The sequence below is a fragment of the Legionella stuttgartensis genome (genome assembly GCF_977063405.2).
On the sequence record NZ_CDRUHA020000056.1, the window covers coordinates 1 to 115,343 of the forward strand.

Sequence of the window (115,343 nt, forward strand, 5' to 3'; positions counted from 1 at the left end):
TTAGTTCTAAAATCCAATCTAAATTTAGCAATTCATTAACACTATACATATAAAATGACTTAAATAAAACAAAATTGATGGTTTATTATACAGACAAAGAGATGATTATCAATCGCTTTGTTGCAACGGCACCGTCAAGTTAGCGAATTTAGTATAAAATTATGCCAGAATCATGGATTTTAGACACAAAGAAGCGAGAGTGCAGCAGAATCCCAGATTGCTTTGGCTTCCAGAAATTTTTCCCGTTGCACTGAAGCCGTGTTGCTGTACCTTTCGACATTCACGGCAAAGATATTGCGGGTTTTTCCCATGAGGGAAAGCATCTTCTGGACACCAGCTGGTGACTTGAACCTGACCAGACACTTTTCCTTTCTTGTTGTTGGCTGATGGGCATTTTCCACCCGATTGCTCAGGGTCCTTATGCTGTCTGTGTTCGGTGCCACGGCACATGTGGCGCACAGGTTTCGTATAGCTCTTCAGCTCGTCAGTCACGATAACCCGGGGCTTTGGATATGAACCCAACAACCTTGACAGAAACCGTATGGCAGCACGTTTGTTGCGACGTTTCTGCAGGAATACATCCAGTTCATAACCATCTCTATCTACGGCACGCCATAACCAGAATTTTTCTCCGTTCAATTTCACCAGCATCTCATCCACATGCCATTTGTCTGCAGGCTTTGCTTCCCGCTTTCTAATCACGGAATGGGGAGCCTAATTTCATACACCAGCTACGCGCTGTTTCATGACTCACTAATATCCCACGATACAGCAGCCTTTCCTTTACATCTCGATAGCTGTCATTAAAACGGTGGTAGCTCCATACTACAAAACTGATAATCTCTAACGGAAATCGATAGCCCTTTGGTTTGCTCTTCAACATAACATCCCTTACAAAATGCCGAGTCTATAATAGGTATTAACTTGGCGGTGCCCAAGCAGAAATATGAAGCTGAAGGCGATGAAAAGGCGGTGTCTATGTTAAAGAAAATATCCCCTGTAGCTTGGCGGCACATTCATTTTCAAGAACACTCATATTTACGGATGATATAATCATCAATCTTGATGAGATAATCGGAAAGGTTCTTTGGCGGAGGTTAAGAAAAAGCAAGGTGACCAAAAAATGCCCGGTAATTTCTGAGGTTTGCGGTTAGAACCCCTATTAGAATAATTATTTATAAAATGATTAACAATTAAAAAATATTTGCTAAGCTGTTTCATTAAGTATGTAAATAGGTACTTTTTCATTTCAACCGATTGATTTCAGGGAATAAATCATGGATCTAAAACTTAAAGGTAAAACAGCGTTAGTAACAGGCTCTACGGCAGGAATAGGTTTTGCAATCGCGCAAATATTAGCTCATGAAGGTGCAACTGTTGTTATCAATGGGCGAACTAAGGATAGAGTAACTGAGGCCATCCAACAAATAAAAGCACACAATCCTGAGGCCAACTTGATTGCAGCACCTACTGATTTGAGCCTAAAAAAAGAAACAGAAGCATTAGTTAAACAAATACCCACTTTAGACATTCTTGTCAACAATGTCGGTATTTATAGCACCAAACCCTTTGTTGAGATTTCCGATGAAGAATGGTTGCATATGTTTGAAGTCAATGTAATGAGTGGGGTTCGTTTGAGTCGTCATTATTTGGTCCCCATGCTAAAGCAAAACTGGGGCAGAATTATCTTTATTTCAAGTGAATCAGGGGTACAAATTCCTCAAGAAATGGTGCATTATGGCATGAGTAAAACGGCACAGCTTGCTATTGCTCGGGGAATGGCTGAGACAACAAAAGGAACTAATGTCACGGTTAATTCAGTTCTCCCTGGCCCTACCAGCAGCGAGGGGATTACCCAATTTGTCGCTGATCTTGGAAAACAACAAAATAAATCGACAAAACAAATTGAGAAAGATATTTTTGAAGATCTAAGACCCACCTCTTTAATTAAACGATTTTCCACTCCTGATGAAATCGCAAATATGGTTGTATTCTTATGCAGTCCTCTATCTTCAGCCACAAACGGAGCAAGTATTCGTGTGGATGGTGGTATTATTCGAACAATTGCATAGGGTTATTTATTTAAACACTTTAGCAGTGAAATAAAACAAATTATTTAAAATAGCTGCTTTTTTTCTTAATCCTCAGATGTCTAGCACTTGGAGCATGATCCATCAAAATAGCTTATATTAGGATAGTCATGTTCCTAAAAGGATATCTTAACAAAGTGGTCACAGCTGTATTTAAGATGTTCTATGGTCATTACAATTTTGACAGAGATGGGCTCACTACCCTATTAGATTTTACTGGACTGGACATGAATTATTTGAGTCTTCGGGTGGATCTTCTTCTGGGGGGGATTCTGATTCATCCTCAGATTCTAAAAGTTTCTCACCTCCAACGTAGCGGTTAGGAGTGTATTTAGGAGGTACATAGGCTCTAAAAAAAGAAGCCCTAGCTCTCTTAGTATCAGATGGCTTGTCTTCCTTATCATTTTTGTAACTTGCTAAGTATTGAACCACAGCAGGGGGTGCGCTTTCAGACAAGTTTAAGGCTTTTTTCCAAAGTGAGTAGGATAAGATTTCTTCAAGATTAATTTGGTGATGCTGTGCATAATTTAATATCATTGATATTGCTACAGTATTGTTTCTTTTAATCGCAATATCTAATGCTGTTTGGCCCTTATTATTTCTATGCGTAAGGCTTGCTTTTTTATTTAAAAATAATTCGAATACCTTTTTGTCTTTTGAAGTATCCAGAAATGAACACGCTATCTGTAAAGGTGAATTTTTTTTTCCATCTAAATACTCAATTTCCATTCTTGGTGATTTTAAAATAAGCTTAATGACAGCGGTTTTTTTATAACGGCAAGCTTGAAAAAATGGTGTTCTTCCGTAGTTATCTTCTTGATTGATTTGAATTTTTTCTTTTCTTAATAATTCTTTAATTACCTCAAGATGTCCCCTTTCACAAGCGACAAAAAATGGCGTACTGCCATTATTATTCGGTTGGTTAATATCAATGGATTCTGTTCTTAGCAATTCTTTGACTATAGATACATGCCCATGCGCACAGGCTGCATATAGAGGGGAGCCCACATACTTAGTTTTCTGTTTAATATCAATATTTTTTTGGCTTAGTAATTCTCTCACTACATCGAGATGGCCACTTTCACAAGCTAGATAAAGAGACGTTATTAGAATATCTTTTGTTAGGTTTCGCTTAACTTTCTGGTTATTTAATAGCGCTTTAACTACCTCTACATGACCATTTTTGCAAGCCATATGAAATGGGGTTAATCCAGTGTTTAATGTCTCTAGGGTAAAAATCATCTTTGGGCGTTTTATAAACTCGTTTACCACACCGAGATGGCCCATTGCGCAAGCAATATGTAGAGGAGTTAGCCCAGACTCATCACAACGATGAATTTTAATCGGAGGATCGTGACTTAGTAATTCTCTAACTACACCACTATGCCCATTTCGGCAAGCAATATAAAGAGGGGTTTCGTATTGCATATTTTCTTGATCAACATCAATACCTGGTTGCTTTAATAGTGCTTTAACTATATCAACGTGGCCATTTTTACAGGCAATATAGAGAGGAGTTTCCTGCTTGTCAGTTAACTTATTAATCTTGATATTTTTACTTAATAACTCCTTAACTACATCTACATGGCCTTTTTTGCAAGCAATATGAAGGGGAGAAAATGTGTCTATATTTGTCTGTCTAGTATTAGTTTTAGGTTGCTTAAGTAGTTCTTTAACCACATCAACATGACCATTTTGACATGCGTAGAAAAGAGGGGTTGCTCCCAGGTCATCAGCTAGATTAATCTCAATCCCTTCTTGCGCTAACAAAGTCTTTACTACTTCAACATGACCTTTATAACAGGCGATGCTAAGGGGGGTCATTCCTCTATGAGGGTTAATTTCAACTCCAGGTTGCAGTAATAGCTCTTTGACCATATCGAGATGGCCATTTTTACAAGCCATAAATAACAATCCACCGCCATATCTATCATACATACGTGCTAATTCAGGCTTAATGGGATAGTCTAAGTTAAATTTAACAAAGGATTTTTTAATTGAATCTAGATCTCCATTGCCATTTGCAAGGACCCTTGTACCTAAGACTACATTCGAGCTACCATCCAGTGAATCAAAAATACTATCAACAAGACCTTCTAAATTCATTTCTCGATAATAGGATGTCATAGATGGGTATCGCTTAAAGTCATTTGTGTCAATATAAAACCAAGTTTTGGTTGTCTTGTTATATTTCATACAAACACTATGTCTTAAGTTATCTAATAAAATCGGCAACTCTGAATCAGTTTCGCTTAATATCTGTTCTAGATTTTTTAAATAGTCGGCTAAACTTGTTTTGTTAAATGCATAAGATTTGTGCAGTATACTGATTAACTCTTGTTGTTCCAGCTTCTTTGATTTAGCAAAAGAATAAATATCCCTAATGTCTTCTTGAGCAACATAATTTCTATTAAATAAATCACTATGCTCATCTGGCGCCAAATAAAGTTCAATACCCTCAAAAAAGGCTAGTATTTGTAGTAATTGCTTGGCTTTGTTATCAAGCTTTTCATGCATCTGTACCTTCTTTTTGACTTCTTCAATTTCATTTTTTAATGCTTCGAAATCAGGTTTGTAAGCAGAAATTAAATCAAGCCTTTCAAAAAATACTTTTTCATCATTAGCAAGGATGGCCTGAGCCCACATGCATGAGAAACCTCTGCATACGCCTTCAGATTTTTGTTTATTACAAATAAGCTTATATAATTCTATTAAATCGGAGTGAAACAATTTATCCATTACGTATTCACAATGTCTTGTATGTATAATAATTATACATTATATGCTAGATATGCGAAAGAATCGATAAAGCGAATCGCCTCAATGTGTCAACGCGATCCATCACTATTTAAAAGCGAACGAAAAAATTCTCAGTGTTGAGGAGATTTAATTCCAATGTAAATTGCACATTGCTCTTGTCCCATATAAATCTCAAAATCGGTCTCATAGGCTCTTAATACAGTAGATTGATTTTCAAAATAAAGCCAAATTGCTTGCCAGGTTTCGATAATGGCTTGAGGCATAGAACCTGAGTTTTTAAAAACAAGATAATTCCCTTTATTAACACTGATGGAATTAAAATTATTTTTTATTGTCAAATCATTGAGCTTAACTCCAGCAGTAACTGTATAAAAACCGTTACAATCAGATTCATAATCAGAATAGACTCCATAAATCGGTACATCAGATTGAGTCGATATTTTTGACGTAAAAAATCGTTGCCAAAGTTCTGGTAGCTTTGCTGTTTGAGGATTAAATTCATCAGAATTTTTGGTTCGCGCACTCAAACCTATTACGGTAAATGCTTGGAGGTTGATAAGTTGTGGTGTAATTTGCTTCATAATGAGCTCTCTCTTGAGTTTATAACCATTGAGCGTGCATAGCAGCAGCAATAATTGATTTATCGTGTTCACTTATTGGAATTAATCCATATCGCAACTGATAACCCCAATTTTTATTTTTTGTAAAATCGAGCTCATGAAGTAAAGGTGTAATAGGAATTTCAAACGCCCTAGCCCATTGTACATTTCGTCGAAAAGGATGAAAGTCTTGATTCATTTCAACTTGATAGGGTTCTCCATAGTTTACAATTCCTATTGCTGTAAATGAGCGTAATCTATCTTTTCCATGAAAACTGATTGTTGGCGAGTAATAGATAACATAGTCATTTGGATGGATCCGATTTAAAGGCGCACGTTTACCATGACAAATTTGCATAATGCCTAAGTGTTGACCTAAACGAACATGTTCAGCACACGCAACCGCCAACCAATTTTTACTCATGATTCATTGCCAATTCATTAGAGAAGTTACCAATATAATCGAAGCCAGTGACAGTTTTTGTCAGTAGTGAACAATCAGTTCATACTAATTTCTTCAATGAGTTTTAATGCATCCGATGCAAGTTCAAATGAGTCCAGATCTAAATCTTCCCGCATATGCTGTTGGTTGCTTGTTCCCGTCAAAGGAAGTATCCCACTTTGCAATGCAAATCGAAAAATAATTTGAGGTATCGATTTTTTATACTGTTCCACAAGTTGATACATAGTATTCGTTTGCAAATAAGCTTGGTTTGCCGTGAGTAAAGAAAATCCTTGATAAATTATTCCATGGTTTTTACAGAATAATCGAATTGCTAAATCCCATTGCTTACTAGCAAAACAGCGATTTTGGACGAATGCCGGTTTTACAATTGCAGCATGATAAAGTGCTTCCAGTTGATCCAAACCCACATTGGAAATACCAAGTAATTTGATTTTTCCTTCATGATATAAATCCTCCATTGCGGCCCAAGTATCCAGATCATCTTGAACAATACCAGAATTATAAGATGGGCCGTGAAGAATGTATGAATCAATGTAATCGGTTTGTAAGTGCTTTAGAGAGCTTGCAAATGATTGTCTCACTTGCTCTTTATATGAATCCGTATTCTCAAAAGGTTTGCGCTCATCGTGTCCGTGAGCGGGTGTGAATTTGGTTTGCAAAAATAAATCGTTTCGTTGTTTTCCGCTTGCCTTTAAAAATTGCTGAATTCCAAGTCCAACCCCTTCTTCAAAATAGTGCCTACGCTGGTTTGCTGTATCAATTCCAGTAAACCCATATTTTAATGCCTGAAAAGTTAGCTCTTGGCTTCGTTCTTCTTTCCAAGCTGTGCCATAGAGAAAAGGTGGGATACTAATATGGTTTAACTCGTGTTTAAATGCTTCAAGCATAGAATAGCAACTTAATGTAGGATGAGTAGAATAGTTTTAGTGTATTCTTAAAGAAAAATAAATCAACACCCTACTTTTTCTAAAATAAATTTCGTTACTGAGATTTATTTACCGCAAGAGTTGCCCTCCATTTTTTTAAAAGAGGTTGGCGACGTTCAGGATAAACTACTTCTTTTAGATTTAATTCAATAATACGATCCGTTCTAAAATGTCGAAAATCTTGCCTTAGTTCACACCAGGCAATAAGTATACGGACTTGGTCAAAAAAACCCAGAGCTAATGGCCAAATAATCCGATCGGAAGAGTTTTCATTTACATCCAGGTAGATCATTTGAAGTTTTCTTTCCAAGCGTATTGCTTTTCTAATTAAAATTAAATCAGAATCTTTACCTTCGGTGACTTTTCCTGGAGCAATAAGCAGCCCAGAAATTTCGAGTTGTTCGCGTAATTCATTGGGAAGTACTGCTGCAATTTTTGCCAGTGCATTTTGTGCAGCCAATTTGAGCTGAGTATCAGTTCGATCCGCTACCCATCGCGAACCAAGAACTATAGCTTCAATTTCATCAGTGGTAAACATAAGTGGAGGAAGGGTAAATCCTGGGCGCAACATATAACCCATACCTGCTTCCCCTTCAATCGGAGCCCCCTGTCCTTTCAACATCGAAATATCTCGATACAAAGTACGAAGGCTAACTCCTAGCTCCTGGGCAAGCGATACGCCACTTACTGGAAAACGGTGCCGTCTTAATATCTGAATTAAGTCCAATAGTCGTTCAGTTCGGGACATTTTATAAAAAATACCTTAGATAGTGTCATCAAATTTAATTTCCCTTATAGGTCATGTACTAGTTCCACCGAGTGACGAAGTTTATAGCATAAAGAAGTGAACGTTGTAAAACGTAGGGAAAAAGCTATCAATCTAGTGGATGTTAACATTATTTTATAAGCCCAACGTCCCGAATTTATACAAGGGGATGAGAATTGAGAAAATATAAAACTCCTAAGATCTTAGAATAAAATTTAAACGACTCCCCTACAAATCCGAATTGTTATGCGTACTAGGTAACGTTTTGTTATTCAAGATGAATTTTAAATGCCAAGATTTTGAGTTGTTCTTCACTCAGATATTTTCTTTAATGAAAAATTAACAGGCACTCTGGTTAATTAATAATTTCTTAATACTGCCTTGATACAATTACCTCCTATGTGTGCTGATAATGAGCAATCCAAGAGGTAAGATATGGGTAGAAGCTCCCTCCCCAAAGACATAAAACAAAATGAGATAAACTCTATTTGTGTATTATTAAATCAGAATTTAATCCGTACCACTCAAGATTTAATAGATAATTTTGAGCAACTTATTGAACAAATTCGCCAAAACAAGCAAATTTTTAAAAAAACGTACACTCCAGAACAATGCGTTCAAATACTCAAAAAGGCAATTAAAGATTACAATAATGTATATGCCTATAAAATTACGCTAAAAGAAGAACTCATAGATAATTTTCTTTATGTTGAAAAGACAAAAAAACCAGTAAGCATCACTCAAACAAGCTCTTTTGATACAACAGTTGAAGATGATTTAACCAAAGTAACAAAAGGTTATGATCGTCTTGAAATTGCTCAAGAACGAGTCCAGAAAATGAGTACTAGCATTTTGCAGGTGTTACAACATCAAGAATTTGCTGTGGTACCACAAATAATTATTGGTTCAGGTGATACTGGGACTACACTTTGGCTTGAACAACATAAAGCACATCACGGAACCAGCCAAGAACTTTTAGCTCGTGGAGAACTTCCTCCAATTTTAATGATTGGTGAAGATCCTGGTAATTGGAGACATAACTATACCCTTGCTCAACCTCACAGTATTCTTGAGCGTACAACGGGTAGAGAAAATCCATCGATTTATTTGCCAACAGATTATTATCAAAAAAATCCCCATGCTAATGGTCGACATGTCTACCAAGCAAATCAAGTAAATCTTGGTTTTACAGAAGCACCTTTGTTACGTGCATCTGTATTACGCATTGAAGAAAGAAGTAATCATTTAGGAGATTGGAACTCTCCAGATCAGAAATATCGCGTGGTTGTGAATACTCCTGCTGGAGCAAAAAGGATCTATACCGATGAGCTTAATATTTGCACAGGTCTTGGACCAGCAAGAAATATCATTTCAGGATCGTTGCTCTCCTCTGTTGATTTTGAAAGCTTAAACAAATTTGATCCCCACAAAGGATTTACACCAATTGTGGATGGTAACCGTTTTATTTTAACTGAAACGGAAGAACACGGTAAGGCACCAAGAACAATAGTAATCTACGGAGGTGGTGGAACGGCTGCTGCATGCTATAGAAAAGGCTTTTTTGGGCATGATAAACGAACAGAAGATATGGAGTTCAACAAAACAAATCAGCAAAACACAGTTACCTGGATAGCAAAGCAATTTGATAAAGCCGGTACAGGTAAACTTGCTACTACTGCATTAGCCACGGCAAAGGCACGTGGAGAATTAATGACAGCTGAATTATCAAAAATTGAACCTCAAAGTAATGGAAAACTATTATTGTCATTTAAAAGCGCATCAAAAAACCTTCCTATTGAGTGCGACCAATTAATTTATTCTGTTGGACAAGATGATAATCTTACGAGAACCCTTTGCAAAGAAATTGAAACCGATCTGTCACTTGTTTATGATAAAAATGATATGGTACTTCATGTATGCTCAGCCGATAAAAAAGTATTTTTCTTCGGAGCAGCTGCCATGGCCGTTCGAGAAAAGGAATATATGGAAGCTACATGGAAATGGCTTAAATCCGAAAATATTGGTGGTGATGTAGGTCCTGGATCAATGCCCCCTTCTAGAGCACAAATCAAGTGTTATAATTTTTGGCGTGGTCTAGACCCAAATAGTATTAATGCCAATATGGACAGTCAATATTTAATTATTAAATACTTGGAAAAAGCCGGGGTGGATCAAAAAGTGGCTGCACAGTTCGTAGATGACTTGTTAGATGCAAGAAAAATGAGTACTTGTGGCGCATCGCATTCAATGATTCTAGCTCTTTTGAAGAAACATCAATTAGATGGGATCATTGAAATAAAAGGACATGGACATCTAGCATTAAAAACAGATAGTAAATCTGTTGCTACTCAATCGAAACAAAAACTCTTATCCTGGCTTGGCCCACAAAGAACAACAAAAGATGCAGATATACTCGTTTCATCTGTTCACGCGGATAAAACATCTAAGACTACTATAGAAAAAGAGGGAGAGGGTGTACAATTAATTGCAGAAATAAGAATATAAGACCCTCTTGTGTTCATTATTTTTTATAGGGAAAACATTAAATATGTATGCTCTTTTAACACTTGCTTGGATTCCATATGCAATTAGCTAAATTTCTTGAGTTAAATGAACAAGAAAATTACCAGCAAATTAAGTTATTAAGCCTAAAAAAACGATTGAAACCGGATTTTTTTTATCAAATAATTGAACAAGCAGATCAGGAAGAGTTATTCAAGCTTGCGATTAATAATCCTGAAATTGATGCGATATGTAAAGCACCTGAATTAAAATCTCACTGGGAAGAGATGTGGCGACTTTGTGGTGTTAATCCCAAAGAAAATGCTTTAGTAAATCTAAAACCAGTGCATGAATATCAACCCATGTCCACAGTTAGCTCTTGCTTTGATCTACTCAAGGGACTATATCTTTATGAAAATTATAGAAAAATTTTTAACGACATGGAGCATACAAAGGAGTTTTATGACGATGTAGAAGAATTTTTAGCGACGTCCGGTCTCTATGGATGTTTTTTTGCCTTAAATGCGTTATGTAAAGGTGGATTAGATTTATTACACTATGAGTTTGATGAAAAGATTGCAGAAAAGGTAATTTTTTATGCTGAACTCGCCGCAAAATATTATTTATCAGCAGGGTATTTACTGTTGGCAAATGTTTATCAAGAATTGCTTAAACATCAAAATGAACCTAATTTTATTGGACGGAATTTATCGCTTCAAGCATTTCAAGCAATGGGGGTCGCAAAGAGATTAGAGCAATATTCTGCCCCAATGCTTAATAATGCATACCAAGGAAAAACATTAAATGAAGCAAGTAATGGACAAATAACGAGTTTTTCACAAGCATTATCCAGGTTACAACGTTATTTGTCATTATCCCCTTTGGAACTAGAAATTGCTACAAATGCAGCAATAACTGAGGCTGGTTCAATTATAAAAACCTATAAGCTTGTTCATACTCGATTAGATGAAGAGCCTGCAATAGTAAAACCTAGAATGCTATAAAAGCAAAAACTCAAACTATCTATTAATCCAAATATCTTCCACTTTTGATAATTGTTCCAATCCCAGATCCCACTATTTTACTTATCATGTAAATGATATTGTACAGGTCATAAACCTCTAGGATTGCGTTTGAGTTTAGAGCAAATGCATTAAAAGGATAGCAAGATGAATTTTTATGATTCCCAATTTAAAAAATATCATTTCCTTATATGCTTGATTTCATGGATGTTCTCACTTCCCGCATTCGCAGCACACAAAATCATTGATTTAGATATCGCTTATAAAACCGTTTATTTCGCCAATAAACCTGCCAAAGCTATTGCTGTAAATAATCAAATCCCCGGCCCCACTTTACACTTTAAAGAAGGCGATCAGGTGACTATTAATGTTTACAATCATCTTGATAAAGGAACAGCCGTACATTGGCATGGTGTATTGGTACCCTGGCAAATGGATGGTGTGGAGGGTGTGGCACAAACTGAAATTCCTCCAGGCGGAGTTTTTCATTATCAATTTACTTTAAAGCAATCCGGTACTTATTGGTACCATGCTCATGCTGGTTTGGAGGAACAACAAGGTTTGTATGGGGCTTTTTTGATTGATCCAAAAAAAACGCCACGTTATACCTATACCAAAGATTATGTGATCGTTTTATCGGATTGGATTAATACAAAACCTGAACACGTTTTAGCAAATCTTAAAAAATCCGGAGATTATTATGCTCCTCGCTTTCCGCTACAACCATCACTCGCAAAATTTATTCATGATTATCATAAGGCATCTAAAAATGAACGACAAAGTCTCATTGCCGATTATAAAAGCATGCAGCAAATGCGCATGGGCATTTATGATATAAGTGATGTCGCTTTCGATGCTTTTTTAATCAATGGACATCCTAACTCCAACCCATGGACTGCCCCTGCTAAAGTAGGTGATATCGTTCGCTTGCGATTTATTGATGCCGGGAGTAGCACCATGTTCCGTATCAAAATACCGGGTTCCATCATGAGGGTCATCCAAGCTGATGGAAATGATGTAAAACCTTATTCAACTAAAGAATTAACGATTTCACCAGCAGAAACATATGATGTTTTAGTGAAAATAGATAACGATAGACCTTATATTATTTATGCAGGCTCAAAAGATACCGTCGGGACTGCATATGGCGCTTTAAAGACAAGAGCAAATCAAACTGTTCAATTCGGTCAAGTAGAGCCCTTTCCTGAACCCATCCCTGTCAGTAGAGAAATGATGAATATTATGATGGGTGGTATGTATCATGGAACCTTACCTATAAATCAACAAAAACAAAAAAAACCAAAGTTTTCAATGAGGCAAACGCATGGCATGAAGATGGATCATGGCATGAAGATGGATCATGGTATGAAGATGGATCATGGTATGAAGATGGATCATGGTATGAAGATGGATCATGGCATGAAGATGGATCATGGCATGAAGATGGATCATGGCATGAAGATGGATCATGGCATGAAGATGGATCATGGCATGAAGATGGATCATGGCATGAAGATGGATCATGGCATGAAGATGCCCATTGAGCCAACTCGATTTAAAGATACAGTATCCCCCTCTGATTCATCCTATATGACGTCATTAGAAACAAAGTATCGTGATTTGACTGCTGCAGTTCCAACCAATAATCCCAATAAACCTGTCGAAGGAGTGATTAATTTGGAATTATTTGGCTACATGGGACAATTTATCTGGTTCATCAATGGCGTACCTGGTTATAAGGCTAAACCAATTCCGTTGAAACCCGGGAAACGTTATCGCTTTGTCTTTACCAATACATCCATGATGCATCATCCAATGCATATTCATGGTCATTGGTTCATTTTACGAACAGGAAAAGATGCCTATGATCCTTTGAAACATACTCTAGATATTCCACCAGGAGCAACAATAACTGCGGATGTAGATACTGATGCAAGTGGGCAATGGTTTTTCCATTGTCACATGCTTTATCATATGATGACGGGAATGAATCGGGTCTTTCAATATACAACAATCATCAAAATTGCAGAAGGTACAGCCAAACCGGAAGACATTGAGAAGAATACAGCTTATTACAACCGCCCCATCATTAGAGTCGATGAAGCAATTAGGCCGATTAATTTACATTTAGTAAAGCATCCTATGGCTCATGGTGCAGGCTTTTGGTTTGCTACACTTGTTGATGTGGGGGCCGATCCGTTACACAACTCTCAACGACTTTCATATAAGGGCATGTATGGTCCTGATTATAATAAATTAGAATTATTTACCAATGATGCTGAACTGTACAAAGACGTAGTTGAAAATGCGGATATTGATATATTTTACTGGCATTTAATCAGTCAATTTTGGGCAGTTAAAGGTGGAGTAAACTATTTTAATCAACCTGCCACCAAACCCTATTGGCAAGCTGGCCTTGGTCTGGAAGGATTAATGCCTTTTTTCATTGATACCGATATAAGAACTTATTTCTATGCTGGCAGCGTAAAATTCGATATTGAACTATCGCGGGATACGCAAATTACTAATAATTTTTTGATACGAACGGGAATCCGCAGTATTTTAGCAACTAAAACAGTGGTCCATGCTCAAATTGGCGGTGGTTTGAATCAAATGCGTTATATAGTAAGACCTTATTATCGTCTTATGCCTGGTCTAAGTTTGTTCGTAGAATATGAAAACGAACATGATTACGGGGCGTTTAAAACAATTGAGGATACAGGTATTACTCCCGACATTTCGAATACAGTTTCTTTAGGATTGTCGTTTCTGTTTTAGATAACTTTATGATCGTAGCCTAGGCTACAAATTATAAAAAGATTGTTACCATATATCACCCAAGCTACACTACTGAAAATAAAATTATGGATGCCTACATTGAGGAACCTACCAAGGATACTGCTTAAAAAAGCAGATAAGCCCTTATATTTTTTGGGTCAATTATTGCTATTACTGATTCTCATCATTGCTTTTGTTCCCTTTTCTCCCAAAATGCCAGCTTCAGGCATCGATCCTTCATGGGCCCTTGGACTAAACCAAGCAGTTGCTCAAGGATTGGCTTTTGGTAAGGAAATAATTTTTACCCTAGGCCCCTATTCATCTCTTTATACAAAAGCCTATCATCCAGCAACTGATCTAATGATGTTTACAGGTTGTTTTTACATAGCACTTACGTACTGGGGTTGTTTACGATTTTTAATGAAAAAAAGTAAATGGTATTGGGCTCTAATTTATTGCGTTCCATTTTTAGGGATGATTTATTCACGGGACTCTTTGTTTTTTTCTTATCCATTGCTTGCTGGATTATGCACTTTCAAAATCATCTCATTGGAAGATAAGCCCGCTGGAAATTATCTTTTATTCTTTGTTTTTTTCCTCTTTGCTCCCTTTGGCTTAATGGCGTTAATCAAAGGGTCAATGTTGATTATTTGCTTACTTATGCTTTTTCTTTGCTTCATTTTTTTTCTTGCACACAAAGAAAAAAAACTCGCATTGATTTGTCTTCTATCTCCTTCGATATCAATCATTGTATTTTGGTTGGCGGCAGGACAATCACTTCTGACATTACCTGATTATCTCACAAGCTCACTTTTCATAGCATCAGGATTTACTGAAGCCATGTCTGCTGATGGAAATATGAACGAAATATTTTTATATTTGCTTACTTGTCTATTAATTTTCACAACCATTTCATGGAACAAACAAATACCCATTACTAAAAAAATCTTTTTATTGAGTATGTATTTTATTTTTCTATTTGTTTCTTTTAAAACCGGTTTTACACGTCATTTTGGTCATGCTTTCATACCTGGAACTTCTATTTTCCTTGCAGCACTATTTTTATCCTTAATTTTTAATTCCTGGATCAGTTACTTGCTCATTATTTTTTCATTAAACACTTGGTTTTACATTAATAGTCAGTATACCCACATATCCATTCGAGATAATTTTATCTCTACTTATTCATCGGCCTGGCATGGTTTAAAGAACAGAATACACGATTTTTCCTGGCTCGAAAAAAATTTTGCGTTCACTATGAATTTTATACATGAGCAAGCGGCATTCCCCATTTTAAAAGGTACCACTGACATTTACTCATACGATCAAGCGTACTTAATATCTTCACAAAACACTTGGTCGCCACGTCCAATTTTTCAGAGCTACTCTGTTTTTAATACAGTCTTGGCTAAGAACAATAAACAACATCTTCAAGGCAAACAAAAACCTGATAATATTATTTTTAAAATTGAACCTATTGATCAACGAGTCCCCTCGTTGGAGGATGGTGCAAGTTGGCCCTTACTACTGGTTAATTATCAACCTATTCATTCCAATAATAATTTTCTATTTCTCCGAAAGAAGAAACATGAGCATCAAAAAAAAATGACTTTATTAAAAAAGGAATCTCATTTGCTTGGTGAGCAAGTCAAAATACCAGAAACCGAACTACTATTTGTTGAAATTGAGCTAACCCCTACTATATGGGGAACTTTAGCAACCATTATCTTTAAACCGCAACAATTGCAGATTACTATGAATCTAAACAATGGCACAACAAAACAATATCGTCTTGTTGCAAACATGGCGAAGTCAATGTTTCTTCTTTCGCCTCTTGTTGAAAATACTAGCGAGTTTTTAGTACTTTATAAGAAAAATAACAAATTAGATGCTAAAAAGGTAAAATCCTTGATCATTTCAACAAATCAAGAAAGAAATTGGCATTGGAATAACGAATATACTATTAATTTTAAACGCATGTCTTATTAGAAAGGTATTCAGATCTGGGAGCTCTTAACCTCTCTTATTAGAAGAGAGGTTAGCCGAGTGCCTTTTCTTTCACAATGTCCTAAACCATCTATTTTTGTAAAGAATATCCATCATTTAGCCAGCCTTGCAGTCCTGTTTCTAACGATAAAATATTGGAGTAACCCATTTTTTGTAAGTTGTCCGCGACTAAGGCACTTCGAAATCCCCCACTACAATAAACAATGACTTGGGCATTAAGATCCGGAATTGTCTTCTCAATATCTCGCTCAACAATTCCTTTACTTAAGTGAATTGCGGTCGGAATACAACCTGTATCCCATTCATTAAGTTCGCGCACATCAATAAGATGCATCTGTTCATGGCGATCAATTTTTTCTTTTAGTGTTTTTGGTGTTATTTCTTTAATACGTTTTTTTGATTCAGCTACCAGTGCTAAAAATCCTTGGGCATGTTGTTTCACTATGTTCTCCTAACTGTTTATTTAACTTATTGTCCATAATTTATTGCATTTTTTCATTTCCATATAGCAAGAGTTACAACAAGAACAAATTATAATCCAAATGCTATAATTATAATCAGATAAATCCAAATTCGATCACTTAAATCGTTGGAGTGTTCCTGATGAAAGCAAGAGAATTTTTTAGTCATGTAAAGTCACATGGTAGAGGCCGCAGTGAGTCTTCATACTCCAATGTTGTATTAGATTATCTAAAAACTCGCCAAAGTTCCATTTTAAAAGATTTTAAAACGGTTTATAAAACAAATTTACATTCGAGTCATGATCCATTTCCAAAGTTTGTCACACGTCTAGAGAAGGAAAATAAAAAAAATCTTATCTTCAGAGGTATGAGTAATGATGAAGTAGCTCATTTTCTAAAAACGCAAAGGTTTTTATGTGCACCCAGCAAAAAAAAACAGGAACATTATAACATTCCTGAACATGTTATCCTTAATAACACCACCAAATTTGGTTCTTTTACCCCATCATTACAAGTTGGTGGTACTTATGCAAGCATGAGTACCATTATTCCCAGCACTGGAGCAATTGTCACAACTAATTTACCCCCTTTTTTTATTAATCCTAAAGAGGTGCTAGGGACTCATGAAGAGCTATTTAAACGCTTTAAAAAACGTTACGACTTAGAAACAGAAATGAATACAGAGTTTCAAGGGCTGACGGACGTCTTGGAAACAGCTGCAAAAAACATAGAGATTACTATGATTAGAAATTTTGGTAAAACCTATGTAGGACTAGGAATCCACGATGTAAAAGATATTCATCTTTTAACAGTTCCTGGCCAACTGTTATGTAATTGGACAAGTATCAAGACTCCTTTGCATGAAGTTAGCTTTGAAAATCCAGAATACAAGCTTAGAGTTTGTTCTGTAAAAGTAGGTTTTGCTGAGCATGATGCATATCTTACAGATGAGTTTGATTTAGTTAATCAAAGAAATCGAGATATGGGACTTATTCCTGCTGACGGAAGAGTAATTACGATGCATGAAGCCAAATATTTAGCGAGGTCAGGTCTATTAGAAATGCTTAATGGTATGTATGAAAATGATGATGAAACCTATGTATTTTCACATGTACCAAGCGATATTCCCGTTAATGACATGGACGCAATTCGTCACTGTATGCTTAAAACGATTGAATCCTTACCTCATATGAGAAAAGTAGGTCCCAAGATTGAAGAAATTACCGATGAAGAAACTAAAGAAAGACCTGAGATAAAATAATTGAAACCAACTCATGCTCCTACACTACTCCGGTAAAAAGCATGAGCTTATAAGTCATCCCGAGCACAATTATGTCACCCGAGCGTAGCAAGGGATCTCCGGTATTATAATAACGCTAAAACCAGGAGATTCCATCATTGTAAATTCCTCAGGATGATGTGGCCTTGAATGACCAATTTTATAATATATTTAAGGATGAGTTTCCAAATCTTACCAGTGCTTAATTCTTATTGCGTATGCGTTTAACCCAACTTTTTAACTCAGGCCAAAAAGCAACAATCATGATCATAAGAGTAAATAAAATTACTGCGACTACCATTTGAATGATAGGAAACTTTAGTTCATCATGTGCAACAAACCAGCTCGCGACAGATCCGGAAATCACTACAATTAATCTTAAAAACAACTGAATCATAAATAACTCCAGATAGTTTATGCATCTAATACCAGACTCAAAGTATGTTTTGCAATCATATATTCTTCATTTGTAGAAATAACACCTACGTAAACCCTACTTTGAGGATGACTAATTACCGCTGCATTTTTAAGATTTGCAGGGTCATCCAATATAACCCCCAACCAAGCCAAACGTTGACATATTTTTTTTCTCACTGGCGCAGAGTGTTCACCAATTCCGGCAGTAAAAATTATGGCATCGCATCCTTGCAAACTACTGGCTAAAGCGCATAACTCTCGTGCTGCTCGATAACAAAATAATTCAACCGCTTCTATTGCCCGTGGATCCTTATTCGATTGAAGTTCACGCATGTCACTGCTGATCTCAGAAACTCCCAAAAGTCCAGACTTTTTATATAAAATGGTATTTACCTCTTCTATCGATAGTTTTTTTTCTTGAAGTAAATATAAAATGACCCCGGGATCAATCACTCCACAACGAGTTCCCATCATTAAGCCATCTAAGGCAGTAAAGCCCATAGACGTTGTAACACTTTTACAATACTCCATGGCGCACATGCTGGCACCATTGCCCAGATGGGCAACTATTACTTTTTTATCTTTGATTTGTTCAGGTAAAACTGAAGCTATGTATTCATAAGAAATACCATGAAATCCATAACGAATAATCCCCTCCTCACTAAAGCCCCTGGGGATTGCAAAAATAGTAGCCAGTTTGTCTTGAGTTTGATGAAATGATGTATCAAAACAAGCAACTTGCGGTAGTTCAGGATAAAGCTTTAAGATACTTTCAATGATAGCCACATTATGAGGTTGATGAAGTGGCGCTAAAGGATTTAAAGAAGATAGTTTTTCAAGGGAATCCGTATTAATTAATGTGGGAGCATTAAAAAAACGACCACCATGAACCACGCGATGACCAACCGCCTTTAAAATATTACGCGTTGGTAAACGCTTTATCCATCCAAATAAATGAATTATTGCAGATTCATACCCAGGGGATGAAATGGATTCTTTAATAATTTGTTCATGTTTTTCATTAGAAATCGTAATATGTGGATTATCAAAAATACATTCTATTTCGCCGTGATAAATTATTGTTAAAGAAGAAATAAAAAAACTAAATTTAATGCTGGAAGATCCCGCATTAATCACTAAAATGACTTCGCCAGATTGTTTTGTCTTCATTATTTTTTTCTTCGTGCGTACAATAAAGCCATAACACATGATGCTTTTCTTGATAACTCATCACTACCTCGGCTGGTAAGAATAATGGGAACATGAGCTCCCAAGACCATTCCTGCTGCTTCAATACCCGATAAATAAGTCATCTGTTTATAAAGCATATTGCCTGATTCCACGTCAGGAACTACTAAGATATCGGCATTCCCCGCAACAGGAGAAAAAATACCTTTTTCACGCGCTGAATCCATAGAAATAGCATTATCAAATGCTAATGGGCCATCTAAAATTCCCCCTCTGATCTGTCCGCGTTCAGCCATTTTACACAATGCCGTAGCATCAAGTGTGGATGGAATTTTTTCATTTACCGTTTCAACTGCAGAAAGAATTGCGACTTTGGGTGTACCTAGCTCGAGTGCTTGAAATAGATCAATCGCATTTTGCACGATGTCGCACTTTTCTTTGAGATTAGGAAATAAATTGATTGCAGCATCAGTCAAAAAAATAGGTTTGGGATAATTGGGCACTTCAAGGGAAAATACATGACTCATGCGGCGTCCAGTACGTAATCCGTTTTCCTTAGAAACAATAGGTTTCATCAATTCTTCAGTATGAAGTTTTCCTTTCATAATGGCTTCAACTTTTTGTGCTGCAGCTAATTTTACCACGGTTTCAGCAGCTTCATTGCTGTGCTCTGTAGGAATAAGCTCATACGCTGAAATATCAATATTGGCCTCTTTTGCGGCATCAAGAATTTTCTGTTTCGGGCCAACGAGAACTGGTATAATTAATCCCTCCTCTGCAGAAGCAATTGCTCCTTTTAGTGACAATACATCAACAGGGTGTACCACCGCAGTCTTAAGTGGTTTGAGGGAGTTTTTTGCCATAATTAAGTGGTGATACCAATGTTCCTGTTTTGGTTTAAGCTCCACTTTAGGTAACTCAACACACTCTCTTTTAATTTTAGTTGTGGGGGCTATAACCTTTGCGAGGCCACTAATCACCATTTTTCCTTGTTGATTAATACCCTTACAATCCAGCTCAACAATCTGTTTCCCAGGTATTTTATTCACTACTTCAAGTGTTACTGTAATTGTGTCGCCTAGAGCAACCGGATGTTCGAATTTTAAAGTTTGCTCTAAATAAATGGTGCCAGGACCGGGCAACTCTGTTCCTAAAACAGTAGATAAAAGTGACGCACCCCACATTCCATGAGCGATAATTTTATGAAACATATCATTTTTAGCATACTCAGCATCTACATGTGCTGGATTTATATCCCCCGACATGATGGCAAAAAGTTCTATATCTTCGGGAGTTAGAGTGCGTATTAGACTTGCTGATTTACCAATTGTTAGTTCATCAAAGACGTAATTTTCAATGTAACTCATCTATATGGCCTGTTTTAATAAAATTCATAATCCACTTGAGAGTGTGGCTGCTGTATATAACGTTAGAGCATTAGCGCCCCACAATAAATATCATGGGGCATTGTATCTTTATTTTGCAGTTTCTATTTTTAAATGTCGAGAGTTGCTTCTGGCTTCAGCTTTTTTGGGTAATTCTATCCAGAGCATTCCTTTTTTAAAAGTTGCTTTGGCTTTATTTATATCAATTGTAGCGGGTAAAGAGAGTGAGCGCTCATATTTACCATAACTAATTTCTCGGGAAATATATTTTTTCTGTTCATTCTTTTTGGAAATTGATTTTTCACCTGTAATTGTGATCGAATTACCACTTAAAGACACAGTAATGTCTTTTTCATCCATGCCAGGCATTTCCATCTGAATGGTAAAGTGATCTTTATCCTCAACAACATCCATTGATGGCATAAGATTCAGATCTTCAAATTGCTCCATGCTTTTGTTTGGCGAAAACATTTCATAAAAATCCTGGAATGCTTTATCCACTTCCTGTTGAAGACTTAAAAAAGGATTATGAGGATGTTCAACAGAAATAGGGGCTCCTTTTTTCCATTTTAATAGCGCATTCATATTATCGACTCCGTCCTATATAATTTCCATTAACGTGAAAAATACACCAAAATACAGTTTGATATACAAAAGGAATTTGTCAAGTCAAAATAGTTTTAATTGGTCTACAGTTTAATAAATATCATTTGATTTTTAGCATATACGATTTAAGGACGATATTATGATGCATGCGATGATTATGGAAAAAACAGGCCAAAAGCTAATCTATAAAAAAGTAAACAAACCTGAGCCCCAAGAAAATGAAGTGCTCATTAAAGTGCATACTTGTGGCATCTGTCGTACCGATTTACATGTTGTGGATGGTGAATTACACGATCCCAAACTTCCGCTAATACCAGGGCATCAAATTGTTGGCACCATTGAAAAAATCGGTTCTTTGAATAGTCCTTTTACTATTGGACAACGAATTGGGGTCCCGTGGTTAGGTGGGAGTTGTGGGCAATGTCTGTTTTGCACGTCAGGTCGTGAAAATCTTTGTGATCAAGCCCGATTTACTGGTTATCAAATTGATGGTGGCTTTGCAGAATATTGTGTGGCGAACCAACGATTTTGTTTCCCTATACCTGAGGGTTATTCTGATGAGCAGGCCGCCCCACTTTTTTGTGCTGGATTAATTGGTTATCGAGCCTTATTGAAAACAAATGATGCCAAAAATTTGGGATTATATGGTTTTGGCGCAGCAGCACATATTCTTATTCAGGTAGCAAAAAAACAAGGACGCTTGGTTTATGCCTTTACGAGTCCCGGCGATAAACAGGCCCAAGAGTTTGCTTATCGCTTAGGCGCGGTATGGGCAGGGGATTCCGAGCAAGAGTCGCCCCACCCACTTGATGCTGCGATCATTTTTGCACCGTTAGGAGCACTTGTCCCACTTGCGCTTCGTAATACAGTAAAGGGAGGGATAGTGGTGTGTGCTGGAATTCACATGAGTGATATTCCTAGTTTTTCTTATGACATCCTTTGGGGAGAGCGAACTCTTTGTTCTGTAGCAAATTTAACACGAAAGGATGGTGAAGAATTTTTATTACTTGCACCGAAAATTCCTATTAAAACAGAAATTAATACGTATCCATTAAATGAAGTCAATCAAGCACTTGACGATCTGCGTCACGGACGGTTTACAGGTGCTGCAGTAATTAAAATTTGAAAATCAAATGGACGTTTGAATAAACCATCATATTTTCTTGCTTTGAATCATAATATTTGGGACTATCGACCACGAGGATTTCATTTGACACAACAAAGGGATTATTATGTTTCAACAAGCAATAGTACGAACACCTTCACCCAGCTTGATTCATGGATTAACATCAGCAATAGAGTTAGGTCAACCTGATTATAGAAAAGCTCTAGAGCAACATCAAAGTTACATTAATGCACTGACTCACTGTGGTCTCGAAGTAACTGTATTACCCGCATCAGATGCGTTTCCTGATTCGTGTTTTGTTGAAGATCCCGCACTACTTACCGAGCGATTCGCTCTCCTCACTCGTCCCGGTGCGCTGTCAAGACAGGATGAAGTTAATTTAATTGAACCTTGTATTCAAACTTTTTATAAAGCTAAAACCCATAAAATAGCCGCACCTGGAACTTTGGAAGCTGGTGATGTGATGCAAGTAGAGGATCATTTCTACATCGGTCTTTCTCAGCGCACTAACAAAGAAGGCGCGACACAATTGACTGCTTTATTGGCACAATATGGTTTTAAAAGTACGGTGATCGAACTTAATAAATTTTTGCATTTAAAAACTGGAGTTTCATATCTGGGGAATGGATGTTTACTTGTCAATGGTGAATTAGTAAACCATCCTGCTTTTCAATCATTTGAACAATTAATTGTTGATGATAATGAAGCTTATGCCGCTAATTGCATTAATGTTAATAATACCGTCATCATGCCTCAGGGTTTCCCTCGATCTATTGAACTGGTTCATAATTCTGGCTTTCAAGTTATCACTGTAGATGTAAGCGAATTTCGTAAAATTGATGGTGGATTGAGCTGTTTATCTCTGAGATTTTAATGAATAAAAAGCTTACCATTTTTAGTTTGACCTTAATGACCGTAGGTTCAGTAGACAGCATTCGTAATTTACCTGCCGCGGCATTAGTTGGAACAGATATTTTTTGGTATTTCGGCCTGGCATTATTTTTCTTTTTATTACCCAGTGCCATCATTGCAGGCTGGTTTTCCTCTAAATCTCACGAAGGAATCTATGGCTGGGTAAAAAAGAGTCTGGGAAAAAAAGCAGGGTTTCTTGCTATTTGGTTCCAATGGATGCAGAACATCCTTATTTATCCTACCTTTTTTAGTTTTATAGCTGGTGCATTTTTGTATTGCATTAATCCAAATCTTGTTGAAAATAAAACGCTTCTTTTTATTATAATTAACATCCTCATCTGGTGTTTAACTTGGATTAATATAAAAGGACTCCATTTATCCAATCGATTGACTGTTTTTTGCTCCATATTTGGACTTTTACTCCCCTTTATTTTAATTTTGGCTATAGGATTAATCTGGGTAATTATGTATCCACAATCACTGAACCTTATCACACCCTCTCATCAAGATTCATGGGCATCTCTTACAGCTATCATACTTTCTTTTTGTGGTATTGAAATTGCTGGTGTGCACGCGCAAGATTGCATACCTGGGTCATTACCTAAGGCCATTGCTCTTTCAGTAATTATTATTTTTGTTACGATGCTCTTTGGCTCCCTGACTTTAGCTTTACTACTTTCACCGAATCAATTGAACTTTATTAGTGGCATCCCCCAACTATTTCAAGTGTTTTTTACCCTAATCCAATTTCCGAAACTGAGTTTGCTTGTTAATGTTTTAATCGTCGTTGGTTGTATTGGTTGTGCCAATAATTGGCTTATTTCTCCAATTAAAGGTCTTTTGTTTGCAAGTAATGAGATTAATAACACAGTCAAACAATCTTCCTCTGGATTATTGGTTATGCAAGCATGTGGTGTATCCTTTATCAGTACTCTTTTTTTACTATTCCCCAGTATTAATACATCTTATTGGTTCATGATCACTCTAGCTATTCAAATGTATTTGTTGATGTATGGGATTATGTTTGCGGGTGCAATACGATTATCCTGGCGAGAAAAAAATCAATATTCTTGGTTCATTATTTTGTCATCTATTCTCGGATTTATTGGCATTACTATTTCACTCGTTGTAAGCTTTACCCCTCCATCCTCATTAAAATATGGCTCGTTGCTACGTTATGATTTATTAATTATTATCTGTTTGACACTCATCGCTTGTTCAGCTTTTTTGTGGAAAAAAATTCTTTTTTATAGAGTAATGAATAACTTGCTTAAACAAGTTCAGGTGAGCTAAATCCAGAAGTAGTAAGTCAATGTACTAAGCTATTGATTTATCTGTTTATTAATGAATGTTTTCTTTACTTTAAATTAAAAAAAGATTATAATTTGAACAGAATATTTCAACAGGAGTTTTTCTGTGCCATCCCCATTATCTACTCAATCAGTGCCAATGATGATGAATTCGAGTCAGCTTGAACAATGGTTTGCAAAAATAGAAAGAGACAATACCCCCAATACAACCGAAACAAATTCTCATTTATCCGCCCAATTCCTTGCTCGTTTTGGACTAAGAGATGCTGCACAGGTAGTGGAGTTTCTTAAAACAGCAGGCGGAAGCGAAACTATAAATATGATAGCCCAAGAGCTAATGAAAGAAGAGGCACAAACTCAAATGATTAGAGAAAGTAGTGCTGAGGAACTGCTCCGGAAACAACGTTTACTTTTTCTTCTTATGACATTAATTGCCAAAAATAAAGCACATATAGAACATGTTAACGAGGTTACGCAACATCAAATTGATCAAAAGCTTAAAGAAAACAAATTTGATGAGAAAAAGGACTCGTCAATTGCAATGCATCTTATGGATGCAAGTATTCGAGCGAGTAAGATTCTAAAACTTGATGAAGAACTGAATAAACTAGAAATGGACTTAATCCAAGTAAAAGAAGAATTACAAGAGCTTGAAGAGGAAGTATTAGCAATGGAAGAAGACAATGCGAATATTGTCGACCATCTAGAGCAACTCAATGCGTTTCTTCAAATACCTTTATTAAACAATCAACCCATAGATCAATATGTTACGCATGCAAATCAACAAATAAGCTCACTATCAACACAGTTAGCGGCTCTTAGAGCACAGCAAACAGCACAGGCACCTACTACTTCAAATAGTATTGATAGAATACAAGAGATAAGCACGCACAGACTTGATAGAAGAATGCGATTGTTGGAAGAGCAGTTAGCCTTTTATCAATCTCAACTCAAACAACCACCTAAAACTTCTGAAGATGTATATCAAGAGTTACTCGATCAAGTAAGAGCTCGATTAAATGAACAGGAGTCGTTAAACGAAGACATACAATTGCCTACGTATCGTGCGCGACAAATAGAAGGTTTGAGAATGCAAGAGCGCGGATTATTACAAGCTCTGCAATTTTTAAGAAAAGAAAAAATCCTCCTTAACTCTCAGTTAGAGCCAGTTAACGATTTCAGTCAAGCACAATTTATTATCGATCCAAGTCAAAGAGCTCGCTATCGCCGACATGGAGATTCATATGCTGTCTTTTCAAAAAATATGGATACCGAACATGTTAGTGAAAAAGACTTATTAAAGGCCAAACTGAAATATGATAAATTAAAATCTGATATTTGTACCGTTAACTATCTCTACAATGATCGAATACAAAATCGCGCAGAAACGCTTAGGGGACGGGCTCAAGATTGCCAAAGTCGATTACAAGGACTGATGAGCCGTATAGATAATGTGCAAGCAAATAAAATACAACTTCTTCAAGATCAAACTCCTTTTGCCATGTCACCAAAGCCACAACCTAAACCAACGGCCCCTAAACTCGAACCTAAAAGTAGTTACTCGCACATGTTAAAGTGTCTGGTGCCAACTCATGCCCCTGCACCTCGTCCTGAAGACATTCTTAAAGCGAAAAATGTGCTTGAAGCAGTAGTTCAACCAGGACATAAACGCGAATTAAATCAATTAATCGGCGAGGTAAAACCTGGGGAAATAATGGCTCCGGATGTAAGACTTGGTTGGCTCTTTAGAGTTAAGAAACTGATACCAGATCTTCCTGTTCCCGAATTAGATTCGAGTCTAAAACATCAGAAAAATAAATCGTTCTAATCAAGTCGGTAAACTCTAGTGATCTGAGGTGGACTCAGATCACTCATAATCAAAGAATTTTAAGCTAAAATATCTCATTCTTTCGATAATCTATTTGACAATATCTAATACTAATTGTTACCATTGTCAAATTAATATTTATTTCACACTCTGTATCATATATGAACAATGGCTTTCAACATCAATTAACTTTAAACGGCTCTGCTGGGTTGGTGCGTGCTATTGTTTCTGTCGTTTCTGTGGTGGTCGTGGTCTTTCTCTCCTCACCCTAGAGTTGCGTTTTTGATTATTCGGCCTCTCTAGGGAAAGGCCAAATAATCAGGCGATACGACTTTAACTATTTTGAGGAGATGTACTTTGGAAACCGCACTAGATGCACAAGCATCGCAAAAACAAAAAACCATTACCTGTCGCGCTATTTATATCATTAGTTTATGTGCAGCATTCTTATTTTATAAATACATTCTCCAGAACTTTCCAAGTGTAATGCCACAACAATTGATGGACACATTCCACCTCCAGGGGTTAGGTCTTGGGGTTTTATCAGGAGTGTACTTCTGGACTTATCTCATCGTACCTTTATTTGTTGGAATTATCCTCGATCACTATGGCACACGGTGGGTTACTACAGGAGCTATTTTTTGCTGTGCTTTTGGAATTTATATTTTTTCTCAGGCTCAGGAATTAAATACCGCTATTTTAGGACGTTCTTTAACAGGAGTTGGTGTTTCTTTTGCTTCCATCGCTTATTTCAAACTCGCGGCAGTGTGGTTTCCCAAAAAATATTATGCTTTGTTGACCTCACTACTCGTTACTGCCGCAATGATTGGGGCAATTTTCGGACAGATGCCGCTTGCATGGCTGGTTAACCAAATAGGATGGAGAGCCAGTTTGACCAACGTAGCCTGGATGGGAATAATTTTGGCTTTCTTGTTCTTACTAATTGTTAAAGACAAACCATCCACTTCTATTGAGTCACCAAAATCGGAAAGTCATGCTGCTAAAAATCCACATCTATGGAGCGATATTTTATTAATCGTAAAAAACAAACAAAACTGGTTGTTAACCGGATATAGTGGTTTAGCATTTTCTCCTATCGTTATTTTTTGTGGTTTATGGGGGAATCCTTTTTTACAAAAGGCTTATCATTTAGATAAATTGGTTGCGCCCTCCCTCATTTCATTAGTATTTGTAGGATTAGCCATTGCATGCCCTCTATTTGCTTTGTTTATTAATCGAATACAAAATCGCTGCGCATTCGTTTTTTACAGCACTTTGGTATCTGCATTATCCATTAGCTTGATAATCTTCGCTCACCCTATGCCAATTTGGTTACTGAGTGTATTACTTTTTCTTTTTGGTTTTAGTTTAGGAGCATTTCCAATAGTATTTGTGATCGGAAAAGAGTCAAATCCGCTATATCTGGCAGGAACGGTAAGCTCTTTAATCAATGCCAGTGATGCATTTTTGGATGCAGTTACAGAGCCAGCAATTGGAAAACTGCTTGATACTTTTAGCAATGCAGGTGCATCTCATGATTTTTCACTATTTAGTTATCATATTGCATTGGCTATTTTACCTTTATATCAAATAATTGGAGCATTTTTGATGCGATGGGTAAAAGATGAACATCGTGCGGTTCAATAAGCATGCAATGAATCATTAAGTTTTCATTAAACTTAATGATTCATTTCTTTCAAGCCACTCCAGAGAACAAATTGACAAAATAATAAAGCCTATGTTAGCTTCAAATTGTTGTTTATTTTTCACTATGTTTTATAGGAGATCATTATGTTAATCGCTATGCTCAAAAATGCAGCCCACAAAATCTCTCAAATAGCAGCTCAATTAAGAACAATATGGAGTTGGGGGTATCTTTTTAGACGCTAATGAAACCTCACCGAGCCCCTCAAAAAATACTCCTCATTTATCTGAGTCTTCTTCGTTTACTGCACTTAATATAAAAAGAAAACACCAAGATTCACCCATAGCTCCACCCTCAAAAACTTCACTAAGACAATATGCTCAGGAAGCCTCAATGTGGTTCCTAGAAAAACATCTCATTTACTCAAAAAAGGAATTAGATCGTGTAAATCATATTGTTATTTACATGAATGGAACATTAATGCTTCTCGAAATTGATGATAAATCAGGGCCTATATTCTTGGAAAAAAATGATACACCCGCAATTGATGATTCTTATTTACTTATGAAAGTCACGTGCCATTTTTCAATTTCTTTATTTGAAATTCTAGAACAATCCATCCAACTGAATATAACTTTGGAAGATTTGCCAAAAGAATTAGATCAATTGTATGAAAAAATTGAAACACTGCGTACTAACTATTTCAATCTTGATACAGTAAAGCCTGCTATTGATTTAATGTTATCTTATCTCGACTTAATTTCACGTTGTACACAGGTAAATCAACTTAAACTGATACAGAAACGCTATTTACGTGATTTAAAACCTCGGATAGATAAGCTCAGTGAAAAAGCAGCCGAATTGCAACTAAACGGCTTGCAGCAAATATGTGTCTCTTGGCACAAGAAACATGGAATTGACTTAGAGAAAACCTATATCATCATTGTAGGTGCTCGAGGCCCTAAAAAGGATCTTATAGAACATCAATTTTTTAATGCATGGCGGGCTCATTACGGCATTGATGAAAAGAATACACCTTCTGGAGGTATTATCTATTCTGAAATGTTGCCACAACAAATGAAAGATTTAACTATCGAAATGCTTATCGATGATTTAGCTAGAGATTTGCATAATATGCAGATTGGCCTAAGAATGCTTAATGATAGGCAGGCTATGTATCAAGATGTTCTGGGGAAATATGGTCCTCGCGTCATTGGAGTGCTTATGGAAACACCCGTGGCACAAAAGGAAAGCAAATGTCCACTCCATAAAGTAACCAACAATGCCTATAAATTTTTTCATTATGTTGAGGATGCAGCATTGATTGAAAACGAAGGTAAGATTAATCAATGGTCTAACCACTAAAAACCAATTCCCGCGCAAGCGGGAATCCACTTTTTTAATGAAGTTAATCAATGCTCTCAACATGAACATAGACCCAGGCGAATACACCTGAAACCAGCTTCACCTTGATCCGTTTATAGTCTTCAACCTCGTAAGAATCTGCTTTTTCTAACTCTTCTGAACTCACATCGAAAACCATACCCTCTACATTATCGGAGGTCTTTCCAGTATATGTAACAATAGGATGCTCTTCTTCACCACTCATCGCTATTACACTAGCGTCTTTAATCTTGATTTTAGATATACCAAATCCAGGCAGTCTATCAGCAGTCCCATGCAATTTTCGTCCAAAATTACTTAGTTGTACTGCTTCATAACGCAAAGTACCATAAGAAAATAGCTTCTCAGTATTCATAGCTTTTACCTATTTAAATAATGGCCGATTATCCAGTTTTTATTACTAAGAACAAGATATAAAGGCTTGATATTGTATTTTTCCTAAAATGAGGTTGCTAATTGAAAACTTTGTCTTGTTTAATTACAGATAATGTAAAGACACGTGCAGAGTTTTCAAGGGGATCCTGCCCATTTAGTATTTAATGATTTCTATTTTGATGGATGTTTGAGCTCGCTACGACTTTATTGCGCCCCATTTTTTTTGCCTGATAAAGTGCTTCATCTGCTTTTGATATTAAATCATCTACTCTTTTACCATCATAAGGATAAAAAGCAATACCAATCGAGATGGTTACTGAAATAGGCTCTTCCTGATTGATTTCAATTGAAAAATTTTCGATTGATTCGCGTAGGGTTTCCGCCTTTGATTTGGCATGCTCCAAATTATTACTTCGTAAATAAATCATAAACTCTTCCCCACCCCAACGAGATACTAAATCATCCTCCCGGAATATTTGCCGTATTTTTGCTGCAAACTCAAAAAGAACCTGGTCTCCAATCAGGTGACCATAGGTGTCATTTATTTTTTTAAAAAAGTCGATATCAATTAATAAAAGAGCAAAGGTAAATGGGTTATCTTTTGATTTTAAGATTTCTTTTTGCAGGTATTCTTCAAAATAACGTCGATTATAAACACCGGTTAAACTGTCTTGAGAAGATTGGGTTTTCAAGACATCACGAAGTTTAATATTATACAAACTCAATGCAGACTGTTCAGATATAATTTGCGCTAAGGCAATTAATCGTTGATTGTCAGCATTTACGCCAAACTCCACATAAAACAAACCTAACATTTCATTTTGGGCAAATAAAGGCAAGCAAGCATAGCTGTTTGGTTTTTTCTCAGCATTTTTAATGTGATTACACAATACTCCTTCGGTTATATCAGAAATATAATAAGATTGATGTCGTATTAAAGACAAACAATCTTTGGGCGTAAAAAGAAATAAATTAGAAATAGGCTCACCCCAGCTTAAAACTCGGCTAATCACGTTCAAATTATCAGAAGAAATAAGATAAACAATTCCAGAAGTGCCAGATAAGATGCGTTTACTGTAATTTTTTATTATTTCAATTGCATCATCCATGGAAAGGCTGGATTGCAATAAACTCATTAATTCTTTCAATAACTCCAGTTCCTTGTTTTGCATTTCAAGATTTTTAACAAGATTTTCAAGCTCTATTTTAGATTCTTCAAGTTTTCGTTCATTTTGAATACGCTGATGGACATTGATTGCAAAATGACTAACACCAATAAGATTACCCTCTGAATCATGAATTGGGTTGTAATGTATTTCAAAATCGAGTCCGTCATATCGTTTGTCTTTAAATGACTCAATCACTGTAAATGCAGTGCCTTTCATTGCTCTTTCCCAAAGCGACATTGATTTGGTTTGATTCTCAGCACTCATTTTCTGTGAAAGCACACTAAAATTCATGCCAATTTCCAAATCAACTTTGAAAATACGATAAACTTCACATTTATACATTGTATTAAAAGCAATAAAATTGTAGTTCAAATCAATTGCAGCAACTAAATCATTACTCCCTTCAATAATTCCTTGCAAACGTTCACGCGCATTTGCTAACGCTACTTGGGTTCTCTTTAACTTTTCAGAGCTCTCACTTATAAATTGGAGGGTATAAATCAAAAATCCAGAGAGCAGCGCCATAATTATTCCGATTATTAAGATCATCGCAGGGAAAAAAGAGGTAATTACTTGTTCGTGAAGTGTAACGGAAGGCCAAAGGACGATTTTCCAATTTTGACCGTAGGCCGGAAGAATAATATGGTGTTGCCAACTTTTATAAAACTTCTTATCACGATTATTAGTATATAAAAGTCCGGAAGAATCATAGATATTCAAATTATATCCTTGAATATCCATTTTTTTTAAAATATCCTCCAAAAATTTTTCTGTATCAAGAACTCCAACCATAAACCCTTGAAAAAGAGTTCCTTTATGCATAGGACTTAACAATAAAAGAACCTTACTTTGTTCTTCTAGTTCAAATTGAGCACTCATTTGCAGTTCATTTGTTGCCAAACCTCTTAATATCTCTTTACGTCGATCAGCATCATTGTAAAGATTATATTCCTTAAGCTGTTCGTTACCCTCCTCTGGTGCAATCCAACGCACGATATATTTATTGTCTACCCATTCAATTGCTCTGTAACCCGGTTGATCGTGAATATAATGCATTACGTCTGAACGCCATTCATTTTTGGAGATTGTTTGTTGATTTATCCAACGTTCGGCCATTCGCGAAAAAGAAGTAGCCAGCTCTTGTAAATGCGACTCAATGACATCTTCAACATTTTCAACCTTCAACTGCAGTAACATATTTAATGAATGTTCTTGGTTTTTCTTGGTAATCTGCCAGCCTACAATAGTGATATTTAAAATTACAAAAACCGTAATTAATGGAAGAGAAACCCGAGAATGTTTTACATTCTTTGAGTTAATGTAGAAGATGATTCCTAAACTTAAAAGGATTAAACCAATAGAAGTATAAATAGAAATTTTCATCCATCTTCCGGCACCAAAACGTGTTGTAAAATCGATAAAGTAATCAGTCCCGGCAATAAATCCAAAACTTAAAATAAAAAATACACCGAATAAACTCAGCCAAAGCCAATTAGTAGAAAAATCGAATGAAATGATTAAAAAACAAAGAGAAACAATTATAAAACTTAAAGCAACACTAGGAGCCATAGGCCCTGGATATTGATTGAAGTCTAATGCAAGAGTTTTAGTAAAAAAAGTATCAATACCTAGATTAACATTCAAGATATGTTCATACAAAACCAATCCGGAAAATAATAAAAGGATAGAACTAAGAATTCGACTTGTTTGTATTGCTTTTCTATTCAAACACATTAAAGTCAAACCCGAAAAAAGGAAGCCCACCGCAGTGGTCGGCCTCATAAAAAGATATTCGGGAAGTTCAACTGATGAATGAGGGCTAAAATACCAAGCACATAGATCAAAAAAACCTGATAGGAAACAAATTCCCCCAATAAGATGCGTAAAAGTCCTATAGTATATCTTTTCGTCCATTTTCTTTTTCCTTGACTATAAAAATAGTATAAGTCAAAGAAAAACTTATAGATACAATTGAAGGCATGCTCACGCTTCAGAAATATGTATTAAAACGAGTGCTTCATTAATATTTAAAGAGAAGGACTTCCTTCTAAACTATATTCATCTAATGCTAACAAGATTTTTTCCTCAAGAGACTTCGCTTTTTCTATGGGTTTATTAACTCCATTAATAATAATAGAAAAAATAAATGTTTTTTGGTGTGGGTTAACAAGAAAGCCTGATAACGAAGATATATCATGCATTGACCCCGTTTTTGCATAGACATTTTTTTCGAGCATAGTCTTCTTCATTCTATCCTTTAATGTTCCTGAAACACCCGCTTGGGGTAGTGCCTTGAAAAAAATAGATTTCATAGCCTGATCATGATAAAGATCGTTCAGTAAAACAACCATTTGTTCTGGGGTCACCAAATTATAGCGAGTTCCCTCACCATCAATAATATCCATCTGTGACATATCAAGATGGGTATGTTCAGATAATATTTTTTTAATTGCGAAAGCGCCTTCTTTATGTGTTCCTTTTCCTGCTAGAGAATAGCCTAATTTTTTTGTTAGGCTGTTTGCATAGAGATTATCTGATTGTTGTAACATATGGGTAATTAGCTTACTTAATGTTTTTGATTGAAAACTCGCAACAAAAGCAGCATCCGCAGGAGAGGTACCGTTAATAATTTTTCCTTTTAAGCCAATACTGTTTTTATCTAAAGCTTTTTGGATTACTTGTTTTGCTAACAATATAGGGTCTGGGATAGCAAGCTCTATTACTTTTGGATTTTTCTCCTGAATCATACACCCATATAAGCGAATGTTATTATTGGGGTTAATTTCAAGATTCAAACTGCAGTGGTCCTTACCCTCTTCTTTACTCACTGTTACGACCTCATTAACAACAGTCAGTGCTTTAAGTTGTGTTTTCGGTTTTATATCGGCGGGTTTACCTAGTTCCTTCGCACTAATAAGTTCATAAGCGACTTTATTTTCATTTAATATTGCAGCTGAATCTGGAGCAGCATAATACCACCCTAAATCGTCATAAGAAGTTCCACTTGGATAGTTAGGTTTTTGATATTGCGAAGTGTCAATTATTATATTTCCATTAATGGAGTTTATATTATTTTTTTTCAAGTTCAACATTAATGAAGTTAAATTATCAGCAGTAAATGATGGTGACCCTGTAAATTGAACATAGTAATCTTGTTCTTTTCGAGAAAGTGTTGTTATAAATCGATAATCTGGTTTTAATTGATAGAGCGCTGCTGCTGCGGTAAGCAACTTCATCCCACTAGCTGGGGAAAGCAACTTATCTGCGTTTCTGCTGTAAACCACCTGGCCAGTTTCCGCTTCTTTAATGAGGATACCGACGGTTGAGTGTGGCAATTTTTGTGCAATAATCTCATCTATTTTCTCTGAAAGCGTTTGAGAATTCCCTATTTGATTAAAGAAAAAAGCAGCGAAGAAACATAAATAATTAGAATAGCGCACGACATTTACCCTAATAAGATACATGAAGTATAGCTTTACCGATTCAGAGCCGAAGTGCAACCCCTATTCAAAGTATTTTGGTCACAAATAAATCTAGCTTGATATGTAAATATAAGGACGCTGCGTTTTATCCAGCCAATGAAGTAATTTTGATAAATGAGGTTCATCCATAGCAATACATCCATAGGTTCCTACATGAATCGATCGCCATAAATGAATAAAAATAGCACTTCCATCTCCTGGGATAACTGGATTCATATTGTAATTAACTACAGCTCCCATTTTATACACATCAATTAACATCGATTCATAGCTTTTAGCATCTGTCTTTCCTCTGACCCAGGTGTTATAGCCACTATGAGATGCATCATCAATAAATTTATCATCAGAAGTAATGTATTTAAAATCCATTTTAAGTCCTAAAGGCTCTGTGCCAAAAGCATCCCCAAGGGGATATAAACCTGCAGGAGTTTTCCTGTCCCCTTCCTTCTTTTTCCCAACAGGAGCTACACCTTCCTGGCCTACAACTGCAGGAAAAGAATTTAATGCAAGTTTCCATGACTGCCTTTGCCTTTTACACGCAGTTACTTTAGCTTCGAAGCCTTTTACAAGATTTACCACAATCACCTGGGATGTGTCGTCAGGAACATCTTGTAAATGTGCTAAAACACAAGGATCAGTAGAATATTTCTTTATAGATATAAAAAAGTAAACTAAAAAGAAAAAAAATAATAACGAAATAGATACTAATTTAAATTTTGCCATTTTATAAGTTCAAATTAGGACGATTCGGTTTTGTAAAGCTTCGTGAAAATACTTCCGGTGTAAGACTCTTTGTACTCAACTCATCAAGTTGAATCATCTTAAAATATGATTTATTAGCCAGCGAACTTATATCTGGATTTTCCGGATAATACTTAAGTAAAGGAAAAAATAATGCTTGTCCGATGATATATCTTTTGTCCCTGCTTTCAGGAGAAAGTCCCCAAAGGTTCTGATAGGTCATCGCAGCGACTTCATGATTGCTTATAGATATATTGCCTAAATAAAGCATCACATGACCGCCAATATAAATAAGGGTCATGAGTGGATGTCCTTTTGTTTTCAAAGTACTAATTCGCTCATCAACCGTACTTTTGGTTAAATCGATGCCTGAACTTATTTTTGCCTGTTGTGACGAGTTACGTGGCAACCAAATACCAAATGGAGTAAATATGCTTTTTAGCTCTTGGGAGCAATCATTAAAAAAGAAAGCGCCTCCCCAACCATAAGGACGATTTTGCAGTTGTTTTAAGATATTAGCCATATTTTTTTTTGTAGCCTCAAGAGGCATGAGACTAGCGGATTGTGATCGCACAAACCCAGTCTGCATCACTGCTTGATGATACTCATTTTTTATAGGAATTAAGATAGAAATAGAGTTTTGGGTGCGACTTTGTAGTGGGAATACTGCACCTATATAGCCTGCAAATTGAAAGTGACCATGTTGATTCAGGACGCTGGCTTCAGTTTCAGTAATAGCAACTAAGCCCTTTTTAGCTGCATGTTTCCATTGTTCAATAAATCCGTTTGAAGCATAAGCGATATCCGAATTTTTTACCCAGGCAAAATAAGCATCAGGTGTTAATACTAATGACCAGGCTCTATCCTGAGAAACAGTAAAAACATAAAGTGGAGTTCCCGCCCAAATCACTGATTCTTGTAAATTATCAAATGGAAAACCTTGGCCAGGTATAGTGAAATGGAAAAAATCTGGGGCACCATCTGGTAGCGCACGAGCAAATGTATTATTTACAGCAATGGCCCTATTCTTTTCATTAAATGCTGATACTTCAATAGCAGGGAAATCCATATTGTTTTTGATTCGATTTAACCATCGTTCATCATGCTCTTTGAAGTTTTCGGCATAATGTCGCTCTTCATCAGGCTTATTTTGATTATCAAATTCCGTTAATAATTCCAGCTCAATTTTTTTAACCATTGGAAGAACAGAGCTGACCATCTTCTCACTCCAAGGGGAGAGACCTTCCGAACTATCTGAATAATAGTGATTATAAAATTGCTGCAATTGGGTTTCTTGATATTCAGGTTTTAATAATGGAGCATCGTTGTCTTCACTGTTCGAAGGGAAATAATCTTGGATATCTTGGGAATAGGATTTTAGCGGAAAATCATAAATAGGTACCTCAGTAGCAAAAGAAACGGATAGAAAAAAAATACCTAAAAGTGCGAAAACTCGTTTACTTAAGCGACCGACCCCAAAATGAACAAAAAGCATCAAAAAAACCCATTAAAATTAAATAGAGGGCGATTATATCATTAAAAATTCATTATGTAAGAAGTTCGTCCTCTACAACAGCAGTTGACTCCTCTACTATAGAAATAACATGCTCATGGCGTGTTGGACTCAACAATCTTTGGGAGGAGTACAAAATAAAAATACTTAAAGGTAAGAGACTGAAGAGATCAAAAGGAAACTTTAGAATTCCTATGCCACCAAAAGTGCCTAAATAAGAAACAACAAGTATGGTCACCATATAAAATAAAAACCAGTATAAAAGTGAACTATTATCCCAGGAGTTTCTACGATGATACACATAGTAAATTAGAATACCAACGAGTAAAGCAATATCCAACTTCCATATGATTGAAAACCCGCACCAATAAAGCATTAAATTACAAAAATAAAATGCAATATGCGAACAAACAAGTGCCCCTGAAAGTCTAAAAGGTCTTGGTGTTGATGGCTGTAATTTACGCATTGCTAAAAGACATATAGGTCCAATACTGTATGAAAGAATACTTGCAGAAGACAGAAATGCCACTAACTTCTGCCATCCTGGAAATGGGAGAAATGAAAACATTCCAACTAATAAATTTGCATAAAGAGTCACATAAGGAATCTTATGACGATTTACCTTTAAAAAGATTTTGGGCAAATGATCATTTAATGCCATTCCATATAAAATTCGCGAAGTAGCAGCTGTATAAACTAAGGTTGTTCCAAATGGGGAAAACGCCGCGTCGATCATAAGCAAAGTGGCTACAAGCCCTAAGCCTAAAAGCAAAGTTAAGCCTACTAAAGGTCCGCTATCTCCTGGATAACTCAGGGCTTGCCAACCATGTGTTAAATATTTCTGAGGTACTGCAGCGATAAAACTTAATTGCAACATGAAATATAAGACAAATCCAATCAGTACCGCACCTAATATAGCTATGGGAATATTTCGTTGTGGATTTTTTACCTCTCCTGCCAATACCAAACCATTCTGAAATCCAGTAAAAGCAAAAGCAATGCCTCCAGCAGAAAGTGCAGTAAAAATATTTACCCAACTTTCTTTATCAGACAAATTAATTTTGACGTTATCGAACGTTGGAGCAATATGAAGCAAGGAAACAATTGCGATACTTGGTAATATAAATTTAATAATACTTGCATATTTATTACATTCAACAAGCAATTTAATTCCGTAGGAGTTCAATACTACGACAAAAAGCATGATCCCCATAGCTGCAACATAACCATAGCCGGAGAGCGTAAATGTTGTTGAGTCTTTAACAATTAATATTGGAAAAAAATGACTTGAGTACTGTAAAATAGCCTGGATTTCTATAGGAGTCATCACCACATAAGACAACCATGAGGTCCATGCAAATAAAAATCCTACCTCCTTCCCATGAGTAAAAGTAGGATAATTAGACATCCCTCCGGATATTGGAAACATAGTACCAAGCTCACAAAGAGGTAGCGCAATAAAGATCATAAAAATCGTAGCAATAATCCATGAAATTAATGAGTTGCTACCTGCCATTTGGGCACTAATAAATGGGCTAAATAACCACCCTGATCCAATCATTCCGCCAGCAGAGGCAATAAGAATATTAGTTGTTGAAATATCCCGTTTTAACATAAAAAACCTATGAGGAATTTGATACTCCAATTTAGCCAGAAAGTGATTCATTATACAAGTTTTAATAGGTTCATTTAGTGCGAATATTTGCTAAAACTCTTTTATTATCACTCAATTGCGCTTTCACGTCTTGTAAGAATAAGTTATGAATAATAATTTTTAAAAAATAAACTAATAATGTTTTCTTTCGATGGATTCTATTTCCTTAATGATCCCTTCCCCTTCTTCATCAGATTTAGTATTAAACCAAGACTCTAAGATTTCTTTTGCTAAATCCTGAGTTACAAGTCTATTAGATAACGCTAAAACATTTGCTCGGTTCCATATTCTTGCACCTTTTGCAGTTTGGGCATCTGTGCACAACGCCGCTCTTATCCCAGGAATTTTATTCGCCACAATAGAAATGCCCGTACCTGTCCAACAAAAGAAAATACCCTCATCACATTCACCATGATGAATCGCTTCAGCAGCAATTTGAGCAGTATGAATCCACGATTCATTTTGGCGTGATTTGATTGCACCAAATGGAATAACTTGATGTCCTAAACGCTCAAGTTCCTGCACAACAAACTCATTAACAGGATAGAGTTCATCACTGCACACTGCTATTTTCATCGACTCGCTACTCCTTACTAAAGGACTCTTGAATAAACTCAGAAAATCCATTCTATATAACATAGGGCAAGAATGCATCTCAAAAACAGTTTAATGAATCCCAAACCAACCGCCAGTATCGCCACCTGCCCAACATATATTATTTTTACATGCATTAAATTTTTCAGAGCAGAGAAATTTAAATTTGCTTACCTGACTGATGTCCATTCCCTTATATCCGTGGGGCTGACAAATTCCTGCTACATACTCACCCCAAATACGAATTTGTCCCATGACGTAAATATCTGCTGCAACAGGATAAACACCCGGCTTATGTGAATAACAGGCAATATAACAACCTGGGGTCATCGTGTAACTATTATCCGTAGGTAATAAAGCACGCTCAGCACCAGGGTAAGGCTGATTGACAACTCCATTATTTCCCAAAATATAAACAGGATAAGGTGATGGTAATAAGGATTTATTTGCATCTGAGCCCATCATAGGCATGTCGAGACCAAGGGCTTGTGTGGCAAATAAAAGTCCAATACTACTCAATAGTATCTCTTTCATTTTCTGATTCCTTCACGGTTGGCTACTTAAAGTATAGGCAAATAAAAAAGACTCAGTGCATCTCACAGTTTTTCTGTGGGATGCAGTTGTAGATGAGATTAAAAGTATGCTGAGCAGCCTTAGCTAAACACGGACTCTGCTTAAAAAATTGGAGATGAAAAATTTATTTGGGCAAATTTTTAATTCCGTTGAAATCAATATCGTATGTAGACGCAGGATAAAATCCCTTCTTCGTTCTGATTACTCTACAAAGTACATTTAGCATCATCAGCGTACTCTTCAGTTTTAACCATGGATAAGCTTTATGTTTTAATATGTCATGTGCTCTTTGATAATCTTTAATGAATTGGCGTGGATTTCTCAATAGATATTTCAAACAGTGAAGCGTCATTCCTTGGCCAAGCATTAAGGGCTGCATATGTTGCATATTGGGTACATCATACTGCCGTTGTCCACTTAAAATAGTGTGCCAGTCAATTTTATCAGTAAGAAGATGAAACCCACTGGTTACCCTTGGATTACACTCTAAAACATATGCTTTATCATTCATCAAAATAAAATCAAAAGCTATTTGGCCACTGAATTGAAACCGTTTGCAAAATATCTTAATAAACTCAGTTATTGGTTTAATTTCTACAGGTTCAAAGTATATTCCTGTGGATCGACCGGCTTGGTATTTAGAGTAATAGCACGATTGAATTAATACCTCTCCCTTATGCGCAATAGCATAACTACTGTATTCTTTTCCTTGAATAAAGTGTTGAGCAATATGAGATTCATTAATTGCTAGATTTGCAATGATTTTTTGTGACGGTTTGATAAGCGTACGCGATCCAAAACGAGAAAAAACAGGTTTTAAAACCAAAGCTACATCCTTTGGAAGAACCTCTTTGTCTTTATCTGTATTAAGTAACCAGCTTTGTGGAGCAGATAAACCATATTCACTAACAAGCTGGTTAAAAGCATACTTACTATGTAATTGATTCAGGCGTTCAAAGGGCTCACAGAATACTTGGGTATGCTTTGATAATTCTTCATAGCCTTGGCTTATATGAAAAATTTCTTCACATGTAGGAATTAGTAAATCAATTTTATGTTGAATTACTATTTCTTTAATTGCCTTTAAAAATGCAGCTAAATCTTGATTGGGCTTAGGAATAACAAAATGTTTTTTGACTCCCTTAACAAATCGCGCCAGTGGATAAAGCATGCTTTCGGCACCATAAACCTCATATCCCTGACTAATGAGGCTACGCATAATATCCATAGTAGCAGGCGCCCTACCCCCAGTAACTAAAATCTTCATCTACATCATTTCCTTAAAACCCAATTATCTACTTTTCAAAATACAGCATCCAATAAAAGATAAACTTATTTTGCTTTTCTGCTCCTTAGCCTAATCTTATTATTTCAAATAATTTTTGACAGATGTGTATAAAAATTATATGGCGTTGCACAAATTAATAACCGTTCTAGTTCATAGGCAAATACCGCATGATGCTGCGGAGAAATCATTTTTGTAATCATTTCATTAATCATATAAGCCATTTGCATGGAGTCTCCTCCTAGGTTGGCAAAAGTAACATGATTATCAATAACTTCAAGGGGTAAAGATAATACGTTTGCAAATAATTGACGAATTTTGGTTAATAAATCATCATACTCGTCTATCTTGTTAAAAATGAAGTCAGAAGCGGGTGCGGGTAGTTTTTTGTAATCAATTTTCCCATTAACAGTTAAAGGCAGTTCAGGCAAAAAAATAACGTATTTTGGTATCATATAAGAAGGAAGAATTGCAGATAACTCACCATGTACATTAATTTCCTTCTTTTTTGAGTCTGATACGAGGTATGCAGCTAACTCATTATGTCCTTCAACGACAAAATGATCCTGTTTTATGAGTGTTACCACGGCCTGAGAGATCCCCTCAATTGCTAATAAAACATGTTCAATTTCTGCTAATTCAATGCGATGACCACGTATTTTTGTTTGTTGATCTTTTCTTCCTAAATAAACAAGCAAACCATCCTCTCGATGTTTGGCGAAATCCCCACTTCGATACATACGCTCCCCTGGGAAAAAAGGATCATCTATAAAATTTTTATCAGTAGACGTAGGTTTGTTTAAATAACCCACCCCAACATTTCTTCCTGCTATATAAATTTCTCCTTCCTCTTCAAGTCTGACTGGTTTAAGTTTGGTATCTAAACAATAAATTCGGGTATTAGCTATGGGAATACCAATAGGGACACTTCCTTGAAGATCATTTGTCACATCAAATCGATGAACCATACATCCAACGGTAGTTTCAGTCGGACCATATTCATTAAATATTTGTACCGCAGACAATTTTTTAATAGTGATTTGAGCCAATGTACAAGGCAAGTCTTCGCCACCAACGACCAAAGTTAATTGGTGCGCTGATTTCATAGGCAAACTGCCTATCATTCTCAAATGTGACGGTGTCAGCTTTAAAAAGTTGATTGTTGGGTTGGTAAGAATATCTTTTAGTGTTAGCGAGTTAATCGACTCCGGGACTAAAATCATGCTCCCACCCGTAAGTAAAGGTAAATAAAGTGAAGTCACTGTTAAGTCAAAAGCAATGCTTGTAAATAGCGCTGTATGATAAGGTTGATTATTAGCTCCATAAGCTCCAACAGCCCAAGACAAATAATTCAGTAATTGTCCATGACTAATCATGACTCCTTTAGGCGTCCCCGTGGAACCCGAGGTATAAATAATGTAAGCCAATTGCGTAAGTGGGTTTTCGTTCTTCTTTGGTGCATTGGAACTAATAATTTGAAATGGAATGTGTGTCATTGATCCAGAATAGTGTTGCTTCAATACAGAAAACTCTTCATGAACCACTAAAGCTGGTTGCACATCCTTTAATAAAGCTAAAACCCAAGCAATGGGTGATTTTATATCAATAGGAATATAAGCAGCACCTAAATACCAGCAAGCAAGCATAGAACAAATCATATCCTCATTTCTTGGTAAATAAATAGCAATCTTATCCCCACCCCGTATACCCAAATCGGAAAAATAACTGGCGATTTCCAAAACACGGTGAGTCAATTGTTTATAAGTTACAGTTTGAGTGTTTAAAAATAAAGCAGGCAAATGGGAATGCTTTAGCGCACACTCCCATATTTTTGTAAAAATTGATTTCTCTTGGGGATAATCAGCCTGGGTATTGTTATATACAGGCCATAATGTATTGCAATAAGGTAGCCTGCTCTGCAGAACGAACTCAGGCGCATCAATCAATCCTTGGAATTGGTTAGCTAAATGAGTACATGTTTCAAGTGTGGCATGGGCGTTTGAAACAGAGAAGCAAATGGTTGTTGCATTGTTATGCTCTGTTGCAATAAGAACAATGGGGGCAATAGGAACATTGATTGGCAAAAAATAAGCATCGAGTGCTTTACAGCTTTCTGAATTGAGATCTGATAAATTAATCGATAGCTTTGATACAATTCCTGACATCATATACTGATTTTTTTTGTTCTGATAATAAATTAATGCCTTAAGTAAAACTTTTAACAAGGGCAAAGGAAATTTGCACAAATAAGCATCATATGTTCCGACGTGTAGTTCATTCTGACAACTAAGTTGCCTCACGATATCACAATAAATAGCCGCCCAGTTTGCTCCTTTTTTTGCCTCAATAAAAATAGGATTTGCAAAATTAGTTGTGGTGTTGGCTTCAACATGATGACGTAAATCTACTGGAATCATAAAACGAGCCTTTTCAGCACCAAAATGGGTACTGTGCTCTAATAGAATGTGACAAATCTTCGCAGTTACCGCATTAATTGTTCCAGGAAGCGTTACTTTATGCCATAAGTAATTAGTATGAGTAGAGCCAGTATTGCCTGTTGGTGCAATGCAATCCAATGGAAAATTAGGTCGATACTCAATTGTTCTTTTTTGCGTGAGGAATTCATAATCCGTCATTGTACAGCCTGTACCAACTAAAGGTTGTTTTCTCCACGAACGAAAAATCTCGGTCACCCAATGATATAAACCCATGCCATCCATTAACCCATGAAATGCACGGAATACTAAAAAATGCCGTTTCCCCTTGATGTAGATAATTTGCGTCGCTGGATTTTGTGGTTCAAACTTATGTCCATGGAATAATGATACCCCTTGAATATCGTGTCCATCCCATTCCATCTCTATAACTTGAATGGTGTCAGGATCTATAAATTCATCTGGGACCTTATACCAAATCGAATTGATGAGGCCTAATTTAGCTCGCAAATGAACATATGGATTAGCAGAACTCGCTTGAATAATTGCCTTATTGAGAGAAAATACATCCACGTCTGAATCCATTTCAAGCACCAGCTGCAGTGAAAAAGAGTGATTCATTGCATCACCAACAAGATACAGTTTTTCACTAGGCGTAATTGGACGTTGAACCTTTTTATTGTATTGATATGAGGGCATAAATCAACAAAATAGATGCGTGCTGTTTTTTGAATACAACCTAACCTTATAGGTTAATAATTTTACATTAAAAACCATATTAATACCAATAACAGTTTATTAAATTATGAACCGTTTTAATGTAAAGCCGCGATGCAAATGCCTAGGCATTGCTTTTTAGCTACCCAGGCGATAGATTTTATAGTTCAAATATTTATGATGATTTTCTTCGCTGCATAATTTGCGAAAAAAATTCAGGTTTGTTCAATCCCATAGATGCAAAAATTTGAGGGACTCTATCCCAGGAGCCTTCTTCCTCAATACTCGCAACAATTAACTCAAACCCCGTTTTTTTGTCGGCCTCTAATCCCCAACCATTAATAAAACTGAGTCCTCTTAAGCGTTTTGCAGCAACATGACCTAATGTTATTGCTACCGATAAATACGCATGAGCCTCTTCAAAAAGCTGATTGCATTTTTTCAAATTTGTTTCGCTTTTAAAAACCCCTTCTTTTTCCAAATTTTGTCTAAACTTGGCTTCTTCAAGAACCATTTGTCCTAATTGATAATTTGCTTCCGCATCATCAAGCGCTGAAGCTGCTCTATAACATTCCATATACATCAAATAGGCATAAGGAAATTTTTTATTTCCTTTTAATTTATTGTAAATAGCTGCCAATTCAAAATAATATGCAATTTCTTTTTTAAGCATTTCATCTCCGGGTTGATTATTTACCCGATTCGCTTGCATTGCTTTTATTTTCTTAGTAATTCTTTTAATCTTCCAACGATTTAAATAGGCCATAAACTCTCCTGCCATTTTCTATGCTGTTACGCCAATCAGATATTGTAATAAAAAAATCGCTGTTACAATCAAGATCATTAAACTAAGAATTTTTAGTCCAAAACCAGCAGATTCTTTTATTTCCTTCCCAATTTGTTTACTAGGAGGATTTTCTTGTTCTTCTTTGGTGTGCAGTTCTGACTTATAAAGATTATTATCAATATGATTCGATACAAAATAAGAAATCAGTCCGGTGATGAGGCTTGGTACAAAAAATATCAGCCAAACAATAACCTTACTTGCTCCAACAGTATAGTTATAATCATCTTGCAATGAACTCAATAGCGTCATAACAACCTCAGGAACATTATAGTTAAGTCCCCAAGCAAGATAGGGCAATATATATAAACTATAGAACAATAATCCCAAGCAAAGAACCAAACAAATCATGCCAAGAATATAGAGCTTGCTATTGTTTCCAAACCGATCTTGTTCCATATTACCTCTAAAATATCCTTTTCCTTAATTTAAGATAGCAGATGGATTTAAATAAGTACACTTACTGGTGCTATTAACCAATTCATTTTAAAATAGAATATAAATAATATTTTAATTATAAGGCTATACATGAAACGCTATGTTTTTATGATTTCCGATGGCACAGGAATTACTGCTGAAACTTTAGGCCATAGTTTGATTACCCAATTTGAAAATACAAAATTCGAACGACTCACTATTCCTTATGTTGATTCTTTAAAAAAAGCAGAACACGCTGTTGAACAGATCAATCAAGCCTTTGAGGAACAAGGAATCAAACCTCTTGTTTTTATGACCTTGATTGATGCTGAAATCAGAAATTATTTTAAAAAAGCTAATGCTCGCGTATTTGACTTATTTAATACTTTTATTGGCCCCATGGAAGAAGAGCTTAATGAAAAATCCTCATACACAGTCGGAAAAACTCATGGCGTGGTGAACAGTAAACTCTATCTGCATCGACTTGAAGCAATCGATTTTGCATTGTCGCATGACGATGGAGTTAAAACCCGAGGTTATGATAAGGCAGATATTATTCTTATTGGTGTTTCTCGTTGTGGAAAAACACCAAGTTGTTTATATATGGCACTTCAATATGGAATTCTCGCTGCTAATTACCCTTTTACTGAAGAAGATATTATTGGTTTTAAATTACCTGAGGTACTAAAGCCTTATAAAAATAAACTATTCGGATTGACCATTGATCCACAGCGTTTACAGCAAATTAGAGCAGAACGCAGGCCAAACAGTAAATACGCGTCTCCTGAACAATGTCGTCTGGAAGTAAAGGAAGTGGAAGCCATGTATCAAAAGGAAAAAATCGCTTATATTAATTCGACAAAATATTCTATTGAAGAAATTTCAACAAAAATACTGGCTGCATCAGGGTTACAACGTAAAATATAGGCGTTTTTTATCTCCTTCACACATATCATGGCTGTAATGCTGCAACCCCTTGAGTGATAACACCATATGAGAAACTATTTGGACGCACTAGGGAAATCTGCATTACAATCATATCGACTATCATTAGCTAAAAAGGTCTTACAACTTTGATTAATAGTATATTTTACAGTTGTAGCATCTGGTACAGTTGTATTTTTCTTGGAATACATTTGCCAGATGATAACCCCACCACTGTCCTTCTGTTGACTCAGAATTTTATCGACTAATTGATTAGTGAGTTGCAATTGCCCACTGATATTTCTAGGATAAGCAGGTTGATTTACTTCAAACCCAAATTGTATTTTTGCATTGATATGATATTTGGCTGGTAAAAACGTTACTTTTCCAATGCTATCAATTGTTAAACTCGGTTTACTAGGATGCTCTGCTTTCAGCCAATTGGTATAATCATGTATGTACGCATTGACCTGCCCGGGTAAATCTAAAGGCCCATTAGCATAGGGGGCGCATACAACTGGATTGTCTCCACACAGATCATAGGTCATTAATCCCATGCTATCAAAGCGAGCAACTATTGCTTCATCCTTATTCGCAAGGTGGTACCACAATCCTTTTAAGTTTCCCTTCCACCAAAGTCCTCCTTTTGTGTCTATGTCTGGATATTTGTCTCCAAATACAAAACCCGTAATTGGACGCGCTCCAATGGGTGGCGAGGCTGTAGTAAACTTAAGGTATTTTGCACCGGGATTATCCATTATGGCATGTAAAATTGCATCGACTTTATCAATTGTTTTGGGCATCACATAAGATGCTCCAGAATTTATTCCATACTTCATGAGATTTTTATAAGTTGGACCTCCCGCTTTAAGGATGCTTTGGGCAATATCGGTTGACCATTCACCGCTCGTACTTGGTCCCCAAGCAACTGCATATTGATCCGCATGCCAAAATTCCTCATAGTCAAAATCAATGCCATTCACACCTAAGTCATTCGCTAATTTAACTAAATTTTCATAGGAAGTCTTTGCTTTTGCAGCCTGATCTGGATCCGTTGGATCTGGAAACCAATCATAGAGCACTTGACTCGTAGTTGAGGACGAACTCCCACAACTCTCCTGTGCTACACTGAAGTTACAACTGTAATTCCAACCTCCTACGGCTAGAAATGTTTGAATCTTTTTTTCTGCAGATAATTTGATTGCTGATTTTAGTGCATTAAAAGCTTGAGCACCTTTACCATCATGATCTGTATAGTAGCCTAATATACCTGTCGTTGCTAAATTACCCGCCTGGTAATCGATCAAAGTTGGCCTAACAAATGAAAAGATAACCCGGTTAAAATTAGGTTTTTTTAATTTAACTAAATCATTAACGTAGCGTTGAAGTTGTTCAGGAGTATCAATAAGCAAATAAACAGAAACGATTTTTTCATTAGGATCAACACTAGCCTGTACAACAGAAGCGGAACATCCAAGCATCAACATAGTATATAACAAAGAGAGACCGGTCCGTTTTAATTTCATTGCTTCTCCCAAGCTACTTATTAGATGCTGTTTAAATTATATACATTTAATGGGGATAAGCAAATGGATACATCTTTCTAAATTAAGACAAACTAGGATTAACGTGATGGAACTACAGATATATGAATATCTAATGTTCCATACGTTAAATTCAGGCTACTAAAAAGAATTACGCTACAACCCATAATTGCATAAAATCATCAACTTTCATTGCTGCAAGCGTATTTGTATCACTCATTGCTTGCATAATTCGTTCAACACGATCCGCAGTATATTGGGTGCTTAAGTTCTTTTTGAATTTTGATAATAGAACTGGAATACCTTCCTCGCGTCTACGTTTATGACCAATTGGATATTCCACAGTAACTAAATCACTTTCGGTACCATCTTTAAAAGTTATTTTAATACTGTTAGCTATAGAGCGTTTTTCAGGATCGTGGTAGTCACGAGAAAAACGTTCATTTTCAGTAACATGCATTTTTTCACGTAATGAATCTATTCTGGGATCTGCGGCAATATCATTTTCATAATGTTCTGCTTTTAAATCACCGAATAATAAACCTATTGCCACCATATATTGCAAACAATGATCCCTATCGGCAGGATTATGCAGTGCACCTTGTTTACTGATAATTCGAATTGCTGATTCATGAGTTACTAGATCAATTCGAGCAATTTCATCAAATCGATCTTTCACAATTGGATGCAGCATTACGGCACATTCCACAGCAGTCTGGGCATGAAATTCAGCGGGATAAGATAATTTAAATAAAACATTTTCCATGACATAACTGTCATAAGGACGTTGAAATTTAAATATTTTTTTGTCAAAAAGCACATCATAGAATCCCCAGATTGGGACACTTAACGCACTTGGATAACCCATTTCTCCTGCTTTAGCAATTAATGCTAACCGAACTGCTCTTGATGTAGCATCACCTGCCGCCCATGATTTTCTTGAACCCGCATTAGGCGCATGTCTATAAGTTCTAAGGCTTTGACCATCTACAAAAACTTGAGACAAAGTTCTTAGCATCATGTCTCTGTCTGCGCCAAAAAGCTGAGCTGCAACAGCAGCACTAGCAATTTTAACTAAAAAGACATGATCGAGTCCGACTCGGTTGAAACTGTTTTCTAAAGCGAAACAACCTTGAATTTCATGCGCTTTAATCATAGCAGTAAGCACATCTTGCATTAAAATTGGTGCATTCCCCTTTGTACAGTTTTGTCGACACATATAATCTGCAACTGCAAGAATGGCACCTAAGTTATCAGAAGGATGCCCCCACTCTGCAGCAAGCCATGTGTCATTAAAATCAAGCCAGCGTATCATTGCTCCAATATTGAAGGCAGCCTGTACTGGGTCTAGCTCGTATGATGTACCAGGAACACGTGCGCCACCTGCAAGACTTGCTCCAGGAACAACAGGGCCCAAAAGTTTGGTACATTCAGCAAAATTTAACGCTAAAATACCACATCCCAAGGTATCCATGAGACATAAACGTGCTGTCTCATAAGCCAAAGCGCTGTCAATTTTTTTGTTTAACACATAATCCGCAATATCAATCATAACCTGATCATAATCAGGCTTTATGTTGTCTTCTACATAACTGTGCATAATAAACCTCTTGTATCATCTAATAATGTTCTCATTAGAAAGTAGCCCGGGTTCTTTTGTTTCACTCCAAGCTACATATTCCACTCATGCTTCATGTATGGATTAACTACCCTCTCGTTTCAATAGCGGGAAATTTCTGGGGTTCAGGTCCAGTATATTCTGAAGTGGGTCTTATCAATTTGTTATTCGATCTTTGTTCAAATACATGTGCTGCCCATCCTGTAATTCGCGACATAACGAAAATAGGTGTGAACAAGAACGTAGGTATACCGCAATAGTGGTATGCCGAAGCGCTATAAAAATCTAAATTAGGGAACAATTTCTTTTCATTCCACATAACTTCTTCAATACGTTCTGAAATGTGATATAAAAGAAGATCCCCTTTCTCTTCACCTAAGCGGAATGACCATTTTTTGATGATATCAGAACGTGGATCACTGGTCGTATACACTCGATGCCCAAATCCCATAATAAGCGCTTTATTAAGAAGCATTTTTTTCAGTTCAGTTTCAGCTTGATCCGGGCTATTAAAACGTCCTATAAGCTCCATTGCGGCTTCATTAGCACCTCCATGTAAAGGACCACGTAATGTACCAATCGCGCTTGTAATTGCGGAGTAAAAATCAGCCAGTGTTGCAGCAGTAACACGGGCGGCAAAGGTAGAAGCATTAAATTCATGCTCAGCATATAAAATCAAAGATACATTCATCATCTGAGCTTCTTTTTTACTTGGCTTACGTCCATGTAATAAAGCAAGAAAATGCGCTCCCGTTGTTTGCTCATCACTTAAGCCAGTAATTTCCTTGTTATGAAAATGCCATGCATACCAATAGCACATTATCCCCGGAAATAAAGCCAGTAATCGATCTGCAATATGATATTGTTCCGAAAAATTATGTTCCGGCTCAATCGTCCCCAAAAATGAACAAGCAGTTCTTAAAACATCCATGGGATGCGTATTTTTAGGAGTTAATTTAAGTACCGTTTTTAAAGTATCTGGTAATGTTCTAAGACTAACCAATTTTTTAGTATATTCATCCAGTTCTTTTTGAGTAGGAAGTTTTCCATAAAGCAATAAATAGGCTACCTCTTCAAACGTAGCATACTCTGCCAAATCATCAATTGAGTAGCCTCTATAATTCAAACCTTTCCCTGCTAGCCCAACTGTACAAATTGCTGATTGACCAGCAACAACCCCGGCTAAACCGCCGCTTTTAACACTCATTGTCTTCCTCCATCAATTGGTCTAGTTTTTGTTCGTATTGATAATAACCAAGTACTTCGTATAATTCCTCGCGTGTTTGCATTTTATCGATCATAGACTTTTGCGTACCATCCTGAAGAATGGCACTATAGGTATTTAGCGCTGCTTGAGACATAGCTCTGAATGCACTTAAGGGATATAAAATTAAGGATACACCTACCTGCTTAAGTTCTTCTCGATTAAATAAAGGAGTTTTACCAAACTCAGTAATGTTTGCTAGAACAGGGACGGGAACCGCTTGAGTAAAGGTTTGATATTCTTCTAGACGTGTCATTGCTTCAGGAAATATCATATCAGCCCCTAGCTCCACACAAAGCAATGCTCGTTCAATAGCAGCATTCATCCCTTCGACAGCATAGGCATCAGTTCGTGCCATGATAACAAAATCAGGATCTTGGCGCGCATCAACTGCTGATTTAATCCGATCCCCCATTTCTTTCAAAGATACAATAGCTTTATTGGGTCTGTGCCCACATCGTTTCGCTAACACCTGATCTTCAATGTGAATGGCAGCGACTCCTGTTTTTTCCATTAGTTTTATCGTTCTAGCAATGTTAAACGCATGCCCCCATCCAGTATCCACATCAACCAGCAGTGGTAAAGAGCACGCTTCAGTAATTCTGCGCGCATCTTCAAGAACTTGAGATAAATTAGTCATACCAAGGTCAGGTATCCCGTATGATGCATTTGCAACACCAGCTCCTGAAAGATATATTGCCTTAGCACCAGCAGATTGTGCGAGCATAGCAGAGTAAGCATTTATAGTACCCAATACAGGTAAAGGTTTATTTTCTTTGACAGTCTGTTTGAAGGCTTTGCCCATGGAACTTGCCATTAGCGGTCACTCCTTGATCTTAATGTGAACTCATCACGCTGGAAAATCATAAGGAACTCGAAATCTTTAGTCGAGAACCCGAAAATTTAGCTTCATCCCAGCTACGGGATTAATATTATGCTCTAATGAGAATTCCATCTCAATCGATTTTAATCTCACCTCTAATTATATTTTTACGTAAGAAACGAGCAGGCGATAAAGCATATTGCAAATTCCTGGGTAGACAACCAATTTCTTTATTGATTACAGAAGCAAGCCATTCCGCACATAAAGGAATGGTTGTCAGGCCTCGAGAACCAAATCCGGCACAAGCATAAAGTCCCGGATAATAAGAACCAGCTTGGGCTATCCAGCGTTTTGCATTAGTTTCCAACTGAGCAAATTGTTGTAGAAAGTGCTTGGCTTTAGCAATTTGCCCCACTAAAGGAAGATAATCGGGAGTTGATGCTCTAACACCTGCCCAATGATTACTTACTGTTTCAGCCCACAAAACTTCAGGCGCTAATTGTTTAAGCTTAGCCAAATTACTTTGATCATCCTGAGGTTTTATTTGAGAATCTGCCGATTTTAACTCATAGGTAGCACCTAACTGATGGATACCTTTTATTGCAGGAAGCACATGACCATCTCCGCAAACAGGCAATTTTAAACCAGCGCTTTGTACCGTTGATGAAATCCCCGTCATCTGCCCCCTTATCGGTTTAACAGGCAAATACTCGGTTTCATGGAAAGAGTTAATTTTATGACCATTCGCTAAAATGAGCACTTCCGTCTCCAAATCATTCACGATCCATCTTTTATCGAAATACAATTGACTGACTGTGGTATCAGTTACTAATGAAATACCTTCTGCATTTACTAAATACTGACATAATTCTGGAGAATTAATCCATCCTGATAAAGGAATATGCAATCCGGGTTTGTCTAAAGAAAATCCTGCTAATTCTGATGCATGCTGAGCATCCACGAGAGATCCCAACTCTGGATAATGAGCAAGCCAAGAGTGTAAGCTGGATTGTGCTGCCTTTTCTTTGTCAGAGTATGAAAGTAACAATGAACCATTCAACTCTCCAATTTTTGTTTGATTTAAAATAGATTGATACGTTCGTGCAGCATATAAAAACGCGGTTAACATGAATTGTGTTAATGGAGATCTGTAAGCAGATAGTTTTGGAAATAAAACCGCTTGCTGATTTGCCGATCCTCCACTGCCAACCTGTCCCAATTCATCAATAATTGTTACCTTCCAACCTCTCTTATTCAAAGCATGGGCTGTAAAACAGCCCGCTAAACCAGCCCCTACAATAATCGCTGATTTATTGAAATATTTTTCAGGTTTTCCCACGTGCCAAGGTGTATGTCGTTTCGCAGTTTTTTGTGTCGGTAGCTTCGTGAAACGTGCACAAATCATATGCCGTTTTGGTCCAAAACCTTTCCTTTTTTCCACAACAAATCCATACTTGCTTAAACCTGATTTAACCGAGCCAGCAGCAGTATAGGTTGCTAAAGAGGTATTTTCTTTAGATAACATTGCAATTACGTTCATCAACGCCTCAGACCACATACTTTCATTTTTAGCAGGGGCAAAGCCATCTAGGAACCATGCATCAATAAAAGCCGTTCTAAGCTCCTTCTCAAGGAAAGATTCGCCACAAATTAATAGTTGTTCATAGCATTCAAGAGCATCACCTAGCATTAATGTTAATGTTACTCTACCATTACAAAATGACAAATGATGGTAGCCAGGAGTCAAGACGGGATAACTTGCGATAAGCTGCTGGGCATGCTTTTCTAATTGTGGCGAGGAAGCAAGACTTTTTGCTAAATCAGCAAGAGATAAAGGATGTTTTTCACACGAAATAAAATGCAACTTGCTGGACTTGGGTGCATATTGCTCCCATAAACTCCAACTTACTAGAAAATTTAAACCAATTCCAAAGCCCATTTCTGCAATCGTAAATCTTTGAGGTTCATCATCAGAAAATGATTGCCAACGGTTGATTAAATCATTTCCATCAACAAACACATGAAGTGCTTGATTTATTGCACCTTCAGAAGAATGGTAAATGTCATCATATTGTGTCGAAAAAGGCAGAGTGTTATGCCAACTCAACTCTGCCTTATTAATAGGTACAAAAAAATTACTCACATACAACTACCCGATTCGTAGCCATCCCTTTGGCTTCTTGTAATTCAGTTGGCTTTTTTTCCTGAATTAACTCCTTTAACTTAGGCACTAGGATAAAAAGTACAATTGAAGAACCAATTGCAAATAAACCTAACATCAAAAATACATGGCTGTAACCGCTATTAGTTACTAAAGGTGAAACACTATCTTGCCCATCAATCATTAAATTTGAACTATAGCTGGATAAAGTTGCACCAACTCCTGAGTTAAGCATCCACATTCCCATCATCACGCCCTGCAATGAGGTAGGAGCCAAATATCCTATCATAGCATAACCAATTGGAGATATTAAAAGCTCGCCAATACTCTGCAAAATATAACTCAAGATAATCCAGCTGGGATTCACTAACCCCTCATAGTTGGCATAAGCAATACCAATAGGCAATATTGCAAAAGCAATTCCAATAAACAACAATGCTAATGCAAACTGGGTTGGAATATTAATTTGCACCCCATTTTTGCGCATTTTATGCAGGAATACCCCTAATAAGGGACCACCAATAACAATAGCGACTGTATTAATATTTTGGAACCATTGTGGTGGAATAACCCCGCTTGCATATTCTCGCTGAACATTATGATCAATGAACACTGTAAGACCCATGGGAGCTATTTGATATAGCATCCAAAAAACAGTTCCCACAATCATAAAGACTGCAAATGCTACTAATTTATCTTTGGCTTCTTTAGTTGATTGCTCCTTTGCCAGATACAAAATCACCCCAAGCATTACTACACCGGTTACCAATACTAATTTTTTAGCCCAGTCCGCATATTGGAGCATTTGTCCCAAAATGAAAGGAAGCACTATAATTAGAATGCTACCTATCAGCACAGCTCTTTTTTGTGAATGTTTGTCTTTTTTAGAGAAAATTGTTTCTTTATCTGATAATTGCTGCCAACAATATAAACAAATAAGTAAGGCAATCAAATTTCCCAAACTACTAAGTAAAAAAAGTCGCTCATAATTCTGGGTCAACTGAAATAGACCGCTCAAACTAAAACCCACAAAAAAACCGACATTCATACCCGCATAATTCATGAGAAATGCTGTTTCGCGTCGCGTATCTTTTGGAGAGAAACATTGTGTTAACATGCAGTTTACGCATGTTACGTTTAATCCCGATCCGGTTAAAAATGCTGCCAAACCATAATATAGAAAAGAAACATCACCGAATGACAATAAGACGCAACCTATAATTTGCGCCACCATCCCAGCACAAAACAAGGCACGATTAGAGAGCAGACGACCTCCCCAAAAACCACCAAGCAAATGCAAGCCATAATTAAATGCAATAAAAACACCCATAATACTATTGGCAGTACTAATTTGGAGTCCTAACTTACCCTTCATATACAACACAAGTGTTGAGTACAACACACTAAAACTTAAAGTAGAAACAATCTGAATAAAAAAAAGAGGAACAATTCCTTGGGGCATTGACTTTATAAATTCCTTTTTATTTGTCATTATCGACATATGACCTTCCTTGTTAATAAGATCGTATTTGAATATGACATGAGGAAAAAACACTGTCTAGCCATTTCAAAAATATATTTTAAATTTATTATTTTTCAATATGTTATAATGATGCAGCGCAATAAAATCGGTTTTTTTAGACCTACATAAACTTCTTAAAAAACTGGGTTCCGCTTGTGCTTCCCCCAGTCAAAAAAACAGTTAGACCACCTTATTAACTTATTTTTTTAATTGACTAAGAACTTCCTCTGCAGCCATTTGTGTTTTGGTAATTTCATTTTTTCCATGAGCACTGGAAACAAATCCAGCTTCATACATTGAAGGAGCAAAATAAACCCCTTTATCCAACATTCCATGATAAAATTGCTTAAATAAAGCCTCGTCAGAAGCAGCAACATCAGCATAATCTGCAATGCGTTTCTTTTCTGTAAAACAAAAACCAAACATCCCACCTAATGAAGCCGTAAAAAATGGAATACCTAACATTTCAGCAACAGAGGCTAAAGCTTGGGTTAGATTTTGTGTTGTTTCACTTAATCTGGTGAAAAATTCTGGTTTTTCAATTTCAGATAAAGTGGCAAGACCTGCTGCCATTGCTAATGGGTTACCAGAAAGCGTTCCTGCTTGATACACTGGGCCTTCAGGCGCTAAAAAGGACATAATTTCAGCCTTACCACCTAAAGCGCCTACGGGCATCCCTCCTCCAATAACTTTACCCAAAGTAGTAATATCGGGAGTGATTCCAAATACTCCTTGAGCACCAGTTAAGCCCACTCTAAAACCTGTCATTACTTCATCAAATATCAATAAAGTATTATGTTGATCGCATAATTGTCGTAATCCCTGCAAAAACTCTGGTTCAGGTAAAACAAACCCCATGTTCCCAGCTACCGGTTCCAATATTACTGCAGCAATATCATCTGGAAATTTTTCAAATAATTGTGCCGTTTGTTCCAAGTCATTGAAGTTTGCCGTTAAAGTATGCTCTGTAACGCTTTTGGGGATTCCTGGTGTAGAGGGGATACCTAAGGTAAGTAGACCAGAACCTGCTTTGACTAGCAAACTATCACTGTGTCCATGATAGCAACCATTAAATTTAATAAATTTATTTTTTTTTGTTACACCTCGAGCCAACCTAATAGCGGTCATCGTTGCTTCAGTACCTGAATTAACCATCCGTACTTTTTCAATCGAGGGAATTAAAGCGATGATTTTATCAGCCAATTGCACTTCAAGTTCTGTAGGCGCCCCGAAACTCATGCCGCTATGTAGCACTTTATTTACAGCTTCGATTACAGCAGGATGACAATGTCCAAGGATTAAAGGTCCCCAGGAGCCTACATAATCAATGTATTCATTATTATCAACATCAACAAGATAAGCTCCTTTACCTTGTTTAAAAAAAATAGGATCACCACCTACACCTTTAAATGCCCTCACTGGTGAATTAACACCTCCAGGAATAAGTGCTTGAGCTTGATGAAATAAATCTGCTGAACGAGTCATAAAAAGTCTCCATAATTTTGCCGCATAATATTACAGACATTATTAAAAATTGGCAAAAAAAGCAGTTTATCTTTACATCGACGTCTACAATAGCTAAATTACGCCTTTTTAAATGAGTATTATCATGCAAGAATATAAAAAATTTATTTGTGTCATCTGTGGGTTTATTTATGATGAAGCTGAGGGATGGCCTGAGGATGGAATTGAACCAGGCACACGCTGGGAAGATGTACCCGAAAACTGGTTCTGCCCAGATTGCGGCGCTGGCAAAGAAGACTTTGATATGGTGGAAATAGAATAAGTTTCTATATGAACAAGATGAAGCCCGGGTTCAAGAAGTTTATCAAGTAAAGAACTCCCGGGTTTCATTGCTCTCAAACTACACATCTGGAACTACGGTTTCACCACCACTAGGATCACGATTCCTATCAGCAACAAAGTTGGAAATTCATTATAAAGACGGAAAAAACGTGATTTTTTCTTATTTTGATGCCGCGCAAAAGCCTTTAGATAGTGGCCGCATAAGAGGTGGTAAATCCACAAAACAATCACCAAACTTAATTTAGCATGCATCCATCCCGCACTCATGTAATAAGATGGATTATAGCTAAGAAGCCATAGCCCCAATAAAGTGGTTAGTATCGCAGCAGGCCAAGTAATTCCATAGTAAAGCCTTCTCTCCATTATTTTAAAACGAGTGAGACTCGTCTCATCTTGCGTATCAGCATGATAAACAAATAGCCTGGGTAAATAAAATAATCCTGCAAACCAGGCTACCATAGCAATGATATGAAACGCTTTAATCAACAACATAATTAATTTCCTGAGCGATGCTTTCGTTTTTTTCGTGAGTGTTTCACCAAATTCAAGGCCTCCACTCCCAAAGAAAAACCCATGGCAAAGTAAATATATCCTCGAGGGATATGAAAAGAAAATCCATCGGCAACCAGGACCATACCAATCAGAATTAAATAACTTAGGGCAAGCATTTTGATTGTAGGATGTTCTTTAATAAATGCACTTACAACTTCACTAGCAAAAATCATAATAAGGATAGCGCAACTAATTGCAACAGCCATTACCCAAAAGTGTGAAGTTAATCCGACTGCAGTCAACACACTATCTAAAGAAAATATAATATCCATTAATGCAATCTGAAAAATAACTGCACGAAATGTTGTTTTAAAAGGTGTTGTCTTTTCATCAGTTATCTCAAGATCTTCAGTCACATCTTGATGAATTTCATCTGTTGCTTTCCAAATTAAAAAAGCCCCACCTCCAATAAGAAAGAAATCTCGAGCAGATAAGGAAAGGTTAGCCACTGTAAGTAATGGTTTGGTTAATTTGATGAGATCCACTGCCAACGCCAGTAAAATCAACCGCATAACCCAAGAAAGCGTCAGTCCCCAGCGCCTTGCTTTTTTTCTCTGTTTGGGAGGTAGTTTTTCTGACAATATAGACAAAATTACGAGATTGTCGATTCCCAGAACTATTTCTAAAATAATTAAGACAATTAAGCCTACAGTAATATCAATAAAATCCATCAGATCCTCAGATGTCAGAAATTGAAAAACTATATGATATACTCTTAGCCTGATATTTACCTACACCTTTCTGTAAATATACAGCATAAATTTTACTGAAAGATCAAGGTTTGTAAGGACAAATGATTCACTTTATTCATTTGCTTCGATATAATATAAGTGTTTTATTAATCTTGTGAGATACAGAGATCATCAAATTTATTAAAAAGCTATTAAAGAGAAACAGGGCTCATGTGGCGCCTGTTGCCTCAGCTTATATCATCCCAAGGAATAAACATTCCATATCTAAGGCGGACATTAGTAGCAATGCGCTCAAAGTGCTAAACCGCTTAATTGGTGCTGGTTTTCAAGCGTACATTGTTGGAGGCAGCGTCCGAGATCTATTACTGCATAAGGCTCCCAAAGACTTTGATGTTGCAACCGATGCAACGCCCAACCAAGTAAAAAATCTGTTTCGAAATGGACGAATTATTGGGCGTCGATTCAAACTTGTACACATACTGTTCCATCGTGAAATTATTGAAGTAGCTACGTTTCGAAGTCATGTTGCAGAAGATGAGAGTCAACAAACAAATGAACGTGGTATGTTAGTTCGTGACAATGCTTACGGCTCCCTCGATGAAGACGCTTGGCGACGTGATTTCACAATTAACTCGCTTTACTACAATATCAGTGACTCTTCAATTGTTGATTTTACTGGTGGTGTAAAGGATGTTGAAGAAAAGCTTATTCGTATGATTGGGGATCCGACCAAACGATATCAGGAAGACCCTGTACGTATGTTGCGTGCAATTCGTTTTAGTGCCAAATTAAATTTCAAACTGGCGCGAGAGACAGAGGCACCGTTTCCTGAGATTAGTCATCTCATTACCCATGTTTCCAATTCACGCTTATTTGATGAAATGACGAAACTGTATCAATGTGGTAATGCAGTTGCAGTACAAAGGCTTCTCATGCAATATGGTTTGTTCCAACATTTATGTCCTCAAACTAATGCTCTATTGAACAGTACTCATCCAGTAAATGCATTATTAGCAATTGCTCTTGAGAACACAGATACTCGCATTCAAGAAGATAAGCCTGTAACACCAGCATTTTTATTCGCGATTCTTTTATGGTTTCCGATGATTGAGCGCGCAAAGGAACTCCAAAAAACTGGAATAGATCCACTGCCTTCTATAGAAAAAGCAATGTCACTTGTCATTGCGGAACAAAATAAGATTATTTCAATTCCTAAACGTTACACACAAATCATTCGGGAAATATGGTTATTACAGTATCGCTTTTCAAAAAGACTAGGAGGAAGAGCCTTTAATCTTTTACAACATCCACGTTTTCGAGCAGCCTATGATTTTATGGCTTTACGTGCCCTTGCAGGCGATGAGTCCATGGAGCTGGCGCAATGGTGGACAGCCTTTCAGGATGCAGATGAAGCAGAACAAGGTAAAATGGTGGCACAACTCACACCGGATATGCCTAAGCGTAAGCGTCGCCGCAAGCCAAAAAGTAATAAAGTTAGTGATCCACAATGAGGGTGTGTTACTTAGGTCTGGGCTCAAATCAGCAGGTACCTGAACGTCAACTTCGCAAGGCAATTAAATCGATAAGAGCGTTACCCTCTACTGTGGTTATCAAAATCTCCTCTTTTTATTGGAATAAAGCCTGGGGATTGCAAGCTCAACAAGACTTTTGTAATGCTGTGATTAAGCTCTCTACCCTTTTATCCCCTTTACAATTACTTAATGCATGTCAAAAAATTGAAAAAAAACAAGGGCGAGTTCGAAAAAGACACTGGGGGCCAAGAATTATTGATATTGATATTCTTTTTTACGAGAATCAATCTATTCACACTAAGAAACTGATAATTCCCCATCCTCAGATTCAATTTAGAGATTTTGTCTTAATTCCTCTAATGGAAATCAATCCTGATTACAAATTAAAAAATCTTAATTAGGAAATTATCTCTGATACACTCTGACCTTATCTAAAAAATACACAAAACAATACCAGCCATCAACCTCGAACCAAATTATTTCAAATTTTGTGATGTAAAATAGGTACTTATATCAAGGAATCTACTATTATTTACAATAATAAATTTAATTGTGAGGCTTCTATGTATAAGAATATTTTATTTGCTACGGATTTGATCAAGGAACATAATCATCTCACAGAAAAAGCAATCGCTATTGCAAAACAATTTAGCTCTACACTATATCTGTTACATGTTATTGAACTACCTGCTAGTTTTCAATTGGCACAAGGACTTGGTTTTACAGAATTAGCCAACCCAGCCAAAGATGATGCACAGACTGTATTATCTCTACTAGGGGAGAATTTTAACATTCCGCACGAACATCAATTTGTAGAGGTTGGCTCAGTAAAAGAGCATATTTTTAATAAAGTAAAAGAACTAGATTGTCAGCTTATTATTATTGGTAGTCATTCATCTGTTGGTTTGCATTCATTTTTGGGTAGCACAGCACATGCTACAGTTAATCACGCTCCATGTGATGTATTAACTCTGCGACTTTAAAAATTAATTTTTTAACATCGCTGTTATTAAAGGATTAATATGCAAATCACATTTCTTGGTGCCACTGGGACTGTAACAGGTTCCAAATATCTTTTATCGTTTAATAAAAAAAATATTTTGATAGATTGTGGTCTTTTTCAAGGTCCTAAAGGTTTACGTTTAAGAAATTGGAATCCACTTCCTTTCAATCCCGAACTATTGGATGCCATTATTCTCACTCATGCTCATATTGACCATTCGGGCTATTTACCACTATTGGTTAAAAATGGATTTAATAAACCAATTTATTGCACTTATGGGACTAAAGATTTATGTGAGATATTATTGCCTGACAGCGCGCACTTACAAGAAGAAGATGCTCGTCATGCTAATGCACATCATTACTCCAAACATCGCCCCGCTCTCCCTCTATATACGAGCGCTGATGCAGAAAATGCATTACAACTCATTCAACCCTTGGCTTATGATAAGGTAGTCAACTTACAAGACAATATCAGTTTTCAATTAATTCCAGCAGGACACATCATAGGCTCGTCCTATGTAAGATTACAGCATCAAGATAAATCTCTTCTTTTTACTGGTGATTTAGGAAGAATGCATGATCCTGTAATGAAAAAGCCGACCAAAATTGAACAAATTGATTATCTTGTAATTGAGTCAACCTACGGAGACCGACTGCATGAAAAGGAACCTCCCAAGTTGACTTTAAAAAATATTATTAATAAAACCATTCTTCGAGGTGGATCCGTAATTATTCCCGCGTTTGCGGTGGGACGCTCACAAATATTATTGCACTATCTTTCTGAATTAAGAAAAGAAAATGCAATTCCAGATGTACCTATCTATCTAGATAGTCCCATGGCCATCAATGCAACACAAATTTTATATAAACATATAGAAGATCTTCGTTTAACTCCAACACAATGTCAGGAGCTTTGTGATGTAGCCACATACGTGAATGATGTAGAAGAGTCGATCGAGCTCGACTTAGACAAAACGCCCAAAATAATTCTTTCTGCAAGTGGTATGGCCTCTGGTGGACGGATTGTATTTCATATCAGAGCCTACGCTGCAGATCCACGTAATACTTTACTATTCACTGGATTCCAGGCTGAGGAGACACTGGGAGCAGAGATTCTTGCAGGTAAAAAGTTCATTGAAGCTCATGGCAAAATTATCCCCATACATGCTCAAGTTGAATCCATGCGCAGTACTTCAGCACATGCAGATTATGGTGAGATACTTGGTTGGCTTAATCAGTTTCAACAACCGCCCAACAAAACATTTATAACCCATGGGGAGCCTGAGGCTGCTTTATCCCTAAAATCTAAAATCGAAAAACAACTCGGTTGGCAATGTAATATTCCTGAATATGGACAACAAGAACAATTATGAGTAAAAAACACACAACCTTAACGCTTAAATATTTGGGTATCAATACTCATAAGGAACCTGTTATTTACATGCGTGAAGATTGTTATATTTGTAAATCAGAAGGATTCGCTGCTCAGGCACGTGTTCAAGTCCTACTCAATGAGCGCTCTATTGTTGCCACATTAAATACAGTGGAGACCAATTTATTAAGACACAATGAGGCAGGGCTTTCAAATTATGCTTGGGAGCTGCTCGCTGCAAAAGAAGGAGATAAAATCGCAGTAACTCATCCGCAACAATTGGACTCCCTCAGTTATATCCGCTCAAAAATTTATGGAAATGAGCTCACAGAAGAACAAACAACACATATCATCAAAGACATTGTATCAGGACAACTCTCAGACATTAATATTGCAATGTATCTTGCTGCCAGTGGTGGAGATAGGCTTTCTAACAAAGAAATTATTGATCTAACCCGAGCGATGATTCATTCAGGTCAGCAGTTATCATGGGAGCTACCTTTCATTGTTGATAAACATTCTGTGGGGGGCTTGCCTGGAAATCGTACGACCCCTATTGTTGTTGCAATTGTTGCAGCCTTCGGCTTAGTTATTCCTAAAACATCATCTCGTGCCATCACATCACCCGCAGGAACAGCAGACACGATGGAAGTATTTACTAAAGTTGATCTGAATATTAATGAAATGAAAAAAGTTGTTGAGCAAGAAAATGGCTGCCTTGTTTGGGGTGGCTCTATGGCTTTAAGTCCAGCCGATGATTTACTTATCCGAATTGAGAGAACTGCAAATATCGATAGTGAAGGACAAATGGTTGCTTCAATTTTATCAAAAAAAATTGCTGCAGGTTCAAATCATCTTGTCATTGATATGCCCATAGGAACTACTGCTAAAGTTCGTTCAATTGAGCGAGCCAATTCCTTAAAAAAATTATTAAAACTGGTTGCAACAGAGTTTGATATCAGTACAAAAGTAATATTAAGTGATGGCTCACAGCCTGTAGGCCGTGGAATAGGACCTGTTCTTGAGGCGCTTGATGTATTAGCCGTTTTAAATTGCGATAAACATGCCCCACAAGATTTACGTGAGCATGCGTTAGTATTAGCGTCTCATATCATCGAATTTTCACCTCAAGTTTTACCAGGTCAAGGATTGAGCATCGCGACTCACATTCTTAACAGTGGCAAAGCATTGGCCAAATTTGAAGCAATTTGCAGAGCTCAGGGCGGCCTTCGTGAGATTAAAAAAGCGCCTATTGTTTATACTGTAGAATCAAAACTATCAGGTATCATTATTAACATTGATAATCGACACATTTCTCAATTGGCTAAATTGGCTGGGGCACCACGCTCAAAAGCAGCGGGTGTTGAGTTATTAACTCCACTCCATTCAGTAGTCAAAAAATCTCAACCTCTTTTTAGAATCTATGCAGAAACTCGAGGTGAGCTCAATTATGCCCTTGATTTCCTGAAGCAGGGTCATGAAGTATTTCAAATTGAGGCCAGTATATGAAAAATCATTCTATTATTTTTGCACTATTTGGACATGATAAACTCACAGCTACGATTCAAAAAAAATGTCATTATGAGCTAGGTAAAATCTGCTTCCATCATTTTCCTGATAACGAAACTGTCGTGAAAATTGAATCCGATGTAGCGAAGCGAATCGTTATATTTGTTGCCAATTTAGCGCACCCCAACTCGAAAGTTCTTCCTCTTTTATTTGCAGCACAAACAGCACGATCTTTAGGAGCGGCTCAAGTCGTGTTGGTAACTCCATATCTTCCTTATATGCGACAAGATAAAGTATTTGAACCTGGCCAAGGCATTACATCTGCATATTTTGCACAATTGGTTTCTTCTTATTTTGATAGCTTAATAACAATCGATCCACATCTTCATCGCTGGTCAAAATTAAGCGAGATTTATAAGATACCAGCAAAAGTCCTTCATGCGGTAAATGACATTGCCTCTTGGATTTGTCAGCATGTATCTAATCCCATTCTTATTGGACCTGATTCAGAAAGTGCACAATGGGTTAGAACAATTGCACAAAAATCTTCGTCACCATTTACGATTTTGGAAAAAAATCGGAAAAGCGATACACAAGTTGAGATTTCTATACCTGGGATAATACCCTATCTGAACGCAACACCAATTCTTATTGATGATATTATCTCAACAGGAATGACTATGATGGAAACATTGAAACATTTAAAGTCATTAAATATGAAACCAGCTGTTTGTATTGGTGTCCATGCCATTTTTGCCGGTAATGCATATCAAGAACTTCTGCTCTCTCATGTAGCAAAGGTCATTACCTGCAATACAATTCCTCACACTTCAAATAATATCGACACCAGCCAGAATATTATTAATTTTTTACTTAAGTGGGATGCTATAAATGAATAAAGTTATTACACCTGCACACCATATTAATATTATTAAAGCGTCTGGAGAAAAAGTACCATTTGATCCCTACCGGATCTATCACTCATTAAAACGTGTTGGTGCAGACGAGTCTCTCATTAATAAGATTATTAATGAAGTATCTAAATTTATAGTTGAAGGAATGACAACACAAGAAATTTATCGTATTGCTTTTAATCTCTTACGTAATGAATCAAGAAACATAGCCGGAAAATATCATTTAAAACGTGCAATTATGCAACTTGGATTTTCTGGATATCCATTTGAAAAATTGGTAGCTGAAATCATGCGCCATCAAGGATTTAATGTACTCACTAATCAAATTATTAAGGGATACTGCGTCAATCACGAAGTGGACGTAGTTGGAGAACGCCAGAATGAACATGTTTTTGTAGAATGCAAATATCATAATCGCTTAGGTCTTGCTTGTGATGTAAAAATTCCCTTGTACATCAAGGCACGATTTATTGATATTGAACAGGCCTACAATAAAAAAAATGGTGAATTAATCAAGGGTTGGCTTGTGACTAATACCCGCTTTACCAATGATGCAATACAATACGGTCAGTGCTCAGGTTTACATTTAATCGGCTGGGATTATCCACAAAAAGGAAGTTTAAAAGAGTTAATTGAATTTTCTGGCTTATATCCTATAACCTGCATTACTAACCTTACAAAAGCTGAAATTGAAATCTTACTTACAGAAAACATTCTCTTATGCAAAACAATTAATGAAAATCCTAAGCTTCTTAATAAATTAAATATTGGCGCTGCCAGAATAAAAGAGATCGTTGGACAATGCCACGCCCTCTGTAAAAATTAATGACTTCGCTGGTATATTCTAACATTGGAAAACATATCGAGACTGTGGAGTCTATAATTCGAAACCTGGTTTACAGCAGATGTCTTCATCCCGGTAAATAAAAAAATAAACTACTTATTTTTTTTGCTTTTAGCTTTCTTTTTAATGTGACTCATTAATCTTCTTTTTTTATTTACTTGTCGTTGTGATAATTTAGTCTTCTTATCTGCAAAAGGATTTGTCCCTCCTTTAAACTCCAATTTTAACGGAGTTCCGACTAGTCCTAAATGCTTAATAAATTCATTATTAAGATAACGCTTATAGCTATCAGGTAGATCAGCCAACTGATTTCCATGAATGACTATTACGGGAGGATTATGTCCCCCAAGATGCGCATACCTTAATTTTATCCTGCGTCCACTCACACAAGGAGGTGTGTGTTTCGTACTAATATCTTGAAGTAACCGAGTTAATCTCGGTGTCGAAAAAGATTGGATAGCAGAAGCATACGCTTCGTTTATATCTTTAAATAAACCACCAACACCACTGCCATGTAAGGCCGAAATAAATCTTATTTTTGCAAAATTGGCAAAGTGCAATCTTCTAGATAATTCGCTTTTTACATTTTCTTTATGCTCTTCATCTAACCCATCCCACTTGTTCACAGCAATAACTAATGCTTTACCTGATTCAATAATGAAACCGAGCAAATTCATGTCTTGATCAGTAATCCCTTCTCTAGCATCCAGGACTTGCAAACACACATTGGATTTTTCAATCGCTTGAAGTGTCTTAATCACAGAGAATTTTTCTATTTTTTCATCAATCCGAGATTTTCTGCGCACACCTGCAGTGTCAATAAGGACATAGTTTTGTTCATCCCTAACAAAAGGAATAGAAATACTATCTCTGGTTGTCCCCGGCATATCATAAACAACGACCCGCTCTTCTCCCAAAATTCGATTTATCAAAGTTGATTTACCAACATTCGGACGGCCAGCAAAAGCGATTTTAATTGCCTTATCTTCTTCATTTTCATCAATATGTACCGCAAATGGTGAGAGAACTTCTTCGAGTAAGGTTCCTATACCACTACCATGTGATGAGGAAATTGAATGCACATCAGCTATGCCTAAAGAATGAAAGTCGGCACAAACAACATCATCATCCAAGCCTTCAGTTTTATTTACAACAAGATGAACTCTTTTATTTAATTTACGTAAATTACTGGCAATTTTTTCATCAATTCCAGTCAAACCAGCTCTTCCATCAACTAAGAAAAGAACTATATCAGCCTCATTGAGCGCAATTTCTGACTGTTTGGACATTAAATTGTCGACAGCAATATCGTCAACACCGATACCACCGGTGTCAACAACGATATAGTGTTTATCATCATGAATGGCTTGACCATACTGTCTGTCACGAGTTAAGCCAGGAAAATCAGCAACTAGGGCATCTTGTGTCTTAGTCAGCCTATTAAATAATGTAGACTTACCAACATTAGGACGTCCAACAAGTGCTATCACAGGGATCATTTATTAACTCACAGATAATTGATTTAACATTCCATTGTCTGTTAATACATATAATTTTCTTCCGACTACGCTTGGAGAAATACTAACACCACTTGAAACTTTTGAACGAGCTATAATTTCACCAGTTTGGGCATCAATAAAGTGTAAGTAACCTGTTTTATCACCAACCACTAAATCATTTTTAATTAATGCAGGTTCAGTTAGTACTCTTGCCTTCAATCCAGTCTGTTTCCAATTGACTTGGCCACTGCGTTTATCAATAGACCAAACGACATCATGGCTGTCAGTTACGAATAAGGTGTTACCACTTAGAATCATATTCTTGTAAACAGAACCAGGCTTTCTCCAAATAAACTGTCCATCTGATAAAGATAATGCGCCAATATAACCTTGATAACTGGCAAGATAAACCACATTATTTTCCACAATTGGATCCGCATCGATATCAACTAATCGCTCTACATCGCTTGGTCCTGACGCATAAGCAATACTTCGTTGCCACATAACACGTCCTGTTTTGACATCTAATGCATCCAGCTTCCCATCAGAAAAACCAATCAGTACCAAATTTCCCATAGCAACAGGCGAGGAACTTGCCTTGAGGATTAAACTAGGAGAGCCATGCTCAGCCATCCATATCTGTTTTCCATCAGCTGCACTAAATGCATACACTCTACCGTCGATCGTCTTAACGATTACTTTCCCACCTAAAATAGTTGGTGGTGAGAGAATTTCACCTGTAACCTTTTTTTGCCATAACTTACTACCATTATTCTCATTTAATACTACTAATGAGGAATTATTGGTACCCACAGCAACAAATCCACTGGCTACAGCAGGTCCACTAACCAAACCATGCTTCAATGCAGTAGACCACTTCATTTTACCATTGTGCTTGTTAATGGCTTGAACTAGTCCACTGGCATCCGCTGTATAAATAGTCCCGCTTTTAATTACAGGCTTAAGTCTTAAATATTCTTTATTTTTAGATGACTTACCCGCAGCGACTGACCAGTTTTGGTCGACTTTAACTTTGTCATTAATTTGCTTGAGCTCTTTAGGTTTAGGAGTGTTGTCTTTACCTAACATGTAATCATCAAGTTTTGAACACCCTTGAATTATGGTACAAAGAATTAAAATAAATAATTTCATTTTCATGAAAATCGAACCTCAATTTACAAAACAGATCAATAAAAGCACTGACTACGTTTTAGCTCGATAGAGAGAATCTTGAAACATGTGTTTTATGACCCTATCAGGCTAATAACAAATAGTTATGCAGATTCTACTTTTTTATCTCCAGAAATCATCGAATGCGACTTACTTGCTATCGCATTGGTTTTCATTTCTAAAAATAAATTCCCCATTCCATTATTTTTTACTTCATCTAAAGCTTGTTTATAAGAGCTCATAGCCTCTTTATATTGTCCAGTAGCTCCATAGATATCACCCTTTAATTCATTAATAACTGGTAAATAAGTATTATCCTCAACGTTGCTCAATTCTTTAAGCGCATTGGTGTAAGATTTTTCTGCTGCGAAGATACGTGCAATACGAATTTTAGCAATTTGCTTTAAAGTTGGCATTTTACTATTCGAGGCAACAGCCTGTAGTTCTTCAGTCGCTTTATCCAGTTTACTTTTTGATACATAAATTTTTGCAAGGGTCATATGTGCAGCATCGGCATAAACTGTACGTCCGTGCTCATGAATTAATTCATTAGCATAGGCTCTTACTGCTTTAATATTTTGATTAGAGAGAGCAACCATCATTTGTTCATATGCAACTGATGCCTGTTGAGTAAGTTTTTCCTGATGCCAATTCCAATAGCGATATCCGGCAATACTAAAGAGCACAAGCGATAATACTACAGTGACAAGATTACCGTATTGTTTCCACCATTTTTTTATCGATTCTAATTGTTCCTCTTCAGTCATATACACTGACATAACATTCTCCTGCACTCACTCTAAATAATCTTTCAAAACCTGATTGATCGTATTTTGATCAACTGTAATTTGATCAGCCCCATTTCGCAAATCTTTAATACTAATTTGCTTAGTAGCCAGCTCATCTTCACCTAAAACTAAAGCCAATCGAGCCCCGCTTTTATCTGCTTTTTTAAATTGACTTTTAAAACTACCACCGGCCGTATTTACTGATACTTCAATTTCTGGATAATGAGTACGTATCAATTCAGAAATCACGAGAGCTTGTACCACAGCCTCATCATTAGTAGCAATAATATACAACGCATTCTTTTTATTCGTCTGCTTTAGAACACTCAGAGTTTCCATGAGAAGATATATTCTCTCAATGCCTAATGCAAAACCTACTGCAGGTGTTGGATTGCCTCCTAATTGTTCAACTAGTATATCGTATCGGCCTCCAGCACAAACTGTTGCTTGGCTTCCTAGTTTATCAGTTACCCACTCAAAAACAGTATGCCCATAATAGTCAAGCCCTCTAACCAAAACGGGGTTAACTACATAAGGTACCTTTAATGCGTCTAAACCATCACAAAAAGACTGAAAATGTGCTCGACTTTTTTCATCAAGAACATCAATTAGTTTAGGTGCATTAGCCAATAACACCTGCATTTCAGGGTTTTTACTATCTAAAATACGCAACGGATTGCGAGTTAACCTGCGTTTACTGTCTTCATCTAACTGATGTTCATGATCGGTCAAATACTCAACAAGAATTTTTTTATAACGCTGACGCTCTGATAATTCACCTAAGGTATTTACTTGCAACTGTACAAAATCCGCAAAACCTAATTGTTCCCAAAATTTACGGCACATGGAAATTAATTCCAATTCAACCATAGCACCAGGCATACCAAATGCCTCCACACCTAATTGATTGAACTGTCTATATCGTCCTTTCTGTGGCCGTTCATGACGAAACATGGGCCCCATATACCATAGTTTTTGTTGTTGATTGTGTAAGAGCCCATTTTGCAGGCAAGCTCGTACACAACCAGCCGTCCCTTCAGGCCTCAAAGTAATACTATCGCCATTTAAATCATTAAACGTATACATTTCTTTTTCGACTATATCAGTGACTTCACCTATAGTCCGTTTAAATAACTGAGTGCTCTCAATCAGTGGGAAACGTATTTCTTGATAACCGTAACTGGACAGTACACTCACAAAAACTTGTTCGATGGATCGCCATAATGCCGTCGTTTCAGGCAAAATGTCATTCATTCCTCGTATTGCTTGAATTCTCTCAGCCACCAATCTTCTCCAGAGGAGACATTTCCGGTTTAGGATTTAATAAAGATTGCATTTTTGATATATCTGTCAGTTTTAACTCTTGAGTTTCTGTTGCAGGTGTTTGATTTAGTGATAAATCCACAGGGGTACTTTTTGCAGGAAATACCTGCTGGGTATCTCTATTTTTTTGCCACCAAATTCCTACTGCAACAATCACCCCTAAAGCAAATAAAATTGTGAACCAACGAATAATATGTTCTGCTTTATGAGATTCACGTTTACTTTGTTGCCATAGCAGAGCACGGTCTGATTTTTTCTCAACCACAAACTGCTCATTGAATATCGCAAGATATGGTTCAGGTGAAGTTCCTAATAATTTAGCATATGCTCGCAAATACCCTTTAACAAAAACAGGTTCTGGTAACAAATGAAATTCATTACTTTCAATTAACTCGATAATACGTGCCCTTAAATGTAATTTATTGGCAACATACTCAACTGTATACCCTTTTTGTTCACGTATACTAGCAAGTTGTTCCCCTGGATTTTTATGCTCAACTATATTTTCATCCAGCGTGGTTATTGTATTCATTATTTACTCCACTATTGTCGATATTGGAATTCAAATTATTTATGCTTTGCCCATATTCTGCCGCAAGAGTGTATTGTCCGACTTTCTCAGAAACCTCTTTGGCCAGAGATAATAATACTCTGTCATTTAAAATTAAATCAGGGTGCTTTTGTAATAACGCAAAAGCATCTGAATCTTTTCCGCTTTTGATTTCAAGTTTCAGCAATTCATAAAAAGACGCCTTACGCGAAGGATCTTGATTTAGTGCTGTTGTAAAATAAAGCCTAGCTTTGTCTTCATTTGGAACTGAGAGCGCACAAAGGCCGGCATTTTCATAAGCTCCAGCAGTATGCACATACTTTAAATCATTCACAGCTTTTAAAAAGTAACTTTCCGCTTTTTTATAATCGCCTTGTCGACATAAAAAAGCGCCATAGTTATTTAGCTGAGCGCCTCCACTTCCTGCCAATGTAATGGCTTTCAAATAATATTTTTCTGCCTGTTCTAGCTCTTTAGTTTGCTCAAAATAATAGGCCATTGCTGAGTTAACATCAGGTGATGTAGGTTCTTGCTCTAGTGCAGTAAGAATCTTTTTTTTCGCTCTAGGCCTATCTCCTTGCTTTAAATAACCTAGGCCTAACTGTACATTATACGATGCAGCTTTACTCAGATCAGGCTTCTTCAAATTTTGTTTTTCATCTTCTTCATCATGCACACATGCCTGTAAAAACAGACAAGTCATAATAAATAAAAGACAAAACTTTTTTAACACAATATTTCACACTAAGGTTAGAAATGATTGCGCATTATAACCGCTTATAAATAAATTAAAAATGATTTGTCACAAATAATGATTTTATTGAGCGCCAACTAATACCTAAGAACTGAAGCATGCAGCAAAAGCCGGAAATCGGAGATATATTAATTGGGTCCGCTCCGCTGCTCCAGAACTACCCTCATTTTTCTACGGCGTGCTGCCCCTGATCTTTTTTGGGCACAAAGTGCAACTTTTGCCATCTTTGAGAGCGACTTGTTCTGTCCTTGACCTCCCCTGCTAATTGACCACATGCTGCATCGATATCATCACCTCGTGTTTTACGAGTAATGGTGTTAATACCATGAGCTATTAATTTATCTCTAAATGCATCAATTGCTGCTTGAGGCGAGCGCTCATATTGTGTCATCGGAAAAGGATTAAAAGGAATTAAATTGACTTTTGATGGAATATTACGCAATAACTTAATTAATTGATTCGCATGTTCGGGTTGATCATTTACCCCCTTTAGCATTACATACTCAAAAGTTACCTTTCTTCGAGGTTCATTTTTAAAATAGGTTTTGCATAAAGCCATCAATTGCGCCAAAGGATATTTCTTATTTATAGGAACAAGTACATTTCGAAGTTCATCTGTAGGTGCATGTAATGAAACAGCTAAGGCCACAGGGCTCACTTCTCTTAAACGTTCCAGATCGGGTAAAACTCCAGAGGTACTTAAAGTAACACGGCGTTTTGATAATCCATAAGCAAAATCATCCATCATAATATCCATGGCTGATACCACATTATCAAAATTTAGTAAGGGTTCCCCCATACCCATCATCACCACATTAGTGACTCTTTTGTCGTGTGCACCTTCTTGTTGTGATAATTCACGTGCAGCCAACCATACTTGACCAATAATTTCTCCAGTGGATAAATTACGATTGAAACCTTGTTTTGCAGTAGAACAAAAAGAACAGTTTAATGCGCACCCCACCTGCGAGGACACACATAAAGTCCCTCGATTGGTTTCGGGAATGAATACGGTCTCGATGCAGTTACCGCAGTCCAGCTTCAAAAGCCATTTATGGGTACCATCATTTGATTTTTGACAGGCGACTATTTCAGGTAGTTTAATGCAAGAAAGTTGGGTCAATTTTTCTCTTAACGTCTTGCTAAGATTGGTCATTTTTGTGAAATCAGTAAAACCCGCCTGATGAATCCACTGTATTAGCTGTTGCGCCCTATAGGGTTGTTCACCCCAGCTATTGAGTAATTCACGCATTTGTTGATAGTTATAATCGAGCAGATTTACTTTTTGTACAGTCATTTTTACTCCTAATTTAATGACAAAGGATAAAAAATACCATTGGAGCGTACTATAACCTGGTTAGGCGTAGAAGATAATCTATTCCACTACGCATCACCCAGGCTACTTTATACGTGTCATTAAATGTCAAAAAACCAGTTCTTATCGTACACAAATTTCATGTGGTTCAAAAAAGAAGGCAATTTCACGAGCCGCATTTTCAAGACTATCAGAACCATGTACTGCGTTAGCATCAATACTATCTGCGAAATCAGCACGTATGGTTCCAGGAGCAGCTTCTTTGGGGTTTGTTGCACCCATGATGTCTCTGTTTTTCATTACTGCATTTTCACCATGTAATGCCTGAACCATGACGGGACCTGAAATCATGAACTCAACCAAATCCTTGAAGAAAGGACGTGCACGATGAATGTCATAAAAACTTTCTGCTTGTTCACGAGAAAGTTGCATCATTTTTGCAGCAACTATGTTTAGACCAGCGCTTTCAAAACGAGTATAGATTTGACCAATAACAGATTTAGCTACTGCATCGGGTTTAATAATTGACAATGTTGTTTCTTTTGTCATCACGCACTCCATAGGGGTTTAGTTAAAGTGCAATATTATACATGAAATCCAAGCTATATGGCTAATATAAATTCATTTAAAGTCATTATAGTTTTCATAAATAGAGTAGAACCCAGAGACACACCCATATCATTTCAGAAACCGTTTGTTTTTCTTGCATAACTATTCTAATGAACCAATAGTTTTATCAAAATATAAAGGCTCTCTATTAATAGCATCTTGTTCGGGATCAATTTTGTATTCAGGTAATGATTTCATTAACTCAATAACCCGAAGAATTGTCTCATAAAAGAGAGTTCGGTAAGAATTAGCTGCTCGACTTAACTCTTCCGTTTGCGCTACAAAATCACTGATTTGCTCATCAAAATCCATATCAATTAGCAAAATTTCGGACAATATCATAGCCATTTTTCTCTTTAAATCTTCAGAAAGCGAAGTCTTAAGAACCTCGTTCATTTTCTCTATAAAAAGATATTGGTTGCTTTGTACCTCAGATATGTTGCAATAAATTAGTGCATGGTTAATTGCCTGTCGAATTTTACTTTTTTTCTCTGAAACACCGTCACTTTTTAGTAAGGTTCTCAATGTAGTAATCGCTTTTTCTATTTCCGTATTAAATGTTTGAGTCATTCTTATCAACGCAGCCTGACTATTAGCAATCAAATAATCATGTTGCCCTTGCACAGTATGGAACTCATCGCCAAGAGTAACTAATCGTTGTCGTTCATTTTCTAGATCCTCACGGGTTGAAGCACCTTGGGCCTCCTCACCTTTAGAGTTTTCTCCAGATAATAAATAATCAATAAATAATTTTTGTGTATAAACATGATAATCATTCGCTTGTTGTAGGACGATACCATTGAGTACGCTTTTTAGTGGAACCCGTAACATTCGATGATAAAAACTATATGGGCATTTAATTGCTTCTACTAGTTCACTTTGTGCTAAATTGACTTTGTATCTGCCTAGTATACGTTCCGCTGTGATTACTCCGTAAGTTGAAAACCAGTGACTTAATTCATTATCAGCTTCTTCCCCGTTCATATTTCATCCAATTTAAATGTTCAAAATATTAACCTTGTTTACAATCCTTTAGAGTAAATCTAATTTTTTTTATGTTACATAGCGACAAAGCGTAGTATACATGGGTACCAATCGAAGATAATCAAACCCTTAGGGCCAAAATAGTAGAATTGTAAAAAGGTCCTATGATATAAGACAATTTATTCGATAAGTATAGTGTATTTCGCAGATGTTAAAACGATTAGATACTGATTTACAATTATTAAATGACTTTCTTCAAGTAAAAACTCCGCAAATATGGTTGGATTATGCTGCCGACCATATACCTCTGTTATTAATTGACCATGCTCATTGTGAACGAAAGGCAGCTGCAACTGCAATTAATTTTATGAGCAAATATCCGGAAAAAAGAGAATTGGTTGATGTGATGTCTCCTTTGGCTCGTGAAGAGTTACTTCATTTCGAAAAAGTCATTAACTTTATGTCGAACAAAGGTATTGAATTTTGTCCCTTGCAACCATCAGGATATGCAACTCAGATGCATAAACACGTTACGAACAGAAATGTTCTTCAACGCTTATGTGATCAATTGATTATTGGTGCCATTATTGAAGCCCGTTCTTGTGAGCGTTTTCATGCCATTATACCCTATCTCCAAGATCAGGATTTGGTAAAGTTTTACCGTACTTTAATTAAATCAGAAGCGCGTCATTTTGAAGACTATCTGCGGCTTGCGAAATTATATGGAGGAGATATAGAACAGCGTTTACAGTTGTTTTTATCTATAGAAAATAATTTTATTTTGTCTATTGATACGGTATTTCGCTTCCATAGCGGAATACCGCAAATTCAATAAAAATTAAGATAACATTCTCAAATTATGGAGGAGTAGGAGTAGAATGTAATTCTTGTTGCTCCTCATACTTTAAGTTGGCATTATCTTTTAAGAATTTAGATAAACTCGTTTCTGGATTAGCGTTCAATCTATTGAACGTATCCTCATCCAATACAGCGCCACTCGCATAGTGTTCAAATTCTCCTGGTTTGTTTTGAACCGTGGCATAATCATTTTCAGCTAACCAAAGGGCAACCATTGATTTAAATGCTTGATTAGCCTCATTAGTTTTATCGAGTGGAATGCCGTCAGAGCGTGTTAAATCAGCTATATCAACTTTTCCATCTTTAAATTTAACTTTATGTTCTAGAGTAGGTAACTGAAGATCTCCATCTCCTTTGATTGCATGGAGCATCTTACTTTTGACCTCAGTGTATTTATCCCCTGCACCATGGATTGCACTGCCAAGAAGCTTGGTGGCCGTCCAGCTATCTTCCTTGGGATTCTTAGCCATATCCCATCCTTCTCCTGCAACTTGTTCTACTGAGATATTGACTGTTGTATTCGCCTCTTTAAGCAAATTTAACAAAGACATCATATTAGAACGCCAGTCATTAAATGCGTCTTGTTTTGAATTAATTACGTCTTCAACCACTTGATCCAACTCCTCCCAGTGAGTTGTTTCTTTCCCTGTACGTTTGCTGGTCATTCGATGTTTATTTCTTAGCTCATCCATTGATTTGGCATATCTCATCTGCTCTTCTTTACGTTTCTCAGCAATATAAGCATCCAGATCTTGTTTATTTTTTTGTTCTCGAATATCAGCCATTCCCTTAGCGGAACGTTCATTCAAATCCTTCATTTCTGTATCTATTTGGTCTTTATTTTTAGCCGCCATAACCTGCTTCTCCACGAAAATCAAAAGTGGGCAAAATAGAGCCCTTTTGTATGATCATAACACAATAACTGGGGTTTGTCATCCCAATCACTCAGAACATAACGTACTAGTTTTTGCGAGTTTTTTTGATAACATGTTATGCCTGGTTTATGGGTATGACCATGTATTAATTGTCTCACTTGATAGTGTAACATATGGTCAACTACAACTTCAGCAACTACATCCATTTCCTCTAGGGATTTGTTTTGATTCATTTGACTACGATACCGCACTTGATTTACTAATCGTTTACGATAGTTCAATGGTAAACTTAAAAATATGGTAGAAAAGATTTTGTTTCGGGTTAAAAAACGAAAACGCTGATGAGGTATATCTTTAGTGCAATATCGATCTCCGTGAACCAAAAGAACTTTTTCTTGGCCCAATTGAATTAATGTGGGCTCAGGTAAAATTGTCCATCCAGCCATATTCGCAAAGTTTTTTCCTAATAGAAAATCACGATTTCCATGCATATAAAACACGTTAATTTCTTGTTTTTTCAGGGAATATAACTGATAAGCAATCGCTTTGCTCCAATCATCGGCTGTATCATCCCCTGCCCATGCATGAAAGAAATCACCCAGGATATAAATATTTTTGACTGAATCCCTGGTCCATTCGAGAAATTGATTAAAACGTTCCTGAATGGCCTGATCTTCAGGGTGTAAATGAAGATCAGAAATAAAAACAGCTTCTATCATAAAGGCTCGATATGTATATGCTCATCCAATAAATAAATCTGACAGGGGCCATTATAAGGTTCGATCGCATCACTTAAGCGATAAAAACCAGCAATTGATACTAATTCAGCCTCAAGTGATTGACAAAAAATCCGTGCCTCTTTATCACCTGAAATTCCGGCCAAAGCTCTTCCTCTTAGAGCTCCATATACATGGATACAACCATCAGCCAATAATTCAGCACCATGACTTACTGAAGAAGTTACTACAAGATCAGCACCTTTTGCTACAACTTGCTGCCCCGAACGAACAGGGGTAGTAATTAATTTTGATTTTGTTGTTTCATGATGATTATTTTCAATTGGTCGCTCGATAATAGGTTTATCTTGGGTTGAAGAAGCATGTAGAACAGCTAACCCATGACATTGGGCTAGGGTGTTATGTAATATACTTCCTCCCTGGAGGGCAACAGGAATCATGCCGTGAGAACGGGCAAGCTGCAGTAAAGCCTGCAAATCAAACTCTATTTGTTGTACTGCAGATAAATCAAAAACAACAGGCGTATGCTCAAATAATTTAGGAGCTTTAGCAATAGTATCATCAAGCTGATGCCCAAAAGCCTCAGGATTCGTATTTAATACTTGTAATACAGTAAATGTATAAAGACGACCTTTTAATTTAAATGCTTGAGTTTGTGTTGTATTTTCACTCATGAGTATGATATCCATAACGAATATTTTTGTTTATACTAACATGTGAAAACCAATAACAGAAGGATATTAAGGTGGATAAACGGTGGTTTGAACAATATCAGAAAGGAGTTCCCCATGAAATTGACTCAAGTCAATATTCTTCCCTCGTAGATTTGTTTAAAGAATCCTGCACGCTTCATGCTAAAAAAACCTCTTATAGCAATATGGGAAGTAGTATTACTTTTGGCGAACTGGATGAGTTAAGTCGAGATTTTGCTGCCTATCTGCAACAGCTTAAATTGGATAAAGGAACTCGAATAGCAATCATGCTTCCGAATGTTCTTCAATACCCCATAGCTCTGTTTGGCATCTTACGCGCAGGGTATGTTGTTGTTAATACAAATCCACTTTATACCACGGACGAGCTTATTCATCAGTTGAATGACTCTGGAGCCGAAGTGATTGTTGTGCTGGCCAATTTTGCAAAAACTGTCGAAAAGGGATTAAATTCCATTCCGACATTAAAACATGTCATCGTAACTGAAATAGCTGATCTCTTCCCAACACCGAAACGACTCATTATTAATTCCATTATTAAATATGTTAAAAAAATGGTACCCGCTTATAGTATTCCTCATGCGGTAGCCTTTAACTATGCTTTACTTGAGGGAAAACAAGCGCCTTTACATCATGTAGAGTTAAATCATGATGATATTGCTTTTTTGCAATATACCGGAGGTACAACAGGAGTCGCAAAGGGTGCGATTTTAACTCATGGCAATATGATCTCTAATGTCTTGCAAGCCGATGCATGGATTAAGCCTGTTATAGGTACAGATGGCAGTGATATCATTGTTACAGCAATTCCTCTTTATCACGTCTTCTCACTCACCGCTAATTGTTTGACCTTCTTAAAAGAAGGAGCAAAAAATGTGCTTATTACAAATCCTCGTGATATGGGACATTTTATCAAAGAAATCAAAAAAGTAGGCTTCACAGCAATTACAGGTGTCAATACTCTGTTTAATGGTTTATTAAACCATCCCAAATTTAAGGAAGTTGATTTTAGCAAACTAAAAATTTCACTTGCCGGAGGTATGGCGCTGCAAAAAAGTGTGGCTCTTAAATGGCGTGAGGTTACTAAAACACCTGTATTAGAAGCTTACGGGTTAACTGAAACTAGTCCCGCTGCCATCATGAATCCCATGAATCTGACCGAATATACTGGAAGTATAGGCGTACCCATTCCTTCTACTGATGTCGTTATTCTTGATGATGAAGAGCATGAAGTACCTATAGGAACTAGTGGAGAGATATGCATTAAAGGTCCTCAAGTAACTCCAGGATATTGGAAACGACCCGATGAAACTGCTTTAGTATTCACTAAAAATGGCTACTTAAAAACAGGTGACATCGGTAAAATGGATGAAGAAGGCTTTATTTATTTGGTCGATCGCAAAAAAGATATGTTACTCGTATCAGGATTTAATGTTTATCCTAATGAGGTGGAGCAAGTAATTGCAATGCATCCAGGTGTTTTAGAAGTTGGGGTAGTTGGGGTTTATGATAAGGAATCTGGTGAACGTGTTAAAGCATGCGTTGTAAAAAAAGATCCTGAGTTAACCGAAGAACAAGTTATTGCATATTGCAGAGAACATCTAACTGCTTATAAAGTTCCTAAAATTGTGGAGTTCTATGATGAGCTTCCCAAAACCAATGTAGGAAAAATTCTTCGTCGAGCACTTAAGGATTCTCATTCTACATCTCCTAGCCATCCCGAGAAAAAACCAGCAGTTGCAATATAACACGTGGCCCCGGGGGATGGCACCAGCCTCCACCCGGACCTCTAACTAATCAGAGCGTTTGTTCACTACTTTTGTTTAACCAATTGTTTCATTATGCGAGCTGTTGCTCCCCACACCCAATCCTTATTCGCAGTAAACTCACAAGTGACATAATTGCGACCGCCGCGCTCAACCCTAAAATCTTTATAATTTTTAGCATCTTGTACTAGTGTCATTGGGATTGATATTAAACGTGCTACTTCATGAACATTTAATTGATAGGGTTGAACAGACTCAATGCTTGCAAACCAAGGATGAATAATACTTCCCAATAGTGTTCTTTGTGTATCCAATTCTTTAATTAGGGTTACACGTTCTGGGGAAATACCTAACTCTTCATACAATTCTCTAAGTGCGGTACCATAATAATTCTCATCCCCCTCTTCCCATATACCACCAGGAAAACAAATTTCTCCAGGATGAGTGCGCAATTGATCACTGCGTTGGGTTAAAATTAATGAGTCAGATAATTTCTCATACAAAACAACTACTGCCGAATGCATAAGTTTTTTCCCTTTAAAATCATTTAAGTCCATTAATAACCGCTGCTATTTTAATAAAACATTCACGATATTCATCTTCACAGTTTGAGTCAATAACTATTCCACCGCCAGCAGCTAAATGCAAAATATTATCTTTAGCCGTCATCGTTCGAATCGCAATATTCGTATCAAACCGCCCATGTCGTGAAAAATAGCCTATAGACCCGCAATAAATTCCTCGCGCATAAGATTCATGCTCGTTAATAATTCGCATGGATTCTATTTTGGGTGCTCCGGTAATCGAACCACCCGGAAAACAAGACAAAAAAGCTTCAAATGGCAAAATGGTGGGCAAACATTGAGCTTCAACTGTACTTACTAAATGATGAACTGAATTATAACTTTGCACCTCACATAAATCAGTTACCTTAACTGAACCAGGTTGTGCAATTTTCCCCAGATCATTTCTCAATAAATCAACTATCATTACATTCTCAGCTCGATTTTTTTCACAAGATGTTAATTTATTTTTTAATCGCTCATCTTCAATATCATTTTTGGATCGACCAATTGTTCCTTTAATAGGCGATGTAGTTAATTTACCTGCGTCATAAAAAAGAAAACGCTCCGGTGAAAAACTTAAAATATCAGCATCGGCAGTTCTTAGAAAGGCTGCAAAAGGTACAGGGTTTTTCATACAGATTTTTTTATAAAAAGCCCAGCTATTTCCCTCATAAGCAGCATGAAATGGTTGAGTAAGATTGACCTGGTAACTTCGTCCCTCTTTTAAAAATTGATATATGGAAGAAAACGCTTTCATGTAATCCTGTTTGCTCATCAAAGAAGTAAAATCACTTTTAATGTTTGCATCACAAGACTGTTTCGTATCGGTATTCCATAATGTCAATACTTCTTCCACTACCTTGTGAGTGGATTGGAGCGTATTTGCTGCGAATAATGTTATGTTTTTCTGATTATGATCTACAATAATTGCCCAATCATATAATCCAAAGTTCAACAAGGGCATATTCTCTAATGTAGGTTGTCTACAAGAGTCTATCCCTAATAACTTTGCACCAAGATCATAAGAAATATAACCAAGAGCACCACCTTGAAAAGGAAGATCCGCTACGGAAGGTATTGGCGATAAGATTTCGCTGATTTTCTTTAATAAACCCGGAAAATCATGAGAATTTTGATCGATTTCAATAGAATCATAAGGATAAGCACTGATAATATCATAACGTCCATGAAAGCGATCTGTACTCTCAAGAAGAACAAAACCAGGTAAATGGTGCAATTTTTGATAGTACTCATGTAATGAATCGTGATACTCCAGTGAATATAATACAATTTGACTCAAAATATTCCTCTTTACTAATTATTATAAATCTTACTTCAATCTAGGCCGGACAAAGCACAACGCAACCCAGGAGATTAATATTTTAGACCTTTCCTTGGTTCCGCTACGCCTCATCCAGGGCTACAAGTTTCTTACTTATTCTCTGGTTTTTGAATTAATTTGTGAGTATGCTATGCAAACGCTTTATTGACAAGGAGCCTTATATGTCAACAGTTGCTCAATTTGATATTACATATACTCAGTTTTTAAATGAACATGGAAAATTGGTCGGTCAATTACCCCTTTTTGCCCATGATCATGCGGTGCTTAAAGAACTATATAAAATCATGGTTCTTACACGAACATTTGATAAAAAAGCAATTGCTTTGCAGCGAACTGGTAAAATGGGAACTTACGCCCCGATTAATGGACAAGAAGCAATTTCAGCAGCTATAGGTCATGCAATGCGTCCTGAAGACGTGTTTGTTCCCTATTATCGAGATTATGCTGCTCAATTTCAACGCGGCGTAAAAATGTCTGAAATTTTGGCATTCTGGGGTGGCGATGAACGTGGCAGCCAGTATTCATGCAATTCAGAAGACTTACCTATATGTGTACCTATCGCCTCTCAGTGCTTGCATGCAGCGGGAGTCGCATTTGCATTCCAATACAGAAATCAACCACGTGTTGCTGTCGTATGCCTTGGTGAAGGGGGGACTTCAGAAGGAGATTTTTACGAAGCAATGAATGTTGCAGGTACTTGGAAGTTACCTGTTGTCTTTATAGTTAATAACAACCAATGGGCTATTTCTGTCCCTCGAGATCAACAAACTGGTACACAAACGATTGCCCAGAAAGCTATAGCGGCTGGTTTTACAGGGATGCAAATTGATGGAAATGACATTCTAGCAACAAGACAGGTAATTGGCGATGCGATAGAAAAAGCTCGCCGTGGTGAAGGACCAACTTTAATTGAAGCCCTATCTTACCGTTTATCAGATCATACTACTGCTGATGATGCGACACGGTATCAACCATGTCAGGAAGTTGAAAAGGCAAAACCGAAAGAACCTATCTCACGATTTAAAGAGTTTCTTACAGAACAAAAGATCTGGAATGCGCAAGATGAGGAAAATTTAGTAATCCAATGTTCTAAAGAGGTAGAAGAAGCCGTTAATGAATATTTAAGTATGAAGACACAACCGATTAGTAGCATTTTTGATTATCATTATGCAGAACTACCTGAATATTTAGTGGAACAACGTGCAATAGCTATGGAGGAAGCAACTCATGCCTGATATTACTTTAATCGAGGCAGTAACTCAGGCTTTGGCTTATGAGTTAGCTCATGATGAAAATGTCGTGGTTTTTGGAGAAGATGTCGGTAAAAATGGAGGTGTCTTCCGTGCCACAGTAGGATTACAAGAGCGATTCGGAGAAAAACGAGTTTTTGATACTCCTCTGGCAGAGTCAATGATTGCTGGATTAGCAATTGGTATGTCAATACAGGGTCTAAAACCTGTAGCCGAATTCCAATTTATGGGATTTATCTATCCAGCAATGAACCAAATTATTTCTCATGCGGCGCGAATGCGTAATAGAACTCGTGGGCGACTGCATTGTCCGCTCGTTTTTAGAGCCCCTTTTGGTGGTGGTATTCGTGCTCCTGAACACCATTCAGAAAGTACTGAAGCATTATTTGCTCACATTCCTGGTTTACAGGTAGTGATCCCCTCCTCTCCACGACGTGCTTATGGCTTGCTTTTAGCTGCTCTTCGTAATCCTGATCCAGTAATTTTTCTTGAACCAAAGCGAATTTATCGTTTGGTTAAACAGCCTGTTGAAGATAATGGAGAAGCTCTTCCTCTAGGCAAATGTTTTACTTTGCAACAAGGGGATGACGTCACTTTAGTAAGTTGGGGTGCTAGTATTCACGAAACACAACAAGCAGCGAAACAATTGGGTGACGAAGGAATTTCATGCGAAGTAATTGATGTAGCAACAATTAAACCACTAGATATCGAGACAATTTTAGCCTCAGTAGAGAAAACGGGGCGTTGTGTTATCGTTCATGAGGGAGCAAAAACTTGTGGAGTGGGTGCCGAAATTTCAGCACAGATTATGGAAAATTCTATGTCTGATTTAATGGCTCCAGTTCAACGGGTGACTGGATATGATACGGTAATGCCGTATTTCCAATTGGAAAAACAATACATACCCAGTGTTACACGTATTAAAAACAGCGTTATGAGCATAATGGAGTAATAATGAATATATTCAATCTACCTGATTTGGGTGAAGGTCTACCGGATGCAGAGATTCATGAATGGTTTGTCAAAGAAGGTGATAAAGTCATAGCAGATCAACCTTTGGTTTCTATGGAAACTGCAAAAGCAGTAGTTGATGTACCCTGTCCTCAGTCTGGAACTATTAGCAAATTATACGGTAAACCTGGAGATGTAATTAAAACGGGGGAGCCCTTGGTAGCTTTTGAATCAACCAGTGCCAAAACTGCAGATAAAGGAACCGTTGTCGGTAACTTAGAAGAAAGCAGTGAAGTTTTTGAAGATAACTTCACCATTGGTGCCCAACATGGTACAAGAAATCGTATCAGGACAACACCAGCTGTTAAAATGCTTGCTAAAAAATTGGGGGTTGATTTATCTACAGTTAAAGGAACTGGCGAATTTGGTGTCATTACTCGTACTGATGTTCAAGCGCAAGCAGATAAAAACTCTGAAGTTCCTGCGGGTTTTGAGCCCCTGCGCGGAGTAAGACGCGCAATGCTCAACAGCATGGTTCAATCACACGCCGAAGTAGTTCCGGTAAGTATCTTTGATGAAGCAGATATTAGTACTTGGAAGCCTGGTACCGATATTACCGTTCGCCTTGTCCGAGCAATGATCAACGCTGCTAACAAAGAACCTGCATTAAATGCATGGTTTGATACAAAACATAGTGCACGCCAATGTTTTGAGCAGGTACACCTCGGATTAGCCATGGATAATGAAGAAGGTTTGTTTGTACCTGTTATTCATGATGCAGCAAAACTTTCCGATGCCGATCTACGAAAAGTAATTAATGATTTTAAAAAATCAGTAAGTAATCGAGAAATTACTGCAGATAAATTGAAAGGAGCAACGATAACTCTTTCTAATTTTGGAAAGTTTGCTGGTCGTTTTGCAAGTCCGATTATTGTTCCCCCAATGGTTGCCATTTTAGCTGTAGGTAGGCTCTATCAAGGAGCAGTTGTCAATAGTACGGGGAATGTTGAAGCTCACAACATACTTCCCCTATCACTAAGCTTTGACCATAGAGCAGTCACTGGAGGCGAAGCCACTCGTTTCTTAGGTGCAGTGATGGAATCATTACAAAAGGAATAAGAGGAAAATCCTCTCCCCTGAGGGAGAGGGTTTAGTTGTTACTGTTGCATTTTATCTTGCATTTTACTTTTTATTTTCTCAGCTATTTTCATTTTGCATTGTTGCAATTGTTCTGCACTAAAATTGGTATTGGGTAATTGTTTATTACCCATTGCTACAGGTAGAACACAGTCTTTAACTAACTCTTTACCTGCATTCTCTCCGCCCTTATAGTAACCATTTTGCATACAAGACATTGCTATGGCTTTACAAGGTCCTGTCCAACCGTATAAAGAAACACTCATTAATAAACCCAATATACTAATCTTTGCAAATAATTTATTCATTTTTATAATTCCTTTTTATTTGAGGATAAATCCCATTTTTTCAACAATTGCCTCTAAAATATAGCACAGGATTTATATTCTGTTTTTCTCCATTTTTTGAATGCACAATTAATATTTTTAAAAAAATCTTCACAGCTCGCTCAATTTCCTGAGCTATATTTAATTAACGCTCCTTTATTGTAAGTACAAATGAAAACTGCAGTAATTTGGTCGAATATAGAATATACTGACATTCCTTTAGGCCACATACACCAACTTGATAAAATTGGTATTTCAAATCATATTATTTTGTTGAGTGAGCATGAATATGAAAAAGCACATGAAACTCAATTTGTGGTTTTTGATGATACTGAACCTCAATCAATAATCGAACATTATCAGTCTCAAAATACCCATCTAAAAATTCAAGTTTTAAATACAGGGATAGCGACTACAGAAGAAGAAAAATTGAATTTTTATTTGAAGAATTATGCTGATCAACAATACCAGCTCTATCTTTATCTCTGTAAGGAAGCCATACCTGGAGCAAGTAAAGAACTAAGCGCTAAACCTTTGATAAATGGATTTACTAAATATTCATTAATTCCATTTTTTACTAAATTAAACCGAGCTCGGCTTCCTTTATTTCAAGCCCCCTGTTCATCAGATCTAGCAATCAAACTCATGCAAAACAATATAGCTCCCTGTCTTTGTTATAGAATAGATGTATTCGATTTATTACATTATCAATGGCTGTTTAATATTTTTGTTGAACTAATTAGTTTACAAATAAGATTCCATGAGGATAAATGTGCGCCCTTCTCAGTTCAGTTGAATAAACTAATTAATGAATTCAATAAGAATATCTTAGCTTTAGAAAAAACAGAACACTCTTTTGAAACAACCCATAAAAAAGCATATTCAACATTTAAGAAACCTGGCAAGCTCACACAATGGCAGCATGGAAAAAATGTGAAGAAGAAGGAACAACTCGAGAATAATTTTCCAAAATTAATAGCCAAGCTTGAAACGCTCTATGAGCAATTGCAAGAGAATTTTAACGACAGCAAAATAAATCATTTTACGCAAAATAAATTTTAAATTTATCGGGCATGATTTGAGCTTTATTAAAAAATTATGTTTGAGCGATCTTATTAAGCAATGCCGCTAGCCTGCATCCTGCATAAGTAACCTGTTTTTGCGCTAATAGTTGAGCATTTTCTTGATATTTATCACTAGGTATTTCATTAGAATTTATTTGATAAGCATTTCTTAAAGCCAGCTTATGAGACATTTTTGCCCATTTAGCAGGTCTTATTTGGGCATCAATGATCGTAGAACAAGGTAGTTTTTGTTCCAATTGCTGCGCGGTACTTTTAATTCGTGCCTCATCATATTGGCCCAGAAAAAAACCAGCGCCATTATCCCAGTATTGATGTAAATTACTTCCTACTGGATTTTTCCCCAATAAGAATAAATTACCACCTAAGTCACCCATAGGATGTTGTGCGCTGACTTGTGTTACGGCATGTAAGGGTTGATGAATATCACCAGCGATATGAATTAGCATACGTAATGCAAGTTTTTTGTCTGATGGATTCGTTTTTTTAGAGCTAAGAACAGCCGAGGCTTGTTTAATTGTTTTGATTGCATTAGTACTTTCAATGGGAGGCAAGCGAGTCCCGTCGCTGGAAAAAGGGATATCGATATAATGCATTACATCATACCAATATACTCCTCGCCACCTTATGTCATCCATCCAAGTCGAAGCACTAACAAAACTTGAGTTAGGTGTGTTATGCGTGCGCGAACGAAGGTATTTATAGCACATGTCTCTTGCTTTTGGTGATAAATTATCATAGGCAATCTGTGCCACGACCTTGTGGCCTGCCGCGTTCCAAGCATAGCTATTTATAACCCCTAAACACAAAACAAGTACATAAATAATTCGTGTCATAATTAACTCAAATAGGGAGACCACGCCGGCTCTTGTACATCTCCTTCTCGTGCGGGAAGTCTCATTCTTATTCTACCGTCCAGAGAAACGATACCCAATACACCTTTATCTTGATTATGGGTCGCATACAGAATTAAACGACCATTGGGGGCAATAGATGGAGATTCATCACGGCCAGAGAATGTAAGGCTAGCAATAGGCCCACCACTTGCACTTTGCATTCCTATGTTAAATTGCTTATCGTCACGGTGCAACATAATGATATTTTTCATATCAGGTGTATAAGAGGCACGCGCGTTATAGTTACCCTCAAACGTTATTCGACTTACTTGGCCATTAGCTAAAGATAAACGATATATTTGTGGCGAGCCTCCTCTACCTGAGGTAAATAATAGACTTTTTCCATCTGGGGCATAACGTGGTTCAGTATCAATGGCATCACCAAAGGTTAATTGCTTCATGTTACCGGTGTTGATGTCTATACTGTACACTTTTGGTGTCCCACTTTTAGATAATACTACAGCCAATTCCCTGCCATCGGGAGACCAAGCAGGTGCGCCGTTAATTCCTGGGAAGCTCGTGATCAAGCGTCTTTGGCCTGTCTCAACTGAAACAGTAAATATTTGAGCTCTTTTTTTCTCGAAAGAAACATAAGAAATATTTTTACCATCAGGAGCCCATGCTGGTGACATAATAGGTTCGGATGAAATCAATAAGCTTTGTGGATTATGTCCATCCGCATCAGCAACTTCGAGTGAATAACGAGTGCTGCTGGTAGTTCTTTGAACCGAAATATAAGCGATACGGGTAGAAAATATGCCTTTTTCTCCCGTTAACTTTTGATATACTTCATCGCTAATGTGATGTGCTAAAGGCCTAATTTGATTTGCGTTAATCTGATATGTTTTTGTTAATAAAGTTGCCCCATTAGCTACAGCATCAGTTAAAGTAAAACTCACCTCATAATGACTTCCTACTTGGTTAACACGTCCAGTTACAACACTGTCCGCACCAAGTTGTTTTAACGTGCTTACTGATGATTGCGCATTCGCACCTTGGGGACCTGAAACAATTCGAAACTGACCTGATAAATTTAAATCGTTTTCAATAATTTGTCCGATTTCTTGAGATGTACTATTTGAGCCGAAAGAATTGATTGCTATTGGTAAAGCAGAGTTAATCCCTTGGGTTAATTCTAAATCAAGAGCAAAAACTTGCTGCGTAAAAAGTACTAAGAATAGTGTAATAATCCGGTTAATCACGAGTTTTACCCCCTCACTTGTTCTGGTCGAACGGTTAAACTTATATCACGAAACAAACTAAATGTTTCTTGATCTGCGGGCACAGGTAGTGGTGATGCCTTATAAATAGCTGTTTGTGCTGAACGATCAAGCAATGGATCACCGCTACTGCGGGTTAAAGTAACTTCCAACACCATTCCATCGGGAGCAAGGCGTATTCTGAATTGGCTTGATAAACTACTGTCAACATTTTCAGGTAATATCCAATTTCTACCTATAGCATTAACAATGAGTGCTTTATATTTGTCAACTTCACCAGCTATACGTGCCTGTCTCTCAGCATTTTCTGCTGCTTGTGCTTGTTTCGCTGCAGCTGCGGCCTCAGCTTGTTTTTTTCTTTCCATTTCTGCTTTTGCAAGATCAGCCTTTTCCTTTCGGGCTTGTTCCTCTTTTAATTTATCAGCTTGCTCCTTCTCTGCTATCTTTTTCTTATTCAACTCAGCAAGCTTTTTAGCTTCCAATTTCTGTTGTTTTACCAACTCTTCTTTTTGTTTTTTTAAATCTTCAATATGCTTTGCTTCCAATGCCTTTTGCTCTTCAAGTTTCTTCAAACGCTTTTTATCTTCCTCTGCTTGTTTTTTACGTGCAATTGCTATTTTATTAGCTTCTTCTTTAAGTCGAGCTAGCTGTTGCTGCTCTTTTATTCTTTGTTGCTTTGCCGCTTCAGCCTGTCGCTTGAGTTCATTCTGTCGATTAACTTCAGCCTTTTTTTGTTGCTCACGCTCTTGTTTCAAGCGATTGACCGTTTCCATAACTTGTTTGTTATCGACACTCACCGCCTTTACTATTTCCTTTTGTGGAGTTACAGCAATTGGCTGCTCTACTCCAGGCGTATTTTTCGTTTCCGCCGTTAAAACAGGTCGTTGGCTTGAGCTATCGGTCAAAAGCATTACCACTAAAAAGAGATGTAAACCAATTGCGGCAAAAAAAGGTTTACGATAACTTGGACTTATCATGCTTGCCCCTCTGATTTTTCTTGCTCTGAATCAGTCAACAATCCTACCTGTTCTGCCCCTGCTTGCTTGAGTAAAGCCATTGCCTGAACAACCTTACCATACGCAACGCCCTGGTCTCCCTTAACTAAAACGTTCAGCTTTTGACCTGATTGATTTGCTAATTCTAACTCTGCAGCAACACGAACAACTAAAGCTTGAGACTCTATAGGCTCAGCGGGGGTAGTGCTGATGTTAAGAAAATATGTACCTTGTTGATTTACTGAAACAATAATAGGCTCTCTATCTGTAGGTGACAGCGTCTGGCTTGCCGCTTTAGGTAAATCTACAGTTACTCCCTGACTCAGCATTGGTGCTGTGATCATAAAAATAACAAGTAAAACCAACATCACATCGATATAGGGTACGACATTAATTTCTGATATGGGGCGCTCGCGCTTGGTTTTTGCTCTGATCATTTCAAATTCTACCCTCTTACAGTATCACTGTTTTGTTGTTCTATAAGCGATATTAATTCTTCCTGAAATAAGTCAAATCGATTTAATAAATCATTAGCGCGCGTTGTATATCGGTTATATGCAATAACTGCCGGTATTGCTGTAAATAAACCTAAAGCGGTGGCTACTAACGCTTCAGAAATACCAGGAGCAACCATAGCAATAGTTGCCTGTTGAGCATGACCTAATGCCTGGAAGGAGGTCATTATACCCCAAACAGTACCAAATAATCCTACATAAGGGGCAATAGATCCCACGGAAGCAAAAAAAGGCAAATGTTTTTCCAGCTTTTCAGCTTCTTTGGCATGGGTAATTTGCATCACCCGTTGGATGGGTTCAATAATTACGTTGCCCAGTTTTCTAGAACGTACAAATTCTTTAAAGCCGGCATGAAAAATAGCAGCCATACCATCCCGCTCTTCTGAATTACTATCAATATCGGCATAAAGTCTGCTTAAATCACCGCTGTCCCAAAATCTTTGATTAAAGGAATCTGTGAGCTGTTTTTTACGATTAAAAAACCAGGCGCGTTGAAATATTAATGTCCATGAAGTAATGGAAGCAGCAGCGAGTAACATCATGACTGATTTAACAACTAGACCTGCTTGCATAAAGTACATTAATACATTTGCTTGATTACCCATTTATATTATCTCCAGTACCAAGATCTTATTTTATAAATCATCATCGAATTATAGTTTTATCTATACCCCGATAACGATAACAACTCATTACTCAATGTGGAAATCGCTTTGGTTTTAAATTGCTATCCACACAAACAACTTGAATTTTAGCTTCACAAACTATTTTGCCTTGCTGATTTTGCATGCTCTGATCAAATAAAAAACTACAAGCTCCTAATTGCTGAACTTGTGTTTTTACTGTTAGCAAATCATCTAATCGAGCTGGTGCTTTATAACGAACATGTGCATCATATATGGCAAAAAGAGTATCTTCTTTCATTAAATCAGAGAGGACCAGATTATTCTGTCTTAACATTTCTGTACGAGCCCGCTCAAAATAACGAAGATAGTTCGCATGATAAACAATTCCCATGTAGTCTACGTCTTCAGCGTAAACACGAAAGGAATGCTGATACACGGTTGTAGCATCCATTGATCAATCCTGTTCCACTGCATTTAAACCAAAATGCTGATATGCTCTTGGTGTGGCTATTCTACCTCTTGGAGTGCGCATAAGGAATCCTTGTTGTATTAAAAATGGCTCCAAAACATCTTCAATTGTGCCTTTTTCCTCACCAATTGCAGCCGCTATACTATCCACCCCTACAGGACCTCCATTAAATTGTTCAATCACTGCTAACAGTAATTTCCTATCCATGAGATCAAAACCATGTTTGTCTACTTCCAACATTTCTAGAGCTTTTTGCGCAATATCAACGGTAATAATACCGCCACCTTTAACTTCTGCATAATCTCTAACACGTCGTAGCAATCGATTTGCAATGCGTGGTGTGCCTCTTGCGCGTAATGCAATTTCTCTTGCTCCTTCGGGTTTGGTTTTTACATTAAGTAATTGCGCTGACCGAGCAACAATTTGGGTTAATGAGTCAACAGAATAATATTCTAAACGCTGTACAATACCAAATCGATCTCTGAGAGGGGAAGTAAGTAACCCGGCTCGCGTTGTTGCTCCAATCAAGGTAAAAGGCGGTAACTCCAATTTGATAGAGCGTGCAGCGGGCCCCTCACCAATCATAATATCCAGTTTATAATCTTCCATTGCTGGATAGAGTATTTCTTCTATTACTGGACTAAGCCTATGGATTTCATCAATGAAGAGTACATCATTTGCTTGCAGGTTGGTAAGTATTGCTGCAATGTCTCCTGCTCGTTCAATCACAGGTCCCGATGTTTGGCGCAAATTCACACCCATTTCATGGGCAATAATATTGGCTAAAGTAGTTTTACCAAGGCCTGGAGGTCCAAAGATTAAAACATGATCCAAAGCATCCTTTCGCTTTTTAGCTGCATCAATAAAAATTTGCATCTGCGAACTTACTGCATCTTGCCCTATATACTCACGAAGACTTAAGGGTCTAATCGCACGATCAATGGCCTCCTCCGAGGCAGTACTTTGAGTACTGATTAAGCGGTCACTTTCCAGCATAAAGTTCTTTTAAGAGTTCAATTGAATGTTAGCATTTTATCATATGTTTTTTGAATAGCAGCTTATTTGTTGAATATAAACCAAGAAAAATCTAAAAATTTAATCGACGTTCTATGTTGAAATTACATCATAACCAAGTCCCGGATAACATCTGGCTTTATCCGGGGTTTATTGTGTCAAATATTTGTTTAATAAATTGAGGTAGTTAATTTAATTGAGGGTATAGTTGTGCTTCTTTTTGAGGGGCATTGGGTTCGAATACTTTTTGCGGCGACTCAGAAGTTGGCAGAGACTTAAAAAATGATACTAAATTTTTTTCTCGTTTAAACTCCTCTTCGATCGGAGTGAGTGATTTAAATTCATCAATACAATCAAAGAAGTTGACTGTTGAATAGATTGCGGCCATGCAAGCAATTGATATCACGGCTAGTGCAAAAAAAGGATTAACGGCTACAAGTGGCGGCGCCATAAGAACACAATAAGAAAAAAATGCACCTGAAAGCAAAGCCCAAGATAGTAATTCTAATGCAGTAAGAATATTTTCTAAGACAATGTTCGATTTTCTTAGGGATGTTATTTCACCAAGTTCCTTTAAGACGGCCTCAGAATCCAGCATGCCGTTTTTTACTGCCTCAAGGCCAGCTGCAAGAATCCCATACATTTGAATATGCTCTTTTTCAGCCGCTTCATCAATCGCGTCAAGATATAATTTATGATAATAAGTTTTGATTGCCTTTAATTGTCTTTCAATTTCTTCATTCATCACTCCTTTGAAGAGGTCATCAATTTGTTTATCATATTCATTTAAACGTTTTCCCAATGAACCAGTCATAATTCATCCCTTAAGTTAACGAAGAAAAATAAAATCGGCTTGATTAGTAAATAATCGGAATGTTTTATATCATAATTAAAAGGACTATTAAAGATGATGCAAGTAACTGAAAAACAATTAAAGATGATATTAGTTTTCTCTCAAAGCTAACTAAATATTGGATCCAAATTTACCACCTCCGAGCTGACTTCTTTTGATTCCTGTAAAGAGGAAATGGCCGGTTTAAAAAACGATACCAAACTTCGCTCGCGTTCATCCTCGGCAAGTAATCGCGTACAAGATTTGAAATCATTGATACAGTCAAAAAAATTATTTATTGATTTTAACATGAGCGCAGTGAAAATGATTGTAAGACTTATTCCACAGATGGGGTTAGGTACGCTGACTGAGACAGCACTAAGTAAAAAAAAGGGAATGGCAATCGCCCAAAAAGTCATTTCCAATGCCTTGGCAATATTATAGAAGACAATAGCTAACTTTCTATTAAAAGTGGCTTCTTGGATTCCGGCTAATGCTTGTTCTGCAGAAATCTCACCTTTTTTAACTTTTACCAAATATGACACAAACAACTCATAACTTTCTATAATTGCGTGAGAACTCACTGCTGATTTCTCAAATGAATCTTTATAGTACGTATCCACCTCATCTAATTGTTGCTTAATTTTTGGTTCAAAATCATTGTTTCCATAAAATTGATAGTCTAGATGAAGTCCTAGAAGTATGTTTCGACAGCTTGCTAAACGAATTTCCAGAGAATTAGGCATGAGTTTAACTCTTTATAATATTTAGAAAACAACTGACTAAAACAGTCGAACATTGCGCTCATATCATAATTATGGAAAGAATAAATGTCTATAAAACAAATTGACCTATTGAATCCATGATCAATTTTCGTGCTCTAAAAATACGTGATCGAACAGTTCCTATTGGACAATCCATTTTTTTTGCAATGTCTTCATAAGATTGGCCATCTAGAATGTACATACCATAGCAGAGACGTAACTCTTCGGATAAAGTGGAAAGAATCAGCTCCAATTGCTCACCAAACTCGATATTAATTAATAGATATTCAGGAGATAACTCTACCGCTGGATAATAATTATCAGCAAATTCTGCTTCCAGATCCATACGTAGATTAGCAGCTCGATAATGATTTTTAATTGTATTTTGAGTAATTCGATACAGCCACGTAGAAAACTGGCTTTTTTCTTTAAAATAATGCAAATAGCGATAAACTTTGATTAATACTTCTTGTGCCAGATCACTAACATTTGCTCTATCTTGAATATGTAAGTGAATAATTTGTTGTATTTTATTGTTATACCGTGACAACAACAGATTATAAGCTTCCATGTCCCCTTGTCTCGCCAAATTAATCAAGTCCTCATCACTATAAGAAGTTTCTTTACTCATCACTTCCTCATAATTCCATTATTTAAATGACTGGCCTTTATTTAAACCATATGTACAATTATATACTACTTTGGCTTATTTTGAGATGTAATAGACGTAATTGATGAGGTGTAATTTGATCCAGAAATAAAACAATTCGTTTTTTTTGTCTTAAATTTGCAAATTCAATAAGCTGGAAAAAAGGATTATGAATTAGGACTACTGCTTGGATATATGATTCCTTATTACCTTGACGCATTTCTAAAATCCACTTATTACCAATAAATTGAATTTTTCTAATTGATGAGCACGGACTTTGCTTTATCCTATCAATTTTCAAAAAAATGAAAATAAGGCCAAGAAAAAACAGTTTAAGCAATAGATATATGGATGAAAAAAGTATTAATGTAACGGTAATGAGATAAACCACTAAAATCAAACGCAAATAAATCTTTGACTTTCCGGGTTCAATTGTTATTTCGGATAATAGTAACAATTTCTTTTAACTCTTTATCTTGAGGATCATCATGCCCCATTAACCAAGCAAATAACTCAGGATCAGTACAACTTAATAATGAATTAAAAGCAGCGAGCTCTTGTATGGATAAATGATCAACTTTTTGCTCAAGAAATCGTTGTAAAATAAGGTCTAACTCCAGCATTCCTCGGCGGCAGTGCCATGCAAGTTTTGCTTTTTCCTTCACATCCAACATGGTAAATCTCTTTGTGATCTTATAACGGACAAATGATACACTACTGTCTTTATAAACGGAAATCATTAAGTTTCCCTTTAGAAACCATTTTATGATGAGTTTAATCCGATAAACTCTGCAAACTTTACTTCAACAGTTACCAATAATAGAAAAGTAACTGTCTTATTTAGGTTAGAATGATGAGCACGACTTTTACCCATTTAATTAATAACAGAGCCTTAACTACCTTTAACGCGTTGGAAAATGAGTTAAAGCTCTTGCCTCAAAAAAATTATTTATTTGATTTATCTTATCTATCTACTATTGATGTTGAGGGAAATAAAGCCATTGACTTTCTTCAAGGCCAATTAACCTGCGACTTAGGCTCCATATCTGATATACAAATGATTCAAGGAGCCCAGTGCAATCTTAAAGGACGGATTCTCGCTTTAATGGATATTATTAACTGGCACGGAGTTAAGTTAGTACTCCCCAAAGATTTACAAGAATCAACAATTCATTCATTGAGTAAATATGCGCTTTTATCTCGTGTCAGCCTTAAGTCAACCATCCAATTTAAAATTTTTGGATTTTATCTACAAAATCAGGAAGATATCCTTCCCGATACGGATTTTTTTCCTAACGCACTTTATGCACAATCATACACCGCTCACTCCTGCTTCTATCATTTAGGTAATGGATTCTATATTTTTCTAGTACAAAATGAGCATACACAGGAGATTCAAGAACGTTTTATAAGAAAAGAACAATTTCTTGGTTCACTAACCTGGCATACTTTAAGGCTATTTCAACAACAAATAGATATTTATCCCGAATCTCGCGGTTTGTTTTTACCACATAGGCTCGATTTACAAAAAACTCCATATATTAATTTCAACAAAGGTTGCTATAAAGGCCAAGAAATTATTGCGCGTATGCATTACAAAGCTACTTTAAAACATCAAATGAGCGTTTATCAAATTAAAACTGAGCATAAGATCTATTCTGGACAAAAATTATTTGAGCAGCCTGGGGGAAGTGAACTGGGTGAGTTAGTTGACTTTTCTATTCTGGGGTATGGGCATTACTTAATTGCAGTCAGTATATTGAAAGGAACCGGACAAACTGTATTTCTTGATGGACATGATCAACCTATAGAGTTGGCAGAGGCCTCAATAGAATTATCCAATCCATTAATGTAGCCTGAGTGTTTAGGCTTTGTAATCTCGAGCGCAACAAGGGAGCTCTCTTGTTGCACTGGAGTTGGGGTGTTCCACTTCAATATTACAAAAAACTTAGATAGACCGATACAGCCCGCTGGGTTCTGACTTCCGCCATCCCCCAGACATTAACTAATATTATGCCTCTTGCTCAATTAATTCGTAGGATTGCAAAGTAGTTTGAGTAAGATCGAGTAACTCTCTAATTGCAACAAAGAACATCGTATAGTTTAGAACTGAGCTTGCTTTCAGATCGGCTAAAATAAAGCGCCAACGTTGAATCAATGCACGATGCGACTCTCCCCATGAAGCAAGACGAGCCTGCAAATCCGGGTTCCCACCATCATAGTTAATCAATCCAGCAGTGAGTTGACGTTGTTGCCAATCCAAATCATCTCTTAATGCTTCTCTGGACAAGGATTCCCAATGATTCTCACTTGGGTGCATAATAATCTGTTTTCTTATCCAAGCAAGATCCAAGAACTCACCGACTCCTAAATAGATTTCAGCAACCTGAGCTACCTTCATATCTCTTTTATCAGCGATATCTATAATATCTGTTGCAGCAAATAAACCACGAGCAACAGTCAAATCATGTGCTAGAGCTGGTGGAATACCTTCATCAATAAGCGATTGATAATCCTCATCGAATTTTACTCGTCGATCTTCACTTAAGATTGCTGGTATGGACATCTTCAATTCAACAACCCCTTGTGCGTAGAGTTTCACAACATCAGAAATATCAACAGATCTACGCTGACTACGCAAGAACCAACGGGTAATACGACGAGCCAAGCGAGCATAAAGCATCATCATTTCTATTTGCTTTTTAGCACTGATCTGCGTGCCCAACTCCTCTATTTGCTTCCAAACAGATTCGAGATTAAGCACAGCGCGAGTAATGACATAAGCTCTTACGATTGCAGAAACAGGAGCACCAGTTTCATCTTGCAATCTATACATGTAAGTAAAGCCCATTTCATTTACAATAATATTGCTCAACTTTGTAGCTATAATCTCTCTTCTCAATGGATGAGATTGCATTTGCTTGCTAAACCGCTCTTGCAAAGGCTTGGGAAATGAACTACTTAAAAATTGCGTCATATACCCTTCTTCAGGAACACCTGAAGCCAGAATTTGTTCCTTAAGAATCGTTTTGCTGTAACACATTAATACGGCAATACTAGGGCGCATCAGACCTTTGCCCATTAATTTACGTTCCATAATGATCTTTTCGTCGGGTAAGTATTCTAGATTACGATCGATTTTTCCGGTTCGCTCTAGTTCACTGATGTAACGACTTTGCAGATCCAACGCCTGAAGAGGTTGCGATGCAGATAAACTAATGGCTCGTGTTTGCAAGAAGTTGTCACGAAGTACCAATTTACTTACTTCATCAGTCATTTCAATTAACAACTCATTACGTTGTTTTGGAGTTAAATCACCGACGGCAACAATACTGTTCAGCAGAATCTTAATGTTTACTTCCTTGTCAGAACAATTGACACCACCAGAATTATCAATGAAATCGGTATATACCATTCCGCCATTTAGCGAATATTCAACACGGGCCAATTGGGTTAATCCTAAGTTGCCACCCTCACCCACAACTTTACAACGTAATTGTTTGGCATTAATCCTAGTCGTATCATTGGTTCGATCACCAACATTAGAGTTAGACTCAGTACTTGCCTTAACATAAGTACCAATTCCAGCGCTCCAAAGTAAATCAACCTTGGCTTTCAAAATCGCTTTAATTAGTTCATTTGGTTCAATTTCAGTCTGCTTAATTCCGAAAACAGCCTGCATTTCTTTACTAACAGGTATGGATTTGGCATTACGATTGAATACACCGCCTCCTTTGGAAATAAGCTTTTTATCATAATCTGTCCAATTTGAGCGAGGTAAATGGAATAAACGCTCACGCTCTTTGAAACTCACTTCTGCGTCAGGATCAGGATCCACAAAAATATGTATGTGATTGAAGGCACCCACTAACTTTATATGTTTGGACAACAACATACCATTGCCAAAAACATCTCCCGCCATATCGCCAATACCGACAACTGTAAAGTCGTTATTTTCAATATCTATATTCAATTCATAGAAATGACGTTTTACTGATTCCCACGCACCTTTGGCAGTAATACCCATTTTCTTATGGTCATAACCTATTGAGCCACCTGATGCAAAGGCATCACCCAACCAAAATCCATACTCTAATGAAATGGCATTGGCAAGGTCAGAGAACGTTGCAGTACCTTTATCTGCAGCTACAACGAGGTAAGGATCATCCTCATCAAAGCAGACGACATTTTCCGGTTTAACTACCTTCCCTTCAACATAATTATCAGTAATATCAAGAAGACCACGAATGAATAATTGATAACAGCCTATCCCTTCAGCCATTATTTCTTCACGAGTGCCATTTACAGGTAAAAACTTTGGTACGAAACCGCCTTTTGCGCCACTAGGTACAATTACTGAATTTTTTACTTGCTGCGCTTTCATCAAACCAAGTATTTCTGTACGGAAATCTTCTCTTCGATCAGACCAACGTAAACCTCCGCGAGCAACTTTGCCACCTCGCAAGTGAACCCCCTCAAAGCGTGGAGAATAAACAAAGATTTCAAACATAGGATGTGGTTTAGGTACCCCAGGGATGATCTTACTATTTAGTTTTAGCGAAATATAAGGTTTATGATGTCCGTCTTGATTTAATTGATAAAAATTAGTACGCAATGTTGCACTAATCGCATGAATATACTGTCTAATTATTTTATCTTCATCCAGATTCGATACAGTATCGAGATCATTTAATATTTCAATAGACAAATCAGCAAAACGATCTTCTCTATTTGGATCCTCAGCAGGATTACAGCGAATTTCAAATAATTTCACTAACTTTTTAGCAATTGCGACATTATTATTTAATGCCATTTCCATATAGTCTTGACTAAATGTAATACCAATTTGCTTGAAATATTTAGCATAGGTACGTAACACTGCTACTTCACGCCAATTTAGACCTGCTGCCAAAACTAATTGATTAAAACCATCATTATCAGCTTGACCAAACCAGACTTTAGCAAAAGCATTCTGGAATAATTCCTTTATCTCATCCAGATCAAACTCGATCGGTTTATTATATTGCATGGCAAAATCATTAATCCAGGCTACTTTGCCATCCTCAAATTTTAATGAATATGGGCGTTCGCTTATTGCACGTAAACCAAGTTTTTCTAATATCGGTAAAACATCAGATAAAGGGATTGTACTATCGTGCTGATATACTTTTAACCTAAAACTATTTTCTGATTCATCTAATGGTTTGTAAAAATTGATGCCTAAGGGTTTTTCAGATGTGAGTAGCTCAATGTGTTTAATATCATAGACAGCCGTTCTCGCAGGAAACGTATCACTATAAGCAAGAGGAAATGCATTTTTATAACGTGCATAAAGACTATTTGCTTGTTCCTCTCCATATGCCTCATATAAATGAGTTTGTAAATCGTCTGTCCAAGAGCGCCCTGCTTCGATTAGTTTTCTTTCAATATCTTTTAAATCATATTCAAGTGGGATATTCGGATTAATTTTAATAATAAAATGCACGCGTGCTAAAACAGACTCGGTAAATTGAGTTGAATATGTAGTCTCAACGGAGTTAAAACTATCATCAAGAATTTTCTTCATCGCCATTCTTAATTCGGTATTAATCCTATCTTTAGGCACATATACTAGGCAAGAAACAAAACGACGATAAACGTCAACTCGCGCGAATAATCGAATGCGCTTTCTGTCTTGCATGTAAAAAATACCCATTGCAATTTCCAGAAGCTCTTCTTCTGTACCCTGAATTAAATCATCCCGTGGTAATGTTTCAAGAATATTCAATAAGATCTTACCCGCGTGACTGCGTGGGTTTAATTTGGAATTTTCCATAATGAGCGCCACCTTACGTCTCAAGAATGGAATTTGTTTGGGGTTGGTATGATAAGCAGCAGAAGTATAAAGCCCGATAATTCTTCTTTCCCCAATCACTTGTCCTTGGGCATTGAACCGTTTAATTCCTATATAGTCAGTGTATGCATCACGGTGAACACTTGCTAATGTATTTGTTTTTGAAGTAACTAATATGCGTGGAGATAAGGTAAATTCACGGGCTTCAGGAGTCATTGCAGAAATACTACGTGTCATTGATTTAGTAACACTTTCACGCAAAAGTCCTAATCCAGTATTCGGAACAGCTTGTAAAATTGTTTCTTTCCCTTTTTCTGCTAATTCGTAATCTCTCATTCCTAAAAAGGTAAAATGGTGATCTTCTATCCAATGTAAAAATGCTTTGGTTTCTTCCACCTCATCCAAATCAAGCACAGAAGATACTTTATCAATCTCTGAAATTGCTTCTCGAACTTCGGCACGCATTTTTTCCCAATCTTCAAAAACGACTCGGTTGTCTTCAAGCGCGCGCTCGCATCCCCTGTGCAGCTCTTCAAGCACCTTGGGATCAGTTTGTCGATCTATTTCGAGAAATATTGGTGCTTCATGGATAACACCTTTCTCATCTAAAATTTGAGTACGAGGTAAGATTTCACAGACACGATTTTTTTTATCTCTTTTAACACGAATACCGCCCATATGAATAGTTAGATGAGAAGACAAGCCCATTCGGTGAATTACCAAACGGATTGAGTCAACCAAAAATGGCATATCATCACAAATAACCTCAACTACAGTATGGGTAGTTTGCCATCCGTGACGTTCATAGTCAGGATTATAGATTCTAATTTTCGTCTCATGAGGGGCTCGCTCACTAATTAAAGACCAAAAATTTACTACAGCGCCATAAAGATCATCAATACTCCATGAACTCAGGTCCTCCATTGCTACAGTACCATACAACTGTTTGGCAAATTCGGCGCAAAACTCAGTTTGATCACCTACCATAGAGCTTCTAATTTTATCTACAATGGCTTCAATTAATACATCTTTACCCTCTTCAAATTTATAAGACATTGTTGTTTTACCTCGTCGATTTTTGCCTCAGCCCTACAGCGAGAATTATTGTTTAAATAAAAATAACCAGCCACTCACACTGAACCAATAAATAAACCAGTTCAATGAGAGTGGCCAAAAAATCATATTGTAGCCATTTGCGCTTTAAGTAAATGGCTGCAAACTTTAATGTTATGAATCACTAATGGCTATGGTTTTTGTATTAACAAACTCTAATATACCTTCCCTTGATAACTCACGGCCAAAACCTGATTCTTTTATTCCACCAAATGGTAATCTGGGGTCAGAAGCCACAAAAGCATTAACAAAACAAGCACCAGCTTCTATTTCCTCAGTAGCTATGCGCTCCCCCCTTTCCAAATCGCGAGTAAACACCGCGGCACCTAAACCATATTGACTTTGATTGGCATAAGCAATGGCCTCTTTTTCACTATTGACAGTAATAATAGCAATAACAGGTCCAAATAACTCTTCATCAAAAGCTGGCATGCCAGGTGTCACATGAGTCAACAAAGTTGGTGGATAATAAAAACCTTTTCCTTCGGGAATTATACCACCTAGCAATAATTTAGCACCTTGTTTTAGTGATTTTTCTACTTGAATATGCAAGCTCTCACGCAAGTCTGAACGTGCTAATGGGCCAAGCTTGGTTTCCGAATTAAGTGGATCCCCCATTTTAAAGGTGGAAACTTGCTCAATTATCTTCTGGACCAGGGCCTCTTCAACAGATTTTAAAACAATGATACGCTTAGCAGCAATACAAACTTGACCTGAATTATTAAGTCTTGAATTAACAATACAACGTGCAGCCAGATCCAGATCGGCATCCTCTAGAACAATATAAGGGTCGCTTCCACCAAGCTCTAACACCGCTTTCTTTAAAAATTTTCCAGCATGACTTGCAACTGCACTTCCTGCACGCCCACTTCCAGTCAGCGTGACTGCGATAACTGAAGGATGCTCTATAATTTTAGCAGCACCGTCATTATCAACAATTAAATGCTGGAACACATATTTAGGGAATCCCGCATCCAGGAATAACTCTTCAATTTTATTACCGGTTCCAGAAGATATAGGTGCATGTTTCAAAACCGCAACATTACCAGCCATAAGAGTAGGAACAGCAAAGCGAAAAACCTGCCAAAATGGGAAGTTCCATGGCATTATGGCGAAAACGATCCCAAGCGGTAAATGACATACTTTGGATTTTTTCATATCCGTTTGCACCACTTTTTCAGCGAGATATGCTTCTGCATGTTCTGCATAATGCTCACATAACCAGGCACACTTATTAATTTCAGCAATACCAGCAGCGATCGGCTTACCCATTTCAACTGACATTAAATGAGCTAACTCTTCCGTTTTTGATTTTAACAATTGGGCAAGTCGCAACATTAAAGCTTTTCTTTTGCTAAAAGAGGTTTTTTTCCACTCCAGATATGCTTCATGCGCTTTATTAAGTCTTTCATTAACTTCCTGCTCACTCAAGCAATCATAGCTTTGAAGTACCTCTTCTGTTGCGGGATTTACAGTTTGAATTTTCATGATGTCTCCATACAGAATAAAGTATATTTAATTAAAGTTATCAACTCTCCTTGCGTACTACTTTTGATTATTGATACTATTTTTATATTTTTAGCTTTTCAGAAAAAAGCAACAGTAGTTTAAACCAATATGTTAGTACAATTAATAAATATTTCAGAAATCCATAATTAAGTGCGACTTTTAAGCAATGGTTTCTATTAACACTAGGATAATTAATGAACTTAAGCAAACAGCAATTCCATCCCTTACAGTACGTAGCGGCTTGGTCAGTGCATCTCTTTACTGCAAGTGCAGCCTGTATTGGTGTCTTTTCATTAGTAAAGATGTACCAGCATGAATATATTTTTGCTTTATGGCTTATGCTTATTACGGTTGTTATTGATGCAGTTGATGGAAGTCTGGCTCGTTTAGTCAACATTAAGGAAATTTTACCCAAAATTGATGGTGCATTACTTGATAATATTGTTGATTACTTAAATTACGTTATTACTCCTTGCTTTTTCTTGCTCGTTAAGCCCGGTATGCTTCCGCCTACTTATTCAGTAGTCCTGATCGCAGCGGTATCAATTACTTCTGCTTATCAATTTTGCCAGTCTGATGCCAAAACCCCAGATCATTTTTTTAAGGGATTTCCTTGTTATTGGAATGTTACTATTTTATACATGTTCATTTTTAATACGTCTGCCACGACTAATGCAATTATATTGACAATACTTTCCATCCTTATTTTTGTACCTGTAAAATACGTATACCCTTCAAGACTGGACTATTTAACAGAATCTAGAGTATTAAAAATACTGATGCATGTTTGCTCTATTACTTATGCTATTAGTTCGATTTGTTTGCTCATTAGTTATCCTAATACAAACGTGATTTGTCTAACACTTTCCTTAGCTTATGTTGGAATGTATATATTTTTAAGTTTTTACAGAACTTACTATCCTATGATTAAGGCAAAAATAGCGGCACAAAAAGAATAGATTCTTTTATTCGGGATAGACTTTGTATTTTTTATGATTAAAATAACCCACAAAGTTTACTTACTGAGGTATTTATGTCTGTGTATCACCAAATGAATAAATCGATTATTTTATCTGCTGTACTAATTAGCGCAGCACAAGCTCAAGTTCCAAGTACATTCCCAAGAGGATGTGAAGTTACAGGTTTCGGTTATAGTCAAAATTATTTGATTTTAAATGAGACTGGAAACCAGTCTTACTATTTAATACAAAATCATTCTGATTCTAAAATTGAAATGGAACGTGTAAATACGGAGGAAGCATTTATGAGCCCCCCTTTACATGCCACATTGGATCCAATGAGCTGGGGCGCATTTGCTTCTGATGTCAGAAACTTAAATTTTAAATGTTATAAACGTGTTGATGAAACTACTACTCTTGTGGACTGTCGTAATGTATTAGAAGTATGCCAATACCCAAGAGTTAAGTTTGCTCTGAGCAACATGGGAAATTATTGGATTTCATTTAACAAATCCCAAGGTGCAATTATTCAAGAATCAGTGGCCAAAGGGATTTACTTAAAATGGTGATACGTGACTAAAAAAATATTTATTTTTTTGGGATGCATAGGCTCAGTTATTATATTAAGTGGCCTTTTGAAGTTTTTTGGAACTACTACACCTCAACTTCATTCTCAACTTTATTATTTCATTGGCGGTGTAGCTTTACTTATTACCGCCATTTATTTTAGATTGCTTTTTTTCATAGCCCTACAATTAATACTTATTGCTGGGCACGCAGCAATTTTATTAGGTAGTGGGCCTTATACTCAGTTTTTCTTACCTATATTAATGTGCTGTCAGCTTCTCACGTTTTATTTGATGTTTGGCAAGGAAAATAGTGTATTTTTAATACTTGGAGTTTTTGGCATAGCTTTGCTTTCAATGGGGTTTGCCTACAATGATAAATGGATATTTTTTTCAGGAAGTACATTTATTGCCATTTATGCTTACTATAGTGGGTATAAAGGATTATATCCCTCTTATATTTGGGCAGTTTTAAATACAATAATTGCACTGCTTGCCCTCTACCGAATACTTTTAGTATAAAACAAGAGATTGAAGAATAATTTTAGGAAAACCTGGGTTACGCAATGCGTTTGACCCAGGTTAGAAGAAACTTACTTAGCAGGAACAATCTCAACGTGCAATTTAGCAATAACATCGCTGTGAACATGTATTTCAACAACGAAATTACCAATTGAATGCAAAGGTCCCTCTGGCATTACAATTTCACGCTTAACTGCTTCGATACCTTTCTCTACTAAAGCATCTTTAACTTCATTAACACCAACGGAACCGTATAGCTTTCCTTCGTCACTCGCCATAGCGTTAATAACGATTGTAGTATCATTCAACTTAGCAGCACGCTGCTCAGCAACAGCCAAAGATTGTTGCGCTTTTTTCTCAAGCTCAACACGACGCTGTTCAAATAGCTCAATATTTTTTGGTGTAGCAAAAACCGCTTTATTTTGTGGTATTAAGAAATTACGGCCATAACCTGATTTTACATTTACTTTATCACCCAGGTTACCTAAATTTCTCACTTTTTCTAATAAGATAACTTCCATCTTAATAACCCCTTAAATTGACTCGCCAACCCTTGAAGGGAAATACGATCTAAAATTAACTAAACTATCTAACAAACCAAGGATGATGTAGGTACATAATACAAAAGTTGGCTTCAATAATATTAATAACATTAATAAAATGAATACCTTCACTTGTCTCTTTTGAGAAAAGATAAAATAAACCAATCCAAATCCAGAAGCCAAGAAATAACAAAGCACAATGGGAAGCACATTCAAAGCCAAAGGAATTTCATAAAAAGTTGCCAACGAAACGCCCATGAAGACTAAAAATGAAAGTTTACCACTACGAAATACCATCAACTCATTCCTGAAACCACCAGGTAAAAATAATTTTGCTTGCATAGCTCGCGCAAACATCAAGGAAATCGTTGCAGAAACAATCACACTTAATATCTGAATTCCGAAGAATAATTGCGCTAAAATTACTGAGTTTATGCCATTAAGAGTGGAGTCAACTAGTTCCTGGTATTGTGTCAAAATCATTTTAAATAGCTTAAATTGTTCGACAATAAAACCAGGTGCTAAAAGTTGAATGAGTAAGCAACCCAAAAATGACAGTGTAAAAAATACCCCTGCAGCCACCTGCCATTTTTCAGTGTTTCGCAAGCTCAATGCTGCAAAATAACACGGAAGATAAGCAATAAGAGTATTAATTAGTGCTCCGGACAACGGTATTAACATCATCAATGGAACAGAATGAATAACAAGTGCAGGCAATAACACATCAAAACCAGATCGCGCACCTTTTCTTAATGTCACTAAACATACTAAAGCGACGGAAAGCCAAGATGCAAAAGGCAATACCGAAAAAATTGCAGCAAAAACAATTGCTTGCTGTTTACTTTCAAGCATTAACTTACATTGCTTTATTATAAAATTGCCTGCGCGCATCATTATTATTTATCTGTGGCTATCACAATATGGCAACAGACCAAGAAATCTGGCTTGCATAATTGCTCTAGCTAATTGTCTTTGAAAACGGGTTTGAGTACCAGTAATACGACTTGGTACAATTTTACCAGTTTCAGATATGTAATTTTTCAACAAATTGATGTCTTTATAATCAATTTCATTGCCGCCTTCTGCGCTGAAACGGCACATTTTTTTTCTACGAAAATAAGCTGACATAATTAAAACTCCTCTTAAGCTGATCTGGTTTCTTTTTCTTTCTTCATCAAAACAGATTCAGTAGTGATCGCTTGTTTTTGACGAGTGATTAAGTTTCTAATAATTGCATCATTAAATTTGAATGCATTTTTAATTTCTTCCAGAGCTTCAAGGCTACACTCAATGTTTAAAAGAATGTAATGCGCTTTATGTACATCACAAATTGGATAAGCTAACTGGCGACGACCCAAGTCTTCTTTACGATGGATGACCCCATTGTGCTTGCTTATGATCCCTTCATAGCGCTCTACCATTGCTGGTACTTGTTCGCTTTGATCCGGGTGCACAAGAAACATAATTTCATAATGTCTCATGATTTCTCCTTATGGATAAAAGCCTCCTGTTATTCGAAACAACAGTAAGGCAAGGTTTAAAAAAAGCTGCTAATTATAACCATTTTAGTCGCATCATACAATTCTCAATCAATTAAAAATAATTTAATTAGGGTGTAAGACAAATGAAAAACTCTATTAAATTTTTTTTTATTGATTTTCTATTGAATTTTAGTGACAAATATCTATGAATTAGGTTACCGTGCATTAAAAGTAAATGTCATTGATTTATAATCAACTTATTTGAAAGTACAGAGGTTTTTAATGGATATAATTTCTCTTCAATTTGAAGAACCTTTAATGATTCATATTGGTGATACTGCTATTAAAATTTTAGCTTTTAAAACACAAGAACATGGAAATATAAAATTTGGTGTTGATGCTCCCAGATCTGTTAATGTGCATAGAGAAGAGATTTTTCAGGCCATTAAACAAAAACAACTTTTAGAAACAGTTGAATAGTTAATCTAAAATGAGACAAGTGTCATCACGTTCACTTATTATCCTATCTGGTTTAGTCCTGATATTATCCTCTATTGTTTTTACAATAAATCATTTTTTTTATAAATATCCTGGTAATAATTTTTTTCCTGATGGTATCCCATTTCTGGCGCTCTTTTTAACTCTTCTAAATCTTGGGCTCATCCTCAGTTTTCCCAAGGACAATAAAATCCGGCAAGTCGGACGAGAGCTTATCTATTTTTTTTCCGTGATGTGTTTTATTGCTATCGCAACAAATGCAGTACAATTAACCCCTTTCCCAATTATTGATCCCTTCATTAACACACTCGAAGAACATATGAATATCGATATGGAAGCGATATTAGCCTGGACACACAATCATCCTCAGTTTAAATATTTACTCGGTGTAATTTATGATAGTCTCATCTATCAAATGAGTATTTTGCCTTTGCTGATCATTGTCACCTGTCGCTTTCATTTAATAAGAGAGTATTATTTTTATTTGTTAAGTACGGTCTTGATTGGCTTTGGATTTTATTATTTTTTTCCTACTACTGCTCCTGCGAGTATAATCAATAGTCCTTTTTTCTCACCGGAGCAAATTGACACCGGCCTTAAGTTCAGACAAATTCATCATTATATAAACCCCACTACAAATGAAGGAGGATTAATAGCACTTCCCTCTTTTCATGCAATTTGGGCGTTATTATGTGTGAATCTTCTTAGAGAATGGCCCATTCCTTGTTTTCTACTATTTATAATTAATCTATTTCTTATTGCATCTTGTGTTTTATTAGGATGGCATTATTTAATCGATATTATAGGTGGCTTTATTGTCCTGCTTTTAAGCTACTATCTTTTGAAATACTGTAGCATTTACAGAGAAACCTAGGCATCTTAGAGGTTTGTACTCAAGTTACTTAGATTATATCGATAACTTATATTTTACGTACGATACCTGTTGGATGATAAAGCTCATTTTGAATTACTTTATTGCGACTTAAATTGAAAATATTATGATCTTTTAATTGCTCTTGTACTACTGATTGCAGGGGCTTACCATGTTGTTCACTTAAAAGAGGATGGATTTGAATCACCCATGCGCCATCCTGTTTACCAATTTTTACTGGCTCATTAATTACTCTTACTGGTGTTCCTATTGGAACCATTCGAAATAAATATTCGATATCATCAGGAAACATACGAAGACATCCCGCACTGACACGCGAGCCAATTCCATTAAGTCTATTCGTACCATGTATAAGAAATGTTGGCCACCCTAAGCGCAAAGCGTGTTGACCTAATGGATTATATGGTCCAGAAGGAAACTCATCAGGAAGAAAATCACCATTTTTCTCTGCTTCGTCACGCAGTCGTTCTGTTGGTCGCCACTTAGGATTTGCAACTTTGGCTACAATTTTGGTTTCCCCCAAAGGAGTACTCCATCCTTTGCGGCCAATACCAACGGGGAAAGTAATTACCACATTCTCATTTTCAGGAAAGTAATACAGTCGATATTCCGCTAAATTGATTACAATTCCCTTTCGAGGAACATTAGGCAAAATATACTGTGCAGGAATAACAAGCCGAGAATTTGCAATTAAAGATTGTCTGGCATCGATTTGAGGGTTTGCTCTAACAAGCTCATCATATCCCACATCAAAACGTCGTCCTATCTCATCTATTGTTTCATTTGCCTCAGCTAAAGCATATTGCATCTCACCAACCACATTACCTGTTGTTGGTAAAACCAAAGTGGTCGCATGAGATATAAATGCGCAAAAAAATTGAAACATCAAAAAAAATAATCTTTGGTTGAATAAGATCATTTGTAATGAATTAACCATAAATGCGATCTGGTACTGATATCCTAACCTAGTTTTGAGGATTCGTCATCCCGAGTGCAGTGAAGGCTCTCCATAAGATGGGTATAAAATCAGGAGATCCTTCATAGTAAACTTCTCAGGATGACGTTGTCGTAAATGTCTCGTAGAATCAAAATTACAAACTTTCATCTACCTTAAATCGCTCACCATACTTGGATTCTAGGGTCTTAAACAAATTTTCCAGATTATTTGTTCCAAAATCTTTTGCATAGTTCATTGGGCCACCACGGAATGGGGCAAAGCCTGTAGCAAAAATCATTCCTGCATCAAGCAAATCAGCATCCGCAACAACTCCCTCGCGCAAACAGGCAGCCGACTCATTTACCATTCTCAAAATTAACCGATCGGCAATATGAGGGTTAATTGGTGTACTGGGTTGTTTTTTAACCGGCTTACCATTTTTGTACTGATAAAATCCTTGACCTGTTTTACGACCCAGTTTACCGTCTTTAACCATATCACGTAATTTTTGAGGAACAGTTCCACCAAAATGAGCTGTTAAATTTTCAGCAACAGCAAGACCAACATCTAATCCTACTGTATCTGCAAGCTCCACAGGTCCCATAAACATACCAAATGATAATGCAGCTTCATCAATCGTTTCAGCACTATATCCTTCATCCAGCAATTGGACACACTCCATAAGATAGGGCATTAACACTCGATTGACTAAGAATCCAGGGCTGGATTTAACAGGTAAAGGCAGTTTGCCAATTTGATTGACAAAAGCACATGAATCAAGCTCAACCGTTTTGGAGGTTTTTACACTACTAACAACTTCAACCAAATCCATCTTAGCAACTGGATTAAAGAAATGGATACCAACCAAACGATTCGGATTACTCATCACACTACTCATTTCATCCAGTGGAATACTGGATGTATTCGTCGCAATGATGGCGTCCTTTTTAGCAAGCTTTTCAACTTTTTTCATAATTTCTTGCTTTACTGCAAGATTTTCGAAAACAGCCTCAATAATTACATCGGCGCGAACAATACCATGCCCCTCAGGATCAGGAATTAAATTATCCATCGCAGCTTGTATGAGTCGTGGCTTACGTAATTTTTTCTTATACAAAGTATGAGCACGGCCAATTGCAGGTGCAATTTGCGCATAAGATTGATCTTGCAAAGTTACTCGCAGACCACGTAGAGCACACCAAGCCGCAATATCGCCGCCCATCACCCCTGCGCCTATGACGTGTACATGAGTTGCTTTAAAGTCACTACCTTTTGCAAAACCTTTTAAACGCTCACGCAAAGAAAACGCGCGGATCAAATTTTTTGAAGTAATTCCAGTAGATACTAAATGTTCTACTGAGTCTATTTCCTTCAAGTAAGCCCTATCGCCCATACCCCCTTCATTTTCCCACAAATCAATAATGGCATAAGGCGCAGGGTAATGTTCCTTTCGTACTCTTTTCGCAACGTTACGACGCATTAAAGCTGCTATAGGTTTTCTCATCCATGCACTGTTTGTTAATCCTTGTATGAATGAAGGTCTATGCTTTGGCGGCTTGTTTTTTATAAAATAAACAGCAGCTCGTTTTAGCTGACGTACGGGAACTACATCATCAACCATGCCTAAGCTTTTGGCTTTTACAGCATGCACTGCGCTTCCAGTCAAAATGATTTGTGATAAAGCATTAAAACCACCAATCAATTGAGGTAATCGTACAGAGCCTCCCCAACCTGGATGTATACCTAACATTACTTCAGGCAAACCGATACGAGTATCTTTTTCGTCACTAGCAACACGATAAGTACAGGCTAAAGCCAACTCGTAACCACCTCCCATGCAGAAACCATCGATCATAGCCACGCTAGGAATTGTTAGCGCCTGTAATCGAGCAAACACTGCTTGTCCTTTTCGTAAAAAATCTACCGCTTGAGCTGGAGTTTCAAATTTTGAAAAGGCATTCACATCAGCACCCGCTATGAACCCTTTTTCTTTAGCTGAATAAACAATTAACCCTATAGCATTTTTATCTTGTGATATTTCATGCAGAAGACTGTTGAGTTCGTCTAATACTTCTTCATTAATGCTATTTACAGACGTATCTATTCTATCCAGTCCTAACCACAGAATATTGTCGCTATCTTGTTTCAAGTCCCAATGTTTGTAATTATTCATGTCCTTTCACCTCAGTCACTCGTTCAAGATACATAGCCCCGCCCTGTCCCCCACCAATACAGATAGAAGCCATACCTCGCGACTCATTTCTTTGTTCCAATGATTTTAAAACGTGTAATACGATACGTGCTCCACTTGCACCTATAGGATGTCCTGCTGCAATTGCTCCGCCATCACGATTAAGCTTGTCCAATGAAGGGCCACCCAATGCTTTTTCCAAACCTAATTGAGTGCGGCAATAATTCTCATCATTCCAAGCAGCAACACAACCCAAAACCTGCGCAGCAAATGCTTCATTAATTTCCCAGCAATCGATATCATCAGTTTTTAATTTCTGTCTTTGTAAAATAGGAGTAACCGCATGCACAGGGCCTAGTCCCATTTGTGATGGATCCAGGGCCGACCATTGCGAGTCCACTATTCTACCTATTACCTGTAAACCATATTTTTTCACTGCATCTGCGCTAGCGAGTAATAACAAGCACGCACCATCCGTTATTTGCGAGCTATTCCCAGCCGTAACCATACCGTACTTTTTATCAAAAAAAGGCTTCAATTTAGCTAATTTTTCGACTGTTGAATCTGCACGTAGACCGTCATCTTGTGGATAGACACGTCCTTTATAATCAATAATCGGTGATACTTCAGTCATTCTATTTTCGCTATAAGCTTTTGCCAACTTTAAATGGCTTTGGTTCGCAAACTCATCCATTTGCTCACGAGTTAAGTTAAAACGGTAAGCGACTTTTTCCGCTGTTTGCCCCATATTCATACCAACAATAGGATCAGTAAGACCACGTAGCAAAGCAATAACAGGAGCAAGATAAGCAGGTCTAAATTGAGTAATTAACCCTAATTTTTGACTAAAACTTTTAGAACCATACCAACTAGCCAACCAGGAGGCCATTTTTTGGTTAAATAATAAAGGAGCATGACTCATAGAATCGGTCCCCCCCGCAAGCACCAAGTCACTGCGCCCGCTCGCAATTTGGATTGCTGCATTATCCAGCGCTTGCATTCCAGAGGCACAATTTCTCATTACTGTAAACGCGGGCACTTTATCACCGCATCCTAAGCGCAAGGAAATCACTCGAGCAATATTTGCTTCATCTGGACTAGGCATAGCACAACCAATAATCACTTCATCCAATTCAGTTGGAGCAAAAGGTTGTCGATTTAATAATGTCGTCCCTGCAGCTACTGCCAAATCAGATCCAGTAAAAGGTCCTATCCCTTTGGCCTTGAGAAATGGTGTTCGACTGCCATCAACTATATACACGTCTCGACCATGTAAATTCGACTTCTGCTTCATCGATCCTCCTTATTTTTAAATTGGGGCGCAGCCTTGCAATAATGTTTTGATAAAAGAAAAGATACTCCAAAAAATCAATGAGTTCTGTTACCAAAGAGTGCAAAATCTTCTAAATTCACGCCCTTACTCCTCACTGAAACTGGCTTTGATTTATGAATGATAAAGAGTAGCAGTAATCATGAAAATTTGGAAATTTTATAAAGCATTATATAAAAAAATATTAAACTAATTTCTTGAAATATTGAGTAGTATCCAGATAAGACAGTAATTCACCCCTTATTGAATAACTATAGACCATACTGAGACTTATAAAGACTACGGTATCTATTAAGTTTTAATTTATAAGTAATGGATATTGACGGCATCAAAATACCTGATATACTCCGCAACCATTGATTGGAGAGATGGCCGAGTGGTCGAAGGCGCTCCCCTGCTAAGGGAGTATGGGAGAAATCCCATCGAGGGTTCGAATCCCTCTCTCTCCGCCAGTCAACGCGCCCGTAGCTCAGTTGGATAGAGTATCTGGCTACGAACCAGGGGGTCGGAGGTTCGAATCCTTCCGGGCGCGCCATTTAATCCAGTACAATCAAGAAGTTTAGTTCCATTTTGTAGAGACTAAAAAAGGTGCTGCAGCAAATTTGTAACACTTTTTTAAAATCCTACTACATTATGGACTTCTTCGCTCAAAAAATGAAACTATTCAAAAATTAAACATTATAGACCAAGAAATTAAGACCAGAACTAGAGAGTCACATTTTGATCAATGGCAACTCAATCCTGCTGTTCATTATAATGAGTGGGGAAATTTTTCAAAAAATGATATTCCACATTTAATCGACTCGATGGAAAAACTAATTAATTCTTGGGTTTATTGTTGAAGGAACTCACAAAAATTCTTTATTAATTGATGGTCAATATTTTGCTGAGATATCTATGGCTTTGTTTTTTTAGATTTTTGGCATTAGAAATGCTCGGTTTTTACAATTGGGATTTGTGCCGTTCCATTACTTAACTAGCAAGGGAATATCTAGATTACAATTAATTCTGGGATCTAGATCATGAAACTTTGATTCCATTATAATCTGTAGAAAATTCTTATCTTTTGAGCATTATGTGATAAAATAGCGTACAGTTTAATCTTTAACTATGAGAATGCATTTAAATGTGGCAACGTTTTATTAAAGAGGAAGACTTACCGTTTTCTGTAAAATTTATGAGTTTTTTTCTTAGAGGCAAAGATAAAATTTATCGAAGTCAGTTAGCTGAAGTGGTTCAAACGTATGAACACCATCAATCTGCATACACTAAAGCTGCAAGTAATAACTTAGATGCTTGGAAAAAACCTGCAGAAGCAGTACGCCCTACGTGCAAAATCTCTGTGAGTACCAATGATTCGCTCACTGAAGCACGAATCCAGACCCAAAAAACGGGGGAAACTCAAGTTGTGGTAAATTTTGCGAATGCATACCATGTGGGCGGAGTCTTTCAATATCGAAGAGGCAGCCAAGAAGAAGATATCGCGCGTCGAACCAATTGGTCTTTCACGATTAAGGATGATGATCTTCAGGATGCGCACCATTACTCACCCGGCATGTCTCGTTTAATCAATGGCGAGGACGGGAGAGTTTATTTTAATCCTTCTCAGCTTACCCTCATTCGCGATAGTGATGGTACGCTTCTAAATCCCCAAAGCAATGATGGAACAATTTTTTCTTTCTTTGAATTGCGTGCCGCAGCAGATGATTTACGTAGAAGAATTTTTGGCATTCCTCTTCCATTTTTTCCTCATCCATTTAATGAAGAAAGTATGAGAAAAAAAATACACGCCCAGCTCGATACTCTTGTTGAAATGAATCAGAAAAATATCATATTAGGTGCGTTTGGCTGTGGTGCTTTTTGTAATCCTCCTGATAAAGTCGCTCATTTGTATCAAGAAATTTTAAGCCAAAACCCATATAAACAATTTTTTACACATATTGTTTTTGCGATTAAAGGAAATGGTACTGATGCTAATTTTAAAGCATTTCAAAAGGAATTAGGGCATTTAGACAAGGATACCTCTTACATCCCTATGATGCACAATATGCCGGGTTCTGAGGATACGTTAACAAGTACTATGAGCAATCCTCTCCATAAGAATGTATTTAGTACAGAACCTGAAAGAAAAGTTGTTACTGCGAATAAACAGTCGTTAACCAATTCCGTATAAACTTTGGTTCCTTGATGCGTTAGTTTAATGCGAAGCGAAGAGCGCTTGTTTTATTTGTCGTTGCTCGGCTCATTTTAAAGTAGCAGTACTTTTGCTCTAGGCATGCCAATTTACATTTTTGAACCAGCAAGATAATGCTTGTCCATTATGGTCCTGAATTCAATACTCTACCTGCATAGGTTGGTAGGGAGATTGCAACTTTTACGCTATTTCCTTAATCATACCTTAATAAAGCAAATGATATTCTCTAGCATACACCGCACCAATTCCAGTCTGGTGCACAGCTCTAATGTTTATTCGCAGGAGAATGCCATGCAAAGCAATTTAGAACTTAATATCAGTTATTCTTCTTGGAAAGAAAAATATGCCATATATCTTAAAGAAAATAATTCAGGACGGCATGGCTATCAACATAATTTTTATGCAAACTTACTTATTGAAAATTTTGAGAACATTTTTCCCGACTTCTTTTCCATTAAAGTAAATGAACAATTTACAGCTCTGGTTAATAAGTATTCTTTTGAGCTAAGAGTAGCTTATGGTTATGAATGGGACAAGTCAAAAGTAGAGGCCTCAAAGCATCCCAAGTTTTTGGAGTTTTTAGATGAGCTTAAAAAAAATGGATTTTTATTTCAACCAGAAATAAAAAAACTGGCGCCTCATCTTGCTCAAGTAAGCAGAACGTCTCGTGATAGTTTTTTTGGAAAACTACCTCAAGACTATCTCGATACCTTGGCAAATTATCTCGAACCGCAACTTTCTTTTCATGACTCGGCTACGAAAATGAAGGGGGAATTGCAAAAAGCACATGCTTTTTATGATAAAATTCGCCTTTTTTCATATGAAGAAGATGATATAGCCTTTTCG

104 protein-coding genes and 2 tRNA genes (1 of these 106 running past the window's edge) are annotated in these 115,343 nt (G+C 36.9%); 37 read left to right on the plus strand and 69 right to left on the minus strand.

Annotated features, from left to right (window positions below):
• Positions 1 to 159 precede the first annotated feature (159 nt).
• Together ACWTEW_RS14320 and ACWTEW_RS14325 are read right to left on the minus strand one after the other, a co-directional pair.
• Positions 160 to 702 carry an IS6 family transposase gene (locus tag ACWTEW_RS14320; protein WP_454782330.1) on the minus strand — a complete coding sequence of 181 codons (543 nt, stop codon included), beginning with the start codon at positions 700 to 702 and terminating at the stop codon, positions 160 to 162.
• Positions 695 to 883, minus strand: coding sequence for a hypothetical protein (locus ACWTEW_RS14325; protein WP_454782331.1), 189 nt, complete (start codon positions 881 to 883; stop codon positions 695 to 697). Before ACWTEW_RS14325 ends, ACWTEW_RS14320 begins: the two co-directional genes overlap by 8 nt.
• Positions 884 to 1,277: 394 nt before the next feature.
• Between ACWTEW_RS14325 and ACWTEW_RS14330 the strand changes: the two genes are divergently transcribed.
• A complete protein-coding gene (locus tag ACWTEW_RS14330) occupies positions 1,278 to 2,072 on the plus strand; it encodes an SDR family NAD(P)-dependent oxidoreductase (RefSeq protein ID WP_454782332.1) in 795 nt (264 codons plus the stop codon).
• Positions 2,073 to 2,303: 231 nt separating this feature from the next.
• Here the strand turns inward: ACWTEW_RS14330 and ACWTEW_RS14335 are convergent, their stop codons facing one another.
• From ACWTEW_RS14335 to ACWTEW_RS14355, 5 genes are all read right to left on the minus strand, one after another.
• Positions 2,304 to 4,829: an ankyrin repeat domain-containing protein gene (locus tag ACWTEW_RS14335; protein WP_454782333.1), complete on the minus strand. Its 2,526-nt coding sequence runs from the start codon at positions 4,827 to 4,829 to the stop codon at positions 2,304 to 2,306.
• 131 nt (positions 4,830 to 4,960) lie between these two features.
• A complete protein-coding gene (locus ACWTEW_RS14340) occupies positions 4,961 to 5,431 on the minus strand; it encodes a GyrI-like domain-containing protein (RefSeq protein WP_454782334.1) in 471 nt (156 codons plus the stop codon).
• 19 nt (positions 5,432 to 5,450) lie between these two features.
• Complete coding sequence (locus ACWTEW_RS14345) at positions 5,451 to 5,873, minus strand: EVE domain-containing protein (RefSeq protein ID WP_454782335.1); 423 nt, start codon at positions 5,871 to 5,873, stop codon at positions 5,451 to 5,453.
• A gap of 74 nt (positions 5,874 to 5,947) precedes the next feature.
• Entirely contained in the window at positions 5,948 to 6,802 is an 855-nt protein-coding gene (locus ACWTEW_RS14350) for an aldo/keto reductase family protein (protein WP_454782336.1), read from the minus strand.
• Positions 6,803 to 6,896: 94 nt separating this feature from the next.
• Complete coding sequence (locus ACWTEW_RS14355) at positions 6,897 to 7,589, minus strand: helix-turn-helix transcriptional regulator (RefSeq protein ID WP_454782337.1); 693 nt, start codon at positions 7,587 to 7,589, stop codon at positions 6,897 to 6,899.
• Positions 7,590 to 8,042: 453 nt separating this feature from the next.
• Here ACWTEW_RS14355 and ACWTEW_RS14360 point away from each other — a divergent pair, with 453 nt between their 5' ends.
• The 4 genes from ACWTEW_RS14360 (at position 8,043) to ACWTEW_RS14375 (ending at position 15,898) form a co-directional block, all read left to right on the plus strand.
• Positions 8,043 to 10,112 carry a hypothetical protein gene (locus ACWTEW_RS14360; RefSeq protein ID WP_454782338.1) on the plus strand — a complete coding sequence of 690 codons (2,070 nt, stop codon included), beginning with the start codon at positions 8,043 to 8,045 and terminating at the stop codon, positions 10,110 to 10,112.
• A 77-nt stretch (positions 10,113 to 10,189) separates the two neighbouring features.
• Complete coding sequence (locus ACWTEW_RS14365) at positions 10,190 to 11,113, plus strand: DUF5630 domain-containing protein (protein ID WP_454782339.1); 924 nt, start codon at positions 10,190 to 10,192, stop codon at positions 11,111 to 11,113.
• Between the two features lie 225 nt (positions 11,114 to 11,338).
• Positions 11,339 to 13,909 (plus strand): multicopper oxidase domain-containing protein, encoded by a 2,571-nt coding sequence (locus ACWTEW_RS14370; protein ID WP_454782583.1) that lies wholly within the window; start codon positions 11,339 to 11,341, stop codon positions 13,907 to 13,909.
• Positions 13,910 to 13,999: 90 nt separating this feature from the next.
• Positions 14,000 to 15,898 (plus strand): hypothetical protein, encoded by a 1,899-nt coding sequence (locus ACWTEW_RS14375; RefSeq protein ID WP_454782340.1) that lies wholly within the window; start codon positions 14,000 to 14,002, stop codon positions 15,896 to 15,898.
• Between the two features lie 88 nt (positions 15,899 to 15,986).
• Here ACWTEW_RS14375 and ACWTEW_RS14380 read toward each other — a convergent pair whose 3' ends face one another.
• The gene (locus ACWTEW_RS14380; protein ID WP_454782341.1) at positions 15,987 to 16,358 is read right to left on the minus strand and encodes a rhodanese-like domain-containing protein; all 372 of its coding nucleotides are present in this window, start codon (positions 16,356 to 16,358) and stop codon (positions 15,987 to 15,989) included.
• Between the two features lie 161 nt (positions 16,359 to 16,519).
• On the opposite strand from ACWTEW_RS14380, the gene ACWTEW_RS14385 reads away from it, so the two are divergent.
• The gene (locus tag ACWTEW_RS14385; protein ID WP_454782342.1) at positions 16,520 to 17,638 is read left to right on the plus strand and encodes a hypothetical protein; all 1,119 of its coding nucleotides are present in this window, start codon (positions 16,520 to 16,522) and stop codon (positions 17,636 to 17,638) included.
• Positions 17,639 to 17,858: 220 nt separating this feature from the next.
• On the opposite strand, the gene ACWTEW_RS14390 is transcribed toward ACWTEW_RS14385, so the two are convergent.
• The 4 genes from ACWTEW_RS14390 to ACWTEW_RS14405 all read right to left on the minus strand — a co-directional run bounded on the left by ACWTEW_RS14390 (position 17,859) and on the right by ACWTEW_RS14405 (position 21,231).
• A complete protein-coding gene (locus ACWTEW_RS14390) occupies positions 17,859 to 18,053 on the minus strand; it encodes a hypothetical protein (RefSeq protein ID WP_454782343.1) in 195 nt (64 codons plus the stop codon).
• Positions 18,054 to 18,070: 17 nt separating this feature from the next.
• Entirely contained in the window at positions 18,071 to 19,243 is a 1,173-nt protein-coding gene (locus ACWTEW_RS14395; RefSeq protein ID WP_454782344.1) for an acetate/propionate family kinase, read from the minus strand.
• On the minus strand, positions 19,243 to 20,628 hold the full coding sequence (locus tag ACWTEW_RS14400) for a bifunctional enoyl-CoA hydratase/phosphate acetyltransferase (RefSeq protein WP_454782345.1): 1,386 nt from the start codon (positions 20,626 to 20,628) through the stop codon (positions 19,243 to 19,245). The genes ACWTEW_RS14395 and ACWTEW_RS14400 overlap by 1 nt, the downstream gene beginning before the upstream one ends.
• Positions 20,629 to 20,736: 108 nt before the next feature.
• Complete coding sequence (locus ACWTEW_RS14405; RefSeq protein ID WP_454782346.1) at positions 20,737 to 21,231, minus strand: Hsp20/alpha crystallin family protein; 495 nt, start codon at positions 21,229 to 21,231, stop codon at positions 20,737 to 20,739.
• A gap of 163 nt (positions 21,232 to 21,394) precedes the next feature.
• Here ACWTEW_RS14405 and ACWTEW_RS14410 point away from each other — a divergent pair, with 163 nt between their 5' ends.
• The 6 genes from ACWTEW_RS14410 to ACWTEW_RS14435 all read left to right on the plus strand — a co-directional run bounded on the left by ACWTEW_RS14410 (position 21,395) and on the right by ACWTEW_RS14435 (position 29,438).
• On the plus strand, positions 21,395 to 22,378 hold the full coding sequence (locus ACWTEW_RS14410; RefSeq protein ID WP_454782584.1) for a zinc-dependent alcohol dehydrogenase family protein: 984 nt from the start codon (positions 21,395 to 21,397) through the stop codon (positions 22,376 to 22,378).
• Positions 22,379 to 22,484: 106 nt separating this feature from the next.
• Positions 22,485 to 23,252, plus strand: coding sequence for a dimethylarginine dimethylaminohydrolase family protein (locus ACWTEW_RS14415; RefSeq protein WP_454782347.1), 768 nt, complete (start codon positions 22,485 to 22,487; stop codon positions 23,250 to 23,252).
• A complete protein-coding gene (locus ACWTEW_RS14420; RefSeq protein WP_454782348.1) occupies positions 23,252 to 24,583 on the plus strand; it encodes an APC family permease in 1,332 nt (443 codons plus the stop codon). Before ACWTEW_RS14415 ends, ACWTEW_RS14420 begins: the two co-directional genes overlap by 1 nt.
• A 123-nt stretch (positions 24,584 to 24,706) precedes the next feature.
• Entirely contained in the window at positions 24,707 to 26,428 is a 1,722-nt protein-coding gene (locus ACWTEW_RS14425) for a hypothetical protein (RefSeq protein WP_454782349.1), read from the plus strand.
• 357 nt (positions 26,429 to 26,785) lie between these two features.
• Entirely contained in the window at positions 26,786 to 28,075 is a 1,290-nt protein-coding gene (locus ACWTEW_RS14430; RefSeq protein WP_454782350.1) for an MFS transporter, read from the plus strand.
• Between the two features lie 391 nt (positions 28,076 to 28,466).
• Positions 28,467 to 29,438, plus strand: coding sequence for a hypothetical protein (locus ACWTEW_RS14435; protein ID WP_454782351.1), 972 nt, complete (start codon positions 28,467 to 28,469; stop codon positions 29,436 to 29,438).
• A gap of 43 nt (positions 29,439 to 29,481) precedes the next feature.
• On the opposite strand, the gene ACWTEW_RS14440 is transcribed toward ACWTEW_RS14435, so the two are convergent.
• From ACWTEW_RS14440 to ACWTEW_RS14495, 12 genes are all read right to left on the minus strand, one after another.
• Positions 29,482 to 29,832: a gamma-glutamylcyclotransferase family protein gene (locus ACWTEW_RS14440; protein ID WP_454782352.1), complete on the minus strand. Its 351-nt coding sequence runs from the start codon at positions 29,830 to 29,832 to the stop codon at positions 29,482 to 29,484.
• Between the two features lie 181 nt (positions 29,833 to 30,013).
• Positions 30,014 to 32,935 (minus strand): sensor domain-containing diguanylate cyclase, encoded by a 2,922-nt coding sequence (locus ACWTEW_RS14445; protein WP_454782353.1) that lies wholly within the window; start codon positions 32,933 to 32,935, stop codon positions 30,014 to 30,016.
• A gap of 113 nt (positions 32,936 to 33,048) precedes the next feature.
• On the minus strand, positions 33,049 to 34,461 hold the full coding sequence (dacB, locus tag ACWTEW_RS14450; protein ID WP_454782354.1) for a D-alanyl-D-alanine carboxypeptidase/D-alanyl-D-alanine endopeptidase: 1,413 nt from the start codon (positions 34,459 to 34,461) through the stop codon (positions 33,049 to 33,051).
• A gap of 93 nt (positions 34,462 to 34,554) precedes the next feature.
• Positions 34,555 to 35,226, minus strand: coding sequence for a L,D-transpeptidase family protein (locus ACWTEW_RS14455; protein ID WP_454782355.1), 672 nt, complete (start codon positions 35,224 to 35,226; stop codon positions 34,555 to 34,557).
• Position 35,227: 1 nt separating this feature from the next.
• A complete protein-coding gene (locus tag ACWTEW_RS14460; RefSeq protein ID WP_454782356.1) occupies positions 35,228 to 36,739 on the minus strand; it encodes an SH3 domain-containing protein in 1,512 nt (503 codons plus the stop codon).
• A 52-nt stretch (positions 36,740 to 36,791) separates the two neighbouring features.
• Positions 36,792 to 38,372, minus strand: a complete 1,581-nt coding sequence (locus ACWTEW_RS14465; RefSeq protein WP_454782357.1) for an APC family permease — start codon at positions 38,370 to 38,372, stop codon at positions 36,792 to 36,794.
• Between the two features lie 171 nt (positions 38,373 to 38,543).
• Positions 38,544 to 38,987, minus strand: coding sequence for an RpiB/LacA/LacB family sugar-phosphate isomerase (locus ACWTEW_RS14470; protein WP_454782358.1), 444 nt, complete (start codon positions 38,985 to 38,987; stop codon positions 38,544 to 38,546).
• A 90-nt stretch (positions 38,988 to 39,077) separates the two neighbouring features.
• Complete coding sequence (locus ACWTEW_RS14475) at positions 39,078 to 39,539, minus strand: hypothetical protein (RefSeq protein ID WP_454782359.1); 462 nt, start codon at positions 39,537 to 39,539, stop codon at positions 39,078 to 39,080.
• 163 nt (positions 39,540 to 39,702) lie between these two features.
• On the minus strand, positions 39,703 to 40,845 hold the full coding sequence (locus tag ACWTEW_RS14480; RefSeq protein ID WP_454782360.1) for an ATP-grasp domain-containing protein: 1,143 nt from the start codon (positions 40,843 to 40,845) through the stop codon (positions 39,703 to 39,705).
• 104 nt (positions 40,846 to 40,949) lie between these two features.
• Positions 40,950 to 43,997 (minus strand): non-ribosomal peptide synthetase, encoded by a 3,048-nt coding sequence (locus tag ACWTEW_RS14485; RefSeq protein WP_454782361.1) that lies wholly within the window; start codon positions 43,995 to 43,997, stop codon positions 40,950 to 40,952.
• A 193-nt stretch (positions 43,998 to 44,190) separates the two neighbouring features.
• A complete protein-coding gene (locus tag ACWTEW_RS14490; RefSeq protein WP_454782362.1) occupies positions 44,191 to 44,781 on the minus strand; it encodes an SEL1-like repeat protein in 591 nt (196 codons plus the stop codon).
• Positions 44,782 to 44,799: 18 nt separating this feature from the next.
• Positions 44,800 to 45,258 (minus strand): hypothetical protein, encoded by a 459-nt coding sequence (locus ACWTEW_RS14495; protein WP_454782363.1) that lies wholly within the window; start codon positions 45,256 to 45,258, stop codon positions 44,800 to 44,802.
• A 129-nt stretch (positions 45,259 to 45,387) separates the two neighbouring features.
• Here ACWTEW_RS14495 and ppsR point away from each other — a divergent pair, with 129 nt between their 5' ends.
• Positions 45,388 to 46,203, plus strand: coding sequence for a posphoenolpyruvate synthetase regulatory kinase/phosphorylase PpsR (ppsR, locus tag ACWTEW_RS14500; RefSeq protein ID WP_454782364.1), 816 nt, complete (start codon positions 45,388 to 45,390; stop codon positions 46,201 to 46,203).
• 74 nt (positions 46,204 to 46,277) lie between these two features.
• On the opposite strand, the gene ACWTEW_RS14505 is transcribed toward ppsR, so the two are convergent.
• The 7 genes from ACWTEW_RS14505 to hemL form a co-directional block, all read right to left on the minus strand.
• Positions 46,278 to 47,726: a glycoside hydrolase family 18 protein gene (locus ACWTEW_RS14505; protein WP_454782365.1), complete on the minus strand. Its 1,449-nt coding sequence runs from the start codon at positions 47,724 to 47,726 to the stop codon at positions 46,278 to 46,280.
• Positions 47,727 to 47,895: 169 nt separating this feature from the next.
• Complete coding sequence (locus ACWTEW_RS14510; protein WP_454782366.1) at positions 47,896 to 49,344, minus strand: bifunctional 2-methylcitrate dehydratase/aconitate hydratase; 1,449 nt, start codon at positions 49,342 to 49,344, stop codon at positions 47,896 to 47,898.
• 106 nt (positions 49,345 to 49,450) lie between these two features.
• Positions 49,451 to 50,569, minus strand: a complete 1,119-nt coding sequence (prpC, locus tag ACWTEW_RS14515) for a bifunctional 2-methylcitrate synthase/citrate synthase (protein ID WP_454782367.1) — start codon at positions 50,567 to 50,569, stop codon at positions 49,451 to 49,453.
• Positions 50,559 to 51,443 (minus strand): methylisocitrate lyase, encoded by an 885-nt coding sequence (prpB, locus tag ACWTEW_RS14520; protein ID WP_454782368.1) that lies wholly within the window; start codon positions 51,441 to 51,443, stop codon positions 50,559 to 50,561. The genes prpC and prpB overlap by 11 nt, the downstream gene beginning before the upstream one ends.
• Positions 51,444 to 51,582: 139 nt before the next feature.
• A complete protein-coding gene (gene mnmC / locus ACWTEW_RS14525; protein WP_454782369.1) occupies positions 51,583 to 53,592 on the minus strand; it encodes a bifunctional tRNA (5-methylaminomethyl-2-thiouridine)(34)-methyltransferase MnmC2/FAD-dependent 5-carboxymethylaminomethyl-2-thiouridine(34) oxidoreductase MnmC1 in 2,010 nt (669 codons plus the stop codon).
• Entirely contained in the window at positions 53,585 to 55,111 is a 1,527-nt protein-coding gene (locus ACWTEW_RS14530) for a peptide MFS transporter (RefSeq protein WP_454782370.1), read from the minus strand. The genes mnmC and ACWTEW_RS14530 overlap by 8 nt, the downstream gene beginning before the upstream one ends.
• 219 nt (positions 55,112 to 55,330) lie before the next feature.
• Complete coding sequence (gene hemL, locus ACWTEW_RS14535; RefSeq protein WP_454782371.1) at positions 55,331 to 56,617, minus strand: glutamate-1-semialdehyde 2,1-aminomutase; 1,287 nt, start codon at positions 56,615 to 56,617, stop codon at positions 55,331 to 55,333.
• A gap of 124 nt (positions 56,618 to 56,741) precedes the next feature.
• On the opposite strand from hemL, the gene ACWTEW_RS14540 reads away from it, so the two are divergent.
• Positions 56,742 to 56,918, plus strand: coding sequence for a rubredoxin (locus ACWTEW_RS14540; RefSeq protein WP_454782372.1), 177 nt, complete (start codon positions 56,742 to 56,744; stop codon positions 56,916 to 56,918).
• Positions 56,919 to 57,010: 92 nt separating this feature from the next.
• Here ACWTEW_RS14540 and hemJ read toward each other — a convergent pair whose 3' ends face one another.
• Positions 57,011 to 57,430 carry a protoporphyrinogen oxidase HemJ gene (hemJ, locus tag ACWTEW_RS14545; protein WP_454782373.1) on the minus strand — a complete coding sequence of 140 codons (420 nt, stop codon included), beginning with the start codon at positions 57,428 to 57,430 and terminating at the stop codon, positions 57,011 to 57,013.
• Between the two features lie 2 nt (positions 57,431 to 57,432).
• Entirely contained in the window at positions 57,433 to 58,161 is a 729-nt protein-coding gene (locus ACWTEW_RS14550; protein WP_454782374.1) for a TerC family protein, read from the minus strand.
• A 233-nt stretch (positions 58,162 to 58,394) separates the two neighbouring features.
• Between ACWTEW_RS14550 and pcnB the strand changes: the two genes are divergently transcribed.
• From pcnB to ACWTEW_RS14585, 7 genes are all read left to right on the plus strand, one after another.
• The gene (pcnB, locus tag ACWTEW_RS14555; protein WP_454782375.1) at positions 58,395 to 59,693 is read left to right on the plus strand and encodes a polynucleotide adenylyltransferase PcnB; all 1,299 of its coding nucleotides are present in this window, start codon (positions 58,395 to 58,397) and stop codon (positions 59,691 to 59,693) included.
• On the plus strand, positions 59,690 to 60,115 hold the full coding sequence (gene folK, locus ACWTEW_RS14560) for a 2-amino-4-hydroxy-6-hydroxymethyldihydropteridine diphosphokinase (RefSeq protein WP_454782376.1): 426 nt from the start codon (positions 59,690 to 59,692) through the stop codon (positions 60,113 to 60,115). Before pcnB ends, folK begins: the two co-directional genes overlap by 4 nt.
• A 162-nt stretch (positions 60,116 to 60,277) precedes the next feature.
• Complete coding sequence (locus tag ACWTEW_RS14565; RefSeq protein ID WP_454782377.1) at positions 60,278 to 60,697, plus strand: universal stress protein; 420 nt, start codon at positions 60,278 to 60,280, stop codon at positions 60,695 to 60,697.
• Between the two features lie 39 nt (positions 60,698 to 60,736).
• Positions 60,737 to 62,092: an MBL fold metallo-hydrolase RNA specificity domain-containing protein gene (locus ACWTEW_RS14570; protein WP_454782378.1), complete on the plus strand. Its 1,356-nt coding sequence runs from the start codon at positions 60,737 to 60,739 to the stop codon at positions 62,090 to 62,092.
• The gene (locus tag ACWTEW_RS14575) at positions 62,089 to 63,600 is read left to right on the plus strand and encodes a thymidine phosphorylase family protein (protein ID WP_454782379.1); all 1,512 of its coding nucleotides are present in this window, start codon (positions 62,089 to 62,091) and stop codon (positions 63,598 to 63,600) included. The genes ACWTEW_RS14570 and ACWTEW_RS14575 overlap by 4 nt, the downstream gene beginning before the upstream one ends.
• Entirely contained in the window at positions 63,597 to 64,499 is a 903-nt protein-coding gene (locus ACWTEW_RS14580; RefSeq protein WP_454782380.1) for a ribose-phosphate diphosphokinase, read from the plus strand. Before ACWTEW_RS14575 ends, ACWTEW_RS14580 begins: the two co-directional genes overlap by 4 nt.
• Complete coding sequence (locus tag ACWTEW_RS14585) at positions 64,492 to 65,340, plus strand: ATP cone domain-containing protein (RefSeq protein ID WP_454782381.1); 849 nt, start codon at positions 64,492 to 64,494, stop codon at positions 65,338 to 65,340. Before ACWTEW_RS14580 ends, ACWTEW_RS14585 begins: the two co-directional genes overlap by 8 nt.
• Positions 65,341 to 65,450: 110 nt before the next feature.
• Here ACWTEW_RS14585 and der read toward each other — a convergent pair whose 3' ends face one another.
• The 9 genes from der to ACWTEW_RS14630 all read right to left on the minus strand — a co-directional run bounded on the left by der (position 65,451) and on the right by ACWTEW_RS14630 (position 74,350).
• A complete protein-coding gene (der, locus tag ACWTEW_RS14590) occupies positions 65,451 to 66,857 on the minus strand; it encodes a ribosome biogenesis GTPase Der (protein ID WP_454782382.1) in 1,407 nt (468 codons plus the stop codon).
• 3 nt (positions 66,858 to 66,860) lie between these two features.
• The gene (gene bamB, locus ACWTEW_RS14595; protein ID WP_454782383.1) at positions 66,861 to 68,015 is read right to left on the minus strand and encodes an outer membrane protein assembly factor BamB; all 1,155 of its coding nucleotides are present in this window, start codon (positions 68,013 to 68,015) and stop codon (positions 66,861 to 66,863) included.
• A 116-nt stretch (positions 68,016 to 68,131) separates the two neighbouring features.
• Positions 68,132 to 68,806 (minus strand): YfgM family protein, encoded by a 675-nt coding sequence (locus tag ACWTEW_RS14600; RefSeq protein WP_454782384.1) that lies wholly within the window; start codon positions 68,804 to 68,806, stop codon positions 68,132 to 68,134.
• A 15-nt stretch (positions 68,807 to 68,821) separates the two neighbouring features.
• On the minus strand, positions 68,822 to 70,102 hold the full coding sequence (hisS, locus tag ACWTEW_RS14605; protein WP_454782385.1) for a histidine--tRNA ligase: 1,281 nt from the start codon (positions 70,100 to 70,102) through the stop codon (positions 68,822 to 68,824).
• Entirely contained in the window at positions 70,092 to 70,670 is a 579-nt protein-coding gene (locus ACWTEW_RS14610) for a helix-turn-helix domain-containing protein (protein WP_454782386.1), read from the minus strand. The genes hisS and ACWTEW_RS14610 overlap by 11 nt, the downstream gene beginning before the upstream one ends.
• Positions 70,645 to 71,421 (minus strand): type IV pilus biogenesis/stability protein PilW, encoded by a 777-nt coding sequence (pilW, locus tag ACWTEW_RS14615; RefSeq protein WP_454782387.1) that lies wholly within the window; start codon positions 71,419 to 71,421, stop codon positions 70,645 to 70,647. Before pilW ends, ACWTEW_RS14610 begins: the two co-directional genes overlap by 26 nt.
• 184 nt (positions 71,422 to 71,605) lie before the next feature.
• Positions 71,606 to 72,739 (minus strand): dual-specificity RNA methyltransferase RlmN, encoded by a 1,134-nt coding sequence (gene rlmN, locus ACWTEW_RS14620; protein ID WP_454782388.1) that lies wholly within the window; start codon positions 72,737 to 72,739, stop codon positions 71,606 to 71,608.
• A gap of 141 nt (positions 72,740 to 72,880) precedes the next feature.
• Positions 72,881 to 73,306 carry a nucleoside-diphosphate kinase gene (ndk, locus tag ACWTEW_RS14625; RefSeq protein ID WP_454782389.1) on the minus strand — a complete coding sequence of 142 codons (426 nt, stop codon included), beginning with the start codon at positions 73,304 to 73,306 and terminating at the stop codon, positions 72,881 to 72,883.
• 162 nt (positions 73,307 to 73,468) lie between these two features.
• A complete protein-coding gene (locus ACWTEW_RS14630) occupies positions 73,469 to 74,350 on the minus strand; it encodes a hypothetical protein (RefSeq protein ID WP_454782390.1) in 882 nt (293 codons plus the stop codon).
• Positions 74,351 to 74,558: 208 nt separating this feature from the next.
• Between ACWTEW_RS14630 and ACWTEW_RS14635 the strand changes: the two genes are divergently transcribed.
• Entirely contained in the window at positions 74,559 to 75,185 is a 627-nt protein-coding gene (locus ACWTEW_RS14635) for a MiaE family protein (RefSeq protein ID WP_454782391.1), read from the plus strand.
• A gap of 22 nt (positions 75,186 to 75,207) precedes the next feature.
• Here ACWTEW_RS14635 and ACWTEW_RS14640 read toward each other — a convergent pair whose 3' ends face one another.
• From ACWTEW_RS14640 to minC, 3 genes are read right to left on the minus strand one after another with little or no spacing between them, the layout of a single operon-like run.
• Entirely contained in the window at positions 75,208 to 76,062 is an 855-nt protein-coding gene (locus ACWTEW_RS14640; RefSeq protein WP_454782392.1) for a hypothetical protein, read from the minus strand.
• Between the two features lie 20 nt (positions 76,063 to 76,082).
• The gene (locus ACWTEW_RS14645; RefSeq protein ID WP_454782393.1) at positions 76,083 to 76,802 is read right to left on the minus strand and encodes a UDP-2,3-diacylglucosamine diphosphatase; all 720 of its coding nucleotides are present in this window, start codon (positions 76,800 to 76,802) and stop codon (positions 76,083 to 76,085) included.
• Positions 76,799 to 77,494 carry a septum site-determining protein MinC gene (minC, locus tag ACWTEW_RS14650; protein ID WP_454782394.1) on the minus strand — a complete coding sequence of 232 codons (696 nt, stop codon included), beginning with the start codon at positions 77,492 to 77,494 and terminating at the stop codon, positions 76,799 to 76,801. Before minC ends, ACWTEW_RS14645 begins: the two co-directional genes overlap by 4 nt.
• A gap of 71 nt (positions 77,495 to 77,565) precedes the next feature.
• On the opposite strand from minC, the gene ACWTEW_RS14655 reads away from it, so the two are divergent.
• The gene (locus ACWTEW_RS14655; protein ID WP_454782395.1) at positions 77,566 to 79,278 is read left to right on the plus strand and encodes an AMP-binding protein; all 1,713 of its coding nucleotides are present in this window, start codon (positions 77,566 to 77,568) and stop codon (positions 79,276 to 79,278) included.
• Positions 79,279 to 79,343: 65 nt separating this feature from the next.
• Here the strand turns inward: ACWTEW_RS14655 and ACWTEW_RS14660 are convergent, their stop codons facing one another.
• Both ACWTEW_RS14660 and pabB read right to left on the minus strand, forming a co-directional pair.
• Positions 79,344 to 79,853 carry an NUDIX hydrolase gene (locus ACWTEW_RS14660; protein WP_454782396.1) on the minus strand — a complete coding sequence of 170 codons (510 nt, stop codon included), beginning with the start codon at positions 79,851 to 79,853 and terminating at the stop codon, positions 79,344 to 79,346.
• Positions 79,840 to 81,162: an aminodeoxychorismate synthase component I gene (gene pabB, locus ACWTEW_RS14665; protein ID WP_454782397.1), complete on the minus strand. Its 1,323-nt coding sequence runs from the start codon at positions 81,160 to 81,162 to the stop codon at positions 79,840 to 79,842. Before pabB ends, ACWTEW_RS14660 begins: the two co-directional genes overlap by 14 nt.
• 203 nt (positions 81,163 to 81,365) lie before the next feature.
• Between pabB and pdhA the strand changes: the two genes are divergently transcribed.
• Genes pdhA through ACWTEW_RS14680 form a run of 3 tightly spaced genes read left to right on the plus strand, consistent with a single transcriptional unit; the run spans position 81,366 to position 84,524 of the window.
• Entirely contained in the window at positions 81,366 to 82,439 is a 1,074-nt protein-coding gene (gene pdhA, locus ACWTEW_RS14670) for a pyruvate dehydrogenase (acetyl-transferring) E1 component subunit alpha (RefSeq protein ID WP_454782398.1), read from the plus strand.
• Positions 82,432 to 83,406 (plus strand): alpha-ketoacid dehydrogenase subunit beta, encoded by a 975-nt coding sequence (locus tag ACWTEW_RS14675; RefSeq protein ID WP_454782399.1) that lies wholly within the window; start codon positions 82,432 to 82,434, stop codon positions 83,404 to 83,406. Before pdhA ends, ACWTEW_RS14675 begins: the two co-directional genes overlap by 8 nt.
• Before the next feature lie 2 nt (positions 83,407 to 83,408).
• Positions 83,409 to 84,524 carry a dihydrolipoamide acetyltransferase family protein gene (locus ACWTEW_RS14680; protein ID WP_454782400.1) on the plus strand — a complete coding sequence of 372 codons (1,116 nt, stop codon included), beginning with the start codon at positions 83,409 to 83,411 and terminating at the stop codon, positions 84,522 to 84,524.
• A gap of 38 nt (positions 84,525 to 84,562) precedes the next feature.
• Here the strand turns inward: ACWTEW_RS14680 and ACWTEW_RS14685 are convergent, their stop codons facing one another.
• Positions 84,563 to 84,850 (minus strand): hypothetical protein, encoded by a 288-nt coding sequence (locus tag ACWTEW_RS14685; RefSeq protein WP_454782401.1) that lies wholly within the window; start codon positions 84,848 to 84,850, stop codon positions 84,563 to 84,565.
• Positions 84,851 to 85,039: 189 nt separating this feature from the next.
• On the opposite strand from ACWTEW_RS14685, the gene ACWTEW_RS14690 reads away from it, so the two are divergent.
• Entirely contained in the window at positions 85,040 to 85,930 is an 891-nt protein-coding gene (locus ACWTEW_RS14690; protein ID WP_454782402.1) for a hypothetical protein, read from the plus strand.
• A gap of 34 nt (positions 85,931 to 85,964) precedes the next feature.
• On the opposite strand, the gene ACWTEW_RS14695 is transcribed toward ACWTEW_RS14690, so the two are convergent.
• From ACWTEW_RS14695 to ACWTEW_RS14750, 12 genes are all read right to left on the minus strand, one after another.
• Positions 85,965 to 86,786, minus strand: a complete 822-nt coding sequence (locus tag ACWTEW_RS14695) for a S1/P1 nuclease (RefSeq protein WP_454782403.1) — start codon at positions 86,784 to 86,786, stop codon at positions 85,965 to 85,967.
• Between the two features lie 2 nt (positions 86,787 to 86,788).
• Positions 86,789 to 88,048: a Tol-Pal system beta propeller repeat protein TolB gene (tolB, locus tag ACWTEW_RS14700; protein WP_454782404.1), complete on the minus strand. Its 1,260-nt coding sequence runs from the start codon at positions 88,046 to 88,048 to the stop codon at positions 86,789 to 86,791.
• 5 nt (positions 88,049 to 88,053) lie between these two features.
• Positions 88,054 to 89,043: a cell envelope integrity protein TolA gene (tolA, locus tag ACWTEW_RS14705; RefSeq protein ID WP_454782405.1), complete on the minus strand. Its 990-nt coding sequence runs from the start codon at positions 89,041 to 89,043 to the stop codon at positions 88,054 to 88,056.
• Positions 89,040 to 89,498 carry a protein TolR gene (tolR, locus tag ACWTEW_RS14710; RefSeq protein ID WP_454782406.1) on the minus strand — a complete coding sequence of 153 codons (459 nt, stop codon included), beginning with the start codon at positions 89,496 to 89,498 and terminating at the stop codon, positions 89,040 to 89,042. The genes tolA and tolR overlap by 4 nt, the downstream gene beginning before the upstream one ends.
• 8 nt (positions 89,499 to 89,506) lie before the next feature.
• Complete coding sequence (gene tolQ / locus ACWTEW_RS14715) at positions 89,507 to 90,181, minus strand: protein TolQ (protein ID WP_454782407.1); 675 nt, start codon at positions 90,179 to 90,181, stop codon at positions 89,507 to 89,509.
• Between the two features lie 91 nt (positions 90,182 to 90,272).
• A complete protein-coding gene (locus ACWTEW_RS14720) occupies positions 90,273 to 90,653 on the minus strand; it encodes a YbgC/FadM family acyl-CoA thioesterase (RefSeq protein WP_454782408.1) in 381 nt (126 codons plus the stop codon).
• A 3-nt stretch (positions 90,654 to 90,656) separates the two neighbouring features.
• Complete coding sequence (gene ruvB / locus ACWTEW_RS14725) at positions 90,657 to 91,667, minus strand: Holliday junction branch migration DNA helicase RuvB (RefSeq protein ID WP_454782409.1); 1,011 nt, start codon at positions 91,665 to 91,667, stop codon at positions 90,657 to 90,659.
• 205 nt (positions 91,668 to 91,872) lie between these two features.
• Positions 91,873 to 92,499 carry a DUF5638 domain-containing protein gene (locus ACWTEW_RS14730; protein ID WP_454782410.1) on the minus strand — a complete coding sequence of 209 codons (627 nt, stop codon included), beginning with the start codon at positions 92,497 to 92,499 and terminating at the stop codon, positions 91,873 to 91,875.
• Between the two features lie 146 nt (positions 92,500 to 92,645).
• A complete protein-coding gene (locus ACWTEW_RS14735; RefSeq protein WP_454782411.1) occupies positions 92,646 to 93,263 on the minus strand; it encodes a DUF5638 domain-containing protein in 618 nt (205 codons plus the stop codon).
• 88 nt (positions 93,264 to 93,351) lie between these two features.
• A complete protein-coding gene (locus ACWTEW_RS14740) occupies positions 93,352 to 93,912 on the minus strand; it encodes a sigma-70 family RNA polymerase sigma factor (RefSeq protein WP_454782412.1) in 561 nt (186 codons plus the stop codon).
• 58 nt (positions 93,913 to 93,970) lie between these two features.
• Positions 93,971 to 94,150, minus strand: a complete 180-nt coding sequence (locus tag ACWTEW_RS14745) for a hypothetical protein (protein WP_454782413.1) — start codon at positions 94,148 to 94,150, stop codon at positions 93,971 to 93,973.
• 208 nt (positions 94,151 to 94,358) lie between these two features.
• Positions 94,359 to 94,604: an FAD assembly factor SdhE gene (locus ACWTEW_RS14750; RefSeq protein ID WP_454782414.1), complete on the minus strand. Its 246-nt coding sequence runs from the start codon at positions 94,602 to 94,604 to the stop codon at positions 94,359 to 94,361.
• 179 nt (positions 94,605 to 94,783) lie between these two features.
• Between ACWTEW_RS14750 and ygfZ the strand changes: the two genes are divergently transcribed.
• Positions 94,784 to 95,785, plus strand: a complete 1,002-nt coding sequence (ygfZ, locus tag ACWTEW_RS14755; protein ID WP_454782585.1) for a CAF17-like 4Fe-4S cluster assembly/insertion protein YgfZ — start codon at positions 94,784 to 94,786, stop codon at positions 95,783 to 95,785.
• A gap of 156 nt (positions 95,786 to 95,941) precedes the next feature.
• On the opposite strand, the gene ACWTEW_RS14760 is transcribed toward ygfZ, so the two are convergent.
• Together ACWTEW_RS14760 and ACWTEW_RS14765 are read right to left on the minus strand one after the other, a co-directional pair.
• Complete coding sequence (locus ACWTEW_RS14760) at positions 95,942 to 100,819, minus strand: NAD-glutamate dehydrogenase (protein WP_454782415.1); 4,878 nt, start codon at positions 100,817 to 100,819, stop codon at positions 95,942 to 95,944.
• 171 nt (positions 100,820 to 100,990) lie between these two features.
• A complete protein-coding gene (locus tag ACWTEW_RS14765; protein WP_454782416.1) occupies positions 100,991 to 102,364 on the minus strand; it encodes an NAD-dependent succinate-semialdehyde dehydrogenase in 1,374 nt (457 codons plus the stop codon).
• A gap of 215 nt (positions 102,365 to 102,579) precedes the next feature.
• Between ACWTEW_RS14765 and pcsA the strand changes: the two genes are divergently transcribed.
• The 3 genes from pcsA (at position 102,580) to ACWTEW_RS14780 (ending at position 104,432) form a co-directional block, all read left to right on the plus strand.
• Positions 102,580 to 103,344, plus strand: coding sequence for a phosphatidylcholine synthase (gene pcsA / locus ACWTEW_RS14770; RefSeq protein WP_454782417.1), 765 nt, complete (start codon positions 102,580 to 102,582; stop codon positions 103,342 to 103,344).
• A gap of 74 nt (positions 103,345 to 103,418) precedes the next feature.
• The gene (locus ACWTEW_RS14775; protein ID WP_454782418.1) at positions 103,419 to 103,913 is read left to right on the plus strand and encodes an enhanced entry protein EnhB; all 495 of its coding nucleotides are present in this window, start codon (positions 103,419 to 103,421) and stop codon (positions 103,911 to 103,913) included.
• A gap of 3 nt (positions 103,914 to 103,916) precedes the next feature.
• Positions 103,917 to 104,432, plus strand: coding sequence for a hypothetical protein (locus tag ACWTEW_RS14780; protein WP_454782419.1), 516 nt, complete (start codon positions 103,917 to 103,919; stop codon positions 104,430 to 104,432).
• A 71-nt stretch (positions 104,433 to 104,503) separates the two neighbouring features.
• Here ACWTEW_RS14780 and rplI read toward each other — a convergent pair whose 3' ends face one another.
• The 4 genes from rplI to rpsF are packed head-to-tail and all read right to left on the minus strand — an operon-like array spanning position 104,504 to position 106,455.
• Positions 104,504 to 104,953 carry a 50S ribosomal protein L9 gene (gene rplI, locus ACWTEW_RS14785; RefSeq protein WP_454782420.1) on the minus strand — a complete coding sequence of 150 codons (450 nt, stop codon included), beginning with the start codon at positions 104,951 to 104,953 and terminating at the stop codon, positions 104,504 to 104,506.
• A gap of 12 nt (positions 104,954 to 104,965) precedes the next feature.
• Positions 104,966 to 105,868, minus strand: coding sequence for a hypothetical protein (locus tag ACWTEW_RS14790; RefSeq protein WP_454782421.1), 903 nt, complete (start codon positions 105,866 to 105,868; stop codon positions 104,966 to 104,968).
• 6 nt (positions 105,869 to 105,874) lie between these two features.
• Positions 105,875 to 106,102, minus strand: coding sequence for a 30S ribosomal protein S18 (gene rpsR, locus ACWTEW_RS14795; protein ID WP_058469456.1), 228 nt, complete (start codon positions 106,100 to 106,102; stop codon positions 105,875 to 105,877).
• 14 nt (positions 106,103 to 106,116) lie between these two features.
• Positions 106,117 to 106,455, minus strand: coding sequence for a 30S ribosomal protein S6 (rpsF, locus tag ACWTEW_RS14800; protein WP_454782422.1), 339 nt, complete (start codon positions 106,453 to 106,455; stop codon positions 106,117 to 106,119).
• 282 nt (positions 106,456 to 106,737) lie between these two features.
• Here rpsF and ACWTEW_RS14805 point away from each other — a divergent pair, with 282 nt between their 5' ends.
• Both ACWTEW_RS14805 and ACWTEW_RS14810 read left to right on the plus strand, forming a co-directional pair.
• Positions 106,738 to 106,935, plus strand: coding sequence for a carbon storage regulator (locus ACWTEW_RS14805; protein ID WP_454782423.1), 198 nt, complete (start codon positions 106,738 to 106,740; stop codon positions 106,933 to 106,935).
• A gap of 10 nt (positions 106,936 to 106,945) precedes the next feature.
• Positions 106,946 to 107,827 (plus strand): phosphatase PAP2 family protein, encoded by an 882-nt coding sequence (locus ACWTEW_RS14810; protein WP_454782424.1) that lies wholly within the window; start codon positions 106,946 to 106,948, stop codon positions 107,825 to 107,827.
• A gap of 46 nt (positions 107,828 to 107,873) precedes the next feature.
• On the opposite strand, the gene ACWTEW_RS14815 is transcribed toward ACWTEW_RS14810, so the two are convergent.
• From ACWTEW_RS14815 to ACWTEW_RS14825, 3 genes are all read right to left on the minus strand, one after another.
• Entirely contained in the window at positions 107,874 to 108,731 is an 858-nt protein-coding gene (locus ACWTEW_RS14815) for a L,D-transpeptidase family protein (protein WP_454782425.1), read from the minus strand.
• A gap of 205 nt (positions 108,732 to 108,936) precedes the next feature.
• On the minus strand, positions 108,937 to 110,955 hold the full coding sequence (locus ACWTEW_RS14820; protein WP_454782426.1) for a 3-hydroxyacyl-CoA dehydrogenase NAD-binding domain-containing protein: 2,019 nt from the start codon (positions 110,953 to 110,955) through the stop codon (positions 108,937 to 108,939).
• The gene (locus ACWTEW_RS14825) at positions 110,948 to 112,267 is read right to left on the minus strand and encodes an acetyl-CoA C-acetyltransferase (protein WP_454782427.1); all 1,320 of its coding nucleotides are present in this window, start codon (positions 112,265 to 112,267) and stop codon (positions 110,948 to 110,950) included. Before ACWTEW_RS14825 ends, ACWTEW_RS14820 begins: the two co-directional genes overlap by 8 nt.
• Before the next feature lie 398 nt (positions 112,268 to 112,665).
• Here ACWTEW_RS14825 and ACWTEW_RS14830 point away from each other — a divergent pair.
• The 4 genes from ACWTEW_RS14830 to ACWTEW_RS14845 form a co-directional block, all read left to right on the plus strand.
• Positions 112,666 to 112,755, plus strand: a tRNA-Ser gene (locus ACWTEW_RS14830).
• A 6-nt stretch (positions 112,756 to 112,761) separates the two neighbouring features.
• A tRNA-Arg gene (locus ACWTEW_RS14835) sits at positions 112,762 to 112,838 on the plus strand.
• 591 nt (positions 112,839 to 113,429) lie between these two features.
• Positions 113,430 to 114,476: a TIGR02452 family protein gene (locus ACWTEW_RS14840; RefSeq protein ID WP_454782428.1), complete on the plus strand. Its 1,047-nt coding sequence runs from the start codon at positions 113,430 to 113,432 to the stop codon at positions 114,474 to 114,476.
• A gap of 312 nt (positions 114,477 to 114,788) precedes the next feature.
• On the plus strand, positions 114,789 to 115,343 hold the 5' portion of the coding sequence (locus ACWTEW_RS14845; RefSeq protein WP_454782429.1) for a hypothetical protein. 399 nt of this gene lie beyond the right edge of the window; only the first 555 of its 954 coding nucleotides appear in the window; the start codon lies at positions 114,789 to 114,791; its stop codon lies beyond the right edge, outside the window.

Coding starts and splice junctions, on each gene's coding strand:
- ACWTEW_RS14505 (WP_454782365.1), bottom strand. CDS start 47,726: ATGAAATTAAAACGGACCGGTCTCTCTTTGTTATATACTATGTTGATG.
- rplI (WP_454782420.1), bottom strand. CDS start 104,953: ATGGAAGTTATCTTATTAGAAAAAGTGAGAAATTTAGGTAACCTGGGT.
- ACWTEW_RS14445 (WP_454782353.1), bottom strand. CDS start 32,935: ATGGACGAAAAGATATACTATAGGACTTTTACGCATCTTATTGGGGGA.
- ACWTEW_RS14470 (WP_454782358.1), bottom strand. CDS start 38,987: ATGAAAATAGCAGTGTGCAGTGATGAACTCTATCCTGTTAATGAGTTT.
- ACWTEW_RS14435 (WP_454782351.1), top strand. CDS start 28,467: ATGTGGTTCCTAGAAAAACATCTCATTTACTCAAAAAAGGAATTAGAT.
- ACWTEW_RS14565 (WP_454782377.1), top strand. CDS start 60,278: ATGTATAAGAATATTTTATTTGCTACGGATTTGATCAAGGAACATAAT.
- ACWTEW_RS14455 (WP_454782355.1), bottom strand. CDS start 35,226: ATGGCAAAATTTAAATTAGTATCTATTTCGTTATTATTTTTTTTCTTT.
- ACWTEW_RS14840 (WP_454782428.1), top strand. CDS start 113,430: ATGTGGCAACGTTTTATTAAAGAGGAAGACTTACCGTTTTCTGTAAAA.
- ACWTEW_RS14660 (WP_454782396.1), bottom strand. CDS start 79,853: ATGGACTTAAATGATTTTAAAGGGAAAAAACTTATGCATTCGGCAGTA.
- hemJ (WP_454782373.1), bottom strand. CDS start 57,430: ATGTTGTTGATTAAAGCGTTTCATATCATTGCTATGGTAGCCTGGTTT.
- ACWTEW_RS14610 (WP_454782386.1), bottom strand. CDS start 70,670: ATGAATACAATAACCACGCTGGATGAAAATATAGTTGAGCATAAAAAT.
- ACWTEW_RS14400 (WP_454782345.1), bottom strand. CDS start 20,628: ATGAGTTACATTGAAAATTACGTCTTTGATGAACTAACAATTGGTAAA.
- ACWTEW_RS14675 (WP_454782399.1), top strand. CDS start 82,432: ATGCCTGATATTACTTTAATCGAGGCAGTAACTCAGGCTTTGGCTTAT.
- pdhA (WP_454782398.1), top strand. CDS start 81,366: ATGTCAACAGTTGCTCAATTTGATATTACATATACTCAGTTTTTAAAT.
- prpB (WP_454782368.1), bottom strand. CDS start 51,443: ATGGCAAGTTCCATGGGCAAAGCCTTCAAACAGACTGTCAAAGAAAAT.
- ACWTEW_RS14810 (WP_454782424.1), top strand. CDS start 106,946: ATGAGACAAGTGTCATCACGTTCACTTATTATCCTATCTGGTTTAGTC.
- ACWTEW_RS14510 (WP_454782366.1), bottom strand. CDS start 49,344: ATGCACAGTTATGTAGAAGACAACATAAAGCCTGATTATGATCAGGTT.
- ACWTEW_RS14825 (WP_454782427.1), bottom strand. CDS start 112,267: ATGAAGCAGAAGTCGAATTTACATGGTCGAGACGTGTATATAGTTGAT.
- pcsA (WP_454782417.1), top strand. CDS start 102,580: ATGAACTTAAGCAAACAGCAATTCCATCCCTTACAGTACGTAGCGGCT.
- tolA (WP_454782405.1), bottom strand. CDS start 89,043: ATGATAAGTCCAAGTTATCGTAAACCTTTTTTTGCCGCAATTGGTTTA.
- ACWTEW_RS14745 (WP_454782413.1), bottom strand. CDS start 94,150: ATGCGTCAAGGTAATAAGGAATCATATATCCAAGCAGTAGTCCTAATT.
- ACWTEW_RS14740 (WP_454782412.1), bottom strand. CDS start 93,912: ATGAGTAAAGAAACTTCTTATAGTGATGAGGACTTGATTAATTTGGCG.
- ACWTEW_RS14600 (WP_454782384.1), bottom strand. CDS start 68,806: ATGTCAGTGTATATGACTGAAGAGGAACAATTAGAATCGATAAAAAAA.
- ACWTEW_RS14720 (WP_454782408.1), bottom strand. CDS start 90,653: ATGGATGCTACAACCGTGTATCAGCATTCCTTTCGTGTTTACGCTGAA.
- ACWTEW_RS14365 (WP_454782339.1), top strand. CDS start 10,190: ATGCAATTAGCTAAATTTCTTGAGTTAAATGAACAAGAAAATTACCAG.
- ACWTEW_RS14765 (WP_454782416.1), bottom strand. CDS start 102,364: ATGAAAATTCAAACTGTAAATCCCGCAACAGAAGAGGTACTTCAAAGC.
- ACWTEW_RS14635 (WP_454782391.1), top strand. CDS start 74,559: ATGTTAAAACGATTAGATACTGATTTACAATTATTAAATGACTTTCTT.
- ACWTEW_RS14690 (WP_454782402.1), top strand. CDS start 85,040: ATGAAAACTGCAGTAATTTGGTCGAATATAGAATATACTGACATTCCT.
- ACWTEW_RS14540 (WP_454782372.1), top strand. CDS start 56,742: ATGCAAGAATATAAAAAATTTATTTGTGTCATCTGTGGGTTTATTTAT.
- ACWTEW_RS14410 (WP_454782584.1), top strand. CDS start 21,395: ATGCATGCGATGATTATGGAAAAAACAGGCCAAAAGCTAATCTATAAA.
- ACWTEW_RS14335 (WP_454782333.1), bottom strand. CDS start 4,829: ATGGATAAATTGTTTCACTCCGATTTAATAGAATTATATAAGCTTATT.
- tolQ (WP_454782407.1), bottom strand. CDS start 90,181: ATGGGTAATCAAGCAAATGTATTAATGTACTTTATGCAAGCAGGTCTA.
- minC (WP_454782394.1), bottom strand. CDS start 77,494: ATGAGTGAAAATACAACACAAACTCAAGCATTTAAATTAAAAGGTCGT.
- ACWTEW_RS14345 (WP_454782335.1), bottom strand. CDS start 5,873: ATGAGTAAAAATTGGTTGGCGGTTGCGTGTGCTGAACATGTTCGTTTA.
- ACWTEW_RS14815 (WP_454782425.1), bottom strand. CDS start 108,731: ATGTTTCAATTTTTTTGCGCATTTATATCTCATGCGACCACTTTGGTT.
- ACWTEW_RS14805 (WP_454782423.1), top strand. CDS start 106,738: ATGGATATAATTTCTCTTCAATTTGAAGAACCTTTAATGATTCATATT.
- ACWTEW_RS14325 (WP_454782331.1), bottom strand. CDS start 883: ATGTTGAAGAGCAAACCAAAGGGCTATCGATTTCCGTTAGAGATTATC.
- rlmN (WP_454782388.1), bottom strand. CDS start 72,739: ATGACTGTACAAAAAGTAAATCTGCTCGATTATAACTATCAACAAATG.
- ACWTEW_RS14495 (WP_454782363.1), bottom strand. CDS start 45,258: ATGGAACAAGATCGGTTTGGAAACAATAGCAAGCTCTATATTCTTGGC.
- ACWTEW_RS14460 (WP_454782356.1), bottom strand. CDS start 36,739: ATGCTTTTTGTTCATTTTGGGGTCGGTCGCTTAAGTAAACGAGTTTTC.
- ygfZ (WP_454782585.1), top strand. CDS start 94,784: ATGAGCACGACTTTTACCCATTTAATTAATAACAGAGCCTTAACTACC.
- ACWTEW_RS14340 (WP_454782334.1), bottom strand. CDS start 5,431: ATGAAGCAAATTACACCACAACTTATCAACCTCCAAGCATTTACCGTA.
- ACWTEW_RS14330 (WP_454782332.1), top strand. CDS start 1,278: ATGGATCTAAAACTTAAAGGTAAAACAGCGTTAGTAACAGGCTCTACG.
- ACWTEW_RS14360 (WP_454782338.1), top strand. CDS start 8,043: ATGGGTAGAAGCTCCCTCCCCAAAGACATAAAACAAAATGAGATAAAC.
- ACWTEW_RS14420 (WP_454782348.1), top strand. CDS start 23,252: ATGAATAAAAAGCTTACCATTTTTAGTTTGACCTTAATGACCGTAGGT.
- rpsR (WP_058469456.1), bottom strand. CDS start 106,102: ATGTCAGCTTATTTTCGTAGAAAAAAAATGTGCCGTTTCAGCGCAGAA.
- ACWTEW_RS14775 (WP_454782418.1), top strand. CDS start 103,419: ATGTCTGTGTATCACCAAATGAATAAATCGATTATTTTATCTGCTGTA.
- ACWTEW_RS14760 (WP_454782415.1), bottom strand. CDS start 100,819: ATGTCTTATAAATTTGAAGAGGGTAAAGATGTATTAATTGAAGCCATT.
- ACWTEW_RS14485 (WP_454782361.1), bottom strand. CDS start 43,997: ATGCCCTCATATCAATACAATAAAAAGGTTCAACGTCCAATTACGCCT.
- ACWTEW_RS14585 (WP_454782381.1), top strand. CDS start 64,492: ATGAATAAAGTTATTACACCTGCACACCATATTAATATTATTAAAGCG.
- ACWTEW_RS14440 (WP_454782352.1), bottom strand. CDS start 29,832: ATGAATACTGAGAAGCTATTTTCTTATGGTACTTTGCGTTATGAAGCA.
- ACWTEW_RS14530 (WP_454782370.1), bottom strand. CDS start 55,111: ATGTCGATAATGACAAATAAAAAGGAATTTATAAAGTCAATGCCCCAA.
- ACWTEW_RS14350 (WP_454782336.1), bottom strand. CDS start 6,802: ATGCTTGAAGCATTTAAACACGAGTTAAACCATATTAGTATCCCACCT.
- ACWTEW_RS14385 (WP_454782342.1), top strand. CDS start 16,520: ATGAAAGCAAGAGAATTTTTTAGTCATGTAAAGTCACATGGTAGAGGC.
- hemL (WP_454782371.1), bottom strand. CDS start 56,617: ATGACTCGTTCAGCAGATTTATTTCATCAAGCTCAAGCACTTATTCCT.
- ACWTEW_RS14575 (WP_454782379.1), top strand. CDS start 62,089: ATGAGTAAAAAACACACAACCTTAACGCTTAAATATTTGGGTATCAAT.
- ACWTEW_RS14735 (WP_454782411.1), bottom strand. CDS start 93,263: ATGCCTAATTCTCTGGAAATTCGTTTAGCAAGCTGTCGAAACATACTT.
- ACWTEW_RS14370 (WP_454782583.1), top strand. CDS start 11,339: ATGTTCTCACTTCCCGCATTCGCAGCACACAAAATCATTGATTTAGAT.
- ACWTEW_RS14480 (WP_454782360.1), bottom strand. CDS start 40,845: ATGAAGATTTTAGTTACTGGGGGTAGGGCGCCTGCTACTATGGATATT.
- ACWTEW_RS14750 (WP_454782414.1), bottom strand. CDS start 94,604: ATGTTGGATGTGAAGGAAAAAGCAAAACTTGCATGGCACTGCCGCCGA.
- ruvB (WP_454782409.1), bottom strand. CDS start 91,667: ATGCTGGAAAGTGACCGCTTAATCAGTACTCAAAGTACTGCCTCGGAG.
- ACWTEW_RS14395 (WP_454782344.1), bottom strand. CDS start 19,243: ATGAAGACAAAACAATCTGGCGAAGTCATTTTAGTGATTAATGCGGGA.
- ACWTEW_RS14475 (WP_454782359.1), bottom strand. CDS start 39,539: ATGAAAGAGATACTATTGAGTAGTATTGGACTTTTATTTGCCACACAA.
- ACWTEW_RS14680 (WP_454782400.1), top strand. CDS start 83,409: ATGAATATATTCAATCTACCTGATTTGGGTGAAGGTCTACCGGATGCA.
- ACWTEW_RS14490 (WP_454782362.1), bottom strand. CDS start 44,781: ATGGCCTATTTAAATCGTTGGAAGATTAAAAGAATTACTAAGAAAATA.
- rpsF (WP_454782422.1), bottom strand. CDS start 106,455: ATGAGACATTATGAAATTATGTTTCTTGTGCACCCGGATCAAAGCGAA.
- ACWTEW_RS14550 (WP_454782374.1), bottom strand. CDS start 58,161: ATGGATTTTATTGATATTACTGTAGGCTTAATTGTCTTAATTATTTTA.
- ACWTEW_RS14580 (WP_454782380.1), top strand. CDS start 63,597: ATGAAAAATCATTCTATTATTTTTGCACTATTTGGACATGATAAACTC.
- ACWTEW_RS14390 (WP_454782343.1), bottom strand. CDS start 18,053: ATGATTCAGTTGTTTTTAAGATTAATTGTAGTGATTTCCGGATCTGTC.
- ACWTEW_RS14465 (WP_454782357.1), bottom strand. CDS start 38,372: ATGTTAAAACGGGATATTTCAACAACTAATATTCTTATTGCCTCTGCT.
- bamB (WP_454782383.1), bottom strand. CDS start 68,015: ATGAAAATGAAATTATTTATTTTAATTCTTTGTACCATAATTCAAGGG.
- ACWTEW_RS14820 (WP_454782426.1), bottom strand. CDS start 110,955: ATGAATAATTACAAACATTGGGACTTGAAACAAGATAGCGACAATATT.
- prpC (WP_454782367.1), bottom strand. CDS start 50,569: ATGAGTGTTAAAAGCGGCGGTTTAGCCGGGGTTGTTGCTGGTCAATCA.
- ACWTEW_RS14790 (WP_454782421.1), bottom strand. CDS start 105,868: ATGATGCGCGCAGGCAATTTTATAATAAAGCAATGTAAGTTAATGCTT.
- ACWTEW_RS14645 (WP_454782393.1), bottom strand. CDS start 76,802: ATGATAGAAGCTGTTTTTATTTCTGATCTTCATTTACACCCTGAAGAT.
- ndk (WP_454782389.1), bottom strand. CDS start 73,306: ATGACAAAAGAAACAACATTGTCAATTATTAAACCCGATGCAGTAGCT.
- folK (WP_454782376.1), top strand. CDS start 59,690: ATGAGGGTGTGTTACTTAGGTCTGGGCTCAAATCAGCAGGTACCTGAA.
- ACWTEW_RS14570 (WP_454782378.1), top strand. CDS start 60,737: ATGCAAATCACATTTCTTGGTGCCACTGGGACTGTAACAGGTTCCAAA.
- ACWTEW_RS14355 (WP_454782337.1), bottom strand. CDS start 7,589: ATGTCCCGAACTGAACGACTATTGGACTTAATTCAGATATTAAGACGG.
- ACWTEW_RS14405 (WP_454782346.1), bottom strand. CDS start 21,231: ATGAATGCGCTATTAAAATGGAAAAAAGGAGCCCCTATTTCTGTTGAA.
- ACWTEW_RS14730 (WP_454782410.1), bottom strand. CDS start 92,499: ATGACTGGTTCATTGGGAAAACGTTTAAATGAATATGATAAACAAATT.
- ppsR (WP_454782364.1), top strand. CDS start 45,388: ATGAAACGCTATGTTTTTATGATTTCCGATGGCACAGGAATTACTGCT.
- der (WP_454782382.1), bottom strand. CDS start 66,857: ATGATCCCTGTGATAGCACTTGTTGGACGTCCTAATGTTGGTAAGTCT.
- ACWTEW_RS14695 (WP_454782403.1), bottom strand. CDS start 86,786: ATGACACGAATTATTTATGTACTTGTTTTGTGTTTAGGGGTTATAAAT.
- ACWTEW_RS14640 (WP_454782392.1), bottom strand. CDS start 76,062: ATGGCGGCTAAAAATAAAGACCAAATAGATACAGAAATGAAGGATTTG.
- ACWTEW_RS14685 (WP_454782401.1), bottom strand. CDS start 84,850: ATGAATAAATTATTTGCAAAGATTAGTATATTGGGTTTATTAATGAGT.
- ACWTEW_RS14630 (WP_454782390.1), bottom strand. CDS start 74,350: ATGAACGGGGAAGAAGCTGATAATGAATTAAGTCACTGGTTTTCAACT.
- ACWTEW_RS14375 (WP_454782340.1), top strand. CDS start 14,000: ATGCCTACATTGAGGAACCTACCAAGGATACTGCTTAAAAAAGCAGAT.
- tolR (WP_454782406.1), bottom strand. CDS start 89,498: ATGATCAGAGCAAAAACCAAGCGCGAGCGCCCCATATCAGAAATTAAT.
- ACWTEW_RS14415 (WP_454782347.1), top strand. CDS start 22,485: ATGTTTCAACAAGCAATAGTACGAACACCTTCACCCAGCTTGATTCAT.